The organism is Rathayibacter sp. VKM Ac-2856 (assembly GCF_013205055.1).
GTDB lineage: Bacteria > Actinomycetota > Actinomycetes > Actinomycetales > Microbacteriaceae > Rathayibacter.
This window is the reverse complement of sequence record NZ_JABMLF010000002.1, coordinates 620,178-734,186: the sequence shown is the minus strand read 5'-3', so window position 1 is coordinate 734,186 and position 114,009 is coordinate 620,178. Positions and strand designations below refer to the sequence as shown.

Below are 114,009 nucleotides of genomic sequence, written 5' to 3'. Positions count from 1 at the left end.
CCCGTTGCGCTCAGGAAGGAGCCATTCGCGCCGGATCGATTCTCGCCATAGCCCGGACCGCCGCTGAGTCGCCCGAGAAGGCTCGTTCCACCGCCCGGGAACGAGCCTTCTCGGGCGACTCGGCGTGCACCGGCCCGGGCGGGCGGTGCGCGGGCGTGCGCGAGGATGGACGGCGGGCGATCGCCCGCCGAGGGGAGGGAGCGCCGTGCCGGACCGTCAGGCGCTCTCGACCGCCGCGCTGCTGGCGCACGCGGTGCTGATCCAGGCCGTCGCGTTCCTGCTGCGGCCGGCCGCGGTCTACCAGGCGATCCAGCTCGATGTGCCCGCGTGGGCGCTCGGGGCGCTCGGCGCCTCCTTCGCGGTGGTGCCGCTGCTGATCGCGCTGCCCGTCGGCGGTCTCGTCGACCGGGTGGGCGCCCGCTTCGTGATGGCCTGCGGCTCGCTGCTGACGATCGCCGCCGCCGGGCTGCTGCTGCTCGCCGGCGGCGGCCTCGTCGGACTCCTCGCCGGCACCGCCCTGCTCGGCGCCGGCCACCTCGGCTGCGTCGTCGGCCAGCAGGCGGTGGTCGCGGGAGGCGCGGCCGGCACCCGCCTCGACAGCCGCTTCGGCTACTACACCTTCGCCGCCTCGCTCGGCCAGGCGATCGGCCCCGCCTTCATCCCCGTCTTCGCCGGCAGCGCCGTCCGCCCCGACCCGGCGCCGCTCTTCCTGGTCGGCGGCGCGCTCGCCGTCCTCCTCCTCGCCGTCACCGCCGCGATCGCCCGCCCCGCGCCCCACACCGCCCCGGAGGCCCCGTCCGAGGGCTCGACGCTCGGCCTGCTGCGGATCCCCGGCCTCGCCCGCGCCCTGCTCACCAGCGCGACCGTCGTCGCCGCCGTCGACCTGACCGTCGTCTACCTCCCCGCCCTCGGCGCCGAGCGCGGCCTCCCCGCGGGCGTCGTCGGCGCCCTCCTGACCGTCCGCGCCCTCGCCTCGATGGCCTCGCGCCTCCTGCTCGGCAGGACCACCTCCCGCTTCGGTCGCACCCGCGTGATGGTCGCCGGGATCGTCGTCTCCGCCGTCTGCCTCGTCCTCGTCGCCCTCCCCGCCCCGACCGCGCTGCTCTTCGTCGCCGTCGCCCTCCTGGGCCTCGGCCTCGGCATCGGCCAGCCCATCACCATGTCCTGGCTGATCGAGCGCACCCCCGCCGACCGCCACGGCCGCGCCCTCTCCCTCCGCCTCGCCGGCAACCGCATGGGCCTGATCGCCCTGCCCACCCTCCTCGGCACGATCGCCGCCGCCGCCGGCGCGGGCGGCGTCCTCATCGGCACCGGAGTCGCAGTCGGCTCGACCCTCGTCCTCCTCCGCGGCGTCCGCCTCGACTGACCCGCCCGTCCCGGAGCGCTGAGTCGCCCGGGAAGGCGCCCGCGAGGCCGGAATCCGAGCCTTCTCGGGCGACTCGGCACCGGGCGCCGTCACTCCAGGCGCACGTCCGACGCGGACTTGTCGGCGCGCCAGCCGCGCCAGACGGGCTGGCGGAGGGTGCCGCCCGAGGTGCGCTCGCGGTAGCGGACCTCGCCGACGAGGACGGGCTCGACCCAGTGCACGCCGCGGGACTCGGCGGGCGGGATCGCGACGGCCGGCTCGTCGGTCGCGTGCTCGGCGAGGCGGTCGACGAGGCCGCGGCGCTCGCGGTCGCTGAAGCCGCTGCCCACCCGGCCGGAGTAGACGAGCCCGTCGTCGCCGGGCACCGCCGTCAGCAGCGACCCGACCGAGCCCTGCAGTCCGCCCTCGCCCTCGCGCCAGCCGACGATCACCACCTCCTGCACGCGGTGGTGGGTCAGCTTCACCCAGTCTCCGGAGCGGATGCCCGGCCGGTACGCGGCGTCCCGGCGCTTGGCGACCACGCCCTCGAGGCCGAGCGCGAGACTCGTCGACATCGCCTCCTCCAGGTCGCCGTCGAAGACCGACGGCACGTGCACCCGCTCGTTCTCGGTCGCCAGCTGTTCCAGGGCCGCCCGGCGCTCGTCGTAGGGGCGGCCGACGGCATCGGTCCCGTCGATCGCCAGCAGGTCGAAGAGCATCAGGTGCACGGGATTCGCTCGGGCCGCCGCCTCGATCTCGCGCGGCTTGGTCAGTCCGCCGCGGGTCTGCAGCCGACCGAAGTCGGGCCGCCCGCGGTCGTCCAGCGCGACGATCTCGCCGTCCAGCACGCAGTCCACCGCGACGCCCTCGGCGATCGGCTCGAGCAGATCGGGGAACGCGGCCGTCAGATCGTTGCCGTTCCGGCTGGTCAGGGTCACCGCCCCGTCCGCCACCCGCACCAGGGCGCGGTAGCCGTCCCACTTCATCTCGATCGCGGAGTCGGCGGGGATGTCCGCCGCGCGCCCGGCCGTCGCGAGCATCGGCCGGAAAGCGGCGGCCTCCGCGGTCGGCACGGCGGCGGACGATGCCCCCGACGCGGACCCGCCGGACCTCGCTCCCGACGCCGACGCGCCGGACCTCGCTCCCGACGACGCTCCCGACGACCCCGTGCCCTGCCCGCCACTCGAGCCCCCGGCCTTCCGCGCCGCGACCCCGCGCCCCTGCTTCGCCCCGTGCCCCGCCCCGCCGTGCCCCGCCCCCGGCGCCATCAAATGCAGCAGCCAGTTCTTCTCGTCCCCCTTGCCGCCCTTCGCACCCGTGTGCAGCAGCGCGTACCGCCGCGGCTCGCCGCCGAGCCCGCCGTCCGGCCGGCCGGTGAGCACCGCGATCACCTCCTCGCCCTCGCGCCACTTCTCCAGCTCGTAGGTGCCCTCGTCCCAGATCCGCACCTCGCCGCCGCCGTACTCGCCGGCGGGGATCGTGCCCTCGAAGGTCGCGTACTCGAGCGGGTGGTCCTCCGTCTGCACCGCCAGCCGGTTCGGGTCGCCGTCCAGCGGCGGCCCCTTCGGCACGGCCCAGCTGACCAGGACGCCGTCGTGCTCGAGCCGGAAGTCGTAGTGCAGCCGCCGCGCGTGGTGCTCCTGCACCACGAACGTGTCGCCCGACGTCGAGATCCCCGCCCCCGGCGAGGGCACGGGCTCCGGCGTCTTCGAGGCGTCGCGCATGCTCCGGTAGGCAGCAAGCCGGTCCGCTGAGGCGTCCGTCGCCGCGAAGCCCGCCATCCGCTCCGGCGACGGCTCGAGCCCCGCACCGCGCGCCGCGAGCACGGGACGCAGCAGGTCGCCGTCGCTCCGCAGCCGCTCGACGACCTCGTCCGGAGCGAGGTGCCGCAGGTCCGACGCCCCGATCTCCTCCCAGGTGCGCGGCGCGGCGACCCGCGGCAGGAGCCGCCCCCGCAGCGAGTACGGCGCGATCGTCGTCTTCGCCGCGTTGTTCTGACTCCAGTCGACGAGCACCTTGCCCTCGCGCAGCGTCTTCTTCATGTCGGAGACCACCAGGTCCCGGTGATCCGACTCCAGCGCCTTCGCGAGCTCGTGCGCGACGGAGGAGATCTGGTCGCTCGAGGCGGAGGCGTCCAGCGGGCAGTACAGGTGGATGCCCTTGCTGCCGCTGGTCACCGGGAACGGCTCGAGCCCCATCCCCTCGAGCAGGTCGCGCGCGAGGAACGCCACCTCCGCGCACTCCGCCAGCCCCGCTCCCTCACCCGGGTCGAGGTCGAGGACGAGCCGGTCGGGCGGGCGGCGCTCGCCGTCGGAGCCGACCCGCCACTGCGGCACGTGCAGCTCGAGCGCCGCCTGCTGGGCCAGCCAGGTCAGACCGGCGACGTCGTCGACGAGCGGGTACTCGACGTCGCGGGACGAGTGCGCGAGCTTCGTCCGGCTGAGCCAGTAGGGCGCGGAGGAGGGCAGGTTCTTCTCGAAGAAGACCTCCCCGGGCTCCTCGGCGGTGCCGACCCCGTCGACCCAGCGCTTGCGGGTCACCGGCCGGCGGGCGAGGTGCGGCAGCATCGCGGACGCGACCGACGCGTAGTAGGAGAGGACGTCGGCCTTGGTGAACCCCGCCTCCGGGTAGACCACCTTGTCGAGGTTGGTCAGCCGCAGGCGCCGCCCACCCACCGTCACGAGCTGCTGCGAGGAGGGGGTCATGACTCCATGGTGGCGGCGCCCGCCCGCCGAGGGGGAGGGAGTTGCGCCGTCGGGGGAGAGCCCCCGCGAAAGCGGAGCTGTGGAGGAGCGTCTTTCGGCCCGCGCACGGCTGCGCTGGATAGCCTGGCGATCACCCCACTTCCTCGACAAGGAGCCCCCGTGCCCGAGACGATCACCGACATCCCCCTCACCACGATCGACGGCGCCACGTCGACCCTCGCCGACTACGCGCCGGTGAAGCTCATCGTCAACGTCGCCTCCCGCTGCGGCCTCGCCCCGCAGTACGAGAAGCTCGAGGCCCTGCAGAAGCAGTACGGCGACCGCGGCTTCACGGTGCTCGGCTTCCCGAGCAACCAGTTCCTGCAGGAGCTCAGCGACTCCGACCGCATCAAGGAGTACTGCTCGACCACCTGGGGCGTCACGTTCCCGATGTTCGAGAAGGTCAAGGTCAACGGCCGCTCGGCCCACCCGCTCTACGCGGAGCTGACCAAGACCGAGGACGAGGCGGGCAAGGCCGGCAAGGTCAAGTGGAACTTCGAGAAGTTCCTGATCACCGCCGACGGCACCGTGCACCGCTTCCGCCCGACCGTCGAGCCCGACGACCCGCGGATCGTCGGCCTGATCGAGGAGTCGCTCCCGGCCTGAGGCACGAGGGCCTGACGCAAGAGGGCGGCGCGCTGACGGAGGGGCCGTCCGCGCGTCGCCCGGGCGAGCACGCGGCCCCGCGGCTCAGCGCGCGCGCAGTCCCTCGGCGATCCGCGCCTGCACCGCCTCGACGCCCTCGGGGCAGACGATGTCCGACACTTCGAACGGCGTCGCGCGGGTGAAGGGGATCATCTCGATCCCGTCGATGTGGCGCAGCAGCACGAGTCCGCTGTCGCCGTCGCGGAGGGTCCGGCGCACCTGGCGCAGGAAGATGCCGGCCATCTCGAGCTCGACGGTGAAGACACGGCCGCTGACGTCGATCCGGCAGCCGAGCACCGGCTGCGAGTCGGTGGAGGCGGAGTCCGGCGCGTGGCGGACGGCGATCGGCTCGTCCTTGCGGAGCACGCCTCCCGCGGTGCTGAGGGTGGGTGCTGCGGCTGCTCGCGCGGTGTCGGTCATCGTCGTCTCCGTCCGTGGTCCCGACCGACGGAGAACCGCCCGGTCACTGTCCTTCGACGCTACGGCGCGACCCTGACAAGGGGGGTGGGGTTGACGGATCCGCCCCGGAGGGACAGGGCACCCGGGATCAGGACCCCTGGCGCGACTCCTCGGGCTCCGGGAGGACCGACAGCTCGCCGTGCATGCTCGCGACGCTCAGCATCTGCTCGATCCACTGGCGGTTGAGCTTGGGCTGGTGGGCGTCGGCGAAGCGGAAGTGCAGCGGCACCGAGGGGTGCAGCCAGACGGAGCTGCGGCCGTGGCCGGTGGAGGCGTCCTCGGTCCAGGAGAGCGAGAAGGCCTCGTTGCGCCGCAGCTTCGACAGCACGGCGACCTTGAGGTGGGCGAGGACGCGCTCCTCGAACTCGATCTCGAGATTCTGCGGTCCATAGGTCAGCGTGGCCACGGGCGCCTTTCGTCAGGGCGAGCCGCCCACGGCGGACGGCTCCTCGGGGACGCTAACCGGTCGGGCCCCTCCGCGCGGAATCGGCGGGGAGACACGCCGAAGCCCCATTGACAGCCCGGGTGGCGACCCCTAGTCGAGGGGGAGGTGCTGGCGCCGTGGCCGTGGCCGTGGCCGTGGCCGTGGCCGTGGCCGCCGGTCGGTGCGCGCGCTCGGCTCGCGATTCCGCCTCCGGCTCGTGAATTCGGCCGGTTCTCGCGTGCCGGAGGTGGTTCCGCGTGCCGGAGGTGGTGGCATCGAGGTTGGCCTCGTGAATTCGGCTCCGGCTCGTGAATTCGGCCGGTTTCCGCGTGCCGGAGGTCGTTCCGCGTGCCGGAGGTAGTGGGCAGGAGGTTCGGCTCGTGATTTCGCCTCCGGCTCGTCGATTCGGTCGTTTTCCGCGTGCCGGACGTGCTTCCACGTGCCGGAGGTGGTGGGCAGAAGGTTCGGCTCGTGATTTCGCCTCCGGCTCGTCGATTCGGTCGATTTCCGCGTGCCGGAGGTGTTCTCGCGTGCCGGAGGTAGCGGCAGCGAAGTCGGGCTCGTGGATTCGGCTCCGGCTCGTGGATTCGGCCGGTTCGTGCGTGCCGGAGGGAGTTTCACGTGCCGGGGGGCGGCGGGCAGCGAGGTTGGGCTCGTGATTCCTGCTCCGGCTCGTGGTTTCGGTCGGTTTTCGCGTGCCGGAGGTGTTTCCGATGTGCCGGAGGTGGCATGCAGGAGCTTCGGCTCGTGGATTCGGCTCCGGCTCGTGGTTTCGGCCGGATTCCGCGTGCCGGAGGTGTTTTCACGTGCCGGAGGTCGCTCGCGGGGCCGCGGCGTCGATCGGCGGCCGCTCGGCGGGACGGGGTAGCATCGCAGGGCCTGTTCCGGCGGACGAAAGCGATGAGGCCATGAAAACGCGAGTCATCTTCTACCTCATCGGAGGCGTCCTCCTCCTCGGCGCGGGCCTCAGCTCGCTGGGCGACGGCGCCTCCGTGCCGGACCTCATCACGATCGCCTGCGGCGTGCTGATCCTCGCCCTCGCCGGCTGGCAGTACAGCCGCTCGCACGGCGCCGACCAGCGCTCCCCGGGCGACGACGTCGAGCGCCCCCACCGCTAGCCGCACCCCCCGCCGGTCGCACCCGCGCGCATCCGGCCGCCGCCCGCATCCGATCGCCGCAAGCGCCACCGCCGCCCGCGCCTGGCCGCTGTCCCGCGCCGCCTCCGCGCGCATCCGGCCGCTGCCCGCACCCGGCCGCCGCACCGCAACGAGCCGCCGAAGCAGCCCCTACCCGCGCGCCAGCAGCAGCCGGTACGGCGCCGCCCGCTCCACGCGCCAGCCCTCGGGCGCCACCGCGCGCAGCTCCGGCGCCGTGTAGCTCCGCCGCACCGACAGCGACCCGTCGTAGTGCAGGAACGACCCCGCCGCGATCGGCCGCGTCGCCGCCGCGTACGCGGTGTACGCCAGCCGCGAGCGCTCGATGTCATTGTGCAGGGCCCGCGGCGCGAGCCGCTCGCTGTCCTCGAGGAGCGCGGTCAGCGCCTCCGCCGACAGGTGGTGCAGCAGGTGGTTCGACGTGACGATGTCGTACTCCGCGCCCTCCGCGACCAGCTCGGCGCTGCTCGCGCGCCGGAACTCCAGCCCGGCCGGCGCCGGCGTCGACGTCGCGAAGGCGAACGCCCGCTCGTCCGGGTCGATCGCCGTGATCGCGAGCCGCAGCCCGTCGGCGTGCGCCCAGTCGGCGAGCGAGCGGGCGATGTCGCCGCCACCCGAGCCGATGTCGAGCAGCCGCACCGGCTCGGCGCTCGTGAAGAGCGGGCGCAGCCGCGTCCGGTAGAGCCGGTGCCAGCCCGAGACGAGCCGGTTCACCGCGCCGAAGCGCGCGTAGGTCGCGTCGAGCAGCGCCGGGTCGCAGGACGGATCGTCCATCAGCTCCTGCGCGGTCGTCTCCCGGTGGCGGAGGTCGGGGACGAGCGGCGCGTGGGCGGTCACGCTCCGCCGCGCTTGGTGAGCAGCGCCATCTCGACGGTCAGCCCGGGCCCGAACGCCATCGCGCCGATCCGCTCGCCGTCGGCCGCCTCGCCGTGCAGGAGGCGACGCAGGATGAACAGCACCGTCGCGCTAGACATGTTGCCCACGGTCCGCAGCACCTCCCGCGAGGGCTGCATCTGCTCGTCCGAGAGCGCGATCGCCGACTGCACCCGGTCCAGGATGCTGCGCCCGCCGGGGTGCACCGCCCAGCGCTGCACGTCCGCGGCGCCGACGCCGGCCCGTCCGAGCATCGGCTCGAGCGCGGCGGTGATGTTCGCGCCGATGATCGACGGCACGTAGGTGCTCAGTCGCATCGTGAAGCCGTGGTCGCCGATCGTCCAGGCCATCTCGTCCTCGCCCTCGGGGGTGAGGGTGGTGTCGAGCGCGTCGATGTCGAGGACCGCGGTGCCCGGCTCGGGCTCGCGCGCGGTGACGACCGCGGCGGCGGCGCCGTCGGCGAAGACCGAGGTGGCGACGATCTGCTCCGCGTCGTTCGAGCTGGTCAGGTGGATGCTGCAGAGCTCGGCGGCGACGACCAGCACGACGGCCGACGGGTCGGCCTCGCAGAACGCGCGCGCCGCGCGGAGGCCGGGGAAGGCCCCGTAGCAGCCCATGAAGCCGAGGTGGAAGCGCTGCGTCGAGACCGGCAGCCCGAGCCGGCGGACCAGCTGATAGTCCGGGCCCGGTGCGTAGAAGCCGGTGCAGGAGACGGTGACCACGTGGGTGACCTCGCCCGCCGCGAAGCCCGCGGCCGCGAGCGCGCGCTCCGCCGACTCCGCGAAGAGCTCGGGCGCGCGGGCCGTGTAGACCGCGTTGCGCGCGGAGGTGCCCGGGTCGAGCAGGCGGCCGGAGCGGGCGTCGTAGAAGGTGCTCTCGCCCTCCCGCTCCTCGCGGTCCAGCTCGTCGACGACGGTGTGCCGGGTGTCGATGCCGGAGGCGTTGAAGGCGGCGCCGATCAGTCGCGAGCCGAGGCGCGAGACCGCCGGCTGCGCGGCGAAGAGGTCGCGGATCTCCGGCTGGTGCAGGACGGTGGCCGGCACGGCCGTCTCGATGCTGCGGATGTGGACGGTCACCCGCGGGAACCTATCGCACCTACCTGCGGGTGCGCGGCGCTCCGGGAGGTTCGCTCCCGGAGGCCGCGCTCGCGGGTGCTCAGAGGATCGGCTTCCCGCCGGTGACGGCGATCGTCGAGCCGCTCATGTAGCTCGCGTCGTCCGAGGCGAGCAGCACGTAGGCGTGCGCGACCTCGGCGGGCTGGCCCGGACGGCCGAGCGGCACCTGCTCGCCGAACGAGGCGACGGCCTCCTCGGGCATCGTCGATGGGATCAGCGGGGTCCAGATCGGGCCCGGGGCGACCGAGTTGGCGCGGATCCCCTTCTCGCCGAGGGCCTGCGCGAGCGAGGCGGTCATGCTGAGCATCGCGGCCTTCGTCGCCGCGTAGGGCAGCAGCTGGTACGAGGGCTGGTCGGACTGCACCGAGCTCGTCGCGATGATCGAGGCGCCGCTCGTCAGGTGCGGCAGCGCGGCCTTGACCAGGTGGAAGTAGGCGCTGATGTTCGTCGCGATCGTGCGGTCCCACTCCTCATCGGGGATGGCGGTGACCTCCTCGCGGCTCATCTGGAACGCGGCGTTGCTGACGAGCACCTCGAGGTGGCCGAGCTTCTCGACGGTGTCGGCGACGACGGAGCGGCAGTGCGCCGGGTCGCGCAGGTCGCCGGGGAGCAGGAGCGCCTCGCGGCCGGCCTCGCGCACCCACTTCGCGGTGTCCTCGGCGTCCTCGTGCTCGTCGAGGTAGGAGATGGCGACGTCCGCGCCCTCGCGGGCGAAGGCGATCGCGACGGCCTTGCCGATGCCGCTGTCGGCACCGGTGACCAGGGCGACCTTGCCGCGCAGGCGGTCGGAGCCGCGGTAGCTGGTCTCGCCGTGGTCGGCCTTGGGCGTGAGCTCGGCCTCGGTTCCGGGCGGGGTCTGCTCGGGGGATTCCGGAGTCATGGTGCTCCCTCTCGTCGTGGTCGGATCTCCATGCAAGCCGCTCGCGCCGAACCGCACCAAGGGGTTGACGCCTGCGCCGCCCCTGCAGGCCGCACTCGGCACGACGGTGGATCTCGATACGCCCGCTGCGCGGGCTACTCGATCAGCATGGATGTCCGCTCCCTTCGTGCTGGTCGGGCAGCCCCGCACCCTCTGCATGCTGGTCGAGTAGCCCCGCAGGGGCGTATCGAGACCCGCCCACCAACGAGCGGGACGCCCCGCCCCGCGCCTCCTTCGCCTCGTCAAGCCCGCGACACCGGGAGCCTCCGGGGAGTTGACTGAGCCGACGCTCCGCAGTGGAGCGACACGAGGAGGCCGACATGAGCACGCCCACCGATCGGGGCCCCGGCTCCGACAGCACCGGTCCCGACCGCAGCGACCGCGACCGCAGCGACACGACCCGCGCCGACACGACCCGCAGCGACACGACCCGCGCCGACCACGACGCGACCACGCGCTTCGACACGACGGCCACCGCCGCGGGCACCACTGGCACCGCTACTGCCGCGACCGACGACCAGTCCGCCGCGCATCGCGCCCCCGTCGACCCCGACTCCGCGGAGGCCGCCAAGGCCCGCACCGCCGCCCGCAAGGACATCCACCAGCGCGAGAAGGACCGCTTCGGCGGTCTCAAGATCGGCTGCGCGTTCTTCGGCTGGCTCGCCGCGACCGGTCTCGCGGTCATCCTCACCGCCCTCGTCACCGCGATCGGCGCCGCCGTCGTCGGCACGCAGGACGTCACGGCCGACCTGGCCGCCGACCCCGCCGCCTTCGGCTGGGTCGGCGCGATCGCGCTGCTCGTCATCCTCCTCGTCGCGTACTACTCGGGCGGCTACGTCGCCGGGCGCATGGCCCGCTTCAGCGGCGCCAAGCAGGGCGTCGGCGTGTGGGCGTGGGCGGTGATCGTGGCGATCGTCGTCGGCATCGTCTCGGCGGTCACCGGCGGCAGCCAGGTCCTCTCGGCCGTCGGCGGCTTCCCGCAGATCCCGCTCGACGCGGGCGACGCCACCGTCACCGCCGTCGTGACCGTGCTCGCCGCCCTGGTCGTCTCCCTGGTCGGAGCCGTGCTCGGCGGCCTCGCCGGCATGCGCTTCCACCGCCGCGTCGACCGCGAGGGCCTCTCCGGCCTCGCCGTCTGACCTGCCAGCCCCTCCGCCCCGCCCTTCCGCGAGATGCCACTTGTGACCGCTTCCCACGGCGTGTCGCGTGCACAAGTGGCATCTCGCGGAGGGGGAGGGCAGGGGGCGGGGGCGTCTCGCCTACGCTCGGGCGGGTGGAGGATGCGCGCGTCGGACAGCTGAGCGTCGAGCTGGCGGAGTGGGCGGCGCCGACGGCGCTCGCCGGGCTGCGGGACGAGTACCTCGCGTTCCTCGCCGAGCACGGTCCGGCCGCCCTCGAGCGCGGCGGCGGACCCGAGCACATCACCGCGAGCTGCTTCGTGCTCTCGCCCGGACTCGACCGCGTCCTGCTCTGCTACCACCGCAAGGGCCGCTTCTGGGTCCAGCTCGGCGGGCACGTCGAGGCGGCCGACGCCTCCGTCCCCGCCGCCGCCGAGCGCGAGGCCCGGGAGGAGAGCGGCCTGGCCGCGCTCACCCTCCTCGGCGCCGTCCCGCTGGATCTCGACCGGCACGGTCTGGGCGGCGGCTTTCGCTGCAGCGCCCACTGGGACATCGGCTACGGCGCGATCGCCGATCCCGCCGCCCCGCTCGCCGTCAGCGACGAGAGCGAGGATCTCGCCTGGTGGCCGGTCGACGCGCTGCCCGCCGACGTCCCGCCCGGCTTCCCGGAGCGCCTCGCCGGCGCCCTGGCCGCGGCCCGGCGGCTCTGACACAGCGCCGCGCGCCCGCGATGCGGCACGATGAACCCATGCCCGATCCCGCGCGCCCCGTCGTCGTCCTCGCCGGAGCGAGCGGCTTCCTCGGCACCGATCTCGCCCGTCGCTTCGAGGCCGACGGCTGGACCGTCCGCCGCATCGGCCGCTCCGGCCCCGACGCCCGCTGGGGCGACACCGCCGCGATCACCCGCGCCGTCGACGGTGCCCGGCTGCTGGTCAACCTCGCCGGCAAGAGCGTCGACTGCCGCTACACCCCGGCGAACCGCGCCGAGATCCTGCGCTCCCGAGTCGAGACCACGCGGGAGCTGCACCGCGCGGTCGCGGCGGCGACGACTCCTCCGCCGGTCTGGATGAACGCCAGCACCGCCACGATCTACCGCCACGAGGAGGAGCGCGCCAACACCGAGGCGGACGGCGTGCTCGGCGAGGGCTTCTCGGTCGACGTCGCCCGCGCGTGGGAGGAGGCGTTCTTCGCGGGAGAGACGCCCGGCGTCCGCCGCCTCGCGCTGCGGATGACGATCGTGCTCGGCGACGGACCGGCGACCGGCATCCTGCTGCGACTCGCGCGCCTCGGCCTCGGCGGCCCGCAGTTCGACGGCCGCTGGCCCGCCACCCGCGCCCGACGCGCGGCGGGCGTGCACCACGAGTACCGGCCCACGCACGGCCGGCAGCACTTCAGCTGGATCCACGTCGAGGACGTCTTCCGCTCGATCCTGTTCCTCGAGGAGTCGGGACTCGACGGTCCCGTGAACCTCGCCGCACCCCATCCCAGCGACAACACCGAGCTCTCGCGCCTGCTCCGCGCCGCGGTGGGCCGCCGCATCGGCCTACCCGCCCTGCGCTTCGTCCTCGAGCCCGCCGCCCTCGCCCTGCGCACCGAGTCCGAGCTGCTGCTGAAGAGCCGCTGGGTCGTCCCCGGACGCCTCGAGGACGCGGGCTTCACCTTCGCCCACCCCGACCTCGGCGAGGCCCTGCGCGACATCGTCGCGACGGCCCGCTGAGCCGGCTCCGCCCCTGGCGCGCACCCGCGGCGACGCTCCTCCACACCCCTTCCACACCGCCTCCCGTCCCCTGACGCCGCCTCCAGGTAGTCATCGTGCGCGGCGGAATGATAGCGTCACCATGCCTGCAACGGCGCGGATCATCGTGTCGCGGCGCGGGGTGCGTCCTGTCCTCCGTGAACAGTCACGGAGCGACACGGCTCCGGACCCGCTGCCGGGCACCGTCGACCAGGGAAGCAGGAACAGTGAGACTCAGCGACACCACGGCCACGCGCGCCGCACTCGGCAGCGTCGAGGTCCGCGCGCGCCACACGGACGGGTCGACCGTCGAGCTGCGCGTCCGCCTGGAAGCGGACGGCGACGGCCGGATCGTCGTCGCCGACGGCACCCCCGTGCCCACGGGCTGGCGCTTCGAGAGCGCCGGAGCCGACCTGCTCGAGGTCCGCCTCCCCGCCGTGCCCGCGGTGGGCGAGGTGAGCGTCGTCTACACGACGAGCCTCGACAACCTCGACCACGTCGTCTTCCCCGACACGGGCCGCTGGCACATGAACAGCAGCCACCCCATCTCCGCCTGGCGGTTCAGCGGCGACCTGCGCGTCCGCGCGAACTCGCTGAAGACGCCCGTGTTCGTCTTCGAGCCGCTCGGCGGCGGTGCCCACGGGGTCGGCGTGATCGCCCCGCCGTCCGAGATGGACATCACGGTGCACGAGCCCGCGTCGAACCGCGCGCTGAACGTGCACTTCCGCCGGCTGCGGGTCGAGTTCACGCTGCTCCACCTCGCCGACACGCTGCCGGCGCGCGGCACCGCAATCGCCGGCACCGCAGGCCCCGCGTCCGCCGCGGCCCCGGCCGAGCACCGCTTCTGGATCGCCGTCCTCCCCGCCGCGCAGCACCCCGGCTGGCGCTCGGTGCTCCGCCGCTTCTCCGCGTGCGAGCGGCAGGCCCTCGACGTCCGCTACCGGACCGCGCCGGCCGCCCTCGAGCCGTACTGGTGCACCTGGGTCGACTGGAGCTCCGAGCACATGACGCAGGAGCTCGTCCTGCGGAACGCCCGCAGCGCCGCCGCGCTCGGGATCTCGAACATCGTCATCGACGACGGCTGGTTCGGGCGCGGACTCGACTCGAGCTACGACCTGCCGATGGACATCGGCGACTGGACCCCCGACCCGCTCAAGTACCCGGACCTGGCGTGGCTGATCGAGTCGATCCACGCGCTCGGCAGCAGGGCGATCATCTGGTGCGCCCCGCACGCGGTCGGCCCGGCCTCGGCCGCGTTCGAGCGGGTCCGCGACCTCCTCGTCCAGGACGCGCTCGGCGCTCCGATCCTGAACCCGACGATGTTCCACTCGCTGTGCTTCCGCAGTGAGCGCGCCCGGCAGGTCATGGTCGACGTGGTGCGCGGGCTCTTCGCGCGCCACCCCTTCGACGGTGTCAAGTACGACCTCTTCAACTGGCTCCCGGTCGAGGAGTGCGAGTCGCCCGAGCACTCGCACGACCTCGACTCCACGATCGTCGGCCTGCACCGCGTGCTCGCCGAGTGCGCGGTCGTGACGGCGTCGCAGGGCCGGCCGATCATCGTCGAGATGAAGCAGGACTACGCGACGGCGGAGGTCGCGGCGCTCGGCTCCGTCGTGCGCGGCGGCGACTCCCCGTACGCGTCCCGCACGAACCTGGCGCGGATGGACTACATCCAGGCCCGCGGAATGCCCGGGCTGAACGACTACCAGACCTTCCCGCGAGCGGCGACGCCCGCCGAGGTCTGCGTCATCGCGCTGCGGATGATCGCCGGGGGAGTGCCCGCCTGGGGCCGCGATCTGACCGCGCTCGAGCCGGCCCAGCGGGTCTGCCTGACCCGGGTGCACCGCTGGTACCGCGCGCTCCTGCACCACGGGGCCGGCGCCCATCGCGACAGCGACGCCGACGGCGTCCTCCTGCTCCGCACGGACGTGGGCGTCGTCCTGATCTGCACCGAGCCGGGCCGCGTCGTCACCGTGCCGCCGGACTGCTGCCAGATCGTCAACGCGACCCTCACCCCTGAGCTGGTGCTGCGCTCGGCGGAGAAGCGGAGCGTCCTCAGCACCCGCTCGGTCCTCGGCGAGATCTACGTGCCGGGCGCGAAGTCGCTCCCGAGCGGAGTCCACCGGCTGGACCTCGACACCGGCAGCGTCCTCACGCTCTCCGTCGCACTCCGCCCGCGCCACACCGACTCCGCCGGAGGCGTCCGATGACCGCCCGCACCGCCCCGTCCCCGCGCCGCCGCCGCCTCGCCGCCGCGGGTGTCCTCGCCGCCCCCGCGCTCCTCGCGTCCGGCTGCGCCGCGGACGGCGCGGCGACCGTCGACGTCGTGATCGGCTACCAGAGCCGCACCATCAACACCGCGACCGCCGGGACGCTGCTGAAGGAGCAGGGCTTCTTCGAGCAGGAGCTCGCGGAGCTCGGCCGCGACACCGGCACGCGGTACCGCGTCGTGTGGGAGGACTACGACACCGGCGCCCCGATCACCGCGCAGATGCTCGCGGAGAAGATGGACCTCGGCTCGATGGGCGATTTCCCGCTCGTCATCAACGCGTCCACGACCCGGCCGTTCGAGCGCGCGCGGACCGAGCTGATCGCGGTGACGGCGTACGACATCGAGGGCGGCCTCAACGGCATCGTCGTGCCCGCCTCCTCCGACGCCGACGACATCGAGGATCTCCGCGGCGCATCGATCTCGACGAGCTCGGGCTCGGCCGGCGACGGCCTCCTCTCCCGCGTCCTCCGCGAGGCGGGCCTGACCGACGCCGACGTGACCCGGGTGAACCAGGCGCCGAGCGTGGGCGCGTCCGCCCTGGCGGCGGGATCCGTGGACGCGGTCTCGCAGTTCACCTCCTGGCCGGGGCTGATGGTCCACGACGGCACCGCGCGCCTCCTCGTCGACGGGGCGGCGACCCGCGCGCCGACCTTCCACGGCGTCGTCGTGCGCGGCGCCTTCGCGGACGAGCGGCCGGAGGTGGTGGACGCCTTCCTCTCCTCGCTGATCGAGGCGACGCAGTTCCTGCACCGCGACCCGCTCCGCGCGTCGACGATCGTCGCCGAGGCGACCGGTCTGCCGGTCGAGGTCGTGCACCTCTACAACGGGGCGAACGGGATCGCGACCTTCGACCCGACACTGAAGCGACCGCTCCTCGACGCGCTCGTCGAGGACGCGGAGTACCTCGAGGCGACGGGTGTCCCGGTCGACTTCGACGTCGACTCCTTCGTCGACGACGCCCCGCTGCGCGCCGCCTGGGGCCTCGGCTACGACGCGGCGGTGGACTCGCTGGAGAATCCGGCGGTCCAGGCGGTCCGCGACGAGGCCTGCGCGGTCGCGGAGTGGACGTCGTCGGCAGCGTCCGAGCTCTGGCCCGCCGGGGAGGAGCGGACCGTCTTCCACGCGACGCCCGAGTGCCTCCTCTCCGCGATCGCGGCCTCGCCCCAGCCGCCCCGGGCCGCCTACGTGCCCGACCACAGCACCGGCACGCGCTGGTTCGCCGACCGGTCGGAGTGGGTGCAGGTCGCAGAGGGGGAGCCCGGCCGCCGCCTGGTGCCGTTCGCCACGCGCTCCGCGGCGCAGGAGTTCCTCGAGTCGGACCCGGGCAGCGAGCTGCTCACCTACGAGGAGGCGCTGGACCGTGCTCGCGCGCTCTGAGACCGGGCCCGTGGCCGGACTCCCGGTGGCGGCCTCGTCGCCCCCGCTGATCCCGATCTCCCGGACCTCGCCACGGCGGACCTCGACCAGGCGGATCGTGACCCGGCGGACCTCGACCCGGCGGATCGTGACCCGGCTCGGCACCGTGGCGCTCGCGCTCCTGCTCTGGCAGCTCCTGACGACCGGGGGCGTGCGGCTCTGGCTGTCCTTCGACAAGCTGCCGCCGCCGACCGCCGTGCTCACCGCGCTGCAGACCCAGCTCGGCAGCGGCGTCCTCCACCAGGACGTCCTGGCGAGTCTCGGGCGGATCGGCGCCGGCTTCGCCCTCGCCGGAGTCCTCGGCACGATCGTGGGCATCGCGCTCGCCCGCAGCCGGCTCGCGGAGGACAGCATCGGCACCCTGGTCGCGATCGTCCGACCGATCCCGGCGATCGCGCTGGTGCCGATCGCGATCCTGCTCTTCCCGACCAGCGAGCAGGGCATCGTCGCGATCACCGCCGCAGCGGCGTTCTTCCCGGTCGCGGTGAGCACCCGGCACGCGGTCCGCGCCCTTCCGCCGTCGTGGGAGGACGCGGTGCGCACGATGGGCGGCAGCCGGCCGCAGGTGCTCGCGCGCGTCGTCCTCCCGGGCGCCCTCCCCGGGATCGTCGCAGGCCTGTCGGTGGGGATCGGCGTGTCCTGGGTCTGCGTGATCTCGGCGGAGATGATCTCCGGCCGCCTCGGCATCGGCTACCGGACCTGGCAGTCCTCGACGGTCGTCGACTACCCGGCGGTGGTCGCCGGCATGGCCGTGATCGGACTCCTCGGCTGGCTCACCTCCGCCGCCGTCGAGCGGCTGGGACGCCGGGCGACGGCCTGGCTGCCGGGAGACGGCGCATGAGCGGCGGCGCGCGGACCGGCGGCACCTCGACCGGCTCCGCCCCGACCGGCGGCACCGCGCCCGGCAGCACCGCACCCGGTGGCGCCGAGATCCGCGTCGAGGGCCTGAGCGTCGCGCGGTCCGGCCGCACCGTGATCCGGGACCTGTCCTTCACGGTCGCCGCCGGCGAGATCGTCACGGTCCTCGGCCCCTCCGGCTGCGGCAAGTCGACCCTCCTGCGCGTCCTCGCCGGGCTGCAGCCGGCCTCGAGCGGAGCCGTCCTGGTGGGCGGCGCGCCCGTCACGGGTCCCGACGCGAGCCGGGCGATGGCCTTCCAGGACGACGCCCTCCTCCCGTGGCGGAGCGTCCGCCGCAACGTCGAGCTGCCGCTGCAGCTGCAGGGGGTCGGGCGCGCCGAGCGGCGGGCCCGGGCGGGAGCGCTCCTCGCGAGCGTCGGCATGGCCGATTCCGCGCAGCTCCTGCCGAAGCAGCTGTCCGGCGGCATGCGCCAGCGCGCGCAGATCGCCCGGACGCTCGTGTCCGACCCGCGCGTCGTCCTGATGGACGAGCCGTTCAGCGCCCTCGACGTGCACAGTCGGCGAGCGGCCCAGGACGTGCTCCTGGAGCAGTGGGGCCGCTCCCGGCCGACCGTCGTCTTCGTCACCCACGACGTCGACGAGGCCGTCCGGCTCGGGCAGCGCGTCCTCGTGCTGTCGGCGGGGCCCGCGTCGATCGCCCTCGAGCGCCGGCGTCCCGAGCCGACCGGTGCCGACCACGCCGACCGGCTCCGCGCCCACGCCGCCGACCTGACCCGCGCCCTGGCGGCTCGGCCCGCGCAGCCCGCACGCGACGGGCAGCCCGCACCCGCCGGGGCACCCGCCCCCTCCGAGAAGAGATGACCCACCCATGCAGCAGACGCTGAGCATCGTCGTCCCGGCCTTCGACGTCGAGGACCACCTCCTCGAGTGCCTCACCTCCCTGGCCGACCGGGACGAGGTGCACGAGGTGATCGTCGTCGACGACGGCTCGACCGACGGCACCCTCGCACTGGCTCGCGCCTTCGCGGCGGCGCACCCGCGCATCACCGTCCTCAGCCGGGAGCACCGCGGTCTGAGCGCCACCCGGAACGCGGGGACGGCCGTCGCGCAGGGCGAGTTCCTCGCCTTCTGCGACGCGGACGACCGCGTGCCGCCCGGCGCCTACGACCACCTCCTCGGCGCCCTCGAGGCGAGCGGCTCCGACTTCGCCTCCGGTGACGTGCGGCGCTTCGACTCCGGCCGGGTCTGGGCGCACCCGCGCTACCGCGACGTCTTCGGCGCGACCCGGCACCGCACGCACATCACCCGTGATCCCGCGCTGATCCTCGACCGCATGTCGTGGAACAAGGTCTTCCGGCGCTCGTTCTGGGACCGCTCCGGTCTGGGCTTCGAGCTGAGCGAGTACGAGGACGGCCCGGTGATGATCGAGGCGCACCTGCGCGCCGCGTCGGTCGACGTCGTCTCGGAGGTCGTCTACCACTGGCGGGTGCGGGAGTCCGGCCCGCAGTCGATCACGCAGCGCCTGCACGAGCCCTCGAACGCGGCGGCCCGGATGACGATGGCGATCGAGACCGCCCTCGTCCTCCAGCGCCTCGCCCCCGAGCTGCTGCAGGTGCTCGCCCTCGACATCGTCCACGGCGACATGCGCGTCGTCGCGAACGCCGTGCAGCGCACGACGGGCGACGCGATCGGGGTCGCCGTGGCGCGGGCGTGCGACTTCCTCGACCTCCTCCCCGCCGGGATGCTCGACGGCGTCTCGGAGGAGGACGCCCTGATGGTCGCCCGGCTGCGGCGGGGCGACCTCGCGGCGATCCGCAGCGCCGCGCCCGGGCACGACCCGACCGGCCGGACCCCGCCGCGATGACCGCGCCGCGGGAGAGCGTCGCGCGGATCCTCCGGGCGAACCCGGACTACCGCCGCGTCTTCCTCGCCCAGATCGTCAGCCAGGGCGGCGACTGGTTCACGATGATCCCGCTGATCGTCCTCCTCCAGAGCCTCACCGGCGACGGCGCCCTCGGCGCCCTCCTGCTCGCGGTCGAGACGGCGGTCATCGCCCTGCTCTCGCTCTGGGCCGGCGGTCTCGTGGACCGCGTCTCCCGCCGCACCGTGCTGGTCGCGGCGCAGGCGGGCTCGGCGCTCGCCGTGGCGCCCCTCTTCCTGCTGCAGTCGGCGGGGACCGCGTGGCTCGCGGTGCTCACCTTCGGGCTGCTCGCGGTCGGCAAGGCGTTCTTCACCCCCGCAGTGAACGCGATCGTCCCGCAGATCGTGCCGCGGGAGAGCCTGCTCGTCGCGAGCACCGGGCTGAGCTCGGTCTGGGGAGTGATGCTCGCGCTCGGCGCCTCCCTCGGCGGCATCGCCTCCGCCCTCGTCTCGCCGTTCCTCTGCTTCGCCGTCACCGTCGCCGCCTACGCGGTCTCCGCGCTCCTCCTCCTCGGACTGCCTGCCGCGCGCGGGACGGCGACCGACGCGGGCCGGCGCGGAGGACTCGCCCGCTTCGTCAGTGACGTCCGCGCGGTCGCCGCCGTCTGCCGCGCCGACCGGCGGGTCCCGGCGCTGCTGCTGGCCAAGCCCGGCAGTCATCTCGGCAACGGCGCCATCGCGCTGTTCCCGGCGCTCGCGCTGAGCACGGCGGCCGAGCCCGCGGTCGCCGCGAGCCTCCTCTTCGCCGCGCGCGGCGTCGGCGCCGTGATCGGCCCCCGCGTCGCGCGCCTCGCGGCCGAGCGCACCGATGATCTGCGGGCCGGGATCCTCGCCGCCGTCGTCCTCTTCGGCGTCGGCTACGCGCTCGTGTCGGTCAGCACCTCGGTGGTCCTCGCGATCGCCCTCGTCCTGCTCGCCCACGTCGGCGGCAGCATGAACGCGAGCCTCAGCGGCTACGGCCTGCAGGCGATCACGGCGCACGAGCTCCGCGGCCGCGTCTTCGCGGTCGACGCCATGGTCGCGATGCTCGCGATCGCCCTCAGCCAGGCGCTGGTCTCCCTCGGCATCCTGCTCCTCGAGCCGCGCACCGTCATGGCCGTCGGCAGCGCCGCCGTCCTCGGCTACGCCCTGCTCTGGTGGGCGGCGACCCGCCGCACGCCCCTCCGCACCACCGCGTGAGGCTCCGCGCGTCGGCCGCACAGGTCCTCCTCCGCGTTCGCCGTGAACGAAGGGCGGAACCTGCGCGCCGAGAGGCGGTCGCGAGGACGGTCCGACCACCGGCGGCGCGAGTGCGCTCGATCCCGCGCCGCGGGAGCGACGTCGGGCGATGACGCGTGACGTCGTCGCCCGGGCACGAGAGCATCGCCGGTAGCGGATCGGCGCGATCGTGCGCCTCCGGACGAGTGGAGCGGGGTCGATCGGTGACGACGAGGGAAGATCGGTTCTCGGCGATCGGCGTGCTGGTCGACCTGGACGGCGAATCCTGGCTCGTTCCGCGGACGTCGCATCTCGAGGGATCGGCGTCTGCGCACCGGAGCCCCTCGACGATCCGTCAGCACGGGGTGCGACTCGTCGGTCGGCCCCTCGAAGCCGGAGCCGGGCTGATCGCGATCCTCGGCTCGCTCTCGGGCTCCGATCTCCGGGTCGCGGCCCTGCGGCGCCGTCGCGTGGAGGACGTCTTCGACCGATCGCCGTCCGTCCGCTCGTCGGAGAGGTCCTCCGAGGAGCGCCCGGACCCCGACGCTCTTTCCGTTCAGCAGGAGGCCGAGATGCTCGCGAGCGGCGAGATCGACAGCCGCAGGTACCTCCGAGCGGAGGACGGGCGGTGGCGGGTGATCGTCTCGGCCGCCGATCCCGAGTCGGTCCGAGTGCGACTGGAGCGCGTGCACGGCTCCGCGCTGACGCTCGTCGCCTCGCCGTGGAGCCGCGCCGACCTCGATCGAGCGTGAGCGGACCTGATCAGGAGGAGAGCGGAGTGGCAGGTCGCCGCCCTCCTGGACGGCACGGACGAGGACGGCCTGCCCGTGATCCGAGCCGCGGTGCGCGCGGTCACTCCGGAGATCTCGGCGTGGCTGCGCGGGTTCCCCCGCGGCGCGATCGAGCTGCACCCGTTCCTCCACCCGGCCGCGGACGCCGAGGCGTTCGCGGACGAGAGCGTCCGCTACCGCCACCGCTTCCCGGGCTGAAGGTCCGGCGCCTCAGCGCCCGGCGACGCGCAGCGCGATGTCGCGGCGGTACTGCCCGCCGTCGAGCGTGATGAGGTCGAGGGCGCGGTAGGCGCGCTCGCGGGCTTCGGCGAAGTCGGCGCCGCGGGCGACGACGTTCAGCACGCGGCCGCCGGTCGCGACGAAGCGGCCGTCGACCAGCTGGGTCGCGGCGTGCGCGATCGTGACGCCGGGGACCTCGGCCGCCGCTTCCAGGCCGCCGAGCACGCGCCCGGTGGCCGCGTTCTCCGGGTAGCCCTCGCTCGCGAGCACGACGGTGACGGCGACCTCCTCGGAGAAGGCCGGCCACGGCACGGAGGCGAGCGCACCGGTCGCCGCCGCGAGCAGCAGCGCCGAGAGCGGCGAGACCAGGCGCGGCAGCACGACCTGCGTCTCGGGGTCGCCGAAGCGGGCGTTGAACTCGATCACGCGGATTCCGGCCTCGGTGACGATGAGACCGCAGTAGAGGAGCCCGACGAACGGGGTGCGCTCGCGCTCGAGCTGGCGGATGGTCGGGATGGCGACGGTGTCGATGACCTCGTCGACGAAGGCGCGCTCGCTCTCCCAGCGGTCCGCGAGCCAGGGGAGGGGGGAGTAGGCGCCCATGCCGCCGGTGTTCGGGCCCTCGTCGCCGTCGGCCAGGCGCTTGAAGTCCTGGGCGGGGGAGAGGGGGACGACGTCGTGGCCGTCGGAGAGGAGGAAGAGCGAGACCTCCTGGCCGGCCAGGAACTCCTCGATCAGCACGTCGCCGGACTGCAGCCAGAACTCCGCGTGCGCGATCGCGGCGGTGCGCGACTCCGTCACGAGGACACCCTTGCCGGCCGCGAGGCCGTCGGCCTTGACGACGTAGGGGGCGCCGAACTCGTCGATGACGCGCGTCGCGTCGACGAGGGTCGAGACGCGGGTCGCCCGGCCGGTGGGGACGCGGGCCATGTCCATCACGCGCTTCGCGAAGGTCTTCGAGCCCTCGAGGGCGGCGGCGGCCCGGTCGGGGCCGAAGGTGGGGATGCGGCGGCGGCGCAGGGCGTCGGCCACGCCCGCGACGAGCGGGGCCTCCGGGCCGATGACGACGAGCTCGATGCCCTGCTCGACGGCGAAGTCGCTGACCAGCCGCGGGCTGTTGGTGTCGAAGTGGATGACCTCGACGTCGCGCGCGATCCCCGCGTTGCCGGGGGCGGCGATGATCTCGTGCGCCTCCTCCTCCGCGAGCAGAGCGGTGATGATGGCGTGCTCACGGGCACCCGAGCCGAGGACGAGGATCTTCACCCTGACAGGATAGGCCCGCCCCGCGCTGCCCCCTCCCGCGGCCCCTCCTCCCTCCGCGATGCGGCCCCTCCTCCCTCCGCGAGATGCCACTTGTGCACACTTTCTGCGGCGTGTCGCGCTCACAAGTGGCATCTCGCGGCGCCGCGGAGCGCGGGCGGGGACCGGGGGGCACGGCAGACTGGGCAGCATGGCCAAGGGGAAGATCGACGAGGCGACCGGGCAGGACGCGGTGCGGGCGGCGCTCGCCGGCGGAGCCGACCGGAACACGACCGCGACCGCCGTGCGGTTCCTGCTGCAGATCATCGAGACGCGGGTGCCGGGCCGGAGCGTCGAGGTCCGCGTGCCGCCGTTCGGAGCGGCGCAGTGCGTCGAGGGCCCGGGCCACACCCGCGGCACCCCGCCGAACGTGATCGAGATGGACGCCGCCACCTGGCTGCCGCTCGCGACCGGCACCCTCCCCTGGACGGACGGCCTCGCCAGCGGCCGGATCCACGCCTCGGGCGTCCGCGCCGACCTCTCCCCGTTCCTGCCGCTGCTCCGGCTGCGCTGACGCTCCGGCCGCAGAGAGGCCCGCCCGCGCTCCCGACCCGCGCATTAACATCTCGTAAACGCGCCCGCGCCGCCCCGATCGACGTTTGACGGGCAGGCCGCTGTCGGGTTGTCTGGGAAAGTTCCCCCACTGCGGCAGGAGTTCTCTCCGAATCGCCGCTCGATGCTTGGAGACCTCCCACAGATGCGAAGCGATACCCCGGGCCGTCGCGGCCTGAACCGAATCCTCTCCGTGACCGCCGTCAGCGCGGTCGCCGGAGCGGCCCTCCTCGGAGCGGCCCCCGCGAGCGCCGCCGAGGGCGACGTCGCGATCGACATCCTCTCGATCAACGACTTCCACGGCCGGATCGAGGCCGACGGCACCACCGCCGGCGCCGCGGTGCTCGCCGGAGCGGTCGACTCCTACCGCGCCGCCAACCCGAACACCCTGTTCGTCTCCGCGGGCGACAACATCGGCGCCTCCACCTTCACCTCCAAGGTGCAGGACGACCAGCCGACCCTCGACGTCCTCAACGAGATGGGCCTGGACGTCAGCACCCTCGGCAACCACGAGTTCGACAAGGGCCGCGCCGATGTCGACGGCCGCGTCAGCGACGAGTCCGACTTCCCGTACGTCAACGCGAACCTCTTCGACACGACGACCGGCGAGCGCGCCTACGACCCCTACGTCATCGCAGACCAGGGCGGCGTCTCGGTCGCCTTCATCGGCGCGATCACCGAGGACCTCGGCACGCTGGTCAGCCCCGGCGGCATCTCGACGCTCTCGATCGAGCCGATCGTGGAGAACGTGAACGAGGTCGCGACCGAGCTCCAGGACGGCGACGTCGCCAACGGCGAGGCGGACGTCGTCGTCCTCCTGCTGCACGAGGGCGCCGACGCCGACGCCGCCGAGGCCAACACCCCCGCCGCGGACCCCAAGTTCGGCGCGATCGTCAACGCGGTCGCCCCGAACGTCGACGCGATCGTCTCCGGCCACAGCCACCAGGAGTACGACGCGACGATCGACGCCGGCCGGGCCTTCCCGACCGTCGTCTCGCAGACCGGCAGCTACGCCGAGAACATCGGCCACATGGCCCTGACCGTCGACCCGGAGACCAAGCAGCTCACCTCGCTCACCAGCGAGGTCGTGCCGCTGACCGTCGTCGCCGACGACCCCGAGTCGGACGACCCGGCCGACACCATCGACGTGGGCGCCTTCCCGGCCGACCCCGAGGTCGCCGCGATCGTCGAGGCGGCCGCCGCGGTCGCCGTCGAGGAGGGCAGCGTCCAGGTCGGCACCATCACCGACGACATCTCCCGCGCCTACCGCGAGGACGGCATCACCACGAACCGCGGATCGGAGTCGACGCTGGGCAACCTCGTCGCCGACGCGCAGCTCTGGGCCACCCGCGAGCTCGGCACCCAGATCGCCTTCACCAACGCGGGCGGCCTTCGCGACGACCTCGACTTCGCGGCCAGTGCCGAGACCCCCGGCGACGCCGACGGCGTGGTCACCTACGCGGAGGCCTCCGACGCGCAGCCGTTCGCGAACACCCTCGTGACGCTCCAGCTCACCGGCGCCCAGATCAAGGACCTGCTCGAGGAGCAGTGGGTCGGCAGCTCGAGCCACCCGCAGCTCAAGCTCGCGACCTCGGCCGCGCTGACCTACGTCTTCGACCCGGCAGCGCCCACCGGCTCGCACATCTCGGAGGTCTTCTTCGAGAACGAGCCGATCGACCCGGCCGCGACCTTCACGATCGTGACGAACAACTTCCTCTCGACCGGTGGTGACGGCTTCAGCACCTTCACCGAGGGCGTCGGGACGGCCGACTCGGGCCGCATCGACCTCGACGCGTTCGTGTCCTACATCCAGGACCTCGGCACCGTCAGCCCCGACCCGGTCCAGCGCTCCATCGGCCTCACCGCCAACCTGCCCGAGTCGGGCGAGTACGCGGTCGGCGACACCATGACCGTCGACCTCTCGTCGCTGCTCTTCAGCACGGGAGCGCCCACCGACACGGTCGTGACCGTCTCGGTCGACGACGCGGTCGTCACCACCGCCGAGATCGACCCGATCCGGGCCGTGACCGACGACTCCACGGGTCGCGCCTCGGTGGCCGTGCCGATCGGCGAGAGCCTCGCCGGAGGCACGCACACCGCGAGCTTCGCCCTGGGCGACGCCACCGGCACGACGATCAGCCTCGACTTCGCCGTCGCGGCCGTCGCCGCCGAGCCCACTCCGGCCCCGACTCCGGAGCCCACCGAGACGGTCATCCCGACGACTCCCGCGACGACGGCTCCCGTCGTTCCGGGCGCCTCGGGCGGCTCGACCGGTCACCTCGCCGCCACCGGCGTCGACGCGACCCCGGCCTTCGCGGCCGGCATCGCGGCCCTGCTGCTCGGCCTCGGCATGACGGTCGCGCGCCTGCGCCGCCGGACCGCCGCGAAGTAGCACTCGCACAGGAGAGGCCCCGCGGTTCGCGCCGCGGGGCCTTCTCGCGTCTCCAGGGATGCGCGACCCCCGGGGGAACGCGAGAACGCCGCCTCCCCGAGGGGAGACGGCGTTCGGAACGCGATGAGGTGCTGTCGCGGAGCGCGGGGCTCAGTGGCGGACGGGGACCTGACGGTATCCGTCGCGGCTGGCGACGAGCACCGTCGACACCGTGCCCCATGCGGCGACGGCACCGAGGACGACGAGGAGTGCGATGCTCATGAGTGTTCTGCCTTTCGTTGCTCCGACGTGTCTGCCAGGTTTGGCGATCCATCCGCCGGGATGCTCTGTACAACGTCCACTCTCGGGCCTTCTGTTCCTTAGGACAATCGAACTGTTCTTGGCCTGACGTGTAGCGTTGCTACATGGACTTGCGCCGGCTGGAACTGCTCAGGGAGCTCTCGATGCGGCGCTCGATCACCGCCGTGGCGGCGGCGACGCACCGCACTCCCTCCGCGGTGTCGCAGCAGCTGAAGGTCCTCGAGCGCGAGGCCGGAGTGCCGCTGATCGAGCGCTCGGGGCGCGGTGTCGTCCTCACTGCGGCGGGTCGCGAGCTGGCCCGCAGCGCCACCGAGATCGCGACCGCGCTCGAGCGCGCCGACGCGGTCTGGCAGACCTTCAAGAACAACCCGATCGGCGAGGTCACGATCGCCACCTTCCCGACGGCCGGGCAGATGCTCCTGCCCGAGGCGCTCGTCGCGCTGCGCAGTGTCGAGGGGCTCGTGGTGCACTGCGAGGACGCGGACCCCGGCACCGACGAGTTCCTCGACCTCACCGCCGACTTCGACATCGTCCTCGCGCACTCGCCCACGGGCCGCAGCGCCTGGGCGGGGCACGGGCTCGCGATGGCGGAGCTGATGGTCGAGCCGCTCGACATCGCTCTGCCGCTCGGGCACCGGCTGGCCGACCGCGCCACGGTGACGGCGGGCGACCTCGTCGGCGAGACCTGGATCGGCGTGCCCGACGGCTTCCCGTTCGAGCGGATCATGCAGGAGATCGAGACGACCTCGGGCGAGCCGGTGCGGGTCGAGCAGCGCTTCGCGTCGACACGCGTGACGGAGGCCTTCGTCGCGGCGGGCCTCGGCATCGCGGTGGTCCCGCGTTACACCGCCGGCACGACCGGCATCGTCGTGAAGCCCCTGCGCGGAGTCAGCTCGGTCCGCCACATCGTCGCGCTGATGCGCCCGGACCGCGCCGAGCGCCTCTCCGTCCGCACCGTCGTCCGCGAGCTGCGCGCCCAGGCCGGCCGCCTCCTGCACACCCTCTGACCGCGGATCTCGATACGCCGGCGGCGCCGGCTACTCGATCAGCATGGTGGTGCGCAGGTTCCCGCTCGGCCACAGGAAAGCGCCCCTCCCCATGCTGGTCGAGTAGCCGCGCAGCGGCGTATCGAGACCCCGGCAGCAGGAGGTCTCTGCGGTGGGCGGATCTCGATACGCCGGCGGCGCCGGCTACTCGATCAGCATGGGGCGGGCGCGCCTCCGGCTGAAGCAGCCGCGCAGCGGCCGGCCATGCCGATCGAGCAGCCGCGGAGCGGCGCCCCCATGCTGGTCGAGTAGCCGCGGAGCGGCGTATCGAGACCCCGGCAGCACGACGTCGCAGCGCCGCATCGACACCCCGCTACCCGATCTCCGCGCACTTCTCCACACGGCCCGCACCCGGGCGAGCACAGGGGAGAATGGAGGCATGACCGATCCGCTCGACTCCTCGCCGCGCCCCGACGACGTCGAGATCACCCGCGAGGAGGTCGACGTCCGCCGCTCGCCGCGGGTCTGGCGCATCCTCGCGCTCGGCGCAGGACTCGGCGCGATCGTCGCCTTCGTGCTCACCTTCGCGCTGCCCGAGACCGACGGCTTCAGCCAGGCGCAGGTCTTCGGCTTCAGCCTGCTGCTCTTCGTGACGATCTTCGGAGGTCTCGCCGCCCTCGTCGTCGTGGTCCTCGACCGCGTCGTCGGCCGTCGCGTCGTGCGCGCCACGGCCGAGCGCACCGTGGCCCGCGAGTCCACCGTGGGCGAGACTCCCGACGCCCCGAACGGCAGCGAGGCGCCCGGCGCGGAGCCGGACGCCTCGACGCGCTAGAGAGCGGGCGCTCAGCGGCGCTTGCGGCTGCGGCTCGTCGAGCGCGCGGCGTTCTGCGTGGCGCGCTTGGCCTTCTGCGACTTCCTCAGGCGACCCGCGACGAACGTCAGGATCAGGGGCAGCAGTCGATAGATCACAGGGACTCCTCGTCTCGGGCGCACGGATCGGCGCCCCATGATCATGACCGCTGCGCCGCTCCGCGTGCACCCCGTTGCGCGCACCCGGGGCCTGTGCCTGCCGGATGCGCGCCCTCCCAGCGTCAGCTCAGCTGGGTGCGCTCCACCCAGTCGAGGTACTCCGGGGTGACGGTGCCCGTGACGTACTCGCCGGTGAAGCAGCTCGTCTCGAGATCGGTGACGTCCGAGCCCTCGAGGATCGCCGCCTTCATGTCGGCGACCTCCTGGTAGATCAGGTAGTCGGCGCCGATCGCCTCCGAGATCTCGGGGATCCGGCGGTTGTGCGCGACGAGCTCCTGCCGTGACGGCATGTTGATGCCGTAGACGTGCGGGTAGCGCACCGGCGGGGCCGCGGAGGCGAAGGTGACGCTGTTCGCGCCGGCCGTGCGGGCCATGTCGACGATCTCCTTGGAGGTCGTGCCGCGGACGATCGAGTCGTCGACGATCAGCACGTTCTTGCCCTTGAACTCGCTCGACATCGCGTTCAGCTTCTGCCGCACCGACTTCTTGCGCACCGCCTGCCCGGGCATGATGAACGTCCGGCCGACGTAGCGGTTCTTGTAGAACCCCTCGCGGTACGGGATGCCGAGCTTCTGCGCGACCTGCATCGCCGCGGGGCGCGAGGAGTCCGGGATCGGCATGACCACGTCGATCGCGCCGCCCGGCGTGTACTGGGCGATGGTGTCGGCGAGGCGGTCGCCGAGGCGCAGCCGGGCCTCGTAGACCGAGATGCCCGAGAGGATCGAGTCCGGGCGGGCGAGGTAGACGTACTCGAACGAGCACGGGATGAGGCGCGGGTTCTTCGCGCACTGGCGGCTGGTCATCCGACCGTCGGGGGTGATGAAGATCGCCTCGCCGGGAGCGACGTCGCGCACGATCTCGAAGCCCTGGGCCTCGAGCACCAGGGACTCGGAGGCGACCACCCAGTCGTCCGGCCCGTTCACATTGAAGCGGCGGCCGACGATCAGCGGACGGATGCCGAACGGGTCGCGGAACGCGAGCAGGCCGTGCCCGGCGATCAGCGCGATCGTGGCGTACGAGCCCTCGACGCGCTCGTGCACGCGGGACACCGCGTCGAACACCTCGTCGGCGTCGAGGTCGCGGCCGGAGATCGAGGCCTGCAGCTCGTTCGCGAGCACGTTGACCAGCAGCTCCGTGTCGGAGGTGGTGTTGAGGTGGCGCCGATCGACGGTGAAGAGCTCCTCGGTGAGCTCGCGCGTGTTCGTCAGGTTGCCGTTGTGGATGAGGATGATGCCGTACGGCGCGTTCACGTAGAACGGCTGCGCCTCCTCCTCGCGCTCCGCGTTGCCCTTCGTCGCGTAGCGCACGTGCCCGAGGCCCATGGTGCCGAGCAGCGAGCGCATGTCGCGGGTACGGAACGCCTCGCGGACCTGCCCCGCCGCCTTCTTGATGTGCAGCGTGCTGCCGTCGGCGGTCGCGATGCCGGTCGAGTCCTGGCCGCGGTGCTGCAGGAGGGAGAGGCTGTCGTAGATGGACTGGTTGACCGGTCCGGAGGACACGATCCCAACGATTCCGCACATGCCGGAGGGGCTCCCAAGGGGATAGCAGGGGGGATTGACGGTCCATCCTGGCACGCGGAGGACGCATCCCCTAACGGTTCGCTCCCGGCGGATCCGCCGAGGCGGGGGCGCGCGGGCGCCGTGGCGCGGGCGGATCCGACGGCGTCAGCAGCCGGTCGAGGAGATGACGTACCCGCCGCCGACGTAGGACGGGCCGTGGAAGCCCCAGGCGTTGAGGTCGGTGGTGTCGGTGACGCCGGCGACGAGGACGGGCTGCGAGCGGCCGGCGTTGTCCAGGTTGCCGCCCCACGCGTACACGGTCGCGTTCGAGGCGAGCGCGAAGTAGGTGCCGTCGGTGCTGAACACCTTGGTCAGTGAGACGCCCGCGGCGAGCGTCTTCGCCTCCGTGCGGAAGACGATGCCGCCGGCCGGCTGCGCGGCCATGAACTGCACGGCCGCGCCCGCCGTGGTGACGTAGACGCCGCCGGTGTACCCCTCGAAGGACCAGGCGTTGCTGGTCGAGACGTCCGCCGCGCGCAGGGTCCAGGACGTTCCGCCGGCCGAGGGGGCGAAGGCGACGCCCTGCGTCCACAGCTCACCGGATCCGGTGAGGGCGTAGGTCGAGGCCTGGCCGGCCTGGAACTCGACGATGTCCGCGGGCGCGCCGACCGACGGGGCGAGGGCGTGGCTCCCACTCCAGAGGCTCACGCCGCCGTCGGCGAGCAGGACCCCGCCGCCGAAGACGAGCTCGCCGTTCGCGCGGCGGTGGCTCCAGGTGCTGATCGCCGTCGCTCCGGCCGTGCCCGCGATCAGCGTCGCGGTGACGCGGTCTCCCGAGGTCGCGTTCGCCCACCAGTGCAGTCCGCTGCTCGTGAGGACGTAGCTGTAGCCGTCGTTCGACTCGGCGGCGAGCACGGTGCCGCTGATCCCGGTCGCGGCGACCACGGTGAGCGGACCCGCGCCGGTGCCGGTGCGCGCCCACTGGTAGACGGCGTCCGGTCGGATCCCGGCGGCGATTCCACCGGTCGAGGTGTTGCCGGCCTGCGCGCAGGTCCAGGTGTCCACGAACACCATGCCCGTCACCGGGGTTCCGCTGAACAGCAGCGTCCCGGGAGCGGTGACCGGGGCGCCGACGTTCGCGCCCCAGTAGTGCACCTGTCCGCCCGCCGTGATCACGGCCGCGTTCCGACCGGCGCTGCCGGCGAGCTCGTCGCCGGAGATCGCGCCGTGGACGCCGTCGACGAGGCCGGGCACGGCGGCGGCCGAGAACCGCGGCGCCTGGTTGCCGTCGCCGGGGGAGCGGGTGAGCTCCACCACCTGTCCCGGCTTCGCCGTCACCGTCCCCTGCGCGACGGCGGTCGCCGTCCCGTACGCGGCCGTGATCGTGTAGGAGCCGGCGGAGCCCGACGCCGTGAACGCCGGCACCGAGACGACGCCCTCCTCGCCGACGACGACCACGGCGGAGGTCCCGCCGGCGGAGAAGCTCAGACCGGGAGGGAGCGTGACCGCCACCGCGCCGCCCTTCGCCGCGGGGGACGTCCCGTCGAGGGCCCGGAACACGACCGTGCCGGCCGGGACGACGTCGCAGCGGACGCTCTCGAAGCCGGTCACGTCGATCAGGTCGGGCGGACCGACGGGCTCGGGCGGCGTCGAGGCGGCGGCCGACGGTGCCGACACGACGACGGCGACCGTGGGGACCGACCAGGCGGCGGCCGTCACGATCGAGCGGCGGCGGAGCGGGTTCGCGGGCGGGACGGGAGCGGCGGAGTCGGGCATCGCGGGTTCCTCGGGGGGCTGCGGCGGGCGGGCGTCGGTCGCGAAGCCCGTCCACTGACGGAAGGGGACTGCGCCGATCATGACAACGCAACCATCCATCCGTCTCGCCGGGATGTCAGATCAGCCCCTGACGGGGGTGCGGATGATCCTCGGCCTGCCGGGGGATCGCCGAGCGCCCCGCATCGCAGCGTCTGCGCGGCGCGGCCCTTCGGTAGGGTCGTCGCGTGAGCAACGAGACGAGCAGCTACGCCCGCGCGGGAGTCGACACGGCGGCCGGCGACCTCGCCGTCGAGCTGATGAAGGCGGCGGTGTCCGCCACCCACGACCGCAACGTGCTCGGGGGAGTCGGCGGGTTCGCCGGTCTCTACGACGTCTCGTTCCTCAAGGACTTCCGGGCGCCGCTGCTCGCGACCTCGACCGACGGCGTCGGCACGAAGGTCGCGATCGCGCAGGCGATCGACAAGCACGACACGATCGGCCAGGACCTCGTCGGCATGGTCGTCGACGACATCGTCGTGGTCGGCGCCCGCCCGCTCTTCATGACCGACTACATCGCGTGCGGGAAGGTCGTCCCCACCCGCATCGCCGACATCGTGGCGGGGATCGCCCGGGCCTGCTCGGCGACGGGCACCGCCCTGGTCGGCGGCGAGACCGCCGAGCACCCCGGACTGCTCGGACCGGACGACTACGACGTGGCCGGCGCCGCCGTCGGCGCGGTCGAGGCGGACGCGGTGCGCGGCGCCGACCGCGTGCGCGACGGCGATCTGGTGATCGCGATGGCCTCCTCCGGGCTGCACTCCAACGGGTACTCCCTCGTCCGGCACATCCTCGCCGAGAAGGGGATCCGCTTCACCGACACCTCCGCCGAGCTCGGGGGAGTGGTGGGCGAGGTGCTGCTCGAGCCGACCCGCCTCTACACGTCGCCGCTGCTCCGAGTGCTCGAGGACGACGCTCTCGGCGCCGGCGTGCACTCGATCAGCCACGTGACCGGCGGCGGGATCGCGGCGAACCTCGCGCGCGTGCTGCCCCGCGGGTCCTGGGTCGAGGTCGAGCGCTCGAGCTGGAGCCCGTCCGACGTGTTCCGCGCGCTCGCCGCGATGTCCGGGGCGTCGCTCGAGAGCACCGAGGGTACGTGGAACCTCGGAATCGGGATGTTCGCCGTCGTCGACGCCGACTCGGCGCCCGCGGTGATCGCGGCGCTGGAGTCGTCGGGCGTGCCGTCGTGGGTCGCGGGGCGCGTGTCGATGAGCGAGCGCTCGTTCGACGGCTTCGAGCAGGGCGCCAAGGGCGTCGACGGCGGCGCGGTGCGCCTGGTCGGGTCGTACGCGGGCTGACCCGCCGCGCGCGCATCGTCCTGCGCCGCTGCCGGCCGACCTCCGGCTCGCGATTCCCGCCCCGGCTCGCGGAATCCGGCTGTTCCGTCGTGCCGGAGGTTCTTTCGCGTGCCGAAGGTGGGCCGTCGGGAGGTTCGGCTCGTGAAGTCGGCTTCGGCTCGTGGAATCCGGCTGTTTCGACGTGCCGGAGCCGTTTTCGCGTGCCGAACGTGGGTCGTCCGGAGGTTCGGCTCGTGAAGTCTGCTTCGGCTCGTGAGCTCGGCCTCGGCTCGTGGAATCCGGCTGTTTCGGCGTGCCGGAGGTGCTTTTGCGTGCCGGAGGTGGGTCGTCGGGAGGTTCGGCTCGTGAAGTCGGCCTGGGCTCGTGGAATCCGGCTGTTTCGGCGTGCCGGAGGTGTTTTCGCGTGCCGGAGGTGAGGGCGGTGAGAGGTTCGGCTCGTGAAGTCGGCTTCGGCTCGTGGAATCAGGCTGTTTCGACGTGCCGAGGCCGGTTTCGCGTGCCGGAGCTGAGGCGTCGGCGCGATCGGCTCGTGGTTCCGTCCTCGGCTCGCGTGATTCAGCCGATTCCGCGAGCCGGGGGTGGTTTCACGTGCCCGAGGTGGGCGTCGGGATCTTCGGCTCGCGGATTCGGCTTCGGCTCGTGGAATCCGGCTGTTTTGGCGTGCCGGAGGTCTTTTCGCGTGCCGAAGGTGAGGGCGGTGAGAGGTTCGGCTCGTGAAGTCGGCCTCGGCTCGCGGGATCGGGTGGATTCAGCGTGCCGGCGGCGGATCCGCGTGCCGGAGGTGGGTGGGGACGGCGGTGGGGCGGCGGCGCTCCGAGGCGTGGGCGCGCTCCCAGGAGTGCTCGCGGCGGGTCAGCAGCCAGGAGCCCCAGGCGCAGAGGAGGAAGGCGGCGGCGGTGGCGAGGAGTGCGGTGATCCAGGTGGCGGCGTCGCGGCTGACCAGGAGGTTCGCGGCGAGGACCAGCACGCCGAACGCGGCGCCGATGCTCGTGCCGATGACGAAGGCGCCGTCGCGGCGGCTCACCGCGCGGACCGAGATCATGCCGGCGACCGCGCCGATCCCACCTACCGCGCCCAGGCCGGCACCGGAGGCGACCCCCATCAGCATCCCGAAGCCGACCAGCGCGGAGGCGTCGAGCTCGCCGGTCGCGAGGGCGCTCGGGAGGTAGAGGGCCACGGCGACGGCGGCCCCCACGGCGCCGCCGACCAGCACGGCGCCGATCAGCAGTGCGGCGGTCACGGACATGATCCGGGCGACCGGGCGCGCGGATCCTTCGGGTTCGAACATCGCGGCTCCATCGACGCGACCCGCGGGGCGTTCCGCGGGTGGTCCTCGGACACTACGCCTCGGAGCGCCCGCGCGGGGAATCGCCCTGGGCCCGCCGGCGTCGGGGCCCGGTGCCGCTCAGCGCCGCAGCGTCTCGCTCGGCAGCTCGCCGAAGCGGCGGGCGTAGTGCTGGGCGAAGCGGCCGCCGCTGACGAAGCCCCAGTGCGCGGCGACGTCGCCGACGACGAGGGTCTGCGACTCGCCGGCGAGCAGCTCGTCGTGGGCGCGGTCGAGGCGGACGCCGCGCAGGTACTGCCGCGGCGTCATCGCGTAGGCGCGCTGGAACGCGAGCTGCACGCCTCGCACGGTGAGCCCGGCCGCCTCGGCGATGTCGGCGACGCCGAGGGGGAGGTCGGGGTTCGCGTGCACGAACTCGACCGCGCGCCGCAGCCGCCGCGCGCTGACCGAGGGCGAGGACGCGGGGAGCGGCGCGATGCGGTGGGCGAAGGCCTGCAGCACCGCCGCGGCGGCGATCTGCGACGCGGTCTCCCGCTGGAGGGGCGAGGGCGCAGGCGAGCCGGCGAGGGTGTCGCGGAGGACGCGCACCGCCGCCCACCACGGGGCCGGCGCGTGGGCGAGGGGCGCGAAGCGGAGGGGGCCCGGCTCGGTGCCGTGCCGCTCGGCGGCGGCGCGCTCGAGGAAGCCGGCGTCGAAGTGGACGAGCGCGTCGCGGTACTCGCTCGTCTCGAAGCCGAACGGGCGGCCGGAGGGGAACATCGCCGGGTGGCCGACGGCGAGGCGGTTCTCGTCGCGACCGAGGTCGAGGCTCGCGCGGCCCGCGGTGAGCCAGATCACCACGTAGACGCCGGAGGGCTCGACGGTGCCGCGGACGGAGCCGAGGAACGAGGCCGAGCGCAGGCTCACGGGGCCGGGGCCGGTCGCCGCGTAGCGGTAGGCGAACGGGACGCGCGTGCGCTCGGCGCGGAAGCCCGAGCCGTTGTAGCCCGCCGAGTAGAAGGCGCGCGCCTCGTCGAGGTCGCCGCCGCGCGTCTCCGAGTGCCACACGGGCGACGGCGCGGGCGCGGACCTCATCTCGGCATTCTGCCAGTGACGACCGACATTGCGCGCGCCGCGGCGGCGGACGGGCTCACGCGCCGCCTTCGTGCTGCAGCCCGCGATCGCGCCCGCCGCCGAGCCCGCCGCCGCGCCCGCCGCCGAGCCCGCGGTCGAGCCAGAACAGCCCGAGCGCGGCCACGTCGGAGGTGCCGACGATCGCGCCGGAGCGGATCATCTCAGCGACCTCGGCGTCCGCGAACCACTGCTGGCGCATGTCCTGCTCGGTCTCCTCGCGCTCGGGCTCGCCGTGCTCGAGGTCCTCGGCGAGGAAGACGTCGAACGACTGCGCGACGAAGCCGTCCGCCTCGCTGAGCCGGCCGAGCGGGCGGAGCCGCCCGGCGCGCAGGCCGGTCTCCTCGCGCAGCTCGGCGCGGGCGAGCGCCTCGGCGTCGCCGCCGGGCGAGCCGTGCGGCCAGCCGCCGGACGGGAACTCCCAGGTGCGGCGGCCGATCGGGTAGCGGTACTGCTCGACCAGCCAGAACCCCTCGCGCTCCCGCGGGACGATCAGTGCGTAGTCGGCGCGCTCGACGACCGAGTACACGCCCTCGACACCGCCCGGCCAGCGGACCTCGTCCTCGCGGACGCGGATCCACGGGGTCTCGTAGGCGACGCGGGTCGACAGCTGCTCGACACGGCCGCCGCCCTCCGCGGGAGCGGTCGCCTCAGCAGGCACTGCTGCCTCCGCAGACACCGCCTCCCGAAAAGCAGAAACCGCGGGTCCGCTCGACTCGAGCGACCCCGCGGCGGAGGAGGCGTCAGGCACGCTTCTGGTGCTGCTCCTCGACGAGGTCGGTGTCGTCGCCCTCGTCCTCGTCGTCGATCCACTTCGAGTAGTCCGGCTCGTCCGGGTGGCTGAGCTCGCGCTCGAGCGCACTGTAATCGACCGTTGGGCTGAACGACTTCAGCTCCCGAGCGATCTTGGTGTTCTTTGCCTTCTGACGGCCGCGCCCCATGGGTGACCCCCTCACGATGACAGGCCAGACGGGCAAAGCCGGCTGGAGAAAAAGAAGCAGACAGGAAGTATGAAATCTAGCCGGTAGTTTAGCAGACGAGGCACCGGCCCCCCTGTGCGCGATCAGCGGAGCGGGCGGCGCCTCCCGACCGCGTGGGGAGCACCGTGGACAGTGCCCTCGATCCGCGTCCCGTCGTGGTGATCGGCGCAGGTCAGGCGGGGCTCTCGGTCGCCTTCTACCTCCGCCGCCTGGGCCTGCGTCCGGGGGTCGACTTCGCCGTGCTGGACCGCGGGCCGCGGGCCGGCGGCGCCTGGCAGTTCCGCTGGGAGGCGCTGCGGCTCGGCTCGGCGCACCGGGTGCACGACCTGCCGGGGATGGACCGGCTCGGCCTGTCGTTCGCGACGGCCGACCGCCGCAGGCCCGCGCGCGACGTCGTCACCGAGTACTACGAGGCCTACGAGAGCGCGTACGAGCTCGCCGTCCGGCGGCCCGAGGCGGTGCGGAGCGTCAGCAGTGCGACGACGGGCGACCGGAGCTCACCGCTCGTCGTCGAGACGGACCACGGCTCGGAGCAAGCGCGGATCCTGGTCAACGCGACCGGCACCTGGGGCTCGCCGTTCCTGCCGTACTACCCGGGGCGCGACCGCTTCGAGGGCGTCCAGATCGACACGACCGAGTACCTCCGCGCGTCCGACTTCGCCGGCCGGCAGGTGGTCGTGGTGGGCGGCGGCACCTCCGCGATCGGCTTCCTGCTCGAGCTGGAGCGGGTCGCCCGCTCGCTCACCTGGGCCACACGCCGACCGGTGGAGTACCGCGACGGCGAGCAGCTCGCGCTGGAGTCCGCGGTGGAGGCGGTGGCGGAGCAGGACCGCGCGGCGCGGGCCGGCCGCGCGCTGCCGAGCATCGTCGGCGGCACCGGGGTGCAGCGCACGCGGCGGATCGTGGCGGGGATCGAGCGCGGGGTGCTGACGGAGCGCGGCATGTTCTCGTCGATCGAGCCGCACGGGGTGCGCTGGCCGGACGGCTCCTACACGCGCGCCGACGCCATCATCTGGGCCACCGGGTTCCGGCCGGAGCTGCGCCACCTCGCGCCGCTCGGGCTGCGCGAGCGGGAGGGCGGCGTCGCGGTCGAGGACGGCGCCTCGCTCACGGACCCGCGGGTGTTCTTCGCGGGCTACGGACCGACGGCGTCGACGATCGGGGCGAACCGCTCGGGGCGCCGCATCGCGCGGGCGGTCGTCGCGCGGCTGTCCTGACGGCGAGTGGATCTCGATACGGCATGGGGCGTGCGCATGCTGGTCGAGCAGCCCCGCAGGGGCGTATCGAGACCCGGCGTGACAAGGAGGGTGGCCTGCAGGCCCCGCGTGCTGGCGACGGTGAATCTCGATACGCCCGCTGCGCGGGCTACTCGATCAGCATGAACTGGGGCTCACGCGCTCGTGCTGCATGAGGCGGGCCTCACGCGCTCGTGCTGCATGAGGCGGGGCTCACGCGCTCGTGCTGCATCGGCGGGCCCGCGTGAACATGCTGGTCGAGTAGCCCCGCAGGGGCGTATCGAGACCCGTGTGACCGGGAGGGTGGTCTGCAGGCCCCGCGTCTCGGCGACGGTGGATCTCGATACGCCCGCTGCGCGGGCTACTCGATCAGCATGAGGCGGGGGCGGATTCCTCGCCTCAGAGCGCGCCGTCCCAGTCGATGGGGACGACGGAGCCGCGGTAGCGGATCCCGTCGACGCGGATCCGGCCGGCGAGGGCCGGCGCGATCGGCGCGACGACGAGGGTCGAGCCGCCCGGTGCGAGGCCGAGCGCCGCCGTGAGCACCGCGACGGAGGCCGCCGCCGACCACGCCTGCGGGCGGCAGGCCGCGGGGTACGGCACGGGCGCCGCCACCTCGGCCGCGGCATCGCCGGAGTGCAGCTCCGGCATCCGGTAGCCGAACCCCTCGGCGGCGGCGAGCAGCCCGCGGGACAGCGCGGTCGCCTCCGCGCCGAAGCCCTCGCGGGCCAGCCCGGTCACGGCGATCGCGGTGTCGTGCGCCCACACGGAGCCCCCGTGGTACGAGAGCGGCCAGTAGCCGCCGGACCCGGTGGCGAGCGTGCGCAGGCCGTAGCCGGAGTCGAGCTCGGTCGAGCCGAGCAGCTGCGCCACCCGGGCCGCGTGCTCGGGCCGCAGGATCCCGGTGCCGAGGAGGTGCCCGATGTTGCTGGTCACGGTGTCGACCGGGCGCTTCCGCGCGTCCAGGGCGATCGCGGGGTGCCCGCCGTCGGCGTCGTCGATCCAGAAGGCGGCGGCAAAGCGGTCCTTGAGCGCCGCCGCGTACGCGCGCCACTCCGCCGCGTCCCGGCCGAAGTGCTCGAGCAGCGCCGCCGCGCCGACCACCGCCTCGTGCGCGTAGGCCTGGACCTCGCAGAGCGCGATCGGCCCCTCGGCGAGGCTGCCGTCGGCCCACTGGATCGAGTCGCCCGAGTCCTTCCAGCCCTGGTTCGCGAGGCCGTGACCGGTGGTGTCGACGTACTCGAGGAACCCGTCGCCGTCGGAGTCGCCCTCGTCGCGGAGCCAGCGCAGCGCCGCCTCGAGCGCGGGCAGCAGGGCCTCGACCTCGGCGTCCGCGAGCCCCCAGCGCCAGGCGTCGTGCAGCAGGCAGATCCAGAGCGCCGTCGCGTCGACGGTGCCGTAGTAGAGCGGCGGCAGCGAGACGCCCTCGCCCGGGATGTCGAGGGTCGTCGAGCGCAGCTCGTGCATGATCTTGCCCGGCTGCTCGGCGGTCTCGGCGACGTGCTCGGTGCCCTGCAGCCCGGCCAGCACCCGCAGGGTCGAGCCGGCCAGCTCGGTGCCGAGCGGGAGCAGCATCCGCGCCGCCCAGATCGAGTCGCGCCCGAAGAGGGTGAAGAACCAGGGCGCGCCCGCCGCGAGGAACGGCTCGTCCGGCCGCTCGAGCGTCACCATCCGCAGCGCGTCGAGGTCGTCGAGAGCGGCGCGGCACCAGGCGGAGAGCCGCGAGTCACCGGCCTCGACCACGGCGCCCGCCCACTCCGCCGGGCCGGGGGCGGCGCCGACGACAGCTGCGGAGTCGCTCATCGCGATGCTCCACGAGACCTCGACCGAGCCGCGGGCCGGGACCACGACGTCCCACGAGAGCGTCGCGGGAGCGCCGGCGGCGACCGCGGCGCCGTCCGCGCGCACCTCGGCGCGGGCGCCCGCGTGCGTCCACACGAGTGAGGAGCCGTCGACCGACGTGCCGATCGCGGTCCCGTCGCGCAGCCCCGCCTTGACCACGTGCACGAGCGAGAAGTCGGGGTCGAGCGCGAGCTCGACGGTGGTCGCGACGGCGGCGGGCAGCGCCGACTCGAGGCGGATCCGCTCCTCCAGGCCGCCCGCGGTGACCGTGCGGAGGCGCACGACGCGCAGGCGCGGGTCGGCGGCGTCGTCGTCGAGGTGCCGGGCGAGGGCGGTGAAGCGGGCGGAGGAGGCGCCGTCGCGGCCGACCGCGATCGACTCCAGCGGCTCCCCGCCGACGAGCAGGCGCAGGCCCGCCAGCACGCGGACGTCGCCGTGGTAGAGCCCGTGGGCGGGAAGGGCGCCGAGCTCGCCGGCGTCGTCGCTCCAGAGCTGCGTCGGCGCCCGGAGCAGGACCACGGCGTCGTTCAGGAGGGGCTGTCGGGGCGGGCGGGGGCGGTCGTCGCGGTCGGTCGTCACGGTCGACTCCTCACTGGATCGTCGGGCACTGGAGCGGACGGCCGGTTGACAGCGCCGTCGCCGCAGGTAACATTACCCAAGAATTTGATCGATCAAATAGCGCAGTCCGCCCGTATTTGAACGATCAAGACGACCCCGCACCACCGCACACCCGTCGAGGAGGACGCATGGCACTGCCGACCGTCGAGGACGTCGCCCGCGCAGCCGGTGTCTCGCGCCAGACCGTCTCGAACGTGCTGAACAGCCCGCAGATCGTGCGCGAGAGCACGCGGGAGCGGGTCGAGAAGGCGATCGGCGACCTCAACTACCGGCCGCACGCCTCCGCCCGCCGCCTGCGCACCCGCAAGTCGGGGACGATCGGCGTGCGGATGGACCGCGTGCTCGACGGCGTCTCGGGCAGCCTGCTCGACCGCTTCCTGCACGCCGTCACCGAGCAGGCCGACGCCCGCGGCATGCGGATCCTGCTCTACACGGCCGCGAGCCCCGAGGAGGAGATCGACCGCATCGGCAAGCTCCGCGACGGAGCGGACGTCGACGCCTTCGTCCTCACCTCGACCTTCTACGGCGACCAGCGGACGGCCTGGCTGATCGAGCAGGGCGTGCCGTTCGTCACCTTCGGCCGCCCCTGGGGCCGCGACGACCAGGGCGACCCGCAGCACCTCTGGGTCGACGTCGACGGCGCCGCGGGCGTCGCGCAGGCCGCCGCCCACCTCGCCGACGAGGGCCGCTCGCGGATCGCCTTCTTCGGCTGGCCGACCGGCTCGGCGACCGGCGACGACCGCCGCAGCGGCTGGGAGCGGGTGATGGCGGAGCGCTTCGCCGGCGCGCCCCTCCTCGTCGCGGAGGCCGAGGACGACGTGCAGCGCGCGCGCGCCGCGGCGATCGCCTTCCTCCAGGCGCACCCCGAGGTGGACGGCCTCGTCTGCGTCTCCGACTCCCTCGCCCTCGGCGCCTCGATGGCCGCGGTCGCCGTCGGGCGGCCCGGCCTCGCCGTCGTCGGCTTCGACAACACCCCGGTCGCCGCCGCCGTCGGCCTCTCCAGCGTCGAGCAGGACCTCGGCGCGGTCGCGGCGGGTGCCCTCGAGCTCCTCCTCGGCGAGCAGGGCGACGACGTCGTCCACCGCCCCCTCGCACCCGGTGAGGCCCACCGCCTCATCACGCCGCACCTGGTCGTGCGCACCCCTCTCCATCACGCCGAGGGCTGACGCCCGCGGGCGTCCCCTCTCCTCCCGAACCCCCACGAAAGGTCAGACCATGACACACAGCACTGGAGCGGCACGCTGGGGTGCCGCGATCCTCGCCGGCGGCCTCGCCCTCTCCCTCGGCGCCTGCTCGAGCGGCGGCGGCGGGTCGGACGACTCCGCCGGCCTCACCGTGATGATCGGCTCGTCCGGCGACGCCGAGACCACCGCCGTCACCGACGCCGTGAGCGCCTGGGGCGAGGCGAACGACACCGCCGTCGACGTCGTCGCGGCCAGCGACCTCACGCAGCAGCTCGGCCAGGGCTTCTCCGGCGGCAACCCGCCCGACCTCTTCTACATGAGCTGGGACCAGTTCCAGACCTACGCCAGCAACCGCTACCTCGAGCCCTACGCGCAGGACGCCGGGAACGCGGACGCCTTCTACCCCGCTCTCCGCGACGCCTTCACCTACGACGATCAGTTCTACTGCGAGCCCAAGGACTTCTCGACGCTCGGCCTCGTCATCAACACCGACCTCTGGGCGGCCGCCGGCCTCACCGACGCCGACATCCCGACCGACTGGGCGTCGCTCCAGTCCGCCGCGCAGAAGCTGACCGCGAACGGCGTGACCGGGCTCTCCTTCGGCGCCGAGTACGCGCGCATCGGCACCTTCATGAACCAGGCCGGCGGCTCGCTGCTCTCCGAGGACGGCACCACCGTCACCGCGGACACCCCCGAGAACGTCGCGGGCCTCACCGAGGTGAAGACCCTGCTGAGCGACGGCGTGCTGAAGTTCCCCGCCGACCTCGACTCCGGCTGGGCCGGCGAGGCGTTCGGCAAGGGCGCGGCCGCGATGGTGATCGAGGGCCCGTGGATCAACGGCGCGCTCGAGGCCGACTACCCGGACGTGAAGTACACGGTCGCCGAGCTGCCCGCGGGCCCCGGCGGAAAGTCGACCTTCACCTTCAGCAACTGCTGGGGCATCCCGGCCGGCAGCACCACCGCCGACCAGGCGGAGTCGCTCGTCACGGCGCTCACGGCGGACGAGCAGCAGCTCGCCTTCTCGGACGCGTTCGGCGTGATCCCCTCGACCGAGTCGGGTGCGGCGGAGTACGCGAGCAAGTACCCCGAGAACGCCGCCTTCGTCACCGGCAACGACTACGCCGTCAGCCCCGTCGCCTTCGCGGGCGCCGCCACCGTGATCACCGACTTCAACTCGGCCCTCGAGGGCCTGGCGTCGGGCGACCCGGAGGCGATCCTCGCGGACCTGCAGACCAACCTGCAGGACGCGCTCGACACCGCGAACGCGAAGTAGCGAGCGCACGCCGATGAGCACCGTCGCCGCCGCCCGGAGCCGCCGCTCCGGCATCCGCGGGCACGAGGCCCGCTACGGCTGGCTCTTCACCCTCCCCGCGATCCTCGTCGTCGGCGTCTTCCTGGTCGTCCCGATCGTCCTCGCGCTCTGGGTCAGCGTCAGCAACTGGAACGGGCTCGGCTCGCCGCTGGGCCCGACCGCGCAGTTCGTCGGGGCGGACAACTACCGGGCGGTGCTCCTGGACTCCGGTCTGGCGCAGAAGGACTTCGGCACGGCGATCCGCAACAACGTCTACTACGTGCTGCTCGTCGTGCCGCTGCAGACCGCGCTCGCGCTGTTCCTGGCGGTGCAGGTCAACCGCCGGGTGCTGCGCGGGCGCGGCTTCTTCCGCACCGCGTTCTACTTCCCGTCGGTGACCTCGTCGATCGCGATCACCGTGATCTTCCTGTTCCTCTTCAGCGCCTCCGGCGTCGTCAACGCGGTGCTCGGCTGGTTCGGCGCCGACGGCCCGACCTGGATGGCGGATCCGACCGGCGTGCTGCACTCGCTGCTCGGGCTCGTCGGCGTGAACGGCGCGTGGTTCGCCGGCGACGGCCCGCTCGGGCTGACCTGGTGGGACTGGCTGTCGGGTCCGTCGGTCGCGATGTGCGTGCTGATCACCATGGCGATCTTCACCACCTCGGGCACCTTCATGCTGCTGTTCCTCGCGGCGCTGCAGAACATCGGCGCCGAGATCGACGAGGCGGCGCTGATGGACGGCGCGCGGCCGCTGCGGAAGTTCTTCTCGGTGACGCTGCCGATGCTGAAGCCCACGCTGTTCACGGTGCTCACCCTCGGCCTCATCGGCACCTGGCAGGTGTTCGACCAGATCTACCTGACCGGAGGCGGCGCTCCCGGCAAGACGCTGCTCACGCCGGCGTACCTCGCCTACGAGTCGTCGTTCACCGATCTGCGCTGGGGTCAGGGCGCGGCGATCGCCTTCATCCTGTTCTTCATCATCGTCGTCCTGACGCTGCTCCAGCGCGCGATCCTCCGGGAGAAGGGCGAGCCGAGCGCTCGCCGCACCCGCCGGGCCGCCCGCGCCGACGCCGCGACGACCCTCACCACGGGAGGCGTGCGATGAGCACCCTGGTCGACTCCGAGCCGCGCACCGAGGCCGAGCCGCCGCCGCCACCGCAGGCACCGCTGCCGCGTCGGCGCGTGCAGCTCGGGGCGCGGGGCCGGGCCTCGCTGATCGGCGGCTACCTGCTGCTGATCGGCCTCGCGCTGGTCTACATCTACCCGTTCCTCATCTCGGTCGCGTCGTCGTTCAAGACCGACGCCGATGCCACCTCGAACCCGCTGTCGCTGCTGCCCGCGACCTGGTCGTTCGCCTCCTACGAGCGGCTGTTCACCGATGTGCCGCTGCCGCTGTGGACGCTGAACTCGGTGATCGTCACGCTCTTCGTCGCGGTCGGGCGGGTGTTCTTCGACTCGCTCGCGGGCTACGCGCTCTCACGGCTGCGCTTCCGCGGCCGCGGGCTGCTCTTCGCGCTGTTCATCGGCGTGATGAGCGTGCCGGCCGTGGTGCTGCTGATCCCGCGGTTCCTCATCCTCAAGCAGCTCGGCCTCTACGACAGCTACGCGGGGATGATCGTGCCGCTGATCGTCGACGCGGCGGGCATCTTCATCATGAAGCAGTTCTTCGACTCGATCCCGGCGTCGATCGAGGAGGCCGCGCGGATCGACGGGGCCGGGGTGTTCCGGACGTTCCGCTCCGTCGTGGTGCCGATGGCGCGACCGGCGATCGTGACGCTGTTCATCCTGTCGTTCCAGGGCTCGTGGAACGAGTTCTCGCACTTCGTCGTCTCGCGGCAGTCGCCGGAGCTGAACACGCTGACCACGGGTGTCGCCTCGCTGGTCTCGGGGCAGCTGGGCACGGGCAACCAGTACCCGCTGCAGCTGGCGGCGGCGGTGCTGATGTCGATCCCGGTCGCGGTGCTGTTCTTCGTCTTCCAGCGCCGGATCATGAACACGACGGAGGGTGCGGAGAAGGGCTGAGGCGGCGGCGGGGCGCGGGGGCGGTGCGCTGGGCGCGCTGTGCTTCCGGGTCTCGATACGCCGCGTGCCGCGGCTACTCGACCAGCATGGGTTCGTGCCTGTCGCGTGGGGCGGTCGCGCTGCGCGGGCTGTGCTTCCGGGTCTCGATACGCCGCGTGCCGCGGCTACTCGACCAGCATGGATTCGTGGCTGTCGCGTGGAGCGGTCGCGCTGGGCGCGCTGTGCCGGTGGGTCTCGATACGCCGCGTGCCGCGGCTACTCGACCGGCATGCATCTCGCCACACGCGGTCGGTCTCGCTGTGCGGCGGCCCCTCCATGCTGATCGAGTAGCGCGCGCAGCGCGCGTATCGAGATCCGCCGTCGCCGGGAGTGCGAGCGGGGGTGGGTCTCGATACGCCGCGTGCCGCGGCTACTCGACCAGCATGAACGGGCCTCGGCCCTCGCTACTTCTGCAGGAAGTCGAGGACGACGCGGTTCCACTCGTCGGCGTGGCTGACGTTCACGCCGTGCGGGGCGCCCGCGACGATGTGGAGCTCGGAGCCGGGGATCGCGGCGTGCGTGCGCGCGCCGGAGCCCTCGAACGGCACGGTGCCGTCGCCGTCGCCGTGGATGACCAGCGTCGGCACGGAGACCTTCGGCAGGTCCTCGCGGAAGTCGGTGCCGGCGAAGGCGGCCATGCAGGCGAGCGCCGCGTGCTTGGACGACTGCTTCGCGAGGGCGAGCGCGTCCTGGCGCTGCGCCTCCGTCACCTTGAGCTCGCCGTTCACCGAGAAGAACTCGGTGGTGAACTGCTCGTAGAACGAGTCCTCGTCCTTGGTCAGGCCGGCGGTCATCTCGGCGGCGGCCGACTTCTCCAGCGGTCCGTCCGGGTTGTCGTCGGTCTTCATCAGGTACGGCGGCACCGCCGACGCGAAGACGACGCTGTGCAGGCGCTCGGCGCCGTACTTCGAGAAGTAGCGCGCGACCTCGCCGCCGCCCATCGAGAAGCCGACGAGCGTGACGTCCTGCAGGTCGAGCTCGGTGAGCAGCGTGTGCAGGTCCTCGGTGAGGGTGTCGTAGGTGTAGCCGGTGAGCGGCTTGTCGCTGCGGCCGAAGCCGCGGCGGTCGTAGGTGATGACGCGGAAGCCGGCCGCCGCGAACGCGGGGACCTGCTCGCTCCAGGACTCGCCCGAGAGGGGCCAGCCGTGGATCAGGACGACGGGGCGACCCGAGCCGCCGGTGTCGTCGACGTGGAGGTCGGTGTCCTTGAAGAGGCCGTGGTGGGCGGTGATCTCTGCCATGAGTCGTGCTCCTTCCGGCGCCGCGGATCGGCGTCATGGTGTGTTCGGAGGAGTCTCGCCACGCGGATGGAGAGGACGCCGTGAGGGGAGGGGCCCCTTGACAGCCCCTCCCATCGGGCGTAGCCCTTCCCGACGGGCCCGGCCGGCCGAGAGCTCAGGACAGCGCGTCGACCGCCGCGAGGATCTCCTCGGTCTCGGTGCGCGTCGTGTAGTCCACGTGCACGTCGGCGAAGCGGACCACGCCCTCGGCGTCGAGCACCAGGACGGTCGGGAACGGGATCGCCGGGGTGTCGTCGGCGTTCGAGTCCTTCACCGCGAAGCCGAGCGCGGTGTGCGCCTCGATCGCGGCGTCGCTCGGCGCGGTGACGATGCCGAGCTCGGCGGCGAGTGCGTTGGCCGGGTCCGAGACGACGGTGAAGCCGAGCTCGCCGCCCAGCGTGCGGGAGGCGTCGGGCGTCTCCGGGCTCACCGCGACGAAGGCGACGCCGCGGCTCGCGAGCTCGGGCGCGAGGGTCGCGTCGTAGTGGCGCAGCGTGATGTTGCAGTACGGGCACCAGGCGCCGCGGTAGAAGACGAGCACGGCCGGGCCGTCGCCGAGGACGGAGGAGAGCGCGACGGTCTCGCCGGCCTCGGTGAGGACGCTCGCGCTCGGCAGCCGGTCGCCGACCGCGACGGCGCCGACGGGGACGCCGTTCTCGACGAGGTCGGACTGCTCGCCCGCGAAGACGGCGGCGAGCTCGTCGCCGATGGTGTCGTTGAAGCCGGTGGTGAAGTCGGCGGTCTGCGCGCCGATCGTCGAGGTGGTCTGCTCGGTGGGCATCGTCGTCTCCGTTCGGGCGACCGGCGGTCGGACGCTCCGGCGCGATCGTAGGGTCGCGGGATCGGAGCGGACCCGGGCGACGTCATGATTCGTCACGGAGCGGCCCGCCGCAGACGACACCGCCGCACACGACGACGCCGCCCCGATCGCGCGGAGGGCGATCGGAGCGGCGTCGTCGGGAGGTGCTGCTGCGGTCTACTGGAATCCGCCGCCGCGGTCCTCCGGGTCCTCGACGGGGTCGGAGTCGGGCGCGTCGAGCGCGTAGGTCACGTGGACCGACTCGCCGACCTCCTTGGCCGAGACGGACGTGTAGACGAGGTGCGTCTCCTGGCCGTCGACGGCGGCGTAGACGTCGACCGACTTCTCGTAGCCGCCCTCGGTGCTGACACGGGTCTCGGTCTGGCCGTCGAACGGCCCGCCCTGGAAGAAGGCGAGGTAGCTCTCGCCCTCGGAGAGTTCGCGGATGTCGTTGCTCATGGGACAGGTCTACCACTCGGGGTCGGGCGTCCGCCGGACGCGAGGGGTCCGCGGCCCCCGCGGGGCGGCGAGAACGTAGGATGACGGGGATGACGATCGGACGCCGCCTCTTCCTCTCGGGAGCCGCCTCGGGCGCCGGTCTCCTGGCCCTCGCGGCCTGCACCCCGCCGCGGCCGACGCCCACGCGCTCCGTCACCGAGGCCCCGGTGCCCACGCCCAGCACCACCGCGGTGCCGACGCCCGCCGCCTTCGTCCGCTCGGACTGGGGCCAGGACCCGTACGCGCTCGGCGCCGTCTCCTACCTCGCGGTCGGGGCGACCCCGGAGCACCGCGAGGACCTGGCCGGGACCGTGCTCGACCGCCTGTTCTTCGCGGGCGAGGCCACCGACTCCGACTCCCCGGGCACGCTGCAGGGCGCCTGGAACTCGGGGGTCCGCGCGGCCGCCGAGATCGCCGCGATCGCCGAGGAGGGCGAGCGCATCGCGATCATCGGCGCGGGCCTCGCGGGCGCCGTCGCCGCCCGCCGCCTCCTCGACGCCGGCTACGACGTCGCGCTCGTCGAGGCGCGCGACCGCGTCGGCGGCCGCATCGCCACCAGCACGCCCGACGGCTGGCCGATCGCCGTCGACAGCGGCGCCTGGGCGCTCGTGGGGGCCGGCCCGGCCCTCCGGGAGAGCGTCCTCGACGCCGGGATCACCACCTCCGCCGTCGACCTCGCGACCGTGCGCTCGAGCACCGACGACGGCGAGCAGCCGGATGTCGGCGACACCGCGGCGAACGCCCTCACCCGCGCCCTCGAGTGGGCGGCGGAGCAGCCGACCGACCTCGCGCTCGCGGACGCCCTCGCCGGCGCGGGCGCCCCGGACCCGGCCGCCGTCGAGCCCGGCAGCGGGGACGGCGACGCCGCGCGCCTCGCCGCGTTCCTCGCGGGCGGCCCGGCGCTGCGCACGGGCGCCGCACCCGCCGAGCTCTCGGCCTGGTACGGGCTGGGCGACGCCTCGGCCGCCGGCACCGCGGAGGACGTCGCCGACGCGTCCGAGGAGGCCTCGGCGGTCCTCACCGACGGCCTGGCGCCCCTCGTCGAGACCCTCCTGACCGACGTCGAGGTGTCGCTGCGTGCGGCCGTCAGCGGCATCGGCTACACCGAGACGGGCGCGAGCATCCGGCTGGGCACGGGGGAGTCCTTCACCGCCGACCGCGTGCTGGTCACCGTGCCGATCGGCGTGCTGCAGAGCGAGGCGATCGCGTTCGATCCGCCGCTGCCGTTCGCGCACCGCACGGCGATCGCATCGCTCGGCTCCGGCGTGGTCGACACGCTCTGGCTCCGCTTCGACGAGCCGTTCTGGGACACCGATGCGGAGCTGCCCGCGCGCTGGTCGCTGGTGGGCTCCGCGGCGGGCATCACCGAGTGGCTGAACCTCGAGCCGGCGACCGGCGAGCCGGTGCTCGTCGGCCTCGTCGGCGCCGATCAGGCGCTGTCGCTGCAGTCGCTCAGCGACGACGAGCTGCTCGTGGTCGCGCAGTCGGCGCTGACGCCGTTCGCGGTCGCGACCGGCTGAGCCGCTCCCGCAGCCGGGCGAGCCGGCCCCGCCACTCGTCCGCCCGCGCGGCGCCGAGCGGGCGGACCCTGCTGAGCGCGAGGACGAAGGCCGCGATGCCCGAGATGAGGGCGAGCACGATCACGTCGTAGAGGACGAAGGCGACCGGGCCGTCGACCTGGGCGGGGTCGAGGAAGAAGTAGGGGTACCAGCCGATCAGCGCGCCGCGGACGAGCGTGATCACGCCCCAGACGATCGGGAAGCCGAGGACGGTGAGGGTGCCGCGCCAGGCGACGGGCCGGCGCCCGGGTCCGAGGATCCAGTCGAGGAGCGCGAGCGTCGGGATGACGAAGTGCAGCAGCGCGCTCGACCACGGCACGTCGACGCGGACGCCGCGGTTGTTCGCCTCGACGGCGATCAGCCCGAAGACGATGCCCGAGACGACCATGTAGGTGAGCACGAGGGCGCGCACGGTGCTGAGCCAGCGGGGCTCGCGCTCGCGGGCGAGGGCGACGATCCCGGACAGGCCCAGGACGACGACGCCGGCCATGTTCGACTGCGTGGTGAAGTACGCGAAGAAGTTGTCGATCTGGAACAGTCGGAAGCCGAGGGTGTAGAAGAAGTCGCCCACGAGTCCGACGGCCCCGAGTCCCGCGAGCGCGAGACGGAGGATCGCGAACGACTTCCGCACACCCGCTCCGATCCGTCGCCGCACAGCCCGGAGGGCCGGACGTCCGGACGATTCTACGGTCGTGGCGCTCCGAGCTCCCCGGGTGGGGGTGGGTGCCCTGCGACCTCGTCCGCCGTGGCGCCCGGTGCACGGGATACCGTGCACTATGCCGTTCACGCCGAGCCACGCCGTCGTCGCTCTGGCGTTCACGAACAGCAGGATCCCGGCGGCGGCCGTGGCGATCGGCGCGATGGCGCCGGACATCGGCCTGTACCTGCCGCTGCGCTGGGCCCGCGACGCGACGCACTCGATGCTGGGCATCGTGACGGTCGACCTGGTCGTCGGTGCCCTCGGCCTCGTCCTCTGGCTGGTGCTGCTCCAGCCCGCCTGGCGCGATCTCGCGCCGTGGATCGTCCGGGTGCGCCTGCGTCGGCCCGCGGCGCCGCCGCGCACGGCGCGCGCCTGGGTGAGGGCCGTCCTGCTGGCGGCCGCGGGGATCGTGATCGGCTCGGCCACGCACGTGCTCTGGGACGCGTTCACCCACGACGGCGGTCCGTTCGTCGCGGCGCTGCCGTTCCTCCGCGAGGAGGTCGGGCCGTTCCCCGGCTACAAGTGGGCGCAGTACGCGAGCGGGGTGCTCGGTCTTCTCGGTCTCGGGATCGGCGCTCTCGTCTGGTACGTCGCGCGCCGCCCGCGTCCCGTCGCCGCCGATCACCGCGACCCGGCGCGGCTCGCCGCGTGGACGGCCGTGCTGGCGGCGGCGGTCCTGCCGGCCGGCATCGTGCTCTCGGGCTCGGGGATCGATCCGTTCGAGGAGGCGTACCGCTCCTACGTGGTCGACGCGGCGGTCCTCGTCGTCACCTGGACGACCGCCGCCGTCGTCGCGGTGGCCGTGCTCTGGCACCTCGTGCTCGGCGTCGCACCACGCCAGGGGGTGGATGCGGATCCGTCGTGAGGAGGATGCGCAGGTCCATAGCCCGCCGATAGCGTCGATGACGGCCCGTTGGGGCGGGCCGCCTTCGGGGGAAGGCACAAGGGGAAATCGAGGGCCCGTGGCGGATCGCCGCGGGCCCTCTACCTGTCTGCCCCTGCTGATCGAGTGGTCCGCGCCCCTGCTGATCGAGTAGCCCGCGCAGCGGGCGTATCGAGATCCACGTCGCAGACACGGCGGCCGGCTGCCGCATGTGTCGACGAGGGTGGGTCTCGATACGCCCCTGCGGGGCTACTCGACCAGCATGAGCGGGGGGCTGTCCGACCAGCGTGGGCGGCTTCGAGTGGTCCGCGCTCCATGCTGATCGAGTAGCCCGCGCAGCGGGCGTATCGAGATCCACCGTCGCAGACAGGGCGGTCTGCTGCCGCATGTGTCGACGAGGGTGGGTCTCGATACGCCCCTGCGGGGCTACTCGACCAGCATGGACGGGCCCCCTGCGGGGCTAGCGGCGCTTGCCGCCGCCCTTGCCGGAGGGCTTCCGGGGGCGGGTCGCCGCGGCGGTGCGCGAGCCGCTGCGGGGCGCGCCCTCGCCGGCCGCGCCCTTGGGGAGCACGGAGGCGGGCGGGATGGGCCGTCGGGTGACCGGGCGCACCGGCTCGCCGCGGCGCGACTGGCCGGGGATCGGCCGCGAGCGGCGGCCGTAGATGAGCTCGGACGAGTCGAGCAGCCACGGCACCAGCGCGACGGTGACGCCGTGCACGAGCAGCAGCTTCTGCCGGATGCGCCGCGACTTGTGGTTGTGCAGGAAGCCCTCCCACCAGTGCCCGACGATGTACTGCGGCATGTAGACGGTGATGATCTCGGAGCCGTGCTCGAGTCGGTGCGCCTTGATGTACTTGATCAGCGGATACGAGATGTCGCGGTAGGGCGAGGCGATGCAGCGCAGCGGGACCTCGATGTCCATCCGCTCCCAGTCGGTCTTGAGCTGCGCGGTCTGCGTGTCGTCGATCGACGAGTGCACCGCCTCCAGCGACTCGTGCCGCGCGGCGATCGCGTAGTCGAGCGCCTTGAGCGTCGGCTTGTTCATCCGGCCGACCAGGACGATCGCGTGGTCGCCGTTGGCCCCGAAGGTCGTGGTCGGGTCGACCTCGATCTCCTTCTCCACGTCGCGGTAGTAGCGGTAGACGCCCGCCATCAGCACGCCCAGGATCGGCATCACCAGGTAGACGAGCCAGGCGCCGTGGGTGAACTTCGTGATCGTGACGACGACCAGCACCGCGAAGGTGAGCGTGGCGCCGAAGAGGTTGATCGCGAGGCTCGTCCGCACGGTGCGCGAGCCCTCGCCGTTCTTGATCATCCGGATCCAGTGCTTCACCATGCCCGACTGCCCGAGGGTGAAGGAGACGAAGACACCGATGATGTAGAGCTGCACCAGGCTGGTCAGCGAGGCCTGGTAGACGAGCAGGATGACCGCCGCGACGAGCGCCAGGATGATGACGCCGTTGGAGTAGATCAGGCGGTCGCCGCGGGTGTTCAGCGACTTGGGCGCGTAGCCGTCGCGGGCGAGCACGGAGCCCAGCAGCGGGAAGCCGTTGAACGCGGTGTTGGCCGCGAGCAGGAGCACCGCGGCGGTGGCGGCCTGGATCACGAAGAAGAGGATCGTGTTGTTGCCGAAGGTGGCGGCGGCGACCTGCGCGATCACCGAGCGCTGCGGCGTCGTCGCGCAGTCGGTGAAGCCGATCAGGTGGCAGGCGTTCTCGGCGTAGTGCACGTTCGAGAGCAGTGCGAGCGCGGTCAGGCCGACGAAGAGGACGATCGCGATGGTGCCCATCGCGACGAGCGTGCGCTGCGCGTTCTTGACCTTCGGGGCGCGGAACGCGGGCACGCCGTTCGAGATCGCCTCGACGCCGGTGAGGGCCGCGCAGCCGCTGGCGAAGGAGCGCAGCAGCAGCAGGACGATCGCGGCCTGGGTGAGCTGCTCGCCCTCCACGGTGTAGCCGGCCGACTCCGCCACCGGAGCGTCGCCGAACGCGGCGCGGCCGAGGCCGACGACGACCATCACGAAGACGCTCGCGACGAAGAGGTAGGTGGGGACGGCGAACGCCCTGCTCGACTCCGAGACGCCGCGGAGGTTGACGGCGGCGAGGAGGATCACGAAGAGGATCGCCAGCTCGACGCGCAGCGGAGCGAGGGCGGGGATCGCGGAGATGATGTTGTCGACGCCCGAGGCGACCGAGACGGCGACGGTGAGCACGTAGTCGACGAGGAGCGCGGCGGCGACCGTGAGGCCCGCCGTCTCGCCGAGGTTGGTGCGGGCGACCTCGTAGTCGCCGCCGCCCGAGGGGTACGCCTTGATCAGCTGGCGGTAGCTGAGGACGACGACGACCAGCAGCACGACGACGCAGGCGGCGACCCAGGGGGCGAAGGTGAGGAAGGAGAGACCGCCGAGCAGCAGGATCATCAGCAGCTCCTGCGGCGCGTAGGCCACGGAGGAGAGCGGGTCGCTGGCGAAGATGGGGAGGGCGAGCCGCTTCTGCAGGAGCTGGCCCTCGAGCTTGTCGCTGGAGAGGGGCTCGCCGATGAAGAAGTGCTTCGCCGTGCGGAGCTCGTTCGCGTCGGCGTCGCCCGCACCGGGGGAGGACGCCTTCGCGCCGGAAGGGGTGCCCTCGTGTGTCACGAGCGACGACACTACTCCGTGGCGGAGGGCAGTCAAGCCGCTGCGGCGCCAGCCGTACGAGCGCTGAACCCGCGCTGTGACCGGGCATTTCCGCACCTGTCGGTCTGGGGTGCGAGCGGAGGTCACCATCTGTGGGACAGGGGGTCAAATCACCCTCGAACTGGGGCCATCTTTCCCGCTGTGAAATCGCCGGAAGTCTGTTGAAGTCGGAGGTGGATCACTCCGATGGGGGGAGCCGACGGAGGGTTCTCCGTCGACGCTCGGAGGGTTCCGCACCGTTCCGCCGCCTCCCGGCCCCTGACCCGAGCCCCGCTGCAGCGGCGCGGGCGCTCGCCCGGAGTGCCTGCGTCGACCCGCTCGCACCCTGACAGGTCGGCCGAGACGCCGACAGAATCGACGGAACCCGTGTCCTCTTCCCGCACCGCCGCGCCGCCGGCCCGCTCGCGCCTCCATCGCGCAGCCGGTCTGCTCACCGCGCTCGCCGTGACCGCCGGCATCGCCCTCGCCGGCTCCGCCCCCGCCCAGGCCGCCACCACCGGCCGCTACCTCGTCTCGGTCGACACGAGCTCGATCTCGGAGCAGGTCGTCCGCGCACTCGGCGTCGCCGACGACGTGCAGTTCGAGGGCGGCGTCGCGGGCTTCACCGCTCCGCTCACCGCGCGCCAGAAGGCGGTCCTCGAGGCCGACTCGCGCGTCCTCGGCGTCACGCCGGCCGACCAGGTCGTCGACGGCCAGGCGCAGACCGTCCCCTCGCACGTGCTCACCGCGGAGGCCGACAAGGCCCCGGTGCGCGCGGGCGACGGAGTGACGAACTACGCCGGCCCGGCCGTCGCGGTCATCGACTCCGGCGTCAGCTCGCACCCCGACTACAACCTGAAGGAGCAGATCAACTGCTTCGGCTCGGGCACCGCCGCCGACGCCAACGGCCACGGCACGGGCGTCTCCGGCTACATGGCCGCGCTCGACAACGGCTCCGGCACCGTGGGCGTCGCCCCGGGCGCTCCGATCTACTCGATCCGCGCGCTCGACGCGAACAACCGCGGCAACACCGGCACCCTGATGTGCGCCCTCGACTGGGTGTCCGCGAACGCGGCGAAGTACAACATCAAGGTCGTCAACATGTCGCTCGCCACCTACGGCACCGACGACGGCAACTGCGGCCGCTCGAACGGCGACGTGATCCACCAGGCGATCTGCGACCTGGAGAGCAAGGGCATCGTCTCCGTCGGCTCCGCGGGCAACACCTCCGAGGACCTCGCGGGCTGGATCCCGGCCGCCTACGACGAGGTGCTCGCCGTGACCAACATGGCCAACTACGACGGCAAGCCCGGCGGACTCGGCACCGCGCCCTGCAGCGTCCAGACCAAGGACGACGCGGTCTCGACGAACAGCAACTTCGCCGTCTCGGCCGCTGACCAGAAGCACACCATCGCCGCGCCCGGCATGTGCCCGTACACCACCAAGAAGGGCGGGGCCTACGCCTACATCCAGTCGGGCACCAGCATGGCGGCCGCCGCCACCAGCGGTGTCGTCCTCGACTGCATGACCACCGGCGGCTCCTGCGTCGGCAAGACCCCGGCGCAGGTCCGCGCCCAGGTCATCGCTCAGGCGAAGGCGGCGACCGAGCGCGGCCGCAGCTTCCAGGGCGACCCGACCCGCGCCGTCGCCGGCCGCTACTTCGGCTATGCCGTGAGCACGATCCCCGTCGGCACCGCGCCGGCGCCGGACCCGACTCCGACCGCGACGCCGACCGCGACCGCGACGCCGACGGCCACCCCGACGGCGACGCCGACCGCGACGGCCACGCCGAAGCCGACCGCGACGCCGACGGCGACTGCGACTCCCAAGCCGACGGCGACCGCGACGCCCAAGCCGACCGCGACCGCGACGCCGACCACCCCGCCGGTGGCCGACACGCAGAAGCCCGTGGTGAGCATCACCTCGCCCGCGACCAACACCACGGTCGTCGGCTCGATCCGCCTCGTGGCATCGGCCAGCGACAACGTCGGCGTGACGGCCGTCGCGTTCTACGCGAGCGGCACGAAGCTCGGCAACGGCGTGAAGCAGGCGGACGGATCGTGGGCCCTGACCGCGAGCTCGTCGACCTACCCGAACGGCGCCTACCAGGTGACCGCCAAGGCCCAGGACAAGGCCGGCAACGTGACGACCAGCGCGGCGATCACGCTGCGCGTCGCGAACTGAGTCCCGCGCACTGAACGGAGGGGTCCCGCCTGACGGCGGGGCCCCTTCGTCGTTCCCGGCGTGCCTGCGGTGGGTGGGTCTCGATACGCCGCTGCGCGGCTACTCGACCTGCATGGAGGGCCGCTGCGCGGCGGCCGGATCGGCATGAAGGGGCCGCCACCATGCTGATCGAGTAGCCCGCAGGGCGTATCGAGATCCGCGCGTGCTGGCGGTGGGTGGGTCTCGATACGCCGCTGCGCGGCTACTCGACCAGCATGACGGGGCCGCTGCGCGGCGGCCGGATCGGCATGAAGGGGCCGCTGCGCGGCTACTCGACCTGCATGACGCGGCGCCGCAGCCGCGCCCACTCGCCCGAGAGGGCTCGTTCTCCGGGCGGAGAACGAGCCTTCTTGGGCGAGTCGGGTCGCGCAGGGCGTCAAGGGCGGGTGGCCGCGCCGATCAGGCGGGTGAGGGCGTCGCGGACGGACGTCAGCTCGTCGAGGGGGAGGTCGAGGCGCTCGACGATCTGCGGGGGGACGCGGAGGGCCTGCTCGCGCAGGGCCGCTCCCTCCGGGGTCAAGGCGACGTCGAGGCGGCGCTCGTCCTCGGTGCTGCGGGCCCGCGTGACGTAGCCGCCGGCCTCGAGCCGCTTCACCAGGGGGCTGAGCGTGGCGGGCTCGAGGTGCAGGGCGTCGCCGAGGTCGGCGAGCGAGCGCGGGGCCCGCTCCCAGAGCGCGAGCATCACCAGGTACTGCGGATGGGTCAGGCCGAGCGGCTCGAGCACGGGCCGGTAGAGGCCGATCACGGTGCGGGCGGCCACCGCCAGCGAGAAGCAGACCTGGTTCTGCAGGGCGAGCGGGTCGATGCTCTCGGGTGCGGTCGTCACGGGATCGGCCCTCCCTCCCCTTCGTGCGCTGATGGTTAGTACGCTAAGCATATGGCGAAGCCGACCCGATCCCTCTATCAGCGCTTCAACGCGCGGCTCTTCCCCTGGCTCGGTCCGCCTCCGCTCGGCCCCTACGACCAGCCCGAGCCCGAGGCTCCGGCCGGGCGCGCCTGCCCGCTCTGCGGCCGCGCGATGTCGGAGCACGTGATCGACCGCAGCGGCCCGCGCACCCAGCTGTACTGCCCGGACTCCGTCGCCTGATCGCCTGCCGCCCCTCCGCCCGATCGGCGCCTCCGACGCCGCACGTCCCCGTTCGGGGGCCACTGGATCACGGCGCCGGGGGCGGATGATGAGCGCATGTCCCGTCTGCGCTCCGATACCGCCCGTGCCGTCCAGTTCACCCGCTTCGGCGGGGTGGACGTGCTCGAGATCGCCGACATCGCGCGGCCCCAGCCCGGGCCGGGGGAGGTGCTGGTCGAGGTCCTCGCGGCCGGCGTGAACCACATGGAGGCCTTCATTCGGCAGGGGATGTTCGACTCCGAGCACTCCGCGGCCTTCCCGATGCGCCAGGGCACCGACTTCTCCGGCATCGTCGTCGGCCTCGGCGAGGGCGTCAGCGACCTCAAGCTGCGCAGCGACGTCGTCGGCCACGCGCTGGTCGGCTCGCACGCCACCCACATCGTCGTTCCGCGCCAGAACCTCGTCGCCAAGCCCGCCTCGGTCAGCTGGGAGGTCGGCGGCGCGCTGTTCCTCGCGGGCGTCACCGCCTGGCGCGCGATCGAGGCCATGCACATCGGACCGGACGACACCGTGGTCGTCTCGGCGGCGGCGGGCGGCGTGGGCAGCATGGAGATCCAGCTGGCGAAGCTGCGCGGCGCGACCGTGCTCGGCACCTGCGGCGAGCGCAACTTCGACTACCTCCGCCAGATCGGCGTGAAGCCGATCGTCTACGGCGACGGCATCGCCGACCGGATCCGCGCGGCGGCACCGAACGGCGTCACCGTCTTCCTCGACAACTTCGGCGGCGACAACGCGGAGCTGGCCGAGGAGCTCGGCATCGAGCCGGCCCGCTTCCACTCCAGCGACGACCGCAAGGAGATCGAGCTGCGCGCCGTCTGGCCCGACGCCGAGACCGCGCGCCGCGACACCGAGATCCTCGGCGAGCTGGTCGCGCTCGTCCGCGACCAGAAGCTGCGGGTGCTCGTCTCCGGCTTCTACCCCTACGGCTTCGTGCAGGACGCCTTCGACGACCTGGAGAAGCGGCACTCGCGCGGCAAGATCGTGCTCGGCATGAACCCTGTCGACGCGGGGCGCGTGACCAAGGCCCGCGACATCCACGAGGCCGGCGCCTAGGGTCGGCGCTCGGGCCTAGGCTCGGCTCTCGGGAGGGAGCCGCGTGGAGGAACCGGTCGTCGCCATCATCTGGATCGTCTCGTTCGTGGTCGTCACCGTGCTGGTGACGGGGCTCTCGGGCAAGGCGGGCTGGTCGGCTCCCGTGGCGCTCGTCGCCGTCGGCGCGCTGGTCTCCTTCGTCCCCGGGATCCCCGAGGTCGTCGTCGAGCCGGACGTCGTGCTCTACGGGATCCTGCCGCCGCTGCTCTACGCGGCGGCGATCCGCACCTCGGTGCTGGACGTGCGCGCCCGCGGCGACAGCATCCTGCTGCTCTCGGTCGGGCTCGTGGTCTTCACGGTGCTCGTGGTTGGCGCGGTCGCCTGGGCGGTGGTGCCGGCGATCTCGATCGCGGCGGCGCTCGCCTTCGGCGCGATCGTGGCGCCGACGGACGCCGTGGCGGTGACCGCGATCGCGGGGCGCCTGCGACTCCCGCGGCGGATGCTGACCGTGCTCGAGGGCGAGAGCCTGCTGAACGACGCGACCGCGCTCGTGGCGCTGAACGCGTCGCTGCTCGCGATCGTCAGCACCGTGACGCCCGGCGGGATCGCGCTCGACTTCGTCCTCGCGGTCGTCGTCGGCGGCGGCGTCGGCCTGCTGGTCGCCTTCGTCCTCGGGGTCGTGCGCAAGCAGGTGTCCTCGTCGGTGCTCGACACGAGCCTCTCGCTGGTGACGCCCTACGTCGCGTTCATCCCGGCGCAGCTGCTGCACGGCTCGGGAGTGCTGGCCGTCGTGGTCGCCGGGCTCTTCCTCGGCTTCCGGGCGCCGGTGATCCAGTCGGCGCAGGCGCGGATCGCGGAGTCGCTGAACTGGCGGACGATCCAGTTCCTGCTCGAGAACGCGGTGTTCCTCTTCATCGGGCTGAGCCTGTCCTCGGTGGTCCGGGCGACCGCCGACTCCGACATCGGCGTCTGGCAGGGGATCGGCATCAGCGCCGCACTGCTCGGGGCGCTGATCGCGAGCCGGGTGGTCTGGATGTGCCTGACGACCCTGCTCTTCCGGCACGGACCACGACGGCTGCAGCAGCGCGGCTGGACCTGGCCGACCGCGATCGGGGTGTCCGTCGCCGGGATCCGCGGGGTCGTCACGCTCGCCGCCGCGTTCCTGCTGCCGGAGGAGACGCCGCAGCGCGCGTTCCTGCAGTTCCTGGCGTTCGTGGTGGTCGCGGGGACGCTGGTCGAGGGGCTCGCGCTGCCGCGGGTGGTGCGGCTGCTGAAGCTGCCGGCGCCGAACGAGCAGCAGGAGCACGTGGAGAAGCAGATGCTGCTGGCCGAGGCGCAGTCGGCCGGGCTGGCGCGGCTCGACCGGGAGCCGCAGGACGGCGTCGAGGAGCGGGTGCTCGACCGGCTGCGGCGGAACGCGGTGTTCCTCTCGGACGCGCTGGAGAATCCGCCGGAGGGCGAGGGGGCCGAGCCGCTGACCCACTCCTACAACCGGCTGCGGCGCGTGATGATCGCGGCCGAGCGCGAGGCGGTGCTGAAGGCGCGGGCGGAGGGGCGGTACCAGGAGCCGGCGGTGCTGAGCGCGCTGGCGTTCCTCGACGTGGAGGAGGAGGCGCTGGCGGTGGGGCGGCAGTAGGGGCTGCGGGGGCTGCGGCCGCGGGGGCTGCGGCGCCTGGAGGACGGGCGGAAGATCCTATAGGATCGATGGTGTCCGGCCGGAGGGCCGGTGCACTCGATGATGAGGAGCCCGACGCGCATGACCCGTCTCTGGAACGAACCCGCCGACTTCGCCGACGACATGGTCGACGGCTTCGTCCGCGCCAACGGCCGCTGGGTCCGCAAGGTCGTCGGCGGCGTCTCCCGCTCGACCCGCTCCGAGGAGCCCGAGGTCGCGGTGGTGATCGGCGGCGGCTCCGGCCACTACCCCGCCTTCGCCGGACTGGTCGGACCCGGCCTCGCCCACGGCGCCGCTATGGGCAACCTCTTCGCCTCGCCCTCGGCGCACCAGGTCGAGTCGGTGATCCGCGCGAGCGAGCAGGGCCGCGGGGTGCTGCTCAGCTACGGCAACTACGCCGGTGACGTGCTGCACTTCACCGCCGCGCAGGACGCGGTGCGGGCCGACGGCATCGACTGCCGCACCGTCACGGTGACCGACGACATCTTCAGCGCGAAGCCCGAGGAGGCGCACAAGCGCCGCGGCATCGCGGGCGACCTCACCGTCTTCAAGGTGGCCGGAGCGGCCGCCGCGGCCGGGTACTCGATCGACGACGTCGAGCGCGTGGCCGTGCTCGGCAACGCGCGCACCCGCTCCCTCGGCGTCGCCTTCACCGGCTGCACGCTGCCCGGTGCGGACGAGCCGCTGTTCTCGGTGCCCGAGGGTCGGATGGCGGTCGGGCTGGGCATCCACGGCGAGCCGGGGATCGACGAGGTCGACATCCCCAGTGCCGCGGAGCTCGCCGAGCTGTTCGTGACCCACCTGCTCGCCGACGCCGAGATCCCCAAGGGCGTGAGCGTCGACGGCGCCCGCGTCGTCCCGGTGCTGAACGGCCTCGGCTCGGTGAAGAGCGAGGAGCTGTTCGTCGTCTTCAGCACGATCGCGGACCTGCTCGAGGCGCGCGGGATCACCCTCGTCGACCCGCAGGTCGGCGAGTTCTGCACCAGCTTCGACATGGCCGGCGTCTCGCTGACGCTGTTCTGGGTCGACGAGGAGCTCGAGACGCTCTGGTCGGCGCCGAGCGACACCCCGGCCTTCCGCACCGGCGCGGTCGACGGCGGCGCACTGGTGACCGTGACGGCGACGCAGGCCGAGGCGGTCGCGGAGGAGATCGGCGAGGCGACCGAGGAGTCGCGCGCCGCCGCCGCCCGGCTGTCGGACGCGATCGCGGCGATCCGCGACGTGATCGACGCGAACGCCGACGAGCTCGGCCGTCTCGACTCCATCGCCGGCGACGGCGACCACGGCATCGGCATGCAGCGCGGGGCGCGGGCCGCGGCGCAGGAGGCGGCCGGCGTGCTCGAGCGCGGGGCGGGGGCGCGGACGCTGCTCACCCGGGCGGGCGACGCCTGGTCGGACCGCGCCGGCGGGACCTCCGGAGCGCTCTGGGGCGTCATCCTCCGCAGTGTCGGGGACGCGCTCGGCGACGACCGGGCCGTGAGCGCGCGCGAGGTGAGCGCGGGAGTGACCGCCGCCTCCGACGCCGTGCGCGGCTACGGGAAGGCGAGCGTCGGCGACAAGACGATGGTCGACGCGCTGGTGCCGTTCGCCGAGACGCTCGCGGAGCGGGCCGGCGCGGGCGATGCGCTCGGCGACGCGTGGACCGCCGCCTCCGCGGCCGCCCGCTCGGCCGCCGACGCCACCTCGGACCTGATGCCCGGCCTCGGCCGCGCGCGCTCGCACGGCGAGAAGTCGCTCGGCACGCCCGATCCCGGCGCGGTGTCGTTCGCGCTGATCGTCGAGGCGATCGCTCCGCTGCTCGGTGCCGGATCCGGTGCCGCACCGTCCACCACCGCACCGTCCACGAACGAAGGAGAGACCGCATGAGCACCACCTGGAGGATCGTCGTCGGATCGGACGACGCCGGCTACGACTACAAGGAGATCCTGAAGCGCGACCTCGAGGGCGACGACCGCGTCGTCTCGGTGGTCGACGTGGGGGTCGACGCCGAGTCGCACACGCCGTACCCGAGCGTCGCGATCGCGGCCGCCGAGATGGTGGCGCGCGGCGACGCGGACCGGGCGCTGCTGATCTGCGGCACCGGCCTGGGCGTCGCGATCGCGGCGAACAAGGTCGAGGGGATCCGCGCCGTGACCGCGCACGACTCCTTCTCGGTGGAGCGCGGAGTGCTCTCGAACCACGCGCAGGTGCTCTGCATGGGGCAGCGCGTGGTCGGCATCGAGGTCGCCCGCCGCAACGTGCGCGAGTGGCTCGGCTACGTCTTCGACGAGTCGAGCGCCTCGGCCGCGAAGGTGGAGGAGATCGTCGAGTACGAGCGCTCCTGAGCGGCGGCCGGGCGGCCTCAGTGGACGCCCGTTCGCGACTGCGTAAGCTGAGCCGACCCCCTTCCGCATCAATCCGCGAGGCTGTGATGACCGACCCCGTGTTCCGCCTCACCGGCGCGGAGTCGATCGAGCGGCGGGGCCTGCGCGACCACGTCTACGAGCGCGTGCTCGACGTGCTCCTCGGCTCGGACATCGAGCCGGGCATGCGCCTGTCGATCGACGCCGTCGCGCGCGAGCTCGGCGTCTCGCCGACCCCGGTGCGCGAGGCGCTCGTGCAGCTCGAGCGGACCGGCCTCGTCACCCGGGTGGCCAACAAGGGCTACCGGGTGGCGCCTCCGCTCGCCGACGACCAGCTGGACGCGCTCTTCGACGCGCGGCTGGTGCTCGAGAGCGGCGCGGCGGCCCTCGCCTCGGCGCACGAGGCGGCGCTGGTGCCGCGGCTGCAGGAGGCGCTCGCCGCGCACGAGGCGATGACGGCCGTGGTGCGGGCCACCGACGGTGACCTGCCGGTGGCGCTGCTGCGCGAGTACTTCGCGGTGGACTGGAACTTCCACCACCTGATCTTCGAGGGCACGCACAACCCGTTCCTCATCGACATGTCGGAGGCGATCTCCACCCGCGTGCACCGGATGCGCCAGACGGTGCAGACCGGCGTCAGCGACGCGGACGACGCCGTCGTGGAGCACCGGGCGATCGTGGACGCGTTCGCGGCCGGGCCGGAGGCGGCGGCGGCGGCGATGCGCGCGCACATCGAGCGCGTGCGGGAGCGGTCGCGGCGCGACTCCGTCCGCGCGCGCTAGCCGGCGCGCGGCCGAGCCCCGGCTCCGGCTCGCGGAACCGGGCTGTCTCAGCGTGCCGGAGCGCGTTTCACGTGCCGGAGGTGGCCGGAGCGGGGCACGGCTTCAGGCCGCCTCATGCTGGTCGAGTAGCCGCGGAGCGGCGTATCGAGACCGACGTTCTGCAGTCGGTGGATCTCGATACGCCCGCTGCGCGGGCTACTCGATCAGCATGGATGGCCGCCGGGCCAACTTCGGCACGTGTCCTCGGCTCGGGCTCGTGGTTTCGGGCTGTTTCGACGTGCCGGAGTGCGTTTCACGTGCCGGAGGTGGGTGGAGCGTCGGCTGCTGCAGGTTCGGCTCCTGTTTTCGGCTCGGGCTCGTGGATTCGGGCTGTTTCGACGTGCCGGAGTGCGTTTCACGTGCCGGAGATCGGCTGGGTGGAGCTTCGGCTCGTGATTTCGGCTTCGGCTCGTGGATTCGGGCTGTTTCGACGTGCCGGAGTGTCTTTCGCGTGCCGGAGGTGGGTGCGGGGGATGTTCGGCTCGTGGATTCGGCTCGGGCTCGCGGGATCGGGCGTTCTTCACGTGCCGAGGGCGGTTTCGCGTGCCGGAGGTGGCTGGAGGGGCGCGCGGGTTCCGGCCGCCTCATGCTGGTCGAGTAGCCGCGGAGCGGCGTATCGAGACCCACGTTCTGCAGTCGGTGGATCTCGATACGCCCGCTGCGCGGGCTACTCGATCAGCATGGATGGCCGCTGCGCCAGGTTCGGCACGTGTTCTCGGCTCGGGCTCGTGGATTCGGGCTGTTTCGACGTGCCGAAGTGTCTTTCGCGTGCCGGAGGTGGGTGCGGGGGATGTTCGGCTCGTGGATTCGGCTCGGGCTCGCGGGATCGAGCGTTTTCCACGTGCCGAGGGCGGTTTCGCGTGCCGGAGTTGGTCGGAGCGGCGCGCGGGTTCGGCCGCCCCATGCTGGTCGAGTAGCCGCGGAGCGGCGTATCGAGACCCACGTTCTGCAGTCGGTGGATCTCGATACGCCCGCTGCGCGGGCTGCTCGATCAGCATGGGTGGCCGCCGCGCAGGTCCGTCGATCAGCATGGGTGCCCGCCGCGCGGGTCCGTCGATCCGCAGGGGTACCGCCGCGCGGGTCCGTCGATCGGCAGGGGTGCGCGGCCGACGACGGAGGGCCCGGCCGCGCGGTGCGGTCGGGCCCTCCGAGGGGGTGGCAGCGGGTCAGTGGCCCGCTTGCACGCTGGTGGTCTCGAGCAGCTCGTCCGCCTTGGAGCCGCGGAAGAACTTGGTGCAGAACATCATGGCGGCGGCGAGGAAGGCGAAGACGCCGAGGGAGACGACTCCCCACACGCCGCTGTCGGTGGGCACGGCCTCGTTGAAGCCGTTGCGCATCAGCGGGGCGACGAAGCCGCCCAGGTTGCCGAGCGAGTTGATCAGACCGATGCCGGCCGCGGCCGCCGCTCCGGTGAGGAACGCGGTCGGGTAGGCCCAGGTGATCGGTCCGACCGAGAGGAAGCTCGCCACCGCGAGGGTGATGAACAGCAGGCCGAGGATCGGCTGGCCGGCCGAGCCCGCCCAGGCCGAGCCGAAGATCGACAGGCCGGTGAAGATGTAGAACATCGAGCCCCACGAGCGGCGGCGGCGGATCGTGTTGGCGTGCTGGCCGACGAAGTAGCAGGCGAACAGTCCCACCAGCCACGGGATGGCCGAGACGAGGCCGACCTGGAAGCCGACGTCCTGCCCGATCAGGTTCGCGACCTGCTGCGGGAGGTAGAACGTCGTGCCGTAGACCGCGATCTGCAGGCAGAAGTAGATGATCGTGAAGTACCAGACCTTCCAGCTGGCCATCGCCTTCCAGATGCCGGTCGGGCCGTCGGCCTGGCGCACGGTGTCCTCGCGCTCCATCGCCGCCGTCAACGAGTCCTTCTCGCCCTGCGTCAGCCACTTCGCCTTCTGCGGATGGTTCGTCAGGAACTTCAGTGCCGCGAAGCCGGCGATCACCGCGAGCAGGCCCTCGGTGAAGAACATCACCTGCCAGCCCTCCCACGGGGTGATCTGGTTGCCGACGCTGATCAGGCCACCGCTGAGCGGGGCGCCGAGCATCTGCGAGAACGGCTGCGCCAGGTAGAAGATGGCGAACATCTGCACGCGGACCTTGTTGGGGAACCACTCCGACAGGAACATGATCACGCCCGGGAAGAGCCCGGCCTCGGTCACGCCGAGCAGGAAGCGCAGGATGATGAACATCGTGTCGCCGGTGGTGAAGGCGAACGCCGCGGCGACGATGCCCCAGGTGACCGCGATGCGGGCCAGCCAGAAGCGGGCGCCGAAGCGCTTGAGCAGCAGATTGCTCGGGATCTCGAAGATCGCGTAGCCGATGAAGAAGATGCCGGCGCCGAGGGCGAACGCTCCGTCCGAGATGCCGCGGTCGACCGAGAGCGCCTCCTCGGCGAAGCCGACGTTGGTGCGGTCGAGGAACGCGACGAAGTAGAGGATGACGAGCATCGGCATCAGATGCCGCGACGCCTTCGAGATGGCGGATTTCAGCGCGGGATCACGGGTGGATCCGAGGGCTGGGGTCGGGGTGGTCAAGGCGCTCTCCTTTGAGTCGGCCGAAGCGGTGGCGGGTGGAGGGGAAGGGTCAGGAGCCGAGGGCGGGCAGGATCTGCGCCATGCCGACGGCGACGAGGATCACGCCGACGCCGAGGAAGATCCAGCGGCCGAGCGACCAGGTTCCGGTGAGCTTGTTCATGGGGTGTCCGTTCGGGTCGGTGCGGTCGGGTGCGAGCGAGGTCCGTGCGGGCGCGGTGGGCGCGGGCGCGGGCGTCAGTGCATGTAGAGGCCGCCGTCGACGTTCAGGGTCTGACCCGTCACGAAGCCGGAGTCCTCGCTGATGAGGTACGCGATCGCCGCGGCGATGTCGCGGGGCGTGCCGATGCGCGGGAGCACGCCGTCGGCGGCCATGGCCGTCTTGCGCTCCTCGGTGAGGGTGCCGCCCATGATGTCGGTGTCGATCGGGCCGGGGGAGATCGCGTTGACGGTGATCCCCTGGCCGCCGAGCTCGCGGGCGACGCTGCGGGTGAAGCCGATCACGCCGGCCTTCGCGGCCGAGTAGGCGGTCTTGCTGAAGGTGCCGCCGCCGCGCTGCGCCGAGACGGAGGAGAGGCTGACGACGCGGCCGACGCCGCGGGTCACCATCGACTCCACCGCGCGCCGGGTGCTGAAGTGCACGCCGTTGAGGTTCACGTCGATCACACGCTGCCACTCCTCGGGGGTGACCTCGAGGTACGAGACGGGGGAGGCGATCCCGGCCAGGTTGACCAGGGCCAGCACGGGCGGGAGGGCGGCCTCGAGCGCGTCGAAGGCGGCGCGGACCTGCGCGTCGTCGGCGACGTTCGCGCCGGCTCCCGCGGCCTGCACGCCGTGCTGCTCGGCGATCTCGGCGGCCACCTCCTGGGCGGCGTCGGCGTGGAGGTCGATGATCCCGACGTTCCAGCCCTGCTCGGCGAGGTGGTGGGCGGAGTAGCGGCCGATGCCGCGCGGGGACGCGGCGCCGGTGAGGACGACGGTCCGGGACTCGGGGAATGCTGTCATGACAGGGCTCCTTCTCGGTCGGCGCGTCAGGCGATCGGCGCGGGGCCGAGCTCGTCCATCAGCTTCTTGATGGCGACGTAGGCGCGGTTGCGGTACGCGATCAGCTCGGCGGTGCGCTCGGCGGGCACGTCGAGGTAGCCGGCGCCGGACTTGGTGCCGAACTTGCCGGCGTCGACCAGCGCGGCCAGCGACTCCGGAGTGGCGAAGCGCTCGGGCCAGCGGGTCTGCAGCGAGGCGTAGCAGAAGGCGTAGACGTCGAGGCCGGCCATGTCGGCGATCGCGAACGGGCCGAAGACCGGGAGGCGGAAGCCGAAGGTGGTGCGGACGATCGTGTCGATGTCCTCGGGGGTGGCGATGCCCTCCTCGACGATCTGCGTCGCCTCGTGGAAGAGCGCGTACTGCAGGCGGTTGAGCACGAAGCCGGTCGAGTCCTTGACCCGGGCGGTCTCCTTGCCGGTCGCCGCGACGATCTCCTCGGCCAGGGCGATCGCGCTCTCGGCGGTGCCCTCGTGCGGGATCAGCTCGACACCGGGGATGAACGGCGCGGGGTTGGAGAAGTGCACGCCGAGGAAGCGCTCGGGGTTCGTCACGGCCTCGGCCAGCGAGCCGATCAGGATGGTCGAGGTGTTCGAGCCGATCACCGCGTCGGGGCGCGCGGCGGCGCTGATCCGGCGGAGGGTCTCGTGCTTGATCTCGATCTTCTCGGGCACGGCCTCCTCGATGAAGTCGGCGTCCGCGACGGCCTCCTCGATCGACGCGGCCGGCGCGAGCTGGGCGCGGACCCGGGCGACGGCGTCCTCGGGGAAGAGGCCGTCGGCGACGAACTGCGCGGTCTCGGTGAGCAGGCGCTCGTAGTTGCTGCGGGCGATCTCCTCGGAGATGTCGGCGATGACGACGGTCGCGCCGGAGAGCGCGAGGACCTGCGCCATGCCTCCGCCCATGTAGCCGGAGCCGACGACGGCGATGCGGCGGGCGGTCGGGGCGGTGGTGCCTGCGGTGGCGGCGGTGCCGCTCGTGCCTGTGGTGTCGCTCATGGTGGTGCGTCCTTACTTCGGGGCCCGGGCCGCGCGGGGCAGCAGCGAGCGGATGTAGGTCTGGTTGGTGGAGCACATGCCGAGGCTGTCGCCGCCGTAGTGCTCGGCGAGGAGGATGCCGCGGAAGCCGCCCTCCACCGCGTCGCGCAGGACCTGGCGGTAGTTGATGAGACCGGCCTCCATGGTCGAGGGGACCGAGGTGGCCCAGGAGCCGTCGGCCGACTCGTCGCGGGTGTAGTTCTTCACGTGCATGTAGTTGGCGTAGGGGAGGGTCTTGGCGAACAGCTCGCGCCAGTCCTCGACGGGGCGGTGCAGGCGGATCAGGTTCGCGACGTCGGGGTTGAGGCCCACGTTGTCCAGGCCCACCTCCTCGACGAAGCGGACGGCGCTGTCGGCGGTGCCGAGGTAGGTGTCCTCGTAGAGCTCGAGCGCGAGCGGCAGGCCGACGTCGGCGGCGTGCTTGCCGAGCTCGCGGATGCGGCTGACGGCGGCCTTCCAGACCTCGGGGTCGTCGGGGTCCTTCGGGCCCTCGGCGGTCCAGAACCAGAGCGCGCGCTTCTGGGCGTCGCTGAACGGCTGGTGCAGCCCGGTCGAGAAGACCTGCATGCCCCACTCGGCGGCCGCGTCGATGGTGCGGTGGGCGTAGGCGAGGTTCGTCTCCTCGTGCCCGGGCATGATCACGCTCTGGCGCTGCAGGTGCACCGAGGGGATGCCGACGCCGTGCGACTTCGCGATGCTGAGGAACTCGTCGCGCCGCGAGGGCTCGAGATCGGCGGGGCGCACGTGGCTGTCGGCCAGCTCGGCGAGGGTGAAGCCCACCTGCTCGACCTGGGCGAACATGTCGTCCCAGACCTCGGGGGCCGCATCGTGCAGGGCGACGCCGTCGCGGCCGACCGGCGGGATGCCGTGCAGGCAGGTGGCGATCGGCCAGGTCTCGGCGGTCCAGCTGTCGGGGTTCCAGTCGACGCCGTCCCAGGACTGCGCCCCCTGCAGGTTCGGCGCCGGGGTGGTCCGCGCCGGGGTGGGAGGAATGCCTTCGCTCATCAGTGCTCCATTGCGCTCGCTGCGGCCGACTCTGGCCGCGAAAAGATCCTATAGGAAATATAGTCCTGGAGCGGCGGAACGCAAGGGGAAGTCGCCGGTGCGCGAGCGGCGGAACGAGGGCGAGCGCGACCGGGCGGTCGGCCTTCCGTCGCATCGAGCGATCAGCCGACCGCCGCCCCTTGGCCGTCTTCGGCACGTGGAATGCGCTTCGGCACGTGGAAATCGCCGGATTCTGCGAGCCGGGGCGGATTTCGCGAGCCGAACGTGCGGTTGTGGGAAGCTCGGCCACCTTCGGCACGGAGAAGCCGCTTCGGCACGTGGAAACGGCCGAATTCTGCGAGCCGGGGCTGGTTTGGCGAGCCGAACGTGCGGTTGTGGGAAGCTCGGCCACCTTCGGCACGTGGAAGCCGCTTCGGCACGGGGAATCGCCGGATTCTGCGAGCCGGGGCTGGTTTCGCGAGCCGAACGTGCGGTTGCGGGCCGCTCAGCCACCTTCGGCACGTGGAAGCCGCTTCGGCACGTGGAAATCGCCGGATTCTGCGAGCCGGGGCCGGTTTCGCGAGCCGGACCTGCGGTCTCGGACGGTCCCGCCACCTTCGGCACGCGGAAAGCGCTTCGGCACGTCGGAACTGCCCGGTTTCGCGAGCCGGGGCCGATTTCGCGAGCCGACCGTCCGCTCCGCCCACCTCTGGCACGCGGAAACCGGTCCGGCACGCGGAAACCGGTCCGGCACGCGGAAACCGGTCCGGCACGCGGAAACCGGCCCGGCACGCGGAAACCGGCCCGGCACGCGGAAACGATCCGGTTCCGCGAGCCCGGGCTGATTCCGCGAGCCCGCGCCGGAATGCCGGGCCCTGCAGTGCGCAGAGCGATGACGGCGGGCGCACGAACGGCGGGGACCCCGGGAGGGATCCCCGCCGTCAGCGGTGGTGCGGTGGTGCGGTGGGGCGGCGCTGCGCCCGGCGTCAGCCGAGCGTCGAGCGGACCGCCGTGCGCGCCTGCTCGAGCGCGTCGCGGAGGGCCGCGGTGGTGGCCGCGCTCATCGAGCCGTGCGCGGCGGCGGTGCGCAGCTCGGCGCGCAGCTCGTCGCGGAACTCGGTGAGCAGCACCTCGGCGTCGCGCAGCGCGACACGGGACGCGGTGCGCGCGTCGACCGGCGCGGCCTGCTCGGCGGAGTCGGCCGGGGCGTCCTGCGGGCGCTCGCCGGATGTGGACTCCTGGGCCGTCGCGGGCTCGGGCGTCGCAGGCGTCTCGGCCGAGTGCTCCGGGCCGCCGCGGGAGGGCCGCGAGTCGCGGGCGGCGCTGGCGAGATCGGCCCGGAGGCTCTTCATCGCCTCGGCGACCCCGAGGCGCACCTCGTCGGCCAGCCGGCGGACGGAGTCGGTCAGCTCCTCCTCGATGTCGCCCAGGTCGGTCGCGCGGTTCGCGAGCTCGTCGCGGCCGGCGTCGGTGATGGAGTAGACGGTCTTGCGGCCGTCGGCCTCCTTGGTGACCAGGCCCTCCTCCTCGAGCTTCGCCAGGCGCGGGTAGACCGTGCCGGCGCTCGGGGCGTAGGTGCCGCCGAAGCGCTCGCTCAGCGCCTGGATCAGCTCGTAGCCGTGCTTGGGCGACTCCGCGAGGAGGTTGAGCAGGTAGAGGCGCAAGCGGCCGTGCGCGAAGACGGGGCTCACAGCACGCCTCCGTCCGTGACGCGCTGCTCGCCCGCGGAGACGGGGGCGGGGGAGCGGCGGACGACGGTGACGGCTCCGGTCACCGAGTTCGCGGTGACGTCGACCCACTTCGAGTCGAGCGAGCCGGTGGTGGCGGTGTAGCCGCGGCCGAACGTGCCCTTCACGACCTCGCCGTCGAGCTGCAGCGTGCCGGTGGCGGTGTTGATCCGGTAGCGGGCGCCGAGACCCTCGTCGATCCGGATGGTCAGGTCGCCGCTGACGGTGTTGCACTGGATCTCGTCCGGTGCGTCCTCGGCGTCGACGAAGACGCTGCCCGAGACGCCGTCGACGGAGAAGCGGGTGAGGGCGCCGGCGGTGGTGACGTCGCCCGAGACGGTGTGCGCGGTGACGCGGCCGGTGTGGTTGCGGACCGAGAGCTCGCCGTGGACGGTGTTCGCCTCGATGTCGCCGTGCAGGCCGTCGATGACGATGTCGCCGCCGACCGTGGAGACGCGGGCGTCGGAGCGGAGGCCGGAGACGAGGCCGTCGGCCGAGACGGTGTCGAACTTCAGCGCGACGCCGCGGGGGACGAGCAGGCTGATGTCGGCGCGGTCGCCGCGGCGGCCGAGGCCCTTCGCGACCTCGACGACGGTGTCCCAGCGGAGCTGGATGTGGTCGACCTCGAGGCGATCGCCGTCCATCGACACCTTGAGCGGGCGGCCGGAGACGCTGTGCACCTCGACGCGGGCGGTGGGCTCGTCGTGCCCGATGACGTCGATCTGACCGCCGACCAGGGCGATCTTGATCGCGCGGACGACGTCGAGGTCGATGACCTTCGTCTCGCCCGCCTGCACGAGCCATTTCTCGAGAGACATCTGCTCCTCCTTCTTCGCCCGGGTGGGGCGGTCGTTCGGCTGCTGTGGCGTCTCGCGATATAGCGCGAGTCGGTGAAGTCACGATATATCGCGTCTTCACCCGTGGGCAAGGGTGCTCGGCGATCACTCAGGAGACGCCGTGCGTCTGCTAGACCGGGGGGATGGATCCGATCGCGGCGCTGCAGGAGATCGCCTCCCTGCTCGAGCAGGAGCGGGCGTCGAAGTACCGCGCGAAGGCGTTCCGGAAGGCCGTGGCGGTGCTCGAGGGCATGGCGGAGGGCGAGCGGGCCGATCTCGCGCTGGTGCGCGCGGCGCCGGGCATCGGCGACACGACCTTCACCGTGATCCAGCAGGCCGCCGAGGGGCGGGTGCCGGACTACCTGGCGGACCTGCGCGGGACGGCGTCGCTGCCCGAGAGCGCGCTGCGGAGCCTCCTGCGCGGCGATCTGCACAGCCACAGCGAGTGGTCCGACGGAGCGACGCCGATCGCCGCGATGGCGGACGCGGCGCGCGCGCTCGGCCACGAGTACCTGGCGCTGACCGACCACTCGCCGCGGCTGCGGGTGGCGCACGGGCTGAGTGCGGAGCGGCTCGGCGAGCAGCTCGAGCACCTGGCGGGCCTCGACACGGGGCCGCTGCGGCTGCTGAGCGGGATCGAGGTCGACGTGCTCGAGGACGGCGCGCTCGATCAGTCCGAGGAGATGCTGGCCCGGCTGGACGTGGTGGTGGCGAGCGCGCACTCGAAGCTGCGGATGCCGAGCCGCGAGATGACGCGGCGCCTGGTCGCGGCGGCGTCGCATCCGCGCACGGACGTCCTCGGTCACGTCACCGGGCGGCTCGTCACGGGGGAGCGCGGCACCCGGCCGCCGTCGACCTTCGACGCGGAGGCCGTCTTCCACGCGTGCGCCGACCACAGGACCGCCGTCGAGATCAATGCGCGACCGGAGCGGGAGGATCCGCCGGACGAGCTGATCGCCCTCGCGCTCGAGGCCGGCTGCCTCTTCTCCATCGACAGCGACGCGCACGCCCCCGGCCAGCTCGGCCTCCTCGACTACGGCGCCGAGCGGGCCGAGCGCCTCGGCGTGCCCGCCGACCGCATCGTCACCACCTGGCCGCTCCCGCGACTCCTGGAGTGGCTGCAGGCCTGACCCGGCCTCCGCGAGATGCCACTTGTGCACGCTTCTCACGGCGTGTCGCGTGCACAAGTGGCATCTCGCGGGGGGAGAAGAGAGGGAGCGCGGAAGCGAAGTCTCGGGCGGTAGCCCCTTGACAGGACGGCTAGCGTCGGGGGGAGTTCGGCGCAAGTAGTGACTTCCCAGGGTTTGGGAGGGCATGCTCGTGGGGGCCGTCGGTGACGCGCCCTCCTCCGTTCCGACCAGACCAGGTGATCCGTGGCCACGCAGACCGTTCTCGACGCCGTGCGCGCAGCGCCCACCCTCCTCGAGGCGATCCGGGCGGCCGACGCCCTGACGATCGCCGCGGTCAGCGACGGGGGCGGTCGCGCCGTGCGCCTGCTCACCCGCGCGGCCCTCGATCCCGCCGACCAGCTCACCGCCATCGCCGCGGTGCACTCGCTCGCGCAGGTCTTCGACGAGGAGGCCGACCTCGCGCTGCTGCGCCTGCTCGCCGACGAGCGCGCCTTCATCCGCGAGCACGCCGCCTGGGCTTTCGGCGGCCGCCTGCCGCGCCCGAGCGCCGTCGGCCCGCTGCTGCGGATGCTCCGCGACGGCGGCTTCGCCGGCATGCTCGCGCAGCGCACCCTGCTGCTGTGGGCCTCCTCCGCCCCGGACCTCGTCGCCCTCGCCCTCGAGGGCGCGCTGATCGGCGAGCGCGACCGCGACGTCCGCGCGCGCTACGTCGAGACGATCGGGCTGGTCCCCGGCGCGATCGCCGAGCGGACCCTGCTGCACACCGCCGCCGACGAGGGCGAGGTGTTCGAGGCGCGCGCCGCGGCCGCCGACGCGCTCGGCGAGCGGCCCTCCGACGACGCGGCGCTGATGCTCGCCCGCCTCGGCGAGATGCCGGAGCCGCTCGGCCCCGTGGCGCGCGTCGCCCTCGCCGACCGCGCGATCGCCCCGGTCGCCGACGCCGGCCCGACCGTCGCCCAGCTCTTCGTGCACGCCGACATCGACGGCACCCTCACCCGCGTCGGCGCGGGCGACAACGGCGGCATCGCGACCCTCCTCGTGCGGCTCGGCGACGCGCTGACCGAGGAGGAGGGGATCGAGCGCGTCCTCACCCTCTCCCGCGGCACGTGGGCCGAGGCCGAGCGCGCGCTGGCCGGCCTGCCCGCGGCGGGCCACGGCTTCGCCCCGGTGCCGTTCGTCGGCGCCGCCGTGCCGATGCCCCAGGCCTGGCCGCGCCGGATCGCCGCCGAGCGCGGCATCCGCCGCATCCTCCGCTCCGCCGGCCGCGTCGACGCCCTGCACCTGCGGATGGCCGACGTCGGCTCGCTCGCGGCCGCCGCGGTCGCCCGGGAGCTCGAGATCCCCGTGGTCTTCACGGTCGCGCCCGATCCGCACGCCCTCATCGCGGGGCTCGACGCGAGCGGCGCCCTCTCCCGCGCCGACTTCGGCGACCGGGACGCGGTCGAGCACTTCTGGTTCCGGGTGCGCCTCGTGCAGCGGCTCGCCGCCGACGCCGCGCACACCGTGCTCTTCCCCCGCGCCGAGCTCGCGGAGACGATGCGCGACATGCTCGGCATCGACATCACGGCGCACCCCGAGCGGCACACGATCGTCCCGGAGGGGATCGACGTGCGCCTGGTCGAGCGCGGCGAGGAGGCGGCGAAGGCCGCGGCGGCGGGCGAGAGCGTCGCGCTCGACGCCGGAGACGACCTCTCGGCCCTCGACGCGCTGCTGGCCGAGCTGCCGGCCGAGCGCCGCGGGCTCCCGCTGCTGCTCAGCGTCGGGCGCCTGCACCGGGTGAAGGGGATGGCGACGCTCGCGGAGGCGTGGGCCGGCTCGCCGCTGCGCGACCGCGCGAACCTCCTCCTCGTCGGCGGCGACCTCGCCGACCCCAGCCCGGACGAGACCGAGCAGCTCGACCGCATCGCCGCCGTCGCGACCGGCGGGCTGTTGCTCGCCGGGCACCGCCCGAACGGCACGGTCGCCCGCTGGCTCGGCGCCGTCCGCCACGGCCGCCCCGGGCTCGCCGCGGCCGGCGGCGCGTACGTCTGCGCCAGCGTCAAGGAGGAGTTCGGCATCGCGCTGCTCGAGGCGCTCGCCGCGGGCCTGCCCGTCGTCGCGCCCGCCACGGGCGGCCCGGCGACCTACGTGGAGGAGGGCGTGACCGGCTTCCTCGTGGACACCACCGACCACGACGCCCTCGCCGTGGCCGCCTGCCTGGCGCTCGACGTCGCGGCGGGTCCGCTCGCCGAGTACTCCGCCGAGCGCGGCCGGGCGATGGTGCTCGAGCGCTACACGATCGAGGCGATGGCGCACGCGCTGTCGGCCGTGTACGCCCGGGCGACGGCCGAGCAGGAGCGCCCGTTGCGCTGCGATCTGGTGCTGGGCGCCTCGTGACGCTGCTGATCGTCAGCCCCGACTATGCGTCGCACCTGCTGCCGCTCGCGACCCTCGGCACCGCCTGGCGCGACGCCGGCGAGCGCGTCGTGGTGGCGACGGGCGACGCGACCCGCTCGATCGTCGACGGCTTCGGCTTCGAGCACGTCGCGCTCCGCCTCGGCCGCGGCTCGAACCCCGGCACGATCCGGGCGGAGGAGCAGGCGCCCGATGAGGGCGACTCGCTCCGCGGCTTCTTCGACGCCACCCGGCGCGGGATGGTGCCGACGCTGGAGTACCAGGCGCGCGAGCGGCTGACCGATCTGCTCTGGGATCCGGCGGGCGTCGCCGTGCGGCTGCGCGAGATCCTCGACGAGGTCCGGCCCGACGCGATCGTCGTCGACCACCTCGCCTTCACGGCGCGGGTCGCCCTGCGCGCGCTGGGCGTGCCCTACGGCGACGTCGTGCTCGGCCACCCGAGCGCGCTGACGGTGCCCGGCGAGGTCTACGGCTTCCCGCCGGTGTGGCCGGACGCCTTCGCGCCGTCGGCCGACGAGCTGGCGGGGCTGCGCGCGCTCTGCGAGCGGGTCCGCGACTCCTTCACCGCGGAGTGGAACGCCGCCCTGCTCGCCCTCGACCCCGCTGCGCCGCCGAGTCTCGACGCCTTCGCCGAGAGCGGCGACGTGCTGCTGCTGAACTACCCCGGCGAGCTGCACGACGCGGCGCGGACGGCGCAGCTGCCGCCGCACGCCTTCCTCGGCTCGGCCGTCCGCGGTGAGCCGCGCGACGCCGAGGTGGAGGAGTGGCTCGCCGCCTCGGACGACCCGGTCGTCTACGTGAGCTTCGGCAGCTTCCTCTCGGTGCGCGACGACGTCCTCGCCCGGGTGGCAGCGGCGCTGGCGGACGTCTCGGTCGACGGGCGGCCGGTGCGCGTCGCGCTCGCGTCGGGGGCGACCGATCCGGCGGCCCTCGGCGAGGTGCCCGCGGGCTGGCTGGTGCGCGGCTTCCTGCCGCAGGTGACGCTGCTGGGGCGCTCGGTGCTCGCAGTCACCCACGGCGGCAACAACAGCGTGACGGAGGCGATGACGGCCGGGGTGCCGCTCGTCGTGCTGCCGTTCTCGACCGATCAGTTCGCGGGTGCGGCCGCGCTGGAGGACGCCGGGGTCGCCGAGGTGCTCGATCCGAACGCCGCCGGGGTGCCCGAGCTGGCCGATGCGGCGCGGCGGATGCTGGCGCTCGGCGGCGCGGCGCGGGAGCGGCTGGACGAGCTGGCGGCGGCGCTCGGCGCGACGACCGGGCCCGAGCGGGCGTTCGCGGCGCTGTCCGGGCGGCCCCGGGCGTGACGGGGGAGCGGGGCGACGAGTCGGCCGAGGACTCGGCCGACGAGTCCGCGGGCGAGTCCGGCGACGACTCGGCGTGGGACGCCGCGGGCGGCTCCGTCGACGAGTCGGCCGACGACGAGCGCTGGCTCGTCGTGAACGGCCGCCGCTGGCGCCGCACCGATCCGAGCCTCCCGGAGGAGGTCGTCGCGGCCCTGACGTCGCACCTCGGCCGCGGCCGCTCGGGCGTGCGCACCGCGAAGAAGGCCGGTGACGAGGAGGCGGTCGCCGCGGCCCGGCAGCGCGTCGGCCTCGCCAAGCACGGCCTCGGCGAGCGAGGCCCGAAGTGGTGGGACGAGCCGGAGTCCGCCCGCCTCGACCGCGCCCGCGCCGCGCTCCGCGACCTCGACGCCCTCTAGCGCCCTCCGCCTCCGCCCCCTCGGCCCCTTCCGCGAGATGCCACTTGTGACCGCCCGCGTCGGCGTGTCGTGCTCATAAGTGGCATCTCGCGGGGACGAGAAGGGAGGGGGGTGAGGGGGTCAGGCTAGGAGGGACTCGGCGAGGGAGAGGGCTCCGCGGACGCCGGACTCGTCGCCGAGGGCCGGGGGGACGAGGCGGAGGTGGGCCGCGCCGGTGCCGTTGGCGCCGGGGGCGCCCATCAGGCGCTCGATCTCGGACTCGGTGGCCGCGAGCAGGCCGGGCGTCTTGGCGACGCCGCCGCCGACGATCGCGAGGCGCACCCCCGCGACATAGGCCAGCGTCGTGACGAGCTGCGCGAGGTAGAAGGAGCTGAAGCGGAGGTTCGCGGCGGCGTCCTCCGGGCCGAGGCTCGAGCCGTCCCGACCCCAGCGCGCCGTGATCGCCGGGCCGGCGACGAGCCCCTCGAGGCAGTCGCCGTGGAACGGGCAGGTGCCCTCGAAGCGGTCCTCCGGGTGGCGGCGGGGCAGCACGTGCGCCACCTCGGGCCAGCCGCTGCCGGCGAGGAGGCGACCGCCGGCGATGATGCCGCCGCCGACTCCCGTGCCGACCGTGAGGTAGACGAAGTCGGGCTCGCCGCGGCCCGCGCCCCAGCGCGCCTCGCCGAGCGCGGCGCCGTTGACGTCGGTGACGAGCGCGGTCCGCGCGCCGGGCGCCGCGGCCTCGAGCGGGGTCAGCACGTCGGCGCCCTCCCAGCCGAGCTTGGGCGTGGAGGTGAGCCGGCCGTAGTCGGGGGAGCCGGGGTCGATGTCGAGCGGGCCGAAGGAGGCGACGCCGATCGCCGCGACGCGGCCGTCGACGCCGTGGTCGCGGGTGAACGCGGCCAGATCGCCGAGGGTCTCGTCGGGCCCGCGGGTGGGCAGGGTGGTCTTCGCGAGGATCCGCTCGGGGTCGTCGCGGTCGGCGACCGCCGCGACGACCTTGGTGCCGCCGGTCTCTATGCCGACGAGGAGTGCGCGGGGCTCGGCTGCGGGTGCCATCGGGTCAGCGGACCGCGGCCGGGGCGGCGGAGGTCGTGGCGGGCGTCGCGGGGGTGCCGCCGATCGCGCCGACCGCGAGCGGGGAGAGGGAGGGCGCGAGCGCCGGGTGCCGGCGGCGGCGAGGAGTCACGGTGAGGCTTTCCGTTGGGCGCGGCGGGCCGCGGCGGACACGATGCTCGAATGCTAACGGCCCCGGGGCGGGCACGCCGATCGAGGCGGCGCCGGGCCCGAGCGTCCACTCGGCGCTCCGGACCGCGCGCTCACGCCGGGGCGCGGACGCCGGTGAGCTGCTCCGAGGCGTCCCACAGGCGGCGGGCGTCGTCGGCGCTGCGGAGCGTCGGCCAGGGCTCGATGCGCGCCGCCGGTCCGCCGATCAAGCGGCTCGGGCCGAAGAAGCCGCCGCCGTCTGACGCGGTCGCCGCGAGCAGGGCGGGCTGCGCCGCGCCCTCCACGGTTTCGGCGACGCCCAGGCGTGCGAGCAGCACGATCAGGCCCCGGCCCCGCACCTCCCGCGCGCGGCCGAGGCCGGGCTGCGCCGCGAGCAGGTTCGTCGGCGAGATGCCCGGGTGCGCGAGGGTGCTCGTCGGTCCCCAGCCGGCCGCGGCGCTCCGCGCGTCGAGCTCCCGCGCGAACAGGCCGACCGCGATCTTCGACTGCACGTAGGCCCGCATCGCGTCGTAGTCGCGCGCGCCGTCGAGGTCGTCCCACGCGATCGAGCCGCTGCGGGCGGCGATGCTCGTCTGGTGCACGACGCGGGCGCGCCCGAGCAGCGGCAGCAGGCCGAGCGTCAGTGCGAAGTGGCCGAGGTGGTTCGTGCCGAACTGCAGCTCGAAGCCGTCCTCCGTGAGCCCGCGCTGCGGCGGCCGCATCACTCCCGCGTTGTTCACGAGCAGATCGATCGGGCGGCCGTCGGCCAGCAGGCCTGCAGTGAGAGCGCCGACCGAGCGGAGGGAGGAGAGGTCGAGCGGGCGCGTGCTCACGACGGCGCCGGGGACGTCGCGGCGGATACCCGCCGCCGCCGCCTCGCCTTTCGCGGCCGAGCGCACGGGCAGGATCAGCTCGGCGCCCGCGGCGGCGAGGCGGCCGGCGAGGACGCGGCCGATGCCGTCGCTCGCGCCGGTGACGACGGCGAGCCGTCCGGACAGGTCGGGGATGGGGATGCTGCGGGTCATGCGGACTCCTCGGTGCGGTGGCGGTGGGTGGTGATCCCATGCTCGGCCGGAGCGGCGAGCGGAGGCAGGGCCCGTGGATCCACCGATCCGCGCTCCACGGCTCGCAGCCGCCACGCGCTCAGGCCGGCGCGCCGACCACGGCCAGCAGCTCCAGCTTCCCCGCGCTCTCGCTGCCGGGAACCGCCGTGTAGACGAGGAGCCGGTGCGACTGCTCCGGATCGAGGAGCGTCTGGCACTCGAGCTCGAGCATTCCGACCGTCGGGTGGAGGAAGCGCTTGGTCGCCGGCGGCTGCAGCCCGACCTGGTGCTCGGCCCAGAGCGCCCGGAACTCCTCGCTCCGGCCCGCCACGAGCTCGACCAGCGCTGCCGCCCGCGAGCCGGGCCCGCGCAGCGTCACGAGCTCGCGCAGTCCCGCGACGTAGATCCGCGAGAGCCGCGCCCGCTCCTCCTCCGGGTAGGCCTCCCGCACCGCCGGCTCGGTGAACCACCGGTAGCCGAGGCTGCGCTCGGCCCCGGTGCGCTGCGACGCGTCGCCGAGCAGCGCCGCGCCGAGCGGGGTCTGCCGCAGCGTCTCGCCGAGCTCGGTGACGATCTCGGCGGGTGTGTCCTGGAGCCGGTCGAGGATCCGCAGCAGTCCCGGACCGATGTGCTCGCCCGCGGCGCCCCGGGCCGGCGGTCGGTGGCCGGCGAGCCGGAAGACGTGGTCGCGCTCTCCGAGTGAGAGGTGCAGCCCCTGCGCGATCGCCGCGATCATCTGCTCCGACGGCTGCGGGCCGGTGCCTCGCTCGAGTCGGGCGTAGTAGTCGGTGGACATGTGGCAGAGTGCCGCGGCCTCCTCGCGCCGCAGTCCCGAGGTGCGGCGGCGCGGGCCGCGGGTGAGGCCGACGTCCTCGGGCTGCAGCGCCTCGCGCCGGAGTCGGAGGAACGCCGCCAGGCCGTCGCGATCGATCATGGAGCGCCTCTCGTCGGGACTCCCGTTCTACCGCGGCGGCGGCACCGGTGCCACGGCCCGTCGATCCACCCTTCCGGCGGCGGCCCGGCGCTGTCGCTGCGATCCTGCGCGTGAGGCGGCGATAGTGAGCGATTCCGTGCGTGCCCTGGCGGAAATCGCAGGATACGCGCGTGCAAGACTGGCTACGAGCGTGCTCCACCCCGCGACGATCCACGGCGGGGGACGGAGCCACTGGACCCGGTCCGCTCATCCGCATCCTTTCGCAGGAGGACTCGAATGACCGATACCGCTGTGCTCGCCGCCGCACCGACCCGCACCCCCGTCGCCAAGGCGATCCTGATGTGCCGCCCCGAGCACTTCACCGTCGTCTACCGGATCAACCCCTGGATGGACCCGCAGGTCCCCACCGACACGGCCCTCGCCGTGCGCCAGTGGCAGACGCTGTACGACACCTACGTCGAGCTGGGCTTCGACGTGCAGCTGATCGAGCCCGAGGCCGGGCTGCCCGACATGGTCTACGCCGCGAACGGCGGCTTCGTGATCGACGGCATCGCCTACGGCGCCTCCTTCACCTACCCCGAGCGCCAGCCCGAGGGCCCCGCGTACATGGACTGGTTCCGCGGCGCCGGCTTCGACGTGCGCGTGCCCGAGGAGGTCAACGAGGGCGAGGGCGACTTCCTCCTCGTCGGCGAGCGGATCCTCGCCGGCACCGGCTTCCGCTCCGCCTCCGACTCGCACGCCGAGGTCGCCCGGATCTTCGGCCGCGAGGTCGTCACCCTCGAGCTGGTGAACCCGTCGTTCTACCACCTCGACACCGCGATCGCCGTGCTCGACGACACGAACATCGCCTACCTGCCGAGCGCGTTCAGCGAGGAGGGCAACCGCGTCCTGCGCGAGCTCTACCCCGACGCGATCCTCGTCTCGGAGGAGGACGCGGCGGTCCTCGGCCTCAACTCCTTCTCCGACGGCCTCAACGTCGTCATCGCCTCGCGCGCGGCCGGCTTCGAGCGCCAGCTGCGCGAGCGCGGCTACAACCCGATCGGCGTCGACCTGTCCGAGCTGCTGCTCGGCGGCGGCGGCGTGAAGTGCTGCACCCTCGAGCTCCGGCGCTGACGCGCTCCCTCTCACCCGCACCACCCTCTCCCGCACCACTCCGCTCCCGCACCACTCCGCAGAAGTTGTCGTACTCACCACTCGAGTACGACAACTTTCGAGGAGTCGATCGTCCTCAGGAGGCACGACATGAGCATCACCGAGACCGACCGTTCCGCCGACCTGATCGCCGCGGAGGAGGCGCACGCCGCGCACAACTACCACCCGCTGCCCGTCGTCGCCGCGACCGCCGAGGGCGCGTGGATCACCGACGTCGAGGGGCGCCGCTACCTCGACTGCCTCGCCGCCTACTCCGCCGTCAACTTCGGCCACTCGCACCCGGTGCTGCTGGACGCGGCGCGTGCGCAGCTCTCGCGGGTCACGCTGACCAGCCGCGCGTTCCACAACGACCAGCTCGGCCCGTTCGTCACGGCGCTCGCCGCGCTCGCCGGCAAGGACATGGTCCTGCCGATGAACACGGGCGCCGAGGCGGTCGAGTCGGGCATCAAGGTCGCCCGCGCCTGGGGCTACCGGGTGAAGGGCGTCGCTCCGGGACGCGCGAACATCGTCGTCGCGGCCGGCAACTTCCACGGCCGCACGACGACGATCATCTCGTTCAGCGACGACGCGGAGGCGCGCGACGGCTTCGCTCCGTTCACCCCCGGCTTCCGCACGGTGCCGTTCGGCGACGCGGCGGCCCTCGAGGCCGCGATCGACGAGGACACCGTCGCCGTGCTGATCGAGCCGATCCAGGGCGAGGCGGGCATCGTCGTGCCGCCGGCCGACTACCTCCCCGCGGTGCGCGAGATCACCGCGCGCCGGAACGTCCTCTTCATCGCGGACGAGATCCAGTCGGGCCTCGGCCGCACCGGCGCGACCTTCGCCTGCGACCTCGTCGACGTCGTCCCGGACGTGTATCTGCTGGGCAAGGCGCTCGGCGGCGGCATCGTGCCCGTCTCGGCGGTCGTCGCGAACGCGGACGTGCTCGGCGTGCTCCAGCCCGGCCAGCACGGCTCGACCTTCGGCGGCAACCCGCTCGCCGCCGCCGTCGGCCTCGCGGTCGTCGAGCTGCTCGCCACCGGCGAGTACCAGGCGCTGGCCCGCGAGCGCGGCGCGCAACTGCACGCCCGCCTGTCGGCGCTGATCGGCCGCGGCGTCGTCGCGGTCCGCGGCGCCGGACTCTGGGCCGGCATCGACATCGACCCGGCCCTCGCCTCGGGCCGCGCCGTCTGCGAGGCGCTGATGGCGCGTCGCGTCCTGGCCAAGGACACCCACGGCTCGACGATCCGCCTCGCCCCGCCGATCGTCGTCACCGCCGCCGAGATCGACTTCGCGGTCGACGAGCTGGAGTCCGTGCTCGACTCCCTGCGCTGACGCGCGCCCCGCCCCTCCCTCCCGCCTTCCGCGCCCCCGCGAGATGCCACTTGTGACCGCCTTCCACGGCGTGTCGCGTGCGCAAGTGGCATCTCGCGGGAGGGGGTGAGCCCCCTCGCCCGGGTCGGGGAGGGGGCTTCGGCGTGCCCGGGCGCGCGCCGGAATCGGCGCAGTGGGGGCAACTCCCGGCGGATGGTGTCATGCTGGACGCGGCCGCCGCGGTCTCTGCAGCGATCCGAGCACTCCGGATCCACCTCCCCACCGCGACCCGCGCCCCACCCGCACCGCTCCCGGTGCCGCACGATGCGGCGCGGAGCACGCACCCGGGTGAGCGCGGACGGGCCGCCCAGAGCACCTGGGGCCACACAGACCACCTGCGCCGAGGCGCTCCGCACGATGCGGGGGCCGCGCGCACCAGCACGACGCCACGTCCCCCACCGGAAAGCACCCATGCGAAACGCCAGAACCGCCAAGCCCGCGCGCCACCACCTCGAACTCCCCGCCCCCAAGCCGCTGGAGAAGGGCGGCATGCGCATCACCCCGCTCGGCGGCCTGGGCGAGATCGGTCGCAACATGACCGTCTTCGAGCACAAGGGCAAGCTGCTCATCGTCGACTGCGGCGTGCTCTTCCCCGAGGAGAACCAGCCCGGCATCGACGTGATCCTGCCCGACTTCGCCGCGATCCGCTCGCGCCTGAAGGACATCGAGGCGATCGTGCTCACCCACGGCCACGAGGACCACATCGGCGGCGTGCCGTACCTCCTCAAGGAGCGCGCGGACATCCCGATCATCGCGTCGACCTTCACCCTCGCGCTGATCACCGCGAAGCTCACCGAGCACCGCATCACCCCGCGCACCCGCCCGGTGAAGGAGGGCGACCGGATCGACGCCGGCGTCTTCGACCTCGAGTTCCTCGCGGTCAACCACTCCATCCCCGACGGCCTCGCGGTCGCCATTCGCACCGAGGCCGGCCTCGTGCTGCACACGGGCGACTTCAAGATGGACCAGTTCCCGCTCGACGGGCGCACCACCGATCTCCCCGGCTTCGCGCGCCTCGGCGACGAGGGCGTCGACCTGTTCCTGGTCGACTCCACCAACGCCGACGTCCCCGGCTTCGCCATCTCGGAGGGCGACCTCGCCCCCGCGATCGACCAGGTCTTCCGCACCGCCCCGCGCCGCATCGTCGTCTCGAGCTTCGCCAGCCACGTGCACCGGATCCAGCAGGTGCTCGACGCCGCGCAGAAGCACGGCCGCAAGGTCGCCTTCGTCGGCCGCTCGATGGTCCGCAACATGGGCATCGCCGCGGAGCTCGGCTACCTCAAGATCCCGGCCGGCCTCGTCGTCGACATGAAGGTGCTCGAGAAGCTGCCCGCGACCGAGATCGTGATGATCTGCACCGGTTCGCAGGGCGAGCCGATGGCGGCGCTCTCGCGGATGGCCAACAAGGACCACATCATCGACATCGGCCCCGGCGACACCGTGCTGCTCGCCAGCTCGCTGATCCCCGGCAACGAGAACGCGATCTACCGGATCATCAACGCGTTCACCCGCTGGGGCGCGACCGTCGTGCACAAGGGCAACGCCAAGGTGCACGTCTCGGGTCACGCCAGCGCGGGCGAGCTCGCCTACTGCTACAACATCCTCCGCCCCACCGCGGTCCTGCCCGTGCACGGCGAGTGGCGCCACCTCACGGCGAACGCCGCGATCGCCACGCGCACCGGCATCGACGAGAAGAACGTCTTCGTCATCGAGGACGGCGTCTCGATCGACCTCGTCAAGGGGCGCGCGCGCATGAGCGGCCGCATCCCCGCCGACCTCGTCTTCGTCGACGGCACCACGATCGGCGTCGCGACCGAGGACGCGATGGTGGACCGCCGCGTCCTGGCCGAGGAGGGCGCCATCACGGTGCTCGCCATCGTCGACCTCGACCGCGGCACGCTCGGCGAGCCGGTCGAGTTCTTCACCCGCGGCTTCGTCGAGGAGCCGAGCTGGAAGGACAACGCCAGCAAGGCGATCGACGACGCGGTGCTGCAGGCCGCCGGTCAGCCGACCGACCGCGACGCGATCGAGAAGCTGATCACGCGCACGCTCGGCCGCTGGCTGACCCGCCGCCACCGCCGCAACCCGGTCATCACGACGATCGTCGTCGAGGAGTAGTCCGCGCGCTCCCTGCACGACTGAGGCTGGACGGCCGCGATCGCCCCTTTCGGGCTGATCCGGCCGTCCAGCCTTCTTCGTGCACCGGTGGCCCTCGTGAGCACCCTCCGACGCGGCGCCGCCCACGGATTGCCCGTTAGGGAACCGTAGGGATCCGGGCGTTCTCGGCTCCCGAGCCGCCTCCGCCGAGTAGACACGTCCAGTGACCTCCTCCCTCGTCCGCGGTGACGCCGACGCCCTCGAGCCCTCGCCCCTCGCCTCCGCCCGCCGCGGCGGCGTGAAGGCGTGGCTGCTCGAAGGGCTGCGCGACGACTCCGGCACCCACCCCGGCCCGCACTCCACCACCGGGAAGACGCACTCCTGGTGGCGTGTGATGTGCCTGACCGGCGTCGACTACTTCTCCACGCTCGGCTACCAGCCCGCCATCGCGGCGCTCGCCGCCGGCCTCGTCTCGCCGCTGGCGACCATCGTCCTGGTGCTGCTGACGCTGTTCGGCGCGCTGCCGGTCTACCGCCGCGTGGCGCGCGAGAGCTTCCGCGGCGAGGGCTCGATCGCGATGCTGGAGCGGCTGCTGCCCTGGTGGGGCGGCAAGCTCTTCGTGCTGGTGCTACTCGGCTTCGCGGCGACCGACTTCATGATCACCATCACGCTGTCCGCGGCCGACGCCACGGCGCACGCGGTGGAGAACCCGTTCGCCCCGGCCTGGTTCCACGGCGCGGAGGTGCCGCTGACGCTGGGCCTGGTCGCGCTGCTCGCGATCGTCTTCCTGCGCGGGTTCAAGGAGGCGATCTCGATCGCGGTCGTGCTGGTCGCGGTGTTCCTGCTGCTGAACGCGGTCGTCATCGTCGTCGCGATCGCGCACGTCGCCGAGAACCCGGTCGTGATCGGGAACTGGTGGTCGGCGCTGACGACGCAGCACGGGAATCCGCTGATCATGGTCGGCATCGCGCTGATCGTGTTCCCGAAGCTCGCGCTCGGGCTGTCGGGCTTCGAGACCGGCGTGGCGGTGATGCCGCAGATCCGCGGCGACGCGAGCGACACGGACGCGGCCCCGGCCGGCCGGATCCGCGGGGCGAAGCGCCTGCTGATCACCGCCGCGGTGACGATGTCGACGTTCCTGATCACCTCGAGCTTCGTGACGACCCTGCTGATCCCGCAGGCCGAGTTCCAGCCGGGCGGGCAGGCCAACGGCCGCGCCCTCGCCTACCTCGCGCACGAGTACCTCGGCGACGCGTTCGGCACCGCCTACGACGTCAGCACGATCTGCATCCTCTGGTTCGCGGGCGCCTCGGCGATGGCGGGGCTGCTCAACATCGTGCCGCGCTACCTCCCGCGCTACGGGATGGCGCCGCAGTGGGCCGCGGCGGTGCGCCCGCTGGTGCTGGTCTTCACGGCCGTCGCGTTCCTCATCACGATCCTCTTCCGGGCCGACGTCGACGCGCAGGGCGGCGCGTACGCGACCGGGGTGCTGGTGCTGATCACGTCCGCGTCCGTCGCCGTGTTCCTCTCCGCGAAGCGGAAGAAGCAGACCAAGCGGGCGATCGGCTTCGCGGTCATCGCGCTCGTCTTCGTCTACACGACGGTCGTGAACGTGGTCGAGCGGCCGGACGGCGTGCGGATCGCGAGCCTGTTCATCCTCGGGATCCTCGTGGTGTCGCTGGTCTCGCGGGTGCAGCGGTCGTTCCAGCTGCGCGCGACGTCGGTGACCTTCGACGCCGTCGCACTCGACTTCCTCAGCACCGACGCCGACGACTACGGCGTGATCCGCATCCTCGCGAACGAGCCGGACGACGGCTCCGAGCGCGAGTACCGCGACAAGCTGGCGGAGGAGCAGCGCGACAGCAACCTGCCGATGCGCGGCCCGGTCCTCTTCCTCGAGGTGCACCCCACCGACTCGTCCGACTTCGAGGAGGACCTCGTCGTGCAGGGGCGCGTCTGCCACGGCTTCCGCGTGCTCACGGTGACCAGCGGCAACATCCCGAACACCATCGCCACGGTGCTGCTCGAGATCCGCGCCCTGACCGGCGTGGTCCCCGACGTCTACTTCGAATGGACCGAGGGCGGCCCGCTCTCGAACATGTTCCGCTTCCTCATCACCGGCACCGGCGAGGTCGCCCCCGTCACCCGCGAGGTCCTCCGCCGCGCCGAGCCCCGCCGCGAGCGCCGCCCGGGCGTCCACGTCGGCTGACGCGCGCGCCGGCCCGTCCCTTCTCCCCTCCGCGAGATGCCACTTGTGCACGCTTTCTGCGGCGTGTCGCGTGCACAAGTGGCATCTCGCGAGAGGGGGAGGGAGGGGGTGGCCGCCCGACGTCCGGCGACGCGGCGTGGGTGGGTGGCCAAAGGCCGGTAGCCTCCGGCGATGAGTGCCCCTTCCTTGAGCTGCGGCTCGTCGTGACCGACGAGGCGCGTCCCACGGCCTCCGTCTACGTCGACGGCTTCAACCTCTACCGCTGGCTTCTCGAAGGAGAGCCGGAGCTGAAGTGGCTCGACGTCGCCCGCCTGTGCGATCTGCTGCTCCCGACTTTCGACGTTGTGCGAGTCCGGTACTTCACCGCCATGATCAGGGCGACGCTCGGGACCGATCCTCAGGCACCTGCACGGCAGCAGGCGTACGTGCGGGCTCTGCGGACCTCTCCGCGGATCACCGTCCACGAGGGGACGTTCCGGATCGACCGCCGGACGATGCCGGTGCATCCTGTGCGACTGGACGGCGACGGCCGGCTCGTGACGGTGGGGGTGCGGAAGACGGAGGAGAAGGGGTCGGACGTCGATCTGGCCGCTCACATGCTCGTCGACGCGTTCCGCGGCGAGGCGGAGACGTTCTTCCTGCTCTCGAACGACTCGGACTTCACGGAGGCGTTCCGGATGGTGCGAGACGCCGCCGGAAAGGAGATCGGCCTGATCTCCCCGACCGAGAGACCGTCGGCCTCGTTGCTCGCGGTGGGTCCCGCCCACATCCGCAGGATCCGACGCGGTGCGCTGGAGGGGAGTCGCTTCCCGGACCGGCTCCGGGACGACCACGGAGTCGTCCACCGTCCCGCCGCGTGGAGGGGGAAGAGCTGAGGCCTCTTCCGGAGAAGGGGCCTCGCGTCCGGTAGCCGAAGCGTCCGGGGGTGTCCTCACAGCGTACGCGCCTCGGCTGGCCCGCGCCGCGAGATGCCACTTGTGCACGCTCTCCACGGCGTGTCGCGTGCACAAGTGGCATCTCGCGAGAGGGGGGTCAGTCGCGGACCGTGGAGAGGGGCTCGGTGATGCTCTCGAGGCTGCGGCGCTCGGCGTCGACGCCGAAGATCAGGGCGACGAGGCCGCCGAGGATCATCACGGCGGCGCCGACGAAGTAGCCGACGGTGAGCGGGCCTCGGTCGCTGCCGTCGCCGATCAGCACACCGTAGAGGGTGGGCGCGACGGCGCCGGCGATCTGGCCGAGGGTGAAGAAGTACGAGATGGCCTGGCTGCGCAGCTCGAGCGGGAAGATCTCGCTCACGGTGAGGTACGCGCTCGAGGCGCCCGCGGAGGCGAAGAAGAACGAGACGCACCAGAGGATCGTCTGGGTCGTCGCGGTCAGCACGTCCATGCTGAACAGCACGGCCGAGAGCGCCAGCACCGCGCCGGAGACGCCGTAGGTGAGGAAGATCATCTTCCGCCGGCCCCACACGTCGAAGAGGTGGCCGAGCACCAGTGGCCCGACGAGGTTGCCGATCGCGAACGGGAAGAAGAAGTACGAGACGGCGCTCTGCTCCACGTCGTAGAAGTTCTCCAGCACCAGCGCGTAGGTGAAGAAGATGGCGTTGTAGAGGAACGACTGGGTGATCATCATGGTCGCGCCGACGAGCGTCCGCTTCGGGTACTGCCGGATCAGCACCCGCGCGATGGTGCGGAACGGGATGCTCTCGGTCGCCTTCACGGTGATCGCCTTCGAGTCGTCGACCGGCTCGAGGACGCCGCCCTCCGCCTCGACGCGGCGCTCGATCTCGTCGACCGTCCGCTCCGCCTCCTCCTCGCGGCCGTGGGTCATCAGCCAGCGCGGGCTCTCCGGGATGTGCCGGCGCAGATAGATGATCGCGAGTCCGAGCACGGGGCCGAGGAAGAAGCCGAGGCGCCAGCCGACGTTCTCGGCGAAGAGCTCGTCGTTGAGGAAGAAGAGGTTCGCCGCGGAGCCGAGCGCGGCGCCGCCCCAGTAGGTGCCGTTGATGGCGATGTCGACGCGGCCGCGGTACTTGGAGGGGATCAGCTCGTCGATGGCGGAGTTGATCGCCGCGTACTCGCCGCCGATGCCCATCCCCGCGAAGAAGCGGAAGACGGCGAGGAAGAGGTAGTTCGGCGCGAGTCCGGCCAGGCCGCTCGCGACGAGGTAGATCACGAGCGTCAGGATGAAGAGCTTCCGCCGCCCGAGCCTGTCGCTCAGCCGTCCGAAGATCAGCGCGCCGGCGATCTGACCGACGAGGTAGACGGTGCCGAGCACGCCGACCTGCGCGGCCGAGAGGTCGAACTCCTTCGCGAAGCCGGCGCTCGCGACGATCTGGATCTCGAGGCCGTCGAGCACCCAGGAGAAGCCGAGGCCGACGACGATCGACCAGTGGAAGCGGGTCCACGGCAGCCGGTCGATGCGGGCGGGGACGAGGCTCCGGACGGGGCCGCGCTCTTCGGTGTCGGTCGACATGGCTCGCGCCTTCCTGTCGCCCCGGCGGCGCTGCTGACGAGCACTGTCCCGGACGCGGCGAGACGACGATAGACCCGAGCATCGCCGGGCTATGCACCCCTTGCCAGCGCGTGCTCGCGGGGTGTATCCCCGCGCCCGGCGTCCCGTCGCGCGCCGCGAGATGCCACTTGTGCACGCTTTTGACGGCGTGTCGCGCGCACAAGTGGCATCTCGCGGAAGAGGGGCAGGGGTGGGAGGGGACAGGGGCGGTGGGTAGCGTGGAGGGATGATCGATGCGACGCCCGCCGGCACTCCTCCGTACGTCCTCAGCGAGGGGCCCGTCTGGGACGGGGCGACCGGGCGGCTCACCTGGGTGGACATCGAGGCGGGCGCGGTGCTGTCGGCTCCGCTGACCGACGACGGGATCGGGGCAATCACCCGCTCGGACGTCGGGGAGCAGGTCGGCTGCGCGCTGCCGCTGGGCGACGGGCGCGTGCTCGTCGCGCTGACGCGGCGCCTCGCGATCCTCGAGGTCGACGGCTCGCTGACCCGCGGCTCCGAGCTGCTGCCCGAGGGGCACCGCTTCAACGACGGCTCGATCGATCCGCAGGGCCGGCTGGTCGTCGGCTCGCTGACGCTCGGCGAGTCGGTCGGCGACGACGTGCTGCTGCGGATCGAGCACGACGGCGCGGTCACCGTGCTGGACCACGACCTGCGGCTCTCGAACGGCCTCGGCTGGTCGCCCGACGGCTCGGTGATGTACTCGGTCGACACGGAGTCGGGCGTCGTCTACCGGCGCCCGTACGTCGACGGCGTGAACGGTCCGCGCGAGACCTTCCTCGAGCCGGAGGAGGGCGTCTTCCTCGACGGCATGACGGTCGACGCCGATGGCCGGCTCTGGTGCTCGGTCTGGGGCGGGAGCGGCGTGCGCGTCTACGACTCCGAGGGCCGGCGCCTCGAGGGCGAGGGCATCGCGATCGACGCGCCGCACGCGTCCAGCATCGCCTTCGCGGGCGAGGCGCTCGACATCGCCGTGATCTCGTCCGCCTCGCGCGATCTCTCCGCCGACGAGAAGGCGCGGTACCCGCTCGCGGGCGCGCTCTGGCTCGCGCGCCCGGGCGCGACCGGGCTGCCGGCGCCGCGCTGGATCGAGGCGCCGCTGCCCTGACGCGCGGGTCTCCTCGCCCCCGAGTGCGCGAAAGTCGTCGTACTCGCGCGCCCACTACGACAACTCTTGGAGGCTCGACGGCTCACCCGGGTGCGAGTCCTCGGAAGTTGCGGTAGTCGGCGGCGACTACCGCAACTCTTGGAGGGTGGGTGGGTGGGGCGGACGGGCACGCGGCCCGGCTCAGGCGTCGGCGGGGCGGACGCCGATCGTGAGGATGAGGTTCGCGTAGATGCGGCGGTCGCCGCTGGCGATGGTGAGGGCGACGTCGTCGGTGCGCGCCTCGGCGTAGAAGGCGTGGCGCTCGACCGAGGTGAAGGGGACGCCCTCGAGGGTGGCGCGGAACACGTCCTGCGCGGGCACGTCGAGACCGGGGGCCGGCGTCATCACGGTCGCCTCCTCGACGATGACGGCGGTGAGCAGCGCGTCGAGGATCTCGTCGACGGTGAGCATGTCCGGGCGCAGGTTCAGGTGCACGAGCGCGGAGTTCCGGCCGAGCGTGGTGCCGACGGGGTAGTTGCCGTCGGCGATCAGGATGCGGGAGCCGTGGCCGGCGCGGGCGAGCGCGTGCAGGATCTCGGGGTGCAGGAGGGTCGTGGTCAGCATGGTGCTCCTAGGGGGTGGGGTGGAGGTGGGAGACGGAGGCGCCGGCGAGGAGCCGGCTGGGAAGGGTGCGCGTCTCGAACGGCTCGGCGCCGCCGTCGAGCCGACGACGGATGAGCGCTGCGGCTTCGGCGGCGATCGCGTCGGTGGGCTGGGCGACGATGGTCAGCCGCGGCCGCACCACCCGGGCGAGCTCGACGGTGTCGAAGCCGACGACCGAGAGGTCGGCGGGGACGCGGAGGCCGGAGTCGCCGAGCGCGGTCAGTGCGCCGATGGTCAGCTCGCGGTTGCTCGCGAAGACGGCGGTCGGCCGCTCGCGGCGGGCGAGGATCCGCTCCATCGCCGCGACGCCGCTCTCGAGCGTGAGCGGGCCGAGCTCGACCGCGGGCGGCTCGAGGCCGCGGGAGGCGAGCTCGTCGAGGAACCCGGCGGTGCGCTCGCGGGTGGTCGAGACGTCCGGATCGCCGCCGAGCACCGCGATCGCGCGGTGGCCGTGGTCGGCGAGGAGCCGGGCCGCGGAGGAGCCGGCGCCGCGGTTGTCGAGCACCACGCGGTCGGTCTCGAGGGCCTCGTCGACCCAGTCCACGGTGACCACGGGCGTGCCCTGGGCGGACGCGCTGCGCAGCGCCGCGACGTCGCCCGCGGTCGGGACGGCGACGATCCCGTCGACCATCTTCTGCAGCAGCATCCCGACGGCGGCGCCCGGCTCGGGCAGGCTGACGCCGATCAGCACGCCGATGCCGTCGCTGCGGAGGGCGTGCTCGAGCCCGGCGATGATCGAGAGGTGGAACTCGTTGTCGAGCGCCGGCAGCAGCACGCCGACCGTGCGGGAGCGCCGCGAGCGCAGTCCGCGTGCGAAGCCGTTGACGCGGAAGCCGAGCTCCTCGGCCGCCGCCTCGATCGCCGCGGCGTTCTCGGGCCGCACCGGCAGGCCGTTGTAGTGCTTCGAGATCGTCGAGAGCGACAGCCCGGTCGCCTGCCGCAGGTCCTTGTAGGTCGCCATCTCAGAGCGCGGGCGAGCCGTAGCCGCCCCAGCCGGGGATCGTGCCGTCGGCGTCCCACAGGTCGAGCCAGTCGGAGCTGCCCGGCCAGAGGAAGACCTGCCCCTTGATCAGGCGGTTGTTGCGCTCGGCGCCGCGCAGCGACTCCTGCTCGGCGGCGGTGAGCGCGAGGGAGGCGGCGGCGAGGTTGGCCTCGATCTGCTCCGGCTTGACCGCGAACGGGATCGGGATCTGGCCGCGGTTGACGGCCCAGGCCAGGCAGACGACGGCCGGGTGGACGCCGCGCTCGCGCGCGATCGCCTGGACGGACGGGTGCTCGATGTCGACGAGGTCGCCGTCGACGCGGTCGCGCTCGGGGCGGGACGGCGAGCCGAGCGGCGAGTAGCCGATGGGCTGGACGCCGTGGTCGAGGCAGTAGCGGAAGAGCTCCGGCTGCTGGAAGCAGGGGTGCAGCTCCATCTCGTTCAGCGCGGGGGCGATGCGCACGTCGGCGAGGATCCGCTCGAGCTTGGCGATCGTCACGTTCGAGGTGCCGAGGTGGCGGACGAGGCCGCGGTCGACGAGCGACTCGAGGGCCGCCCAGGTGCGCAGGAACGCGGCGTGCTCGTAGGGGCGCGCGGCCGGGTCGCGAGCGTCGGTCTCGGCGTGCGGCGGGTGGTGGTTGGGGAAGGGCCAGTGCACGAAGACGGCGTCGAGGACGTCGAGGCCGAGGTCCTCGAGCGAGCGCTCGACGGAGGCGACGGCGGCCGCGGGCTCGTGCGCGTCGTTCCAGATCTTCGACATCACGAAGAGGTCCTCGCGCGGCACTCCGGAGTCGGCGATCGCGCGGCCGACGCGCGGCTCGTTGCCGTAGACGGTGGCGCAGTCGAGCAGGCGGAAGCCGGCGCGGAGGGAGTGCTCGACGGCGAGGCCGACGGTCTCGGCGTCGTAGCGGTCGGAGCCGAAGGTGCCGGCGCCGATGGCGGGGATGCGGCGGCCGCTCGCGAGGGTGCGGTGCGACGGCGGGGCGGCGGGTGCGGCGGCGGCGGGCGGGGCGGCCTCCACGGGCGCGGCGGCCCCGGCGGGTGCGGCGGCGGTAGTGTCGGCGGCAGCGGTGCGGGCGGCGTCCATGCCACTCCTCGGGCTCGTGAGGCGAAACGATTCGCGGCCAGCCTAGGCGGTCTGCGCCCCGATCAGAACGTCCGGAATCGGAAAGGCACGAATCGTTTCGTCCGTCGTCGACAGCGCCCGGCGCATCCTCCGCACACGCCGCAGGGCCGCCCTCCGCGCGGGAGGACGGCCCTGCGATCGGGTCGCGCTACTTGCCGGTCACCGCGTCCTTCACCGCGCCCACCGTCTTCTCGACGATGTTCGGCTTCGGCGTGGTGCCGTAGAAGCGCTCGTCCGGCTGGGTGGGCGGCGGCATCGGCACGCCGTCGTCCGGGCTCGCCGTGCGGTAGCTGAACTCGCCCTTGCCGTCGGGCGTGGGTCCGGAGGCCCAGCTGCCCTCCGCGGCGGCGGGGCCGTCCGAGAAGTTGATGTACTCGTAGGAGACCGAGCGCTCCTCCTTCGACAGCGGGAAGTTCGAGGGCACCGGCAGGTCCTCCACGCCCTCGGCGCGCAGCTCGGCGGCCGCGGCGATCCACTGGTTCTGGTGCATGGTGTCGCGCGCCAGGAGGAACGAGAGCAGGTCCCGCACGCCGTGGTCGTCGGTCATGTGGTACAGCCGCGCCACCTGCAGGCGGCCCTGCATCTCGGCGTTCGCGTTCGCGGTGAAGTCGGCGAGGAGGTTGCCGCTCGCCGTGATGTACGAGCCCTGCCACGGGTTGCCGTTGCTGTCGACCGGGCGCACGCCCGCGCCGGCGACGATCGCGGCCTGGACGTCGGTGCCGCCGATGACCGCGCCGAGGACCGGGTCCTTGCGGATGGCGTCCTCGGACTGCTCGACGGGGGCCTTCTCGAGCAGCTGAGCGATCATGACCGCGATCATCTCGACGTGGCCGAACTCCTCCGCGCCGATGCCGAAGAGCAGGTCGCGGTACTTGCCCGGCTCGTGGGCGTTCCAGGCCTGGAAGCCGTACTGCATCGCGACGGTGATCTCGCCGTACTGGCCGCCGAGCACCTCCTGGAACCGGCGGGCGAAGACGGCGTCGGGCTTGGACGGAGTGGACTTGAACTGGAGTTCTTGACGGTGGAAGAACATGCGGTCGGACCTTTCCAGGAGCAGTCGGTGCGGACCTCGTCGCCCGCCCTCCGACGGTAGGCAGGGCCCTCCGACGCTCAGAAGGGGCTTGACCTCTCCTGCTGCTGCTCCGCGCTCAGACCAGGCGGCGCGACCCCTCCGGCACCACGCGGAACCACCGCGCGCCGTAGCCGTCGACGCCGATCGCGACCGAGCCGTCGTCGCCGATCGGCTGCGATTCGCCGCCGAGGGAGTCGACCAGGCGCGACCCCGGCTCGGTGCCGGGCAGCGTGATCGTCACCGTCCGCGGGCTCGACGCGAAGCTGTGCACCGCGACGGTCGTGCCGGTCGAGGCGGACATCCGGTGCGCGAACACGCAGGACTGATCGGCCGGGAGGTGGGTGTACTCGCCCCAGCCGATCTCGGGCGAGCGGCGGTACAGCCACGCGAGCGCCTTGATGTGCGCGAGCAGCGAGTCCGGCTCCCGGAGCTGGGCGGCCGCATTGACGTGCTCCGGTCCGAAGCCGCCGCCGGGCGGGGCCGCGATCAGGTCCTCGGCGTCGGCCCGCGAGAAGCCGCCGTTCGCGGCCGCGGTCCACTGCATCGGCGTGCGGACGGCGCTGCGGCCCGGGATGTCGGCGTTCTCGCCCATCCCGATCTCCTCGCCGTAGTACAGCACCGGCGAGCCCGGCAGCGAGAAGAGCAGGCTGTAGACCATCCGGATGCGGCGCGGATCGCCCCCGAGCATCGGCGGGAGGCGGCGGACGATGCCGCGGCCGTGGATCCGCTGCGACTCCTCCGGGGCGAACGCGGCGAAGACCTCGTCGCGCTCGTCGTCGGAGAGCTGGGAGAGGGTCAGCTCGTCGTGGTTGCGGACGAAGTTGGCCCACTGGCTGCCGACCGGGATCGGCGGGCGGCTCGCGATCGCCTCGACGAGCGGCGCCGCGTCCCCGCGCGCGAGCGCCAGATAGAGGCGCTGGTTGCCGATGAAGTCGAACTGCATCGACAGCTCGTCGGCGTCCTCGCCGCCGAAGAACGCGAGCTGCTCCTCGCGGGTCGTGTTGACCTCGCCCAGCAGCATCGCCTCGCCCGAGCGCCGGCTGATGAAGCGGCGCAGCAGCCGCAGCCACTCGTGCTCGTCGCGCGCGCCCGGCTCGACGAGGTAGGGCACCGCGTCGACGCGGAAGCCGTCGACCCCCAGCTGCAGCCAGAAGCCGACCAGCTTCGCGATCTCGTCGCGCACCGCCGGGTTGTCGGTGTTGAGGTCGGGCTGGTGCCGGTAGAAGTTGTGCAGGTAGTACTGGCCGGCCTCCTCGTCGAGGCACCAGACGCCGTCCTCGACGTCCGGGAAGACGTTCTCCGGCTGGTCCGCCGGCGGCTCGTCGCGCCAGACGTAGTAGTCGCGGTACGGGCTGTCGGGGGAGGAGCGCGCGGCCTGGAACCACGGGTGCTGGTCGCTGGTGTGGTTGACGACGAGGTCGACGATGACGCGCATCCCGCGGTCGTGCGCCGTGCGGATCACCTCGACGAGGTCGCCGTGGTGGCCGTAGCGCCCGTCGACGCCGTAGAAGTCGCTGATGTCGTAGCCGTTGTCCTTGCCGGGCGAGCTGTAGAACGGCGCGAGCCAGAGGCAGCCGACGCCGAGCTCGGCCAGGTAGTCGATCCGATGCGCGAGGCCCTCGAGATCGCCGACGCCGTCGTCGTCCCAGTCCATGAAGGTCTTGACGTCGAGGTTGTAGTAGACGGCGGCGCGCCACCACAGGTCGCTGGTATCGGTGACCCTCACGCGCTCGGCTCCGCGCTCGTGCGGGCGTGGGCGGTCTGGGCGGGCGGTGTCGTGGAATGCAGTCTCGGGGCGTGCGGGATCACGGCGTGCGGTGTCATGGCGCTCCAGGCTCGGGTCGGGGCGTGTCGCCCTCGACGCTAGATGCGCAACGGACCCGCGTCTCCTCGTTGATTTCTCAGGCAGCGGGCCGGGATCCCGTCCGGCGCCCACCCACTCCTCGAAAGTTGCGGTAGTCGACCGCGACTACCGCAACTTCTGGAGGGTCGCGGCTGGCGAGCGAGCGGGGGTCGCGGTCGAGGCCGCCCACTCCTCGAAAGTTGCGGTAGTCGGGTGCGACTACCGCAACTTTTGGAGGGTGGCGGTCGACTAGCGGGCCGGGTCGCGATCGGCGCCCACCCACTCCTCAGAAGTTGCGGTAGTCGGGCGCGACTACCGCAACTTTTGGAGGGTGGGGTGGGGCAGACGCCGGCGCGCGGACGGCCGCGTCAGTCGCGGGCGCGGCGGGTCTCCTTGGCGTTCGCGCGCTGGAGGGCGTCGACGAGCTCGGCCTTGGTCATGCGGGAGCGGCCGGAGACGTCGAGGCGCTTGGCGAGGTCGAGGAGGTGCGCCTTCGAGGCGTTCGCGTCGACTCCACCGGCCGTGTCACCGCTGCCGTTCGCACCGCGCTGGGCGGCGCGGTCGTCCGAGGGGCCGCTCTCGTCCTTGCGCTCCCAGTGGTCGCCGACCTTCTCGTACTCGTGCTTGAGCGCGGCGAAGGCGGTGCGGTGGGCGCGCTCACCCTCGCCGTAGCTGTCGACCGCCGAGTCGTGCGCGGCCGACCACAGCTTCTGCGCGTGCTCGTCCGACCGCTCGATGGTCGACGGGATCTCCTCTTTCGCGGGCATCGGGCCCCCCTCTCGTCCGTCCCGACGCTACGACCCCCCGCTCGCGCCGTCACCCCGTTGACGACCCCGCGAGATGCCACTTGTGCACGCTTTCGACGGCGTGTCGCGTGCACAAGTGGCATCTCGCGAGGGGGGGAAGAGACGTCAGGCGAGGAGGCGGGTGTGGAGGAAGGCGCTCGCGAAGCGGTCGGTGGGGTCCCAGGAGGAGCGGAGGGTGCGCCAGTCGTCGAGGTGGGGGTAGAGGGGGGCGATGTCGGCGGCGGTGGCGAGGAAGTGCTTGCCCCAGTGCGGGCGGGCGCCGAGCGGGAGCAGCGCGCCCTCGACGGCGGGGAGGACGGCGTCGACGCCGGCGCGGTCCTTGGCGAAGGTGAAGTGGATGCCGACGCTGTCGCGGCCGGACGCGGGGGAGAGCCACTGGTCGTCGCCGGCCATGGTGCGCAGCTCGGTGATCAGCAGGACCTCGTCGATCCGCTCGCCGATCGCGCGCAGCGCCACGATCGCCTCGCGGATGTTCTCGCGCGGCACCATGTACTCGCTCTGGATCTCGTCGCCGGCGCTCGGCTCGCGGTCGAGGCGGAAGTGCGGGAGCCGCTCGGACCAGGGGCCGACGGAGCCGCCGAACGGGTTGAGGTTGGAGTCGACGCCCTCGGAGACGGCGAACAGCGAGGCCGAGGCCGCGACGGCGCCGAGGTGGGTGGCGTCGACGTCGGCGACGGAGCCCTGCTCGACCTTGGTCTTCAGCCAGAGCTGCTCGACGGTCGGGCTCGACCAGTGCGTCATCAGGCTGACGCTGTAGGCGGAGGAGGTGATCGCGTCGAAGTCGTCGAGCACGCGCTCCCACGGCAGGTCGACGAACGCGTCCTGGCGGACGTCGAAGGTCGGCTGGATGTCGAGGGTCACCCGGGTGACGATGCCGAAGGCGCCGAGCCCGACGACGACGCCCTCGAAGCCGGGCTCGCCGCGGCGGATGGTGCGCAGCGAGCCGTCGGCCGTGACCAGCTCGAGCGCCGAGACGGCGGAGGAGAGGTTGGCGTTGCGGTCGCCCGAGCCGTGCGTGCCGGTGGAGATCGCGCCGGCGACCGAGATGTGGGGGAGCGAGCCCATGTTGTGCAGGGCGTAGCCGTTGCTGTGCAGGTGGGAGGCGACGATGCCGTAGCGCGTCGCTCCGCCGACCGTGATCGTGTTCGCGTCGGCGTCGATCACCGGGTCGGAGGCGATGCGGCCGAGGTGCAGCAGCGCCCCGGGGGTGTCGGGGAGGGCGTTGAAGGAGTGGCGGGTGCCGAGTGCGCGGACCCGCTCGTTCGTGCGGACGAGGTTCTGCACCTCGTCGATCGACTCCGGCTCGAGGATGTCGGCGGCGCGGTACTCGTAGGTGCCCGCCCAGTTGCTCCGTTGCGTCATGTGCCCATTCTGCCGGGCTCGCGGCCGTTTTGTTGCCGCGTCCAACGAATTGGCGGCGAGCATGCGGCGGCGAGCCCGGCGGGGTGGGCCGGCGGCGGGCCCGGGAGGGTGAGCCGGGGCGGCGGGCCCGGCGCGGTGCTCAGTAGTCGATGCGCCCGTGGCGGTCGTGGAACTCGCCGGTCGGGCCGTCAGGTCCGAGCAGGGCCAGCGCGACGGTCGCGTCGGTCCCCTCGGTGACGGTCTGGTGCCCGCCGTGGCCGTTGAAGTCGGTCGCGGTGTAGCCGGGGTCGCTCGCGTTGATCCGGAACCCGGGCAGGTTCTTCGCGTACTGGACGGTCAGCGTGATGACCGCGGCCTTCGACGCGGCGTAGGGGACGGCGTTCACCGGGTGCTCGTCGCGGCCGGGGGTGGAGAGGGCGAGCGGCCAGCCGACTCCGGACGCCACGTTCACGACGACGGGCGCGGCCGAGCGGCGCAGCAGCGGCAGCGCGGCCTGGGTGACGCGGACGATGCCGACGACGTTGGTCTCGAGGACGCTCGCCATCGACTCCGGGGTCAGGTCGTCGACGCCGAAGGAGGTGCCGAGGATCCCGGCGTTGTTGACCAGCACGTCGAGGGCGGGGAGCGAGGCGAGGGCGGCGTCGACGCTCGCCTGGTCGGTCACGTCGAGCTGCAGGGCGTGCGCGCCGAGGGCCCGCACGGCGTCCCCGGTCGCGAGGTCGCGCATGCCGGCGTAGACGGTGTGGCCGGCCTCGATCAGGCGGCGGGCGGTCTCGAGGCCGAGGCTCTTGTTGGCCCCGGTGATCAGTGTCGTTGTCATGGCTCCATGCTCCGCCCCGGCGCACGGCCCGCCCAGGCCCCGGTCGACGGGAGGACCAGCAGTACCAGGACCGGGAGCCCGCACCCGGGGGATCATGGGGGCATGAGCGAATTCGCGGACGTCCTCCGCTCCTGGCGCGAGCGCGTGACGCCCGCCGAGGTGGGGCTGCCCGCCGGTCCGAGCCGTCGCACGACGGGGCTGCGCCGCGAGGAGCTGGCCGCGCTGGCCGGGGTGAGCGTCGACTACATCGTGCGGCTCGAGCAGGGCCGCGCGGTGCATCCGTCGGCGCAGCTGCTCGGCGCCCTGGCCTGCGCGCTGCGGGTGACGGAGGCGGAGCGCGACCATCTCTACCGGGTGGCGGGCATTGCTCCGCCGACCGCGACGCAGGTGCCGCAGCACATCACTCCCGGTGTGCAGCGGATCGTCGACCGCTGCGGCGACGTGCCGCTCGCCGTCTTCAGCGCGGCGCACGACATCCTGCTGTGGAACCCGCTCTGGGCAGCGCTGAACGGCGACCCGTCCCTCCGCACGGGACTCGAGCGCAACCTGGTCTGGCGCTACTTCACCGAGGGGCACGAGGGCACCGAGTTCGACGACCAGCACGCGGAGGACTTCGCGAACGATCTGACCGCGGACCTTCGCGCCGCGGTCGGGCGCTACCCCGACGACGCGGCCCTCGCGCACCTGGTGGCGCGGCTGCGGGCGGCCTCGCCCGACTTCGAGCGCCGCTGGGCCGTCGCGCGGGTGGCCGAGCACCGCTCCAGCCGGAAGACGGTCACGAGGACGCCGGTCGGGCCGATCACGGTCGACTGCGACGTGCTCGCGGTGCCGGGCGGCGATCTGCGGATCGTCGTCTACACGGCGACGCCGGGCTCGACCGACCAGACGCGACTCGATCTGCTCCGCGTCACCGGGCTGCAGGAGCTCGTGGCGCACTGACCGTTGCGGCCGGTCGGTCGTCGGAGAGTGCCGGAGCACCGAGTCGGTGCCGCCGCTCGATCGCCTGGCCCGCATAGCTCGCCGCGATGATCAGGGCCGCTCCGATCGCGCCGAGCGGTCCGATCGCCTCTCCGGCGACGACGACCCCGACGGCCAGCGCCCAGACGGGCTCGGTCCCCATCAGGACGCTGGCGCGCGCGGCCGACGCGCGCCGGACGGCCCAGAGCTGCACGACGAACGCGAAGACCGAGCAGAGCAGCCCGAGGAAGAGCACGCCGGCCCAGCCGCGGGCGTCGAGGGCCAGCGCGGCGGCGGGCAGGCTCGGGCCGGCGAGCAGCGAGAAGGCGGCGGCGCAGACGAGCAGCTGCACGAGGACCACGCCGAGCGAGCCGTCGGACCGGGTGCGGACGAGCCGGGCGCTGGCGGTGACGTGCACCGCGCGCACGACGGCCGCCGCGAGCACGAGCGCGTCGCCCGCGGTCGGCGCTCGCAGGCCGCCGTTCGAGACGAGCAGGGCGACGCCGACCACCGCGGCGACGGCCGTGACGAAGAAGGAGCGCGGCAGCCAGGACCGCGACGCGAGGCCCTCGAGCGCGGGGGTCAGCACCAGGGTGAGGCTGATCAGCAGGCCGGCGTTCGTCGCCGAGGTGAGGTGCACGCCCCAGGTCTCGAGGGCGATGACGGCGGCCTGCGAGAAGCCGAGGAGCGCGGCGATCGCGAGTCCGCGGCCGCGCGGCAGGCGCTCGCGGCGGCTCAGGCAGAGCAGGGCCAGCGCGGCGGCGGCGACCAGGAAGCGCAGGGCGAGGGTCGAGGGGACGCCGATGTCGGCGGCCACGTCCTTCGCGGCGACGAAGCTCGCACCCCAGACGGCGGCGACGCCGAGCAGGAGCAGGTCGGCGGCGCGGTCGGCGCGGAGGCGGGGCATGCGGTCAGCCTCGCGCGGCGGACGCGGAAGAGCCAGCGGACATCACTTCATCAACGGTGAAGCGACCGCTTCATGGTTAGGCTCGCGCGTATGGATCCCGCACGCCTCCGCCTGCTCCGCGATCTCGGCGACCGAGGGAGCGTCGCGGCCGTCGCCGCCGCCCTCGGGATCAGCCCCTCCGCCGTCTCGCAGCAGCTCGCCGCCCTGCAGGCCGGGGTGCCGGTGCCGCTCACGGTGAAGCAGGGGCGGCGGCTCGTGCTCACCGAGGCCGGCGAGGCGCTCGCGGTCGCGGGGACGCGGGTGCAGGAGGCGCTCGCCGCGGCGGAGGACACCATCGGCTCGTTCCTGCGCCACGACGACCGCGCGGTGCGGGTGTCGGCGTTCCACAGCGCGGGGCTGGCGTTCTTCGGCCCGCTGCTCGCGGCGCTCGAGGGCGGTCCGCGGGTGGCCCTCGCCGACGCGGACGTGGCGCAGGGCGACTTCGCCGGGCTCACCGCCGACCACGACCTCGTCGTCGCGCACCGCCTGCCGCAGGATCCGGAGTGGCCGCGGACCCGGCTCGTGGTCACTCCGCTCCTCGTCGAGGCGCTCGACGTCGCGCTGCCGGCGGCGCATCCGCTCGCCGCGCAGTCGAGCATCCGCCCCGAGCAGCTCGCGGACGAGGCGTGGGTGTCGACGCACGAGGGCTTCCCGCTGACGGGGGTGCTCGAGCACCTGGGTGCGCTGATCGGCCGCGCGCCGCGCATCGCGCACCGGATCAACGAGTTCTCGGTCGCGGCGCAGGTGGTCCGCGCGGGCGCGGTGGTCGCGATCCTGCCGCGGATCACGGCGGCTCCGCTCGCGGTGGACGGCATGGTGCTCCGCCCGCTCGAGGGCGCCGGCCTGGCTCGGCACGTCGATGTGCTGGCCCGCCCGGACGCGCTGGCCCGCACCGCGGTGCGCACGGTGCTGGCGGCGCTGCGCCGGGTGGCGGCGGACGCCGGCTGAGAGCGGGGTCTGCAGGCTCGGGTCCCGGCGGAGGTGGATCTCGATACGCCCGCTGCGCGGGCTACTCGATCAGCATGAACGGGCTGCCCTGCACGATCGGCACGAGAGGTCCGCCCGTTGCGCGGGCTGCTCGATCGGCCTTCGCCCGCGGCTCGGCGCTGTGCTCGCTCAGAACATCAGCCGAGGGCGCGCGTCATCGCTGATGCGCGATGAGATCGGCTTTCCGCTGATGTTCTGCGCGGAGAGAACGGAGGGTTCAGTCGGTGGGCACCGCTCCGCAGGTCGCACTCTCGTGCCGCTCCGCAGAACGCGGAGCAGTGAGGGGAAGCAGCGGTCGAAGACTCCGCGATCCGTGGAGTCGCCATCCGGGATGCGAGGCTGGAAACCTCACCGCAACACGGTTTGTCCGTGCATCGGGGAGTCGGGGCCGTCGCGGCGCGGAAATCCTCCGTGCGACGACGCGGCGGAGTGCCCGGCTGCGGTCGACTGGGTCAGCGCCGCCCCCTCGGCGCGTGCCTTCCCCCGGGCCCGCCCCTCCGGTCCGCCCCTGCACCCCCAGCCCCCGACGCCTCTTGGAGCCCGCATGCCCCGCACCGCCCCGTCCCGGTCCCGCCTCCGCTCCGTGCTCGGCGCCCTCGCCGTCGCCGTCGTCGCCGGCACCACGCTCGCCGCCTGCTCGAGCGGCTCGGACGCCGCCGGGTCCGGCGACGCCGGCTCGTTCGGCGAGGCGACGATGCAGCTGTCCTGGGTCCCCCACGTCGAGTTCGCGGGCGAGTACCTCGCCGACGCGAACGGCTACTTCGCCGACGCGGGCTTCGACTCCGTCACCCTCACCCCCGGCGGCACCGGTGCGACCGGCGCCGAGACGGCCATCGCGAGCGGCTCCGCCTTCGCCGGCGTCTCGTCGCCGCTGATCACCGGCCCCGCGATCTCGGAGGGCGCCGAGATGAAAATCGTCGGCGCGACCTACCAGAAGAACCCCTTCGCGATCGTCTCGCTGACCGACGCCCCGATCGAGACCCCCGAGGACATGGTCGGCAAGACCATCGGCGTCAGCGACAGCAACGACCTCGTCTGGCGCGCCTTCCTCGCCGCGAACGACATCGACGAGGACGACGTGACGCGCGTGCCGCTCACCGACTCCACCCTGCTCACCACCGGCCAGGTCGACGGCTACATCGGCTACGCGACCGCCGGCGCCAACACGCTCAACCAGCGCGGCTTCTCCGCGCAGCAGTTCCTGCTGGCCGACACCGGCCTGCCGATGGTCGGCGAGACCATCGTCGTGGCGCAGGAGAGCATCGACGACGACCGCGAGAAGGTCAAGGCGCTGCTCTACGCGGTCGCCCGCGGCTGGCAGGACGCCGTCGCCGACCCGGACGCGACCGCCGCGACCGTCGTCGCCGACTACGCCGCCGACCAGAACTACAAGGTCGAGGAGCAGGCGCAGGTCATGGTCACCCAGACCGAGCTGATCAGCACCCCCGACACCGACGAGAACGGCCTGCTCACCATCACGCCGCAGCTGCAGGAGGAGTCGGTCGCCTCGCTCGCGCTGACCGGCATCGAGCTCGACGCCGACGAGCTCTTCGACACCACGCTGATCGACGAGGTCTACGAGGAGCACCCGGAGCTGCTCGAGGGCTGACCCTCCCCGGCCGGGCCCTGCGAAGGACCCGGCCGCAGCACCACGACGGACCGCGCGGAGAGGACGAGCAGTTGACCACCATCGAGAACGAGGGCATCCGCCTGTCGGGCCTGAGCAAGCGCTTCGACCTGGGGAACCGGTCGGTGCAGGCCCTAGCCGAGGTCGACCTCGTCACTCCGCGCGGCTCCTTCCTGTCGCTGCTCGGCCCCTCCGGCTGCGGCAAGTCGACGATCCTGCGGATGCTGGCGGGCCTGGAGAAGCCGACAACCGGCTCCGTCTCGATCCACGGCACGCCCGTGCTCGGCACGAAGCGCTCGGCCGAGCTCGGTATCGCCTTCCAGGACTCGGCGCTGCTGCCGTGGCGCTCGGTCCGCTCGAACGTGCGCCTCCCGCTGGAGCTGACCAAGCAGGCGGCGAAGCGCGACAGCATCCCGGACCTGCTCGACCTCGTCGGGCTGACCGGGTTCGAGGACGCCTACCCCTCGCAGCTCTCCGGCGGCATGCGCCAGCGCGCCTCGATCGCCCGCGCGCTGGTCGTGCAGCCCGATCTGCTGCTGCTCGACGAGCCGTTCGGCGCCCTCGACGACATGACCCGGCAGCGGCTGAACCTCGAGCTGCAGCGGATCTGGACCGCGCGCCCCGCGACCACGCTGATGGTCACGCACGGCATCGCGGAGGCGATCCTGCTCTCGGACACCGTCGCCGTGATGTCGCCGCGGCCCGGCCGGATCGTCGAGGTGATCGACATCGACCTGCCCCGCCCGCGGACCGTCGAGATGCTGCGCAGCCCCGAGTTCCACGCGATCGAGGACCGCATCACCGACATCCTCTTCTCCCAGCACGGCGTGGCGATGGAGGACGAGGCGTGACGCCCTGGATCCGCACCAACTGGCGCGTCCTCGCCGGGCTCGCCGTCTTCGTGGCGGTCTGGTGGATCCTCGCCGACACCGTCTACCGCGAGAGCCGCGCCGTGCCGAGCCCCGGCGCGATCATCGCCGCGTTCGTCCGCGACGGGCCGCTCTTCTACCTCCGGAACGTCGGCGACACCGTGCTCGCCGCCGGCCAGGGCTACCTCTGGGGCAACCTGGCGGCGCTCGCGCTCGCCGCGGTCGCGCTGCTGCTGCCGTGGACCCACCGCGTGATCGAGCAGATCGGCGTGATCAGCCACTGCCTGCCGCTGACCGCGGTCGGCCCGGTGATCCTGGTGATCTTCGGCGGCCGCACGACCTCGATCTTCCTCGCCGCGCTGCTGGTCTTCTTCACCACGCTGATCGGCGCGCTGCTCGGCGTCCGCTCGGCGCCGCGCACCGCGCTCGACCTCGTCTCGGCGTACCGCGGCGGGCGCTGGGCGCAGATCGTCAAGGTGCAGGCCATCGCGGCCGTGCCCGCGACGATCACGGCGCTGCAGGTCGGCGTGCCGGCCGCGATCCTCGGCGCGGTGCTCGGCGAGTACCTCGGCGGAGTGACCACCGGCCTCGGCGTCGCCCTCGCGGTCGCGCAGCGCCAGATGGACGTCGAGCGGGCCTGGGCCTTCGCGGTCACCAGTGGGCTCGTCACGATCATCGGCTACGCGCTGATCGCGGCGCTCGGCCGCTGGCTGATGCCGCTGGCGGTCGGCCGCCCGCGCGCCGCCCGCCGCCGCGCCCGCGTCGAGGTCGCCCGCAGCACGGGAGGCGTCGTATGAGCACCGCGACCCGCCCCCGCTCCTCCTCTTCCTCCTCCCGCGCCGCCCGCCGCCCGAGCGACCTCACCGGCGGGATGGTGCTGCGCATCGTCCGCGGCGAGCTCGTCCCGCTCGCGGTCGCCGCGGTCCTCGCGCTCGCCTTCTGGTACGCCTTCCTCGCGATCACCGACATCTCGCCGCTGCTCGGCAAGACGCCGACCGACGTCGCCGAGTACCTCTTCGTCGAGGCCGACGCCGCCGAGAACCGCGCGATCGTCTTCGGCAATCTCGGCGTGACGGCGGTCGACGCGCTCGTCGGCTACGTCGCCGGCCTGCTGGTCGCGCTCGCGATCGCGGTGCTGTTCGTGCTGATCCGCTCGCTCGAGGCGACGGTGATGCCGATCGCGATGCTGCTGAAGTCGATGCCGCTGATCGTGGTGACGCCGCTGGTGACCCTCGCGATCGGCAACGGGATCGGCGCGGTCGCGACCGTCGGCGCCATCGCGGTCTTCTTCCCGGCGCTGGTCACGGTCGGCTTCGGCCTCCGCTCGCTCTCGCGCGAGTCGTTCGAGCTGGTGTCGGTGTACGGCGGCTCGCCGATGGACGTGCTGCTCAAGGTGGCGCTGCCGACCGCGGTGCCGGCGATCTTCGCGGCGGCCAAGGTCGCGGTCCCCTCCGCGCTGAGCGGCGCGATGCTGGCCGAGTGGCTGGCCACGGGACAGGGACTCGGCGGCGCGGTGCAGCGCGCCTCCGCCGGATTCCGCTACGACGAGCTGTGGGCGTCGCTCGCGGTGATCACGGCACTGGGAGTCGTCGCCTACGCGGTCGTCGCGATCGGCGAGCGACTGGCGGCCGTCCGCTTCGGCGGACAGAACTGAGGACGGGCATGAGCACGAGCACCACGACCATCACCGGGAGCGTCTGGGACGGCACCCGCGCCCTCGGCACGGCGACCCTCGCCTGGAGCGGCGACGCGATCGCCTCCGTCGAGGCGGCCCCGGCCGGAGCGGACCCGGGCGCCTTCTCGATCATCCCCGGCCTCGTCGACACCCACGTGCACCTCGGCGCCTACTCGGGCGAGGGCACGGCCGACTTCGCCTCCTGGCCGCTGGTCACCCCGCGCGAGGAGCGCGTCTTCCACATCGCGAACAACGCGCGGAAGGCGGCGCGCGCCGGCGTCACGACGCTGCGCGACCTCGGCGCGGACGAGCTGCAGATGACCGTGGCGCGGATGTTCGAGCAGGGCATCGCGGAGGGTCCGCGGATCGTCACGCACGGCGCCGTCGGCATGACCGCCGGCCACGGCGACCTCTTCGTGCCGCCGCACTACCCGCACCGCGACCGCGTCGCCGACAGCCCCGACGAGTGCCGCCGCCTGGTGCGCACCTGGGCGCGGGCCGGCGCCGACGGCATCAAGATCTACACGAGCGGCGGCGTGCTCTCGATGGGCGACAAGGTCGGCTGGCGCAATCAGACCGATGAGGAGATCGCGGCGACGATCGACGAGGCGCACGCGCTCGGGATGCCCGTCGCGGCGCACACCCACTCCGTCGTCGGCCTCGACCGCGCCCTCGCGCTCGGCGTCGACTCGATCGAGCACGGCACCGCGATCGGCTCGCAGCACTGGGCGACGCTGGTCGAGCGGAACCTGCCCGTCGCGCCCACCCTCTTCATCAACGACGTGATCGCGGCCGGTCGCGCGCCGTCGTCGCCGGAGGCGTCGCTGAAGGCGCAGGACGTCGTCGCCGTGCGCGACGCGGGCTTCCTCGCCGCGGGCGAGGCCGGGGTGCGCTTCGTGCTCGGCACCGACGCGAACGGCGTCTACGTGGACTGGGGCGAGCAGCTCGACGAGGTGCGGCGGATGCGGGAGTCGTTCGGCTGGAGCTCCGAGCGCGCGCTCGTCGCGGCGACCTCGGACGCGGCCGCCGTCGTCGGCCTCGGCGCGAAGGTCGGCCGGCTCGCTCCCGGCTTCGGCGCCGACTTCGTCGTGCTCCGCGGCCGCCCGTGGGAGAGCATCGACGACCTGCGCGCCGAGAACATCGTCGCCGTCGTCTCGCGCGGCCGCGTCGTCTCCGGGGAGCTGCCGCGATGACGGCCACCGCGACCCGCCGCTTCGTGAACGCGGAGGCGCTCGGCGCGCCCCGTGGCGCCTACAGCCATGCCGTCGAGGCGCACGGCGTCGTCTACGGCTCGGCGATCGGGCCGTTCGCGCCCGGCGACGGCTCGGTGCCGGAGGGGGTGGCCGCGCAGACGGCCGCGGCCCTGGACAACATCGAGCGGCTGCTGGCGACCGAGTTCGGCCTCGGGCTCGGCGACGTGGTGCGGATCACGCTGATCCTCAGCGACTTCGAACGCGACTTCGCCGCCGCGTCCGAGGTCTACGCCGCGCGGTTCGCCGTCGATCCGCCGGCCCGCACCGTGATCGGCGCGGTGCTGCCGGGGCCGCTCGTGGCGATGGACTTCATCGCCGCGCGGCCCTGAGCCGCACGCCGCTCCGCCCCGCACCCCGCCCTCCCCACTTCGCCCCGTCACTCCTCGCCCCCTCGACGAAAGGCTCCCGTGACCTCCGACTCCTTCCTCCGCGACCTGCCCAAGGTCGAGCTGCACGTGCACCTGGAGGGGACGCTCGAGCCCGAGCTGCGCGCGCGGCTGGCCGAGCGCAACGGCCTGCCCGTGCCCGAGGCGCTCGCGTACGACTTCGACTCGCTCGCCTCCTTCCTCGCCGTGTACTACCCGGCGATGGACGTGCTGCGCGAGGAGCAGGACTTCTACGACCTCGCGACGGAGTACTTCCGCCGGGCCGCGGCGGACGGCGTCGTCCGGGTCGAGGCGTTCTTCGATCCGCAGGCGCACACCTCGCGCGGCGTGCCGTTCGAGGCGGTGATCGGCGGCTACCACCGCGCCGCGCAGGACGCCGCCGAGCTGGGCGTCGACGCCGCACTGATCCTCTGCTTCCTCCGCGACCTCTCGGCCGAGAGCGCCGCGGAGACGCTCGAGCGCGCGCTGCCGTTCGCCGACCGCCTGATCGGCGTGGGCCTGGACTCGGACGAGCGGGGCAATCCGCCGGCGAAGTTCCGCGAGGTGTTCGCGCGGGCCCGCGAGGCCGGGCTCCGGCTGACGATGCACTGCGACGTGGACCAGCCCAACGGCGTCGAGCACCTGCGCCAGGTGCTCGAGGAGATCGGCGTCGACCGGATCGACCACGGCACGAACATCGTCGAGGCACCCGAGCTGATCGACGTGGTGGTGCAGCGCGGGCTCGCGCTGACCTGCTGCCCGCTGTCGAACTCGTTCGTCTCGAGCGACTCGAAGGCGCCCGAGATGCGCGCGCTGCTGGAGCGCGGCGTGCGGGTGACGGTCAACTCGGACGACCCGGCCTACTTCGGCGGCTACATCGCCGACAACTACGTCGCGCTCGCCGACGCCGGCTTCACCCGCGACGAGCTGGTGCAGCTGGCGCGCAACTCGGTGCTCGGCTCCTGGGCGTCCGACGCGGTGAAGGCCGAGCTGCTGGCCCGGATCGACGCGCACGCCGCCTGACCCGCGGTCGCGCGCGCGAGTGGACCCGGATCGGGCCCCGGATCGGCCGCAGGGCCCCGTTCGGGTCCTCTCGCACGCTCGCCGTCCGTCGAGTGGACGCTGAACGGGGTCCGCGACGGCGGCGGAGCCCCGTCCGGGTCCGGTCGCGGGCGCGGCGCTCCAGGCGCGCCGCTCCAGGCGCGCTGCGCAGGTGCTCGTCGCTCAGTGCTGGTGCTCGTCCTCCCAGCGGGGGAACGGGTCGTCGAGGACGCCCCAGAGGTCCGGGCCGGCGAGGAGCTCGCGCGGTGTGAGCAGGCAGCTGCTCAGGACGCGGGTCAGCTCGTCGACGTCGAGGTCGCGGCCGAGGACGACGATCTCCTGACCGACCGGGGCGTCGACGGACCAGCTGCGGATCGTCGTCGGATCGAGCGCGACGACGTCGCCGGCGATCGACCAGGACGCGACCCGGTCGGCCCGGCTGGCGAGGCGGACCAGGCCGCGGGAGCGGTGGATCCGGCCGACCCGCGAGGGGACGAGGTCGGCGGCCACGGCCGCGTGCAGGCGACCGGGGTGGAAGGGCAGCGGGTCGCGGAAGACGTGCGCCCTCACCGATCCCGAGTCGATCGGCAGGCCCCGGAGCGCCCGCTGCCAGCCCAGGTCGGAGGCGAGGCGGTGCGCGCGCTGCGGGCTGAGCACGGCCCGGCGCTCCCGGTAGCGGTCGAGGTCGCGCTCGGCGAGGATCTCCGCACCCGGCGAGAGCGCGCGCAGCAGATCGAGGGCGGCGTCGTCGTCGCGGTGGCCGTCGGTGAGGACGATCAGACCCGCGAACTCGAGGCGGCCGGCGAGCCGCTCGGCCCGGTCCCACTGCGGGGAGTCGTGCGGCGGGTCCTGCGCAGCCCCGGCGTCAGCCCCCTCGCCGAGCAGCACCCGCGACACCTCGTCGAGCGACGTGACGGCGACCACGTCGAGCACGCCGATCCGGGTGTCGCCCGGGTGCCGGCGGCCGAGGAGGTGCTCGAGGACGAGTCCGACCTCCATCGGGTCGGCGACCGGATCGATCGACATCACGGTGATCCCGGTCTCGCCGTCGTCGGCCTGGCGGGCGAGCTCGGCGGCCAGCTCGACGGCGAACTCCGCGCTGTCCGAGTCGGGCAGCTCCACGACGAAGCCCTCGACGGAGGTGACGCCGCCGCTCAGCAGCCGCGCGATCCGGGCGCTGTCACGCGCGTCGGTCGCGCTGACCAGGGTCACGGCGAGGACGGGCGGGCGCGGGGTCGGGCTCGGAGTCTGCATGGTGCCCTACTCTAAACGAGAATCGTTCTCGATAAGAAGGAGCAGCCGTGAAGGTCCGCAACTCGCTGAAGTCCATGAAGAGCATGCCGGGGTCGCAGGTCGTGCGCCGCCGCGGCCGGGTTCTCGTCATCAACAAGCTCAACCCGCGGTTCAAGGCCCGCCAGGGCTGACGCCGGGCGCGCGCTCGGGGGTGGGCTGCGGTCAGCCCTCGAGGGCGTGCCGGACCGCGTCGTCGACGATGTGGCTGACGTGGGTGTCGGCGACGGAGTAGTGCGCCTCGCGGCCGATCCGCTCGACGGCGACCAGGCCGGCCGACCGGAGGGTGCGCAGGTGCTGCGAGACGAGCGGCTGGGACAGCCCCGTCGTCTCGGCGAGGTGCCCGACGGTCGACCGCTCGAGCGCCAGTGCGCGCAGCAGCCGCAGCCGCGAGGAGGACGACAGCACCTTGAACAGCTCGGCGGCGGGTTCGAGATCCTCGGTCATCTGCACCTCCACGTCATCTGCTCATCCAAGCAGACGTGCATGCGTCCCGCGGCGCCCTTCCCTGCTCAGGGGCGGATCTCGACCCGCCCGCTGCGCGGGCTGCTCGATCAGCAGGGAGAGCATGCTGGTCGAGTAGCCCCGAAGGGGCGTATCGAGACCCGTCGTCCCCGACGCCGCCTCAGTGGGCGAGGGCGCCGTCGGCGACGAGGCGGCCTTCGGCCAGCTGCACCACGCGGTCGGCGAGGGCGATCACGGCCGGGTCGTGCGAGACGCAGGCGACCGTGACGCCGCGCTCCGCCTCGCTGCGCAGGATCTCCCGGATCCGCTCGGCGCTCGCCGCGTCCAGCCCCGTCGTCGGCTCGTCGAGGAGCAGCAGGTCCGCCCCGCGCGCCAGCCCCTGCGCGAGCAGCGCCCGCTGCCGCTGCCCGCCGGACAGCACGGCGAACGGCTCGCCCGCGAGCGCGGTGATCTCGAGCCGCTCCATCGCCGCGGCGACCTCGGCGCGCAGGCCCGGGCCGACGCGGCGCCAGCGGCCGGTGCGCCCCCAGACGCCCACGGTGACGACGTCGCGCACGGTGACGGGGAGGCGGTCCGAGACGGCGGTGCGCTGGGGGACGAAGGCGATCGCGGCAGTCGCCGAGCGCGAGCCGCGGGTGGGCACTCGCGTCCCGGCGACGACCTCCAGGAGCGTCGACTTGCCCGCTCCGTTCGGGCCCGCGAGGACGGTGAGCGAGCCCGGCGGCAGGTCGAGGTCGACGTCGTCGAGGGCGGTCCGGTCGCCGAAGTCGACGCCGATCCCGCGGAGGCCGACGCGGTCGGAGGAGTGGGGAGGGATCGACGACACGCCTCGATGCTACAGGTTTGATAACGCTTCTCATTATCGGCTACGGTCGAGCACCATGCCTGCCCTCCTCTCCGGGATCCTCGAGCCGTTCGCGCTCGACTTCCTCCAGCGCGCCCTCCTCGGCGGCGCCCTCGTCGCCGTCCTCTGCGGCGTCGTGGGGACCTGGGTCGTCATCCGCGGCATGGCCTTCCTCGGCGAGGCGCTCGCCCACGGCATGCTCCCCGGCGTCGCCCTCGCGACCGTGCTCGGGGCGCCCGTGCTGGTCGGCGGGGCGGTGAGCGCCGTCGCGATGAGCCTCGGGATCGCCGCCCTGCAGCGCCGGGGCCGGCTCTCGTACGACACCAGCATCGGCATGCTCTTCGTCTCGATGCTCGCGCTCGGAGTGATCGTCATCAGCCACTCGGGCAGCTTCGCGACCGACGCGACGTCGATCCTGTTCGGCGACATCCTCGCCATCGCGCCCCTCGACATCGCCCTGCTGGCGGTCGCGGCGGGGGTGGGGCTCGCGGTCGCGGCCGTGTTCCACCGGTCGCTGGTGGCGCTCGCGCTGGACCACCGGATCGCCGCGGTGCTCGGACTCGGGCCGCGCTCCGCCCAGGCCGCGCTGGTCGGGCTGGTGACGCTCGCGGTCGTCGCCTCGTACCAGGCCGTCGGCTCGCTCCTCGTCGTCGGTCTGCTGCTGGCGCCGGCCGTCGCCGCGGGGCACTGGACGACGCGGATCCCGACCCGGATGGTGCTCGCCGCCGTGCTCGGCGTGCTCTCGGTCCTGGTCGGCCTGCTCGTCTCCTGGCATGCGGCGACCGCCGCCGGTGCCTCCGTCGCGGCCACCGCCATCGCCGTCGCCGGGCTGTCCTGGGCGCTGCGGGCGGCGACCGCGGTGCGGCGTCCACGCGCCGCCGGCGTCCCGGTGCCCGCGTGACCGGCCAACCTCCCGCCCTCCGCCGACCCCTCCGAAAGGACCCCGTGCTCTCCCGCTCCACCCGCTCCTCCCTCCTCCTGGGCGCCCTCGCCCTCGGCCTCGCGGCCTGCTCGACCGAGACCGCCGCACCCGCCGACGACGCGACCGGCGCCGCGACCGGCGAGGGCCACGGTGCGGTCTCCGGAGCCGCGGAGCTCGCCGAGCCGCGCCTCGGGCTCACCTGGATCGACCCCGCGGGCGCCGTCTCGCACCTCGACCTGCTCGACGAGAGCGTCGCCGAGCTCGGCACGATCGGGGAGCCCTCGGCGCTGACGACCGACGGGCGCTACCTCTTCGCCCAGACCGCCGCCGGCGTCGAGATCGTCGACAGCGGGGTGTGGACCTGGGACCACGTCGACCACTTCCACTACTACCGCGCCGACCCGAGGCTCCTCGGCACCGTCGAGGGCGAGGGGGAGGCGGTCGTCGCCACCACGAACCTCTCCACCTCCGGCGGCACCGGGCTGCACTTCCCCGGCTCGGGCGAGGCCGTGCTGCTCGACACCGAGGCGCTGTCGAAGGGCGAGATCAGCGAGTCGTTCCGCCTCGAGGGCGAGCCCGGGCCCGGGATGGTCGTCCCGGTCGGCTCGTTCGCCCTCGTCACCGACGGCTCGGGGGAGTCGGCGTCGGTCGTCGCGCACACGGCCGACGGCGAGCCGACCGGCCTCCGCGAACAGTGCCCCAACCCGGCGGGGACGATCACCACCCGCGTCGGCGCGGTGATCGGCTGCGCCGACGGCGCCCTGCTCGCCACGGTCGACGGCGACGAGCTGAGCGTCGAGCGGATCCCCTACCCGGCCGGCGCGACGGCGCCCGCGGCGACCGGCTTCGCGAACCGCGAGGGCCGACCGACCGTCGCCGGGCTCGCGGGCGACACCGGCATCTGGCTGCTCGACACCCGCGACCGCTCCTGGACGCTGCTCCCCGCTCCCGCGCCGCTGGCCCAGGTGACCGCCGTCGACGACGAGGACGAGCACGTGCTCGCGCTCGCGACCGACGGCCGGGTGCTCGTGCTCGACGGTGCGGACGGCGCGCTGCTCGCGCAGACCGAGCCCCTGGCCGCGGAGTCGCTGGCGGCGGAGTCGCTCGCCGCGGGCCTCGCGCCGACCCTCGTCGCCGATCAGCAGCGCGCCTACCTCAGCGCGCCCGCCGAGCGGCGGCTGCACGAGATCGACTACGCCGACGACGCCCGCCTCGCGCGGAGCTTCGACACGGCGACCGAGCCGGCGTTCACCGCCGAGACGGGACGCTGACCGTGGGACGCACCCGCTCCGCCCACCGCGCGCCCTCCCGCCGCTCGCCCCGCCGCTTCCCGCTCGCCGCCGCCGCCGCCGTCGCCCTGCTCGCCCTCACCGGCTGCTCGGCCGCCGCGGACGACCGCCCGCTGGTGATCGTCTCGACCAACATCCTCGGCGACGTCGTCGAGCGGCTGGTTGGCGACGAGGCCGAGGTCGTGACGCTGATGAAGCCGAACGCCGACCCGCACTCCTTCGAGATCTCCGCGCAGGAGGCCGCGCGGCTGCGTTCGGCCGACCTCGTCGTCTCGAACGGCCTGGGCCTCGAGGAGGGCCTGCAGCAGCACCTCGACGCCGCCGCCGCCGAGGACGTCGCGATGTTCGTCGCCGGCGAAGCCGTCGAGGTGCTCGACTACCGGGAGGGCGACGCCGAGGGCAGCCCCGACTCGCACTTCTGGACCGACCCCGCCCGCATGATCGACGTCGTCGACGCGCTCGCGCCGGTCCTCGCGGAGCTCGACGGGGCGAATCCGGAGGCCCTCGAGCGCAGCGCCGCCGACTATCGCGCCGAGCTCGAGACGCTCGACGCCGAGATGACGGCGGCCTTCGCCGCGATCCCGGAGGAGCGCCGCGCCCTCGTCACCAATCACCACGTCTTCGGGTACCTCGCCGACCGCTTCGACTTCGACGTCGTCGGCGCGGTCATCCCCGGCGGCACCACCCTCGCGGCGCCGTCCGCCTCCGACCTCGCCGACCTCGTCGACGCGGTCGAGACCACCGGCGTCCCCACGATCTTCGCGGAGTCCTCGTCTCCCGACCGCCTGGTCCAGGCGCTCGCGAGCGAAGCCGACATCCGCGTCGAGGTGGTCGAGCTGTTCACGGAGTCCCTGACCGGACCCGAGGGCGGCGCTCCCGACTACCTCGCCATGATGCGCGTGAACACGCAGCGCATCGCCACCGGGCTCTCTCCCTGAGCGCCCACGACCAGCACCAGGAGAACGACATCCACATGCGCACCCCCCAGTCACCCCGAGCGCCCTTCCGGCGAGCGGGCCTCGGCCTCCTCGCCCTCGGCACGATCGCGACCCTCGCGGCCTGCTCCTCGAGCGGCGCCCCCGCGGCCGACTCCACCGCCGGCAGCACGCCGACCGCCGCCGCCGAGGCCGGCCCGCGCGTCGCCGTCGCCTACGAGGGCGGCATCCTCGTCCTCGACGGCGAGACCCTCGAGACCGTCGCCGACGTGGACTCCGAGGAGTTCACCCGCCTGAACCCGGCGGGCGACGGCCGGCACGTCATGGTCACCATGAGCGAGGGCTTCCAGCTCCTCGACACCGCCGCCGGCACCGACGGAGAGCCTGAGCTGACCGACGTCGTCTTCGCGGCCGACACCCCCGGTCACGTCGTCCGCCACGGCGGCAAGACGATCCTCTACGCCGACGGCACGAGCGACACGACGGTCTTCGAGACCGCCGATCTGGCGTCGTCCGAGGGCCTCCCCGAGCTGGAGACCATCGCGGGCGTCGAGGCGCACCACGGCGTCTCGATCGTCCTCGAGGACGGCACCTTCCTGACCACGGTCGGCAATGCCGACGGCCGCACCGGCATCGAGGTGCGCGACGCCTCCGGTGCCGTGACGGCCACGAACGACCAGTGCCCCGGCGTGCACGGCGAGGGCACGGCCGAGAACGAGGTCGTGGTCTTCGGCTGCGAGAACGGCGCCCTCGTCTACGACGGCGGCGAGATCACCAAGCTCGAGGCGCCCGACCAGCCGTACGGCCGGATGGGCAACGCGTGGGTCAGCGAGACCAGCCCGATCGTCGTCGGCGACTACAAGGACGACCAGGACGCGGAGGGCTACCTCCTGCACCGCCTCGCGCTGATCGACACCGAGGCGAAGACCCTCGACGTCGTCGACCTGCCCGAGGGCGTCGAGTACACCTTCCGCGGTGTCGCGCGCGGCCCGGACGACCTCGCCTACCTGATCGGCTCCGACGGAGCGGTCCACGTGATCGACCCGGAGACCGGCGAGATCATCGAGTCGTACCCCGTCGTCGACGCGTGGCAGAGCCCGGTCGAGTGGCAGGACCCGCACCCCGCGATCACCGTCGCCGGTGACATCGCCTACGTCACCGACCCCGCCGCGGACAGCATCCACGCGCTCGACCTGACCACCGGCGAGGTCGTCTCCACGGCCGATTTGGGCGTCACGCCGAACGAGATCGCGGTCGCCGCGAGCTGACAACCGATGGGCTGGCGGCCGCGAGCCGCTGGACGCGACGACGGAGGGCGCGGGGTGTGATGCCCCGCGCCCTCCGTCGTC

Annotated in this window: 101 protein-coding genes; 57 read left to right on the top strand and 44 right to left on the bottom strand. The window is 73.2% G+C overall.

The features are described from left to right. Positions 1 to 205: 205 nt before the first annotated feature. The gene (locus HQQ82_RS10270; RefSeq protein ID WP_173232904.1) at positions 206 to 1,366 is read left to right on the top strand and encodes an MFS transporter; all 1,161 of its coding nucleotides are present in this window, start codon (positions 206 to 208) and stop codon (positions 1,364 to 1,366) included. 89 nt (positions 1,367 to 1,455) lie between these two features. On the opposite strand, the gene HQQ82_RS10265 is transcribed toward HQQ82_RS10270, so the two are convergent. Beyond that, on the bottom strand, positions 1,456 to 4,050 hold the full coding sequence (locus HQQ82_RS10265; protein ID WP_173232903.1) for an ATP-dependent DNA ligase: 2,595 nt from the start codon (positions 4,048 to 4,050) through the stop codon (positions 1,456 to 1,458). A 159-nt stretch (positions 4,051 to 4,209) separates the two neighbouring features. On the opposite strand from HQQ82_RS10265, the gene HQQ82_RS10260 reads away from it, so the two are divergent. Continuing rightward, a complete protein-coding gene (locus HQQ82_RS10260; RefSeq protein WP_367947905.1) occupies positions 4,210 to 4,695 on the top strand; it encodes a glutathione peroxidase in 486 nt (161 codons plus the stop codon). 84 nt (positions 4,696 to 4,779) lie between these two features. Here the strand turns inward: HQQ82_RS10260 and HQQ82_RS10255 are convergent, their stop codons facing one another. After that, entirely contained in the window at positions 4,780 to 5,154 is a 375-nt protein-coding gene (locus tag HQQ82_RS10255; RefSeq protein WP_173232901.1) for a hypothetical protein, read from the bottom strand. Positions 5,155 to 5,281: 127 nt separating this feature from the next. Further along, positions 5,282 to 5,599, bottom strand: coding sequence for a hypothetical protein (locus tag HQQ82_RS10250; protein WP_173232900.1), 318 nt, complete (start codon positions 5,597 to 5,599; stop codon positions 5,282 to 5,284). 926 nt (positions 5,600 to 6,525) lie between these two features. On the opposite strand from HQQ82_RS10250, the gene HQQ82_RS10245 reads away from it, so the two are divergent. Further along, the gene (locus HQQ82_RS10245; RefSeq protein ID WP_173232899.1) at positions 6,526 to 6,735 is read left to right on the top strand and encodes a hypothetical protein; all 210 of its coding nucleotides are present in this window, start codon (positions 6,526 to 6,528) and stop codon (positions 6,733 to 6,735) included. Between the two features lie 168 nt (positions 6,736 to 6,903). Here HQQ82_RS10245 and HQQ82_RS10240 read toward each other — a convergent pair whose 3' ends face one another. The 3 genes from HQQ82_RS10240 to HQQ82_RS10230 all read right to left on the bottom strand — a co-directional run bounded on the left by HQQ82_RS10240 (position 6,904) and on the right by HQQ82_RS10230 (position 9,639). After that, positions 6,904 to 7,608, bottom strand: a complete 705-nt coding sequence (locus HQQ82_RS10240; RefSeq protein ID WP_367947904.1) for a class I SAM-dependent methyltransferase — start codon at positions 7,606 to 7,608, stop codon at positions 6,904 to 6,906. After that, a complete protein-coding gene (locus HQQ82_RS10235; RefSeq protein WP_173232898.1) occupies positions 7,605 to 8,720 on the bottom strand; it encodes a type III polyketide synthase in 1,116 nt (371 codons plus the stop codon). Before HQQ82_RS10235 ends, HQQ82_RS10240 begins: the two co-directional genes overlap by 4 nt. A 79-nt stretch (positions 8,721 to 8,799) precedes the next feature. Next, positions 8,800 to 9,639, bottom strand: coding sequence for an SDR family oxidoreductase (locus HQQ82_RS10230; RefSeq protein WP_173232897.1), 840 nt, complete (start codon positions 9,637 to 9,639; stop codon positions 8,800 to 8,802). A gap of 359 nt (positions 9,640 to 9,998) precedes the next feature. On the opposite strand from HQQ82_RS10230, the gene HQQ82_RS10225 reads away from it, so the two are divergent. The 11 genes from HQQ82_RS10225 (at position 9,999) to HQQ82_RS10175 (ending at position 21,183) form a co-directional block, all read left to right on the top strand. Beyond that, positions 9,999 to 10,817 (top strand): hypothetical protein, encoded by an 819-nt coding sequence (locus HQQ82_RS10225; protein WP_216848440.1) that lies wholly within the window; start codon positions 9,999 to 10,001, stop codon positions 10,815 to 10,817. 134 nt (positions 10,818 to 10,951) lie between these two features. Next, complete coding sequence (locus tag HQQ82_RS10220; protein WP_173232896.1) at positions 10,952 to 11,506, top strand: NUDIX domain-containing protein; 555 nt, start codon at positions 10,952 to 10,954, stop codon at positions 11,504 to 11,506. A gap of 38 nt (positions 11,507 to 11,544) precedes the next feature. Further along, entirely contained in the window at positions 11,545 to 12,513 is a 969-nt protein-coding gene (locus tag HQQ82_RS10215) for an epimerase (protein WP_173232895.1), read from the top strand. Positions 12,514 to 12,758: 245 nt separating this feature from the next. Next, a complete protein-coding gene (locus HQQ82_RS20605; RefSeq protein ID WP_173232894.1) occupies positions 12,759 to 14,741 on the top strand; it encodes an alpha-galactosidase in 1,983 nt (660 codons plus the stop codon). After that, entirely contained in the window at positions 14,738 to 16,180 is a 1,443-nt protein-coding gene (locus HQQ82_RS10205; RefSeq protein ID WP_173232893.1) for an ABC transporter substrate-binding protein, read from the top strand. The genes HQQ82_RS20605 and HQQ82_RS10205 overlap by 4 nt, the downstream gene beginning before the upstream one ends. A 97-nt stretch (positions 16,181 to 16,277) precedes the next feature. Beyond that, entirely contained in the window at positions 16,278 to 17,060 is a 783-nt protein-coding gene (locus HQQ82_RS19955) for an ABC transporter permease (protein WP_216848439.1), read from the top strand. Continuing rightward, positions 17,057 to 17,938, top strand: coding sequence for an ABC transporter ATP-binding protein (locus HQQ82_RS10195; protein ID WP_173232892.1), 882 nt, complete (start codon positions 17,057 to 17,059; stop codon positions 17,936 to 17,938). The genes HQQ82_RS19955 and HQQ82_RS10195 overlap by 4 nt, the downstream gene beginning before the upstream one ends. Before the next feature lie 7 nt (positions 17,939 to 17,945). Then, positions 17,946 to 18,941, top strand: a complete 996-nt coding sequence (locus HQQ82_RS10190) for a glycosyltransferase family 2 protein (RefSeq protein ID WP_173232891.1) — start codon at positions 17,946 to 17,948, stop codon at positions 18,939 to 18,941. Beyond that, positions 18,938 to 20,176 (top strand): MFS transporter, encoded by a 1,239-nt coding sequence (locus tag HQQ82_RS10185; RefSeq protein WP_173232890.1) that lies wholly within the window; start codon positions 18,938 to 18,940, stop codon positions 20,174 to 20,176. The genes HQQ82_RS10190 and HQQ82_RS10185 overlap by 4 nt, the downstream gene beginning before the upstream one ends. A gap of 383 nt (positions 20,177 to 20,559) precedes the next feature. Beyond that, the gene (locus HQQ82_RS10180) at positions 20,560 to 20,946 is read left to right on the top strand and encodes a hypothetical protein (RefSeq protein ID WP_173232889.1); all 387 of its coding nucleotides are present in this window, start codon (positions 20,560 to 20,562) and stop codon (positions 20,944 to 20,946) included. Between the two features lie 75 nt (positions 20,947 to 21,021). After that, positions 21,022 to 21,183, top strand: coding sequence for a hypothetical protein (locus tag HQQ82_RS10175; RefSeq protein WP_173232888.1), 162 nt, complete (start codon positions 21,022 to 21,024; stop codon positions 21,181 to 21,183). Between the two features lie 12 nt (positions 21,184 to 21,195). Here the strand turns inward: HQQ82_RS10175 and purD are convergent, their stop codons facing one another. Continuing rightward, a complete protein-coding gene (gene purD / locus HQQ82_RS10170) occupies positions 21,196 to 22,467 on the bottom strand; it encodes a phosphoribosylamine--glycine ligase (protein ID WP_173232887.1) in 1,272 nt (423 codons plus the stop codon). 187 nt (positions 22,468 to 22,654) lie between these two features. Here purD and HQQ82_RS10165 point away from each other — a divergent pair, with 187 nt between their 5' ends. The 4 genes from HQQ82_RS10165 (at position 22,655) to HQQ82_RS10150 (ending at position 27,565) form a co-directional block, all read left to right on the top strand. Continuing rightward, positions 22,655 to 23,017 (top strand): sterol carrier family protein, encoded by a 363-nt coding sequence (locus HQQ82_RS10165; protein WP_173232886.1) that lies wholly within the window; start codon positions 22,655 to 22,657, stop codon positions 23,015 to 23,017. 231 nt (positions 23,018 to 23,248) lie between these two features. Further along, positions 23,249 to 25,447: a bifunctional UDP-sugar hydrolase/5'-nucleotidase gene (locus tag HQQ82_RS10160; RefSeq protein ID WP_367947903.1), complete on the top strand. Its 2,199-nt coding sequence runs from the start codon at positions 23,249 to 23,251 to the stop codon at positions 25,445 to 25,447. Positions 25,448 to 25,851: 404 nt separating this feature from the next. Next, entirely contained in the window at positions 25,852 to 26,754 is a 903-nt protein-coding gene (locus HQQ82_RS10155; RefSeq protein ID WP_173232884.1) for a LysR family transcriptional regulator, read from the top strand. A 418-nt stretch (positions 26,755 to 27,172) separates the two neighbouring features. After that, positions 27,173 to 27,565, top strand: a complete 393-nt coding sequence (locus HQQ82_RS10150) for a hypothetical protein (RefSeq protein ID WP_173232883.1) — start codon at positions 27,173 to 27,175, stop codon at positions 27,563 to 27,565. An 11-nt stretch (positions 27,566 to 27,576) separates the two neighbouring features. Here the strand turns inward: HQQ82_RS10150 and HQQ82_RS20355 are convergent, their stop codons facing one another. The 3 genes from HQQ82_RS20355 to HQQ82_RS10140 all read right to left on the bottom strand — a co-directional run bounded on the left by HQQ82_RS20355 (position 27,577) and on the right by HQQ82_RS10140 (position 31,037). After that, positions 27,577 to 27,702, bottom strand: coding sequence for a hypothetical protein (locus tag HQQ82_RS20355; protein WP_301952437.1), 126 nt, complete (start codon positions 27,700 to 27,702; stop codon positions 27,577 to 27,579). 122 nt (positions 27,703 to 27,824) lie between these two features. Then, a complete protein-coding gene (gene purF / locus HQQ82_RS10145) occupies positions 27,825 to 29,282 on the bottom strand; it encodes an amidophosphoribosyltransferase (protein WP_173232882.1) in 1,458 nt (485 codons plus the stop codon). A gap of 144 nt (positions 29,283 to 29,426) precedes the next feature. Further along, positions 29,427 to 31,037 (bottom strand): hypothetical protein, encoded by a 1,611-nt coding sequence (locus HQQ82_RS10140; RefSeq protein WP_173232881.1) that lies wholly within the window; start codon positions 31,035 to 31,037, stop codon positions 29,427 to 29,429. A 224-nt stretch (positions 31,038 to 31,261) separates the two neighbouring features. Between HQQ82_RS10140 and purM the strand changes: the two genes are divergently transcribed. Continuing rightward, entirely contained in the window at positions 31,262 to 32,371 is a 1,110-nt protein-coding gene (gene purM, locus HQQ82_RS10135; RefSeq protein ID WP_173232880.1) for a phosphoribosylformylglycinamidine cyclo-ligase, read from the top strand. 748 nt (positions 32,372 to 33,119) lie between these two features. Here purM and HQQ82_RS10130 read toward each other — a convergent pair. The 4 genes from HQQ82_RS10130 to HQQ82_RS10115 all read right to left on the bottom strand — a co-directional run bounded on the left by HQQ82_RS10130 (position 33,120) and on the right by HQQ82_RS10115 (position 35,707). Beyond that, positions 33,120 to 33,659, bottom strand: coding sequence for a hypothetical protein (locus HQQ82_RS10130; protein ID WP_173232879.1), 540 nt, complete (start codon positions 33,657 to 33,659; stop codon positions 33,120 to 33,122). A 117-nt stretch (positions 33,660 to 33,776) separates the two neighbouring features. After that, positions 33,777 to 34,730, bottom strand: a complete 954-nt coding sequence (locus HQQ82_RS10125) for a helix-turn-helix transcriptional regulator (protein ID WP_173232878.1) — start codon at positions 34,728 to 34,730, stop codon at positions 33,777 to 33,779. Positions 34,731 to 34,785: 55 nt separating this feature from the next. Further along, positions 34,786 to 35,427 carry an NUDIX hydrolase gene (locus tag HQQ82_RS10120; protein ID WP_173232877.1) on the bottom strand — a complete coding sequence of 214 codons (642 nt, stop codon included), beginning with the start codon at positions 35,425 to 35,427 and terminating at the stop codon, positions 34,786 to 34,788. A gap of 82 nt (positions 35,428 to 35,509) precedes the next feature. Next, the gene (locus HQQ82_RS10115) at positions 35,510 to 35,707 is read right to left on the bottom strand and encodes a DUF3073 domain-containing protein (protein WP_123448069.1); all 198 of its coding nucleotides are present in this window, start codon (positions 35,705 to 35,707) and stop codon (positions 35,510 to 35,512) included. Positions 35,708 to 35,871: 164 nt separating this feature from the next. Between HQQ82_RS10115 and HQQ82_RS10110 the strand changes: the two genes are divergently transcribed. Then, positions 35,872 to 36,963, top strand: a complete 1,092-nt coding sequence (locus HQQ82_RS10110) for an NAD(P)-binding domain-containing protein (protein WP_367947902.1) — start codon at positions 35,872 to 35,874, stop codon at positions 36,961 to 36,963. 417 nt (positions 36,964 to 37,380) lie between these two features. Here HQQ82_RS10110 and HQQ82_RS10105 read toward each other — a convergent pair whose 3' ends face one another. Continuing rightward, positions 37,381 to 39,402, bottom strand: coding sequence for a glycogen debranching N-terminal domain-containing protein (locus HQQ82_RS10105; RefSeq protein ID WP_173232875.1), 2,022 nt, complete (start codon positions 39,400 to 39,402; stop codon positions 37,381 to 37,383). A gap of 167 nt (positions 39,403 to 39,569) precedes the next feature. Here HQQ82_RS10105 and HQQ82_RS10100 point away from each other — a divergent pair, with 167 nt between their 5' ends. Genes HQQ82_RS10100 through HQQ82_RS10085 form a run of 4 tightly spaced genes read left to right on the top strand, consistent with a single transcriptional unit; the run spans position 39,570 to position 43,938 of the window. Then, complete coding sequence (locus HQQ82_RS10100) at positions 39,570 to 40,607, top strand: LacI family DNA-binding transcriptional regulator (protein ID WP_173232874.1); 1,038 nt, start codon at positions 39,570 to 39,572, stop codon at positions 40,605 to 40,607. Positions 40,608 to 40,656: 49 nt separating this feature from the next. Continuing rightward, complete coding sequence (locus HQQ82_RS10095) at positions 40,657 to 41,898, top strand: extracellular solute-binding protein (RefSeq protein WP_173232873.1); 1,242 nt, start codon at positions 40,657 to 40,659, stop codon at positions 41,896 to 41,898. A 13-nt stretch (positions 41,899 to 41,911) separates the two neighbouring features. After that, positions 41,912 to 43,021 (top strand): carbohydrate ABC transporter permease, encoded by a 1,110-nt coding sequence (locus tag HQQ82_RS10090; protein WP_173232872.1) that lies wholly within the window; start codon positions 41,912 to 41,914, stop codon positions 43,019 to 43,021. Next, entirely contained in the window at positions 43,018 to 43,938 is a 921-nt protein-coding gene (locus HQQ82_RS10085) for a carbohydrate ABC transporter permease (protein WP_173232871.1), read from the top strand. The genes HQQ82_RS10090 and HQQ82_RS10085 overlap by 4 nt, the downstream gene beginning before the upstream one ends. Before the next feature lie 443 nt (positions 43,939 to 44,381). On the opposite strand, the gene HQQ82_RS10080 is transcribed toward HQQ82_RS10085, so the two are convergent. The 3 genes from HQQ82_RS10080 to HQQ82_RS10070 form a co-directional block, all read right to left on the bottom strand. Further along, on the bottom strand, positions 44,382 to 45,218 hold the full coding sequence (locus tag HQQ82_RS10080; protein WP_173232870.1) for an alpha/beta fold hydrolase: 837 nt from the start codon (positions 45,216 to 45,218) through the stop codon (positions 44,382 to 44,384). A 154-nt stretch (positions 45,219 to 45,372) separates the two neighbouring features. Beyond that, positions 45,373 to 46,038 (bottom strand): peroxiredoxin-like family protein, encoded by a 666-nt coding sequence (locus tag HQQ82_RS10075; protein WP_173232869.1) that lies wholly within the window; start codon positions 46,036 to 46,038, stop codon positions 45,373 to 45,375. 195 nt (positions 46,039 to 46,233) lie between these two features. Then, complete coding sequence (locus HQQ82_RS10070; protein ID WP_123448078.1) at positions 46,234 to 46,515, bottom strand: oligoribonuclease; 282 nt, start codon at positions 46,513 to 46,515, stop codon at positions 46,234 to 46,236. 89 nt (positions 46,516 to 46,604) lie between these two features. Between HQQ82_RS10070 and HQQ82_RS10065 the strand changes: the two genes are divergently transcribed. Beyond that, a complete protein-coding gene (locus tag HQQ82_RS10065) occupies positions 46,605 to 48,074 on the top strand; it encodes an NAD(P)/FAD-dependent oxidoreductase (RefSeq protein WP_173232868.1) in 1,470 nt (489 codons plus the stop codon). Here the strand turns inward: HQQ82_RS10065 and HQQ82_RS20350 are convergent. After that, the gene (locus tag HQQ82_RS20350; RefSeq protein WP_173232867.1) at positions 48,007 to 48,744 is read right to left on the bottom strand and encodes a Pr6Pr family membrane protein; all 738 of its coding nucleotides are present in this window, start codon (positions 48,742 to 48,744) and stop codon (positions 48,007 to 48,009) included. The two genes, HQQ82_RS10065 and HQQ82_RS20350, sit on opposite strands and share 68 nt — an antisense overlap. A 145-nt stretch (positions 48,745 to 48,889) precedes the next feature. On the opposite strand from HQQ82_RS20350, the gene HQQ82_RS10055 reads away from it, so the two are divergent. Then, a complete protein-coding gene (locus HQQ82_RS10055; RefSeq protein ID WP_173232866.1) occupies positions 48,890 to 49,678 on the top strand; it encodes a DUF4184 family protein in 789 nt (262 codons plus the stop codon). 478 nt (positions 49,679 to 50,156) lie between these two features. Here the strand turns inward: HQQ82_RS10055 and HQQ82_RS10050 are convergent, their stop codons facing one another. Further along, complete coding sequence (locus tag HQQ82_RS10050; protein ID WP_367947917.1) at positions 50,157 to 52,235, bottom strand: APC family permease; 2,079 nt, start codon at positions 52,233 to 52,235, stop codon at positions 50,157 to 50,159. Between the two features lie 501 nt (positions 52,236 to 52,736). On the opposite strand from HQQ82_RS10050, the gene HQQ82_RS20600 reads away from it, so the two are divergent. After that, positions 52,737 to 54,533: an Ig-like domain-containing protein gene (locus HQQ82_RS20600; RefSeq protein ID WP_173232864.1), complete on the top strand. Its 1,797-nt coding sequence runs from the start codon at positions 52,737 to 52,739 to the stop codon at positions 54,531 to 54,533. 415 nt (positions 54,534 to 54,948) lie between these two features. Here the strand turns inward: HQQ82_RS20600 and HQQ82_RS10040 are convergent, their stop codons facing one another. Then, a complete protein-coding gene (locus HQQ82_RS10040; protein ID WP_367947901.1) occupies positions 54,949 to 55,398 on the bottom strand; it encodes a MarR family winged helix-turn-helix transcriptional regulator in 450 nt (149 codons plus the stop codon). Positions 55,399 to 55,449: 51 nt separating this feature from the next. Here HQQ82_RS10040 and HQQ82_RS10035 point away from each other — a divergent pair, with 51 nt between their 5' ends. The 6 genes from HQQ82_RS10035 (at position 55,450) to HQQ82_RS10010 (ending at position 61,529) form a co-directional block, all read left to right on the top strand. Next, on the top strand, positions 55,450 to 55,659 hold the full coding sequence (locus HQQ82_RS10035) for a hypothetical protein (RefSeq protein WP_173232862.1): 210 nt from the start codon (positions 55,450 to 55,452) through the stop codon (positions 55,657 to 55,659). 96 nt (positions 55,660 to 55,755) lie between these two features. Next, positions 55,756 to 56,751 (top strand): NADP-dependent oxidoreductase, encoded by a 996-nt coding sequence (locus HQQ82_RS10030; RefSeq protein WP_173232861.1) that lies wholly within the window; start codon positions 55,756 to 55,758, stop codon positions 56,749 to 56,751. A 43-nt stretch (positions 56,752 to 56,794) separates the two neighbouring features. After that, positions 56,795 to 58,366, top strand: coding sequence for a cation:proton antiporter (locus HQQ82_RS10025; protein WP_173232860.1), 1,572 nt, complete (start codon positions 56,795 to 56,797; stop codon positions 58,364 to 58,366). Positions 58,367 to 58,486: 120 nt separating this feature from the next. Beyond that, the gene (locus HQQ82_RS10020) at positions 58,487 to 60,271 is read left to right on the top strand and encodes a dihydroxyacetone kinase family protein (protein ID WP_173232859.1); all 1,785 of its coding nucleotides are present in this window, start codon (positions 58,487 to 58,489) and stop codon (positions 60,269 to 60,271) included. Continuing rightward, positions 60,268 to 60,729, top strand: coding sequence for a ribose-5-phosphate isomerase (locus HQQ82_RS10015; RefSeq protein WP_173232858.1), 462 nt, complete (start codon positions 60,268 to 60,270; stop codon positions 60,727 to 60,729). Before HQQ82_RS10020 ends, HQQ82_RS10015 begins: the two co-directional genes overlap by 4 nt. An 86-nt stretch (positions 60,730 to 60,815) precedes the next feature. Beyond that, positions 60,816 to 61,529, top strand: coding sequence for a GntR family transcriptional regulator (locus HQQ82_RS10010; RefSeq protein ID WP_173232857.1), 714 nt, complete (start codon positions 60,816 to 60,818; stop codon positions 61,527 to 61,529). A 1,205-nt stretch (positions 61,530 to 62,734) separates the two neighbouring features. On the opposite strand, the gene HQQ82_RS10005 is transcribed toward HQQ82_RS10010, so the two are convergent. The 6 genes from HQQ82_RS10005 to HQQ82_RS09980 form a co-directional block, all read right to left on the bottom strand. Beyond that, positions 62,735 to 64,105: an MFS transporter gene (locus HQQ82_RS10005; RefSeq protein WP_254071357.1), complete on the bottom strand. Its 1,371-nt coding sequence runs from the start codon at positions 64,103 to 64,105 to the stop codon at positions 62,735 to 62,737. Positions 64,106 to 64,339: 234 nt separating this feature from the next. Further along, complete coding sequence (locus HQQ82_RS10000; RefSeq protein ID WP_173232856.1) at positions 64,340 to 65,107, bottom strand: SDR family NAD(P)-dependent oxidoreductase; 768 nt, start codon at positions 65,105 to 65,107, stop codon at positions 64,340 to 64,342. 26 nt (positions 65,108 to 65,133) lie between these two features. Next, positions 65,134 to 66,141 carry a 3-hydroxyacyl-CoA dehydrogenase family protein gene (locus HQQ82_RS09995; protein ID WP_173232855.1) on the bottom strand — a complete coding sequence of 336 codons (1,008 nt, stop codon included), beginning with the start codon at positions 66,139 to 66,141 and terminating at the stop codon, positions 65,134 to 65,136. A gap of 12 nt (positions 66,142 to 66,153) precedes the next feature. Next, the gene (locus tag HQQ82_RS09990; protein WP_173232854.1) at positions 66,154 to 67,185 is read right to left on the bottom strand and encodes a sugar phosphate isomerase/epimerase; all 1,032 of its coding nucleotides are present in this window, start codon (positions 67,183 to 67,185) and stop codon (positions 66,154 to 66,156) included. A gap of 965 nt (positions 67,186 to 68,150) precedes the next feature. Then, positions 68,151 to 68,855: a helix-turn-helix transcriptional regulator gene (locus tag HQQ82_RS09985; protein ID WP_173232853.1), complete on the bottom strand. Its 705-nt coding sequence runs from the start codon at positions 68,853 to 68,855 to the stop codon at positions 68,151 to 68,153. After that, positions 68,852 to 69,709, bottom strand: coding sequence for a hypothetical protein (locus HQQ82_RS09980; RefSeq protein WP_173232852.1), 858 nt, complete (start codon positions 69,707 to 69,709; stop codon positions 68,852 to 68,854). Before HQQ82_RS09980 ends, HQQ82_RS09985 begins: the two co-directional genes overlap by 4 nt. Positions 69,710 to 69,870: 161 nt before the next feature. Between HQQ82_RS09980 and HQQ82_RS09975 the strand changes: the two genes are divergently transcribed. From HQQ82_RS09975 to HQQ82_RS09960, 4 genes are all read left to right on the top strand, one after another. Next, positions 69,871 to 70,857: a PHP domain-containing protein gene (locus tag HQQ82_RS09975; RefSeq protein WP_173232851.1), complete on the top strand. Its 987-nt coding sequence runs from the start codon at positions 69,871 to 69,873 to the stop codon at positions 70,855 to 70,857. Between the two features lie 243 nt (positions 70,858 to 71,100). Next, positions 71,101 to 73,233, top strand: a complete 2,133-nt coding sequence (locus HQQ82_RS09970) for a glycosyltransferase (protein WP_173232850.1) — start codon at positions 71,101 to 71,103, stop codon at positions 73,231 to 73,233. Further along, positions 73,230 to 74,555, top strand: a complete 1,326-nt coding sequence (locus HQQ82_RS09965) for a glycosyltransferase (RefSeq protein WP_173232849.1) — start codon at positions 73,230 to 73,232, stop codon at positions 74,553 to 74,555. Before HQQ82_RS09970 ends, HQQ82_RS09965 begins: the two co-directional genes overlap by 4 nt. 131 nt (positions 74,556 to 74,686) lie before the next feature. After that, positions 74,687 to 74,950 (top strand): biopolymer transporter Tol, encoded by a 264-nt coding sequence (locus HQQ82_RS09960; protein ID WP_173233006.1) that lies wholly within the window; start codon positions 74,687 to 74,689, stop codon positions 74,948 to 74,950. A gap of 120 nt (positions 74,951 to 75,070) precedes the next feature. Here HQQ82_RS09960 and HQQ82_RS09955 read toward each other — a convergent pair whose 3' ends face one another. The 4 genes from HQQ82_RS09955 to HQQ82_RS09945 form a co-directional block, all read right to left on the bottom strand. Continuing rightward, the gene (locus tag HQQ82_RS09955) at positions 75,071 to 75,988 is read right to left on the bottom strand and encodes an ROK family protein (RefSeq protein ID WP_173232848.1); all 918 of its coding nucleotides are present in this window, start codon (positions 75,986 to 75,988) and stop codon (positions 75,071 to 75,073) included. A 4-nt stretch (positions 75,989 to 75,992) separates the two neighbouring features. After that, complete coding sequence (locus tag HQQ82_RS20340) at positions 75,993 to 76,118, bottom strand: hypothetical protein (RefSeq protein WP_301952435.1); 126 nt, start codon at positions 76,116 to 76,118, stop codon at positions 75,993 to 75,995. A 130-nt stretch (positions 76,119 to 76,248) separates the two neighbouring features. Further along, on the bottom strand, positions 76,249 to 77,160 hold the full coding sequence (locus HQQ82_RS09950; protein ID WP_173232847.1) for an SDR family oxidoreductase: 912 nt from the start codon (positions 77,158 to 77,160) through the stop codon (positions 76,249 to 76,251). A 118-nt stretch (positions 77,161 to 77,278) separates the two neighbouring features. Next, positions 77,279 to 78,112 (bottom strand): helix-turn-helix transcriptional regulator, encoded by an 834-nt coding sequence (locus HQQ82_RS09945; protein WP_173232845.1) that lies wholly within the window; start codon positions 78,110 to 78,112, stop codon positions 77,279 to 77,281. 276 nt (positions 78,113 to 78,388) lie between these two features. Here HQQ82_RS09945 and ddaH point away from each other — a divergent pair, with 276 nt between their 5' ends. From ddaH to HQQ82_RS09920, 5 genes are all read left to right on the top strand, one after another. After that, positions 78,389 to 79,225, top strand: a complete 837-nt coding sequence (gene ddaH / locus HQQ82_RS09940) for a dimethylargininase (RefSeq protein WP_173232844.1) — start codon at positions 78,389 to 78,391, stop codon at positions 79,223 to 79,225. A 129-nt stretch (positions 79,226 to 79,354) separates the two neighbouring features. Further along, complete coding sequence (gene rocD / locus HQQ82_RS09935) at positions 79,355 to 80,578, top strand: ornithine--oxo-acid transaminase (RefSeq protein ID WP_173232843.1); 1,224 nt, start codon at positions 79,355 to 79,357, stop codon at positions 80,576 to 80,578. Positions 80,579 to 81,106: 528 nt separating this feature from the next. Next, positions 81,107 to 82,735, top strand: a complete 1,629-nt coding sequence (locus HQQ82_RS09930) for a ribonuclease J (protein WP_216848513.1) — start codon at positions 81,107 to 81,109, stop codon at positions 82,733 to 82,735. 373 nt (positions 82,736 to 83,108) lie between these two features. Continuing rightward, positions 83,109 to 84,923: an amino acid permease gene (locus HQQ82_RS09925; protein ID WP_216848512.1), complete on the top strand. Its 1,815-nt coding sequence runs from the start codon at positions 83,109 to 83,111 to the stop codon at positions 84,921 to 84,923. Positions 84,924 to 85,126: 203 nt separating this feature from the next. Further along, positions 85,127 to 85,798 (top strand): NYN domain-containing protein, encoded by a 672-nt coding sequence (locus HQQ82_RS09920; protein ID WP_173232841.1) that lies wholly within the window; start codon positions 85,127 to 85,129, stop codon positions 85,796 to 85,798. Between the two features lie 157 nt (positions 85,799 to 85,955). Here the strand turns inward: HQQ82_RS09920 and HQQ82_RS09915 are convergent, their stop codons facing one another. After that, positions 85,956 to 87,395, bottom strand: coding sequence for an MFS transporter (locus tag HQQ82_RS09915; protein ID WP_173232840.1), 1,440 nt, complete (start codon positions 87,393 to 87,395; stop codon positions 85,956 to 85,958). 265 nt (positions 87,396 to 87,660) lie between these two features. Between HQQ82_RS09915 and HQQ82_RS09910 the strand changes: the two genes are divergently transcribed. Further along, on the top strand, positions 87,661 to 88,542 hold the full coding sequence (locus HQQ82_RS09910) for an SMP-30/gluconolactonase/LRE family protein (RefSeq protein WP_173232839.1): 882 nt from the start codon (positions 87,661 to 87,663) through the stop codon (positions 88,540 to 88,542). Positions 88,543 to 88,722: 180 nt separating this feature from the next. On the opposite strand, the gene HQQ82_RS09905 is transcribed toward HQQ82_RS09910, so the two are convergent. From HQQ82_RS09905 to HQQ82_RS09870, 8 genes are all read right to left on the bottom strand, one after another. Then, positions 88,723 to 89,145, bottom strand: coding sequence for an RbsD/FucU family protein (locus HQQ82_RS09905; RefSeq protein WP_173232838.1), 423 nt, complete (start codon positions 89,143 to 89,145; stop codon positions 88,723 to 88,725). 7 nt (positions 89,146 to 89,152) lie between these two features. Beyond that, positions 89,153 to 90,145, bottom strand: coding sequence for a LacI family DNA-binding transcriptional regulator (locus tag HQQ82_RS09900; RefSeq protein WP_173232837.1), 993 nt, complete (start codon positions 90,143 to 90,145; stop codon positions 89,153 to 89,155). A 1-nt stretch (position 90,146) separates the two neighbouring features. Further along, positions 90,147 to 91,253, bottom strand: coding sequence for an aldo/keto reductase (locus HQQ82_RS09895; protein WP_173232836.1), 1,107 nt, complete (start codon positions 91,251 to 91,253; stop codon positions 90,147 to 90,149). Positions 91,254 to 91,440: 187 nt separating this feature from the next. Next, positions 91,441 to 92,325: a manganese catalase family protein gene (locus tag HQQ82_RS09890; protein WP_173232835.1), complete on the bottom strand. Its 885-nt coding sequence runs from the start codon at positions 92,323 to 92,325 to the stop codon at positions 91,441 to 91,443. A gap of 115 nt (positions 92,326 to 92,440) precedes the next feature. Further along, a complete protein-coding gene (locus tag HQQ82_RS09885; protein WP_173232834.1) occupies positions 92,441 to 94,090 on the bottom strand; it encodes an alpha-amylase family protein in 1,650 nt (549 codons plus the stop codon). A gap of 485 nt (positions 94,091 to 94,575) precedes the next feature. Further along, entirely contained in the window at positions 94,576 to 94,974 is a 399-nt protein-coding gene (locus tag HQQ82_RS09880) for a ChaB family protein (protein ID WP_173232833.1), read from the bottom strand. 144 nt (positions 94,975 to 95,118) lie between these two features. Next, on the bottom strand, positions 95,119 to 96,375 hold the full coding sequence (locus HQQ82_RS09875) for a D-arabinono-1,4-lactone oxidase (RefSeq protein WP_173232832.1): 1,257 nt from the start codon (positions 96,373 to 96,375) through the stop codon (positions 95,119 to 95,121). Between the two features lie 139 nt (positions 96,376 to 96,514). Beyond that, positions 96,515 to 97,195, bottom strand: coding sequence for an SDR family NAD(P)-dependent oxidoreductase (locus HQQ82_RS09870; RefSeq protein ID WP_173232831.1), 681 nt, complete (start codon positions 97,193 to 97,195; stop codon positions 96,515 to 96,517). Positions 97,196 to 97,297: 102 nt separating this feature from the next. Between HQQ82_RS09870 and HQQ82_RS09865 the strand changes: the two genes are divergently transcribed. Continuing rightward, positions 97,298 to 98,134 carry a helix-turn-helix transcriptional regulator gene (locus tag HQQ82_RS09865; protein ID WP_173232830.1) on the top strand — a complete coding sequence of 279 codons (837 nt, stop codon included), beginning with the start codon at positions 97,298 to 97,300 and terminating at the stop codon, positions 98,132 to 98,134. On the opposite strand, the gene HQQ82_RS09860 is transcribed toward HQQ82_RS09865, so the two are convergent. Further along, positions 98,103 to 99,059 carry an EamA family transporter gene (locus tag HQQ82_RS09860; RefSeq protein WP_173232829.1) on the bottom strand — a complete coding sequence of 319 codons (957 nt, stop codon included), beginning with the start codon at positions 99,057 to 99,059 and terminating at the stop codon, positions 98,103 to 98,105. The genes HQQ82_RS09865 and HQQ82_RS09860 overlap by 32 nt on opposite strands. Before the next feature lie 90 nt (positions 99,060 to 99,149). Between HQQ82_RS09860 and HQQ82_RS09855 the strand changes: the two genes are divergently transcribed. The 8 genes from HQQ82_RS09855 to add all read left to right on the top strand — a co-directional run bounded on the left by HQQ82_RS09855 (position 99,150) and on the right by add (position 106,897). Beyond that, positions 99,150 to 100,046, top strand: coding sequence for a LysR family transcriptional regulator (locus tag HQQ82_RS09855; protein ID WP_173232828.1), 897 nt, complete (start codon positions 99,150 to 99,152; stop codon positions 100,044 to 100,046). Between the two features lie 583 nt (positions 100,047 to 100,629). Then, positions 100,630 to 101,694, top strand: coding sequence for an ABC transporter substrate-binding protein (locus tag HQQ82_RS09850; RefSeq protein WP_173232827.1), 1,065 nt, complete (start codon positions 100,630 to 100,632; stop codon positions 101,692 to 101,694). A 71-nt stretch (positions 101,695 to 101,765) separates the two neighbouring features. Beyond that, positions 101,766 to 102,563, top strand: coding sequence for an ABC transporter ATP-binding protein (locus HQQ82_RS09845; RefSeq protein ID WP_160091056.1), 798 nt, complete (start codon positions 101,766 to 101,768; stop codon positions 102,561 to 102,563). Next, positions 102,560 to 103,378 (top strand): ABC transporter permease, encoded by an 819-nt coding sequence (locus HQQ82_RS09840; RefSeq protein ID WP_216848437.1) that lies wholly within the window; start codon positions 102,560 to 102,562, stop codon positions 103,376 to 103,378. The genes HQQ82_RS09845 and HQQ82_RS09840 overlap by 4 nt, the downstream gene beginning before the upstream one ends. Continuing rightward, the gene (locus HQQ82_RS09835) at positions 103,375 to 104,235 is read left to right on the top strand and encodes an ABC transporter permease (RefSeq protein ID WP_173232826.1); all 861 of its coding nucleotides are present in this window, start codon (positions 103,375 to 103,377) and stop codon (positions 104,233 to 104,235) included. The genes HQQ82_RS09840 and HQQ82_RS09835 overlap by 4 nt, the downstream gene beginning before the upstream one ends. Positions 104,236 to 104,243: 8 nt before the next feature. Further along, on the top strand, positions 104,244 to 105,449 hold the full coding sequence (locus tag HQQ82_RS09830) for an amidohydrolase family protein (protein WP_173232825.1): 1,206 nt from the start codon (positions 104,244 to 104,246) through the stop codon (positions 105,447 to 105,449). Further along, positions 105,446 to 105,838, top strand: a complete 393-nt coding sequence (locus tag HQQ82_RS09825; protein ID WP_173232824.1) for a RidA family protein — start codon at positions 105,446 to 105,448, stop codon at positions 105,836 to 105,838. Before HQQ82_RS09830 ends, HQQ82_RS09825 begins: the two co-directional genes overlap by 4 nt. Positions 105,839 to 105,916: 78 nt before the next feature. Beyond that, positions 105,917 to 106,897, top strand: coding sequence for an adenosine deaminase (gene add, locus HQQ82_RS09820; RefSeq protein ID WP_173232823.1), 981 nt, complete (start codon positions 105,917 to 105,919; stop codon positions 106,895 to 106,897). A 201-nt stretch (positions 106,898 to 107,098) separates the two neighbouring features. Here add and HQQ82_RS09815 read toward each other — a convergent pair whose 3' ends face one another. Beyond that, positions 107,099 to 108,169 (bottom strand): GTP-binding protein, encoded by a 1,071-nt coding sequence (locus HQQ82_RS09815; RefSeq protein ID WP_173232822.1) that lies wholly within the window; start codon positions 108,167 to 108,169, stop codon positions 107,099 to 107,101. Positions 108,170 to 108,216: 47 nt separating this feature from the next. On the opposite strand from HQQ82_RS09815, the gene ykgO reads away from it, so the two are divergent. Further along, positions 108,217 to 108,339 (top strand): type B 50S ribosomal protein L36, encoded by a 123-nt coding sequence (gene ykgO / locus HQQ82_RS09810; RefSeq protein WP_173232821.1) that lies wholly within the window; start codon positions 108,217 to 108,219, stop codon positions 108,337 to 108,339. 31 nt (positions 108,340 to 108,370) lie between these two features. On the opposite strand, the gene HQQ82_RS09805 is transcribed toward ykgO, so the two are convergent. Beyond that, a complete protein-coding gene (locus HQQ82_RS09805) occupies positions 108,371 to 108,652 on the bottom strand; it encodes a helix-turn-helix transcriptional regulator (RefSeq protein ID WP_173232820.1) in 282 nt (93 codons plus the stop codon). 178 nt (positions 108,653 to 108,830) lie between these two features. Then, positions 108,831 to 109,496 (bottom strand): zinc ABC transporter ATP-binding protein AztA, encoded by a 666-nt coding sequence (gene aztA, locus HQQ82_RS09800; RefSeq protein ID WP_367947900.1) that lies wholly within the window; start codon positions 109,494 to 109,496, stop codon positions 108,831 to 108,833. 55 nt (positions 109,497 to 109,551) lie between these two features. Here aztA and aztB point away from each other — a divergent pair, with 55 nt between their 5' ends. From aztB to aztD, 4 genes are all read left to right on the top strand, one after another. Next, a complete protein-coding gene (gene aztB / locus HQQ82_RS09795; RefSeq protein WP_173232819.1) occupies positions 109,552 to 110,415 on the top strand; it encodes a zinc ABC transporter permease AztB in 864 nt (287 codons plus the stop codon). 44 nt (positions 110,416 to 110,459) lie between these two features. Beyond that, on the top strand, positions 110,460 to 111,707 hold the full coding sequence (locus HQQ82_RS09790) for an ABC transporter (RefSeq protein WP_173232818.1): 1,248 nt from the start codon (positions 110,460 to 110,462) through the stop codon (positions 111,705 to 111,707). Between the two features lie 86 nt (positions 111,708 to 111,793). Then, entirely contained in the window at positions 111,794 to 112,663 is an 870-nt protein-coding gene (gene aztC / locus HQQ82_RS09785) for a zinc ABC transporter substrate-binding protein AztC (RefSeq protein ID WP_254071415.1), read from the top strand. A gap of 35 nt (positions 112,664 to 112,698) precedes the next feature. After that, positions 112,699 to 113,928 (top strand): zinc metallochaperone AztD, encoded by a 1,230-nt coding sequence (gene aztD / locus HQQ82_RS09780; protein WP_173232816.1) that lies wholly within the window; start codon positions 112,699 to 112,701, stop codon positions 113,926 to 113,928. The last annotated feature ends 81 nt before the right edge of the window (positions 113,929 to 114,009 follow it).

Excerpts from the sequence above, each read along its gene's own strand:
- HQQ82_RS09805 (WP_173232820.1), bottom strand. The coding sequence starts at position 108,652 with ATGACCGAGGATCTCGAACCCGCCGCCGAGCTGTTCAAGGTGCTGTCG.
- HQQ82_RS10010 (WP_173232857.1), top strand. The coding sequence starts at position 60,816 with ATGACCGACCCCGTGTTCCGCCTCACCGGCGCGGAGTCGATCGAGCGG.
- HQQ82_RS10140 (WP_173232881.1), bottom strand. The coding sequence starts at position 31,037 with ATGCCCGACTCCGCCGCTCCCGTCCCGCCCGCGAACCCGCTCCGCCGC.
- HQQ82_RS10165 (WP_173232886.1), top strand. The coding sequence starts at position 22,655 with ATGGCCAAGGGGAAGATCGACGAGGCGACCGGGCAGGACGCGGTGCGG.
- HQQ82_RS09815 (WP_173232822.1), bottom strand. The coding sequence starts at position 108,169 with ATGCAGACTCCGAGCCCGACCCCGCGCCCGCCCGTCCTCGCCGTGACC.
- HQQ82_RS10015 (WP_173232858.1), top strand. The coding sequence starts at position 60,268 with ATGAGCACCACCTGGAGGATCGTCGTCGGATCGGACGACGCCGGCTAC.
- HQQ82_RS10150 (WP_173232883.1), top strand. The coding sequence starts at position 27,173 with ATGACCGATCCGCTCGACTCCTCGCCGCGCCCCGACGACGTCGAGATC.
- HQQ82_RS10020 (WP_173232859.1), top strand. The coding sequence starts at position 58,487 with ATGACCCGTCTCTGGAACGAACCCGCCGACTTCGCCGACGACATGGTC.
- HQQ82_RS10080 (WP_173232870.1), bottom strand. The coding sequence starts at position 45,218 with ATGGCAGAGATCACCGCCCACCACGGCCTCTTCAAGGACACCGACCTC.
- HQQ82_RS09860 (WP_173232829.1), bottom strand. The coding sequence starts at position 99,059 with ATGCCCCGCCTCCGCGCCGACCGCGCCGCCGACCTGCTCCTGCTCGGC.
- HQQ82_RS10225 (WP_216848440.1), top strand. The coding sequence starts at position 9,999 with ATGAGCACGCCCACCGATCGGGGCCCCGGCTCCGACAGCACCGGTCCC.
- HQQ82_RS10100 (WP_173232874.1), top strand. The coding sequence starts at position 39,570 with ATGGCACTGCCGACCGTCGAGGACGTCGCCCGCGCAGCCGGTGTCTCG.
- HQQ82_RS10095 (WP_173232873.1), top strand. The coding sequence starts at position 40,657 with ATGACACACAGCACTGGAGCGGCACGCTGGGGTGCCGCGATCCTCGCC.
- HQQ82_RS10115 (WP_123448069.1), bottom strand. The coding sequence starts at position 35,707 with ATGGGGCGCGGCCGTCAGAAGGCAAAGAACACCAAGATCGCTCGGGAG.
- HQQ82_RS09875 (WP_173232832.1), bottom strand. The coding sequence starts at position 96,375 with ATGACGCAACGGAGCAACTGGGCGGGCACCTACGAGTACCGCGCCGCC.
- ddaH (WP_173232844.1), top strand. The coding sequence starts at position 78,389 with ATGACCGATACCGCTGTGCTCGCCGCCGCACCGACCCGCACCCCCGTC.
- HQQ82_RS09880 (WP_173232833.1), bottom strand. The coding sequence starts at position 94,974 with ATGCCCGCGAAAGAGGAGATCCCGTCGACCATCGAGCGGTCGGACGAG.
- HQQ82_RS10245 (WP_173232899.1), top strand. The coding sequence starts at position 6,526 with ATGAAAACGCGAGTCATCTTCTACCTCATCGGAGGCGTCCTCCTCCTC.
- purF (WP_173232882.1), bottom strand. The coding sequence starts at position 29,282 with ATGTGCGGAATCGTTGGGATCGTGTCCTCCGGACCGGTCAACCAGTCC.
- HQQ82_RS09865 (WP_173232830.1), top strand. The coding sequence starts at position 97,298 with ATGAGCGAATTCGCGGACGTCCTCCGCTCCTGGCGCGAGCGCGTGACG.
- aztB (WP_173232819.1), top strand. The coding sequence starts at position 109,552 with ATGCCTGCCCTCCTCTCCGGGATCCTCGAGCCGTTCGCGCTCGACTTC.
- HQQ82_RS09835 (WP_173232826.1), top strand. The coding sequence starts at position 103,375 with ATGAGCACCGCGACCCGCCCCCGCTCCTCCTCTTCCTCCTCCCGCGCC.
- HQQ82_RS10155 (WP_173232884.1), top strand. The coding sequence starts at position 25,852 with ATGGACTTGCGCCGGCTGGAACTGCTCAGGGAGCTCTCGATGCGGCGC.
- HQQ82_RS09950 (WP_173232847.1), bottom strand. The coding sequence starts at position 77,160 with ATGACCCGCAGCATCCCCATCCCCGACCTGTCCGGACGGCTCGCCGTC.
- HQQ82_RS10065 (WP_173232868.1), top strand. The coding sequence starts at position 46,605 with ATGACGATCGGACGCCGCCTCTTCCTCTCGGGAGCCGCCTCGGGCGCC.
- HQQ82_RS10055 (WP_173232866.1), top strand. The coding sequence starts at position 48,890 with ATGCCGTTCACGCCGAGCCACGCCGTCGTCGCTCTGGCGTTCACGAAC.
- HQQ82_RS10255 (WP_173232901.1), bottom strand. The coding sequence starts at position 5,154 with ATGACCGACACCGCGCGAGCAGCCGCAGCACCCACCCTCAGCACCGCG.
- HQQ82_RS09895 (WP_173232836.1), bottom strand. The coding sequence starts at position 91,253 with ATGGACGCCGCCCGCACCGCTGCCGCCGACACTACCGCCGCCGCACCC.
- HQQ82_RS10035 (WP_173232862.1), top strand. The coding sequence starts at position 55,450 with ATGGCGAAGCCGACCCGATCCCTCTATCAGCGCTTCAACGCGCGGCTC.
- HQQ82_RS10090 (WP_173232872.1), top strand. The coding sequence starts at position 41,912 with ATGAGCACCGTCGCCGCCGCCCGGAGCCGCCGCTCCGGCATCCGCGGG.
- HQQ82_RS10205 (WP_173232893.1), top strand. The coding sequence starts at position 14,738 with ATGACCGCCCGCACCGCCCCGTCCCCGCGCCGCCGCCGCCTCGCCGCC.
- HQQ82_RS09955 (WP_173232848.1), bottom strand. The coding sequence starts at position 75,988 with ATGGCACCCGCAGCCGAGCCCCGCGCACTCCTCGTCGGCATAGAGACC.
- HQQ82_RS10125 (WP_173232878.1), bottom strand. The coding sequence starts at position 34,730 with ATGAGGTCCGCGCCCGCGCCGTCGCCCGTGTGGCACTCGGAGACGCGC.
- HQQ82_RS09900 (WP_173232837.1), bottom strand. The coding sequence starts at position 90,145 with ATGGCGACCTACAAGGACCTGCGGCAGGCGACCGGGCTGTCGCTCTCG.
- HQQ82_RS09850 (WP_173232827.1), top strand. The coding sequence starts at position 100,630 with ATGCCCCGCACCGCCCCGTCCCGGTCCCGCCTCCGCTCCGTGCTCGGC.
- HQQ82_RS09975 (WP_173232851.1), top strand. The coding sequence starts at position 69,871 with ATGGATCCGATCGCGGCGCTGCAGGAGATCGCCTCCCTGCTCGAGCAG.
- HQQ82_RS09830 (WP_173232825.1), top strand. The coding sequence starts at position 104,244 with ATGAGCACGAGCACCACGACCATCACCGGGAGCGTCTGGGACGGCACC.
- HQQ82_RS10000 (WP_173232856.1), bottom strand. The coding sequence starts at position 65,107 with ATGACAGCATTCCCCGAGTCCCGGACCGTCGTCCTCACCGGCGCCGCG.
- HQQ82_RS10230 (WP_173232897.1), bottom strand. The coding sequence starts at position 9,639 with ATGACTCCGGAATCCCCCGAGCAGACCCCGCCCGGAACCGAGGCCGAG.
- HQQ82_RS09990 (WP_173232854.1), bottom strand. The coding sequence starts at position 67,185 with ATGAGCGAAGGCATTCCTCCCACCCCGGCGCGGACCACCCCGGCGCCG.
- rocD (WP_173232843.1), top strand. The coding sequence starts at position 79,355 with ATGAGCATCACCGAGACCGACCGTTCCGCCGACCTGATCGCCGCGGAG.
- HQQ82_RS10085 (WP_173232871.1), top strand. The coding sequence starts at position 43,018 with ATGAGCACCCTGGTCGACTCCGAGCCGCGCACCGAGGCCGAGCCGCCG.
- HQQ82_RS09930 (WP_216848513.1), top strand. The coding sequence starts at position 81,107 with ATGCGCATCACCCCGCTCGGCGGCCTGGGCGAGATCGGTCGCAACATG.
- HQQ82_RS10075 (WP_173232869.1), bottom strand. The coding sequence starts at position 46,038 with ATGCCCACCGAGCAGACCACCTCGACGATCGGCGCGCAGACCGCCGAC.
- HQQ82_RS10185 (WP_173232890.1), top strand. The coding sequence starts at position 18,938 with ATGACCGCGCCGCGGGAGAGCGTCGCGCGGATCCTCCGGGCGAACCCG.
- HQQ82_RS09855 (WP_173232828.1), top strand. The coding sequence starts at position 99,150 with ATGGATCCCGCACGCCTCCGCCTGCTCCGCGATCTCGGCGACCGAGGG.
- HQQ82_RS10190 (WP_173232891.1), top strand. The coding sequence starts at position 17,946 with ATGCAGCAGACGCTGAGCATCGTCGTCCCGGCCTTCGACGTCGAGGAC.
- HQQ82_RS10215 (WP_173232895.1), top strand. The coding sequence starts at position 11,545 with ATGCCCGATCCCGCGCGCCCCGTCGTCGTCCTCGCCGGAGCGAGCGGC.
- HQQ82_RS10195 (WP_173232892.1), top strand. The coding sequence starts at position 17,057 with ATGAGCGGCGGCGCGCGGACCGGCGGCACCTCGACCGGCTCCGCCCCG.
- HQQ82_RS09945 (WP_173232845.1), bottom strand. The coding sequence starts at position 78,112 with ATGATCGATCGCGACGGCCTGGCGGCGTTCCTCCGACTCCGGCGCGAG.
- HQQ82_RS09980 (WP_173232852.1), bottom strand. The coding sequence starts at position 69,709 with ATGTCTCTCGAGAAATGGCTCGTGCAGGCGGGCGAGACGAAGGTCATC.
- HQQ82_RS09870 (WP_173232831.1), bottom strand. The coding sequence starts at position 97,195 with ATGACAACGACACTGATCACCGGGGCCAACAAGAGCCTCGGCCTCGAG.
- HQQ82_RS09910 (WP_173232839.1), top strand. The coding sequence starts at position 87,661 with ATGATCGATGCGACGCCCGCCGGCACTCCTCCGTACGTCCTCAGCGAG.
- HQQ82_RS10070 (WP_123448078.1), bottom strand. The coding sequence starts at position 46,515 with ATGAGCAACGACATCCGCGAACTCTCCGAGGGCGAGAGCTACCTCGCC.
- aztD (WP_173232816.1), top strand. The coding sequence starts at position 112,699 with ATGCGCACCCCCCAGTCACCCCGAGCGCCCTTCCGGCGAGCGGGCCTC.
- HQQ82_RS09825 (WP_173232824.1), top strand. The coding sequence starts at position 105,446 with ATGACGGCCACCGCGACCCGCCGCTTCGTGAACGCGGAGGCGCTCGGC.
- HQQ82_RS10130 (WP_173232879.1), bottom strand. The coding sequence starts at position 33,659 with ATGTTCGAACCCGAAGGATCCGCGCGCCCGGTCGCCCGGATCATGTCC.
- HQQ82_RS10030 (WP_173232861.1), top strand. The coding sequence starts at position 55,756 with ATGTCCCGTCTGCGCTCCGATACCGCCCGTGCCGTCCAGTTCACCCGC.
- HQQ82_RS09915 (WP_173232840.1), bottom strand. The coding sequence starts at position 87,395 with ATGTCGACCGACACCGAAGAGCGCGGCCCCGTCCGGAGCCTCGTCCCC.
- HQQ82_RS09995 (WP_173232855.1), bottom strand. The coding sequence starts at position 66,141 with ATGAGCGACACCACAGGCACGAGCGGCACCGCCGCCACCGCAGGCACC.
- HQQ82_RS10265 (WP_173232903.1), bottom strand. The coding sequence starts at position 4,050 with ATGACCCCCTCCTCGCAGCAGCTCGTGACGGTGGGTGGGCGGCGCCTG.
- HQQ82_RS09905 (WP_173232838.1), bottom strand. The coding sequence starts at position 89,145 with ATGCTGACCACGACCCTCCTGCACCCCGAGATCCTGCACGCGCTCGCC.
- HQQ82_RS09925 (WP_216848512.1), top strand. The coding sequence starts at position 83,109 with ATGTGCCTGACCGGCGTCGACTACTTCTCCACGCTCGGCTACCAGCCC.
- HQQ82_RS09890 (WP_173232835.1), bottom strand. The coding sequence starts at position 92,325 with ATGTTCTTCCACCGTCAAGAACTCCAGTTCAAGTCCACTCCGTCCAAG.